This is a genomic window from Streptomyces sp. NPDC107559, from assembly GCF_055657365.1.
This window is the reverse complement of the sequence record NZ_JBVKBD010000006.1, coordinates 56,628-171,970: the sequence shown is the minus strand read 5'-3', so window position 1 is coordinate 171,970 and position 115,343 is coordinate 56,628. Positions and strand designations below refer to the sequence as shown.

General features: G+C 72.9%; 84 protein-coding genes, 2 pseudogenes and 1 riboswitch (1 of these 87 only partly in view). Of the genes and pseudogenes, 52 read left to right on the top strand and 34 right to left on the bottom strand.

What is annotated here, in order from left to right:
* From metE to aceA, 4 genes are all read right to left on the bottom strand, one after another.
* Positions 1-1,078, bottom strand: partial view of a 5-methyltetrahydropteroyltriglutamate--homocysteine S-methyltransferase gene (metE, locus tag ACZ7OY_RS19985; RefSeq protein ID WP_471912571.1) — the 5' portion only. The gene continues 1,241 nt to the left of window position 1, outside the view; only the first 1,078 of its 2,319 coding nucleotides appear in the window; it begins with the start codon at positions 1,076-1,078; the stop codon falls past the left edge of the window.
* A 167-nt stretch (positions 1,079-1,245) separates the two neighbouring features.
* A riboswitch (cobalamin riboswitch) is annotated at positions 1,246-1,467 on the bottom strand.
* A 186-nt stretch (positions 1,468-1,653) separates the two neighbouring features.
* Positions 1,654-2,523 carry a 3-hydroxybutyryl-CoA dehydrogenase gene (locus tag ACZ7OY_RS19980; protein WP_471912570.1) on the bottom strand — a complete coding sequence of 290 codons (870 nt, stop codon included), beginning with the start codon at positions 2,521-2,523 and terminating at the stop codon, positions 1,654-1,656.
* A complete protein-coding gene (aceB, locus tag ACZ7OY_RS19975; RefSeq protein WP_471912569.1) occupies positions 2,520-4,112 on the bottom strand; it encodes a malate synthase A in 1,593 nt (530 codons plus the stop codon). Before aceB ends, ACZ7OY_RS19980 begins: the two co-directional genes overlap by 4 nt.
* A 101-nt stretch (positions 4,113-4,213) precedes the next feature.
* On the bottom strand, positions 4,214-5,497 hold the full coding sequence (aceA, locus tag ACZ7OY_RS19970; protein WP_471912568.1) for an isocitrate lyase: 1,284 nt from the start codon (positions 5,495-5,497) through the stop codon (positions 4,214-4,216).
* Positions 5,498-5,877: 380 nt separating this feature from the next.
* On the opposite strand from aceA, the gene ACZ7OY_RS19965 reads away from it, so the two are divergent.
* Positions 5,878-7,293 carry a short-chain fatty acyl-CoA regulator family protein gene (locus tag ACZ7OY_RS19965; protein WP_471912567.1) on the top strand — a complete coding sequence of 472 codons (1,416 nt, stop codon included), beginning with the start codon at positions 5,878-5,880 and terminating at the stop codon, positions 7,291-7,293.
* Positions 7,294-7,574: 281 nt separating this feature from the next.
* Here ACZ7OY_RS19965 and ACZ7OY_RS19960 read toward each other — a convergent pair whose 3' ends face one another.
* A complete protein-coding gene (locus ACZ7OY_RS19960; RefSeq protein ID WP_471912566.1) occupies positions 7,575-8,126 on the bottom strand; it encodes a TetR/AcrR family transcriptional regulator in 552 nt (183 codons plus the stop codon).
* 763 nt (positions 8,127-8,889) lie between these two features.
* Between ACZ7OY_RS19960 and ACZ7OY_RS19955 the strand changes: the two genes are divergently transcribed.
* The 7 genes from ACZ7OY_RS19955 (at position 8,890) to ACZ7OY_RS19925 (ending at position 18,685) form a co-directional block, all read left to right on the top strand.
* A complete protein-coding gene (locus tag ACZ7OY_RS19955; protein WP_471912565.1) occupies positions 8,890-9,768 on the top strand; it encodes an oxygenase MpaB family protein in 879 nt (292 codons plus the stop codon).
* Positions 9,769-9,824: 56 nt separating this feature from the next.
* On the top strand, positions 9,825-12,065 hold the full coding sequence (locus tag ACZ7OY_RS19950) for a serine/threonine-protein kinase (protein WP_471912564.1): 2,241 nt from the start codon (positions 9,825-9,827) through the stop codon (positions 12,063-12,065).
* Positions 12,066-12,117: 52 nt separating this feature from the next.
* Positions 12,118-13,746 (top strand): phytoene desaturase family protein, encoded by a 1,629-nt coding sequence (locus tag ACZ7OY_RS19945; protein WP_471912563.1) that lies wholly within the window; start codon positions 12,118-12,120, stop codon positions 13,744-13,746.
* Between the two features lie 42 nt (positions 13,747-13,788).
* Positions 13,789-14,370: a GNAT family N-acetyltransferase gene (locus ACZ7OY_RS19940; protein WP_471912562.1), complete on the top strand. Its 582-nt coding sequence runs from the start codon at positions 13,789-13,791 to the stop codon at positions 14,368-14,370.
* 54 nt (positions 14,371-14,424) lie between these two features.
* Positions 14,425-15,537 (top strand): NAD(P)H-dependent flavin oxidoreductase, encoded by a 1,113-nt coding sequence (locus tag ACZ7OY_RS19935; protein WP_471912561.1) that lies wholly within the window; start codon positions 14,425-14,427, stop codon positions 15,535-15,537.
* The gene (locus tag ACZ7OY_RS19930; RefSeq protein WP_471912560.1) at positions 15,534-17,093 is read left to right on the top strand and encodes an acyl-CoA synthetase; all 1,560 of its coding nucleotides are present in this window, start codon (positions 15,534-15,536) and stop codon (positions 17,091-17,093) included. The genes ACZ7OY_RS19935 and ACZ7OY_RS19930 overlap by 4 nt, the downstream gene beginning before the upstream one ends.
* Positions 17,094-17,182: 89 nt before the next feature.
* Entirely contained in the window at positions 17,183-18,685 is a 1,503-nt protein-coding gene (locus ACZ7OY_RS19925) for an acyl-CoA synthetase (RefSeq protein ID WP_471912559.1), read from the top strand.
* Here ACZ7OY_RS19925 and ACZ7OY_RS19920 read toward each other — a convergent pair.
* Positions 18,669-19,214, bottom strand: a complete 546-nt coding sequence (locus ACZ7OY_RS19920; RefSeq protein ID WP_471912558.1) for a hypothetical protein — start codon at positions 19,212-19,214, stop codon at positions 18,669-18,671. The genes ACZ7OY_RS19925 and ACZ7OY_RS19920 overlap by 17 nt on opposite strands.
* Before the next feature lie 250 nt (positions 19,215-19,464).
* Here ACZ7OY_RS19920 and ACZ7OY_RS19915 point away from each other — a divergent pair, with 250 nt between their 5' ends.
* Positions 19,465-21,285, top strand: coding sequence for a hypothetical protein (locus ACZ7OY_RS19915; protein WP_471912557.1), 1,821 nt, complete (start codon positions 19,465-19,467; stop codon positions 21,283-21,285).
* Between the two features lie 18 nt (positions 21,286-21,303).
* Here the strand turns inward: ACZ7OY_RS19915 and ACZ7OY_RS19910 are convergent, their stop codons facing one another.
* Positions 21,304-22,929, bottom strand: a complete 1,626-nt coding sequence (locus tag ACZ7OY_RS19910; RefSeq protein WP_471912556.1) for an acyl-CoA synthetase — start codon at positions 22,927-22,929, stop codon at positions 21,304-21,306.
* A gap of 175 nt (positions 22,930-23,104) precedes the next feature.
* On the opposite strand from ACZ7OY_RS19910, the gene ACZ7OY_RS19905 reads away from it, so the two are divergent.
* From ACZ7OY_RS19905 to ACZ7OY_RS19870, 8 genes are all read left to right on the top strand, one after another.
* Entirely contained in the window at positions 23,105-23,905 is an 801-nt protein-coding gene (locus tag ACZ7OY_RS19905) for a crotonase/enoyl-CoA hydratase family protein (RefSeq protein WP_471912555.1), read from the top strand.
* Between the two features lie 136 nt (positions 23,906-24,041).
* Positions 24,042-24,995: a Zn-ribbon domain-containing OB-fold protein gene (locus ACZ7OY_RS19900; protein WP_471912554.1), complete on the top strand. Its 954-nt coding sequence runs from the start codon at positions 24,042-24,044 to the stop codon at positions 24,993-24,995.
* Complete coding sequence (locus ACZ7OY_RS19895; RefSeq protein ID WP_471912553.1) at positions 24,992-26,062, top strand: thiolase domain-containing protein; 1,071 nt, start codon at positions 24,992-24,994, stop codon at positions 26,060-26,062. The genes ACZ7OY_RS19900 and ACZ7OY_RS19895 overlap by 4 nt, the downstream gene beginning before the upstream one ends.
* Entirely contained in the window at positions 26,059-27,225 is a 1,167-nt protein-coding gene (locus tag ACZ7OY_RS19890; protein ID WP_152892456.1) for a thiolase domain-containing protein, read from the top strand. Before ACZ7OY_RS19895 ends, ACZ7OY_RS19890 begins: the two co-directional genes overlap by 4 nt.
* 119 nt (positions 27,226-27,344) lie before the next feature.
* Positions 27,345-27,587 carry a DUF397 domain-containing protein gene (locus tag ACZ7OY_RS19885; protein ID WP_351606108.1) on the top strand — a complete coding sequence of 81 codons (243 nt, stop codon included), beginning with the start codon at positions 27,345-27,347 and terminating at the stop codon, positions 27,585-27,587.
* Positions 27,588-27,716: 129 nt separating this feature from the next.
* Entirely contained in the window at positions 27,717-28,616 is a 900-nt protein-coding gene (locus ACZ7OY_RS19880; RefSeq protein WP_471912552.1) for a universal stress protein, read from the top strand.
* A gap of 658 nt (positions 28,617-29,274) precedes the next feature.
* Positions 29,275-32,166, top strand: a complete 2,892-nt coding sequence (locus tag ACZ7OY_RS19875) for an ATP-binding protein (RefSeq protein ID WP_471912551.1) — start codon at positions 29,275-29,277, stop codon at positions 32,164-32,166.
* Positions 32,167-32,368: 202 nt separating this feature from the next.
* Positions 32,369-32,866: a hypothetical protein gene (locus ACZ7OY_RS19870; protein ID WP_351606116.1), complete on the top strand. Its 498-nt coding sequence runs from the start codon at positions 32,369-32,371 to the stop codon at positions 32,864-32,866.
* A gap of 59 nt (positions 32,867-32,925) precedes the next feature.
* On the opposite strand, the gene ACZ7OY_RS19865 is transcribed toward ACZ7OY_RS19870, so the two are convergent.
* Both ACZ7OY_RS19865 and ACZ7OY_RS19860 read right to left on the bottom strand, forming a co-directional pair.
* Entirely contained in the window at positions 32,926-34,908 is a 1,983-nt protein-coding gene (locus ACZ7OY_RS19865) for an N-acetylmuramoyl-L-alanine amidase (protein ID WP_471912550.1), read from the bottom strand.
* Between the two features lie 268 nt (positions 34,909-35,176).
* A complete protein-coding gene (locus tag ACZ7OY_RS19860) occupies positions 35,177-36,319 on the bottom strand; it encodes an aminoglycoside phosphotransferase family protein (protein ID WP_471912549.1) in 1,143 nt (380 codons plus the stop codon).
* Between the two features lie 233 nt (positions 36,320-36,552).
* On the opposite strand from ACZ7OY_RS19860, the gene ACZ7OY_RS19855 reads away from it, so the two are divergent.
* Positions 36,553-38,043 carry a DNA-binding protein NsdB gene (locus ACZ7OY_RS19855; protein ID WP_471912548.1) on the top strand — a complete coding sequence of 497 codons (1,491 nt, stop codon included), beginning with the start codon at positions 36,553-36,555 and terminating at the stop codon, positions 38,041-38,043.
* Positions 38,044-38,252: 209 nt separating this feature from the next.
* On the opposite strand, the gene ACZ7OY_RS19850 is transcribed toward ACZ7OY_RS19855, so the two are convergent.
* Positions 38,253-39,680: a PP2C family protein-serine/threonine phosphatase gene (locus ACZ7OY_RS19850; RefSeq protein WP_471912547.1), complete on the bottom strand. Its 1,428-nt coding sequence runs from the start codon at positions 39,678-39,680 to the stop codon at positions 38,253-38,255.
* Between the two features lie 412 nt (positions 39,681-40,092).
* Here ACZ7OY_RS19850 and ACZ7OY_RS19845 point away from each other — a divergent pair, with 412 nt between their 5' ends.
* A complete protein-coding gene (locus ACZ7OY_RS19845) occupies positions 40,093-40,506 on the top strand; it encodes an SsgA family sporulation/cell division regulator (protein WP_384734370.1) in 414 nt (137 codons plus the stop codon).
* 138 nt (positions 40,507-40,644) lie between these two features.
* A complete protein-coding gene (locus tag ACZ7OY_RS19840) occupies positions 40,645-42,669 on the top strand; it encodes a phosphocholine-specific phospholipase C (protein WP_471912546.1) in 2,025 nt (674 codons plus the stop codon).
* On the opposite strand, the gene ACZ7OY_RS19835 is transcribed toward ACZ7OY_RS19840, so the two are convergent.
* Entirely contained in the window at positions 42,659-43,684 is a 1,026-nt protein-coding gene (locus ACZ7OY_RS19835; protein WP_471912545.1) for a Gfo/Idh/MocA family protein, read from the bottom strand. The genes ACZ7OY_RS19840 and ACZ7OY_RS19835 overlap by 11 nt on opposite strands.
* A 132-nt stretch (positions 43,685-43,816) precedes the next feature.
* Positions 43,817-44,914 carry a baeRF3 domain-containing protein gene (locus tag ACZ7OY_RS19830; RefSeq protein ID WP_471912544.1) on the bottom strand — a complete coding sequence of 366 codons (1,098 nt, stop codon included), beginning with the start codon at positions 44,912-44,914 and terminating at the stop codon, positions 43,817-43,819.
* Between the two features lie 87 nt (positions 44,915-45,001).
* Between ACZ7OY_RS19830 and ACZ7OY_RS19825 the strand changes: the two genes are divergently transcribed.
* The 7 genes from ACZ7OY_RS19825 (at position 45,002) to ACZ7OY_RS19795 (ending at position 69,131) form a co-directional block, all read left to right on the top strand.
* Positions 45,002-46,474: a basic amino acid/polyamine antiporter gene (locus ACZ7OY_RS19825; protein ID WP_471912543.1), complete on the top strand. Its 1,473-nt coding sequence runs from the start codon at positions 45,002-45,004 to the stop codon at positions 46,472-46,474.
* Between the two features lie 16 nt (positions 46,475-46,490).
* Positions 46,491-47,750 (top strand): arginine deiminase, encoded by a 1,260-nt coding sequence (locus ACZ7OY_RS19820; RefSeq protein ID WP_471912542.1) that lies wholly within the window; start codon positions 46,491-46,493, stop codon positions 47,748-47,750.
* A 325-nt stretch (positions 47,751-48,075) separates the two neighbouring features.
* Positions 48,076-49,797: a fatty acyl-AMP ligase gene (locus ACZ7OY_RS19815; protein WP_471912541.1), complete on the top strand. Its 1,722-nt coding sequence runs from the start codon at positions 48,076-48,078 to the stop codon at positions 49,795-49,797.
* 440 nt (positions 49,798-50,237) lie between these two features.
* Positions 50,238-64,409 (top strand): SDR family NAD(P)-dependent oxidoreductase, encoded by a 14,172-nt coding sequence (locus tag ACZ7OY_RS19810; RefSeq protein WP_471912540.1) that lies wholly within the window; start codon positions 50,238-50,240, stop codon positions 64,407-64,409.
* Positions 64,410-64,462: 53 nt separating this feature from the next.
* Positions 64,463-67,132, top strand: a complete 2,670-nt coding sequence (locus ACZ7OY_RS19805) for a thioester reductase domain-containing protein (protein ID WP_471912539.1) — start codon at positions 64,463-64,465, stop codon at positions 67,130-67,132.
* Entirely contained in the window at positions 67,129-68,265 is a 1,137-nt protein-coding gene (locus tag ACZ7OY_RS19800; protein ID WP_471912538.1) for an alpha/beta hydrolase, read from the top strand. Before ACZ7OY_RS19805 ends, ACZ7OY_RS19800 begins: the two co-directional genes overlap by 4 nt.
* 83 nt (positions 68,266-68,348) lie before the next feature.
* On the top strand, positions 68,349-69,131 hold the full coding sequence (locus ACZ7OY_RS19795; RefSeq protein WP_471912537.1) for an alpha/beta fold hydrolase: 783 nt from the start codon (positions 68,349-68,351) through the stop codon (positions 69,129-69,131).
* Positions 69,132-69,192: 61 nt separating this feature from the next.
* Here the strand turns inward: ACZ7OY_RS19795 and ACZ7OY_RS19790 are convergent, their stop codons facing one another.
* A complete protein-coding gene (locus ACZ7OY_RS19790) occupies positions 69,193-70,998 on the bottom strand; it encodes an alpha/beta hydrolase (RefSeq protein WP_471912536.1) in 1,806 nt (601 codons plus the stop codon).
* Between the two features lie 385 nt (positions 70,999-71,383).
* Between ACZ7OY_RS19790 and ACZ7OY_RS19785 the strand changes: the two genes are divergently transcribed.
* Together ACZ7OY_RS19785 and ACZ7OY_RS19780 are read left to right on the top strand one after the other, a co-directional pair.
* Positions 71,384-72,091 carry a chaplin gene (locus tag ACZ7OY_RS19785; protein ID WP_471912535.1) on the top strand — a complete coding sequence of 236 codons (708 nt, stop codon included), beginning with the start codon at positions 71,384-71,386 and terminating at the stop codon, positions 72,089-72,091.
* Between the two features lie 246 nt (positions 72,092-72,337).
* Positions 72,338-73,132, top strand: a complete 795-nt coding sequence (locus ACZ7OY_RS19780) for a GNAT family N-acetyltransferase (RefSeq protein ID WP_471912534.1) — start codon at positions 72,338-72,340, stop codon at positions 73,130-73,132.
* Positions 73,133-73,167: 35 nt separating this feature from the next.
* Here ACZ7OY_RS19780 and ACZ7OY_RS19775 read toward each other — a convergent pair whose 3' ends face one another.
* Positions 73,168-74,049 carry a GNAT family N-acetyltransferase gene (locus tag ACZ7OY_RS19775; RefSeq protein WP_471912533.1) on the bottom strand — a complete coding sequence of 294 codons (882 nt, stop codon included), beginning with the start codon at positions 74,047-74,049 and terminating at the stop codon, positions 73,168-73,170.
* A gap of 104 nt (positions 74,050-74,153) precedes the next feature.
* A complete protein-coding gene (locus tag ACZ7OY_RS19770) occupies positions 74,154-74,417 on the bottom strand; it encodes a GlsB/YeaQ/YmgE family stress response membrane protein (RefSeq protein WP_471912532.1) in 264 nt (87 codons plus the stop codon).
* A 216-nt stretch (positions 74,418-74,633) separates the two neighbouring features.
* Here ACZ7OY_RS19770 and ACZ7OY_RS19765 point away from each other — a divergent pair, with 216 nt between their 5' ends.
* A complete protein-coding gene (locus tag ACZ7OY_RS19765; protein WP_471912531.1) occupies positions 74,634-76,076 on the top strand; it encodes a hydrolase in 1,443 nt (480 codons plus the stop codon).
* Positions 76,077-76,116: 40 nt separating this feature from the next.
* Here ACZ7OY_RS19765 and ACZ7OY_RS19760 read toward each other — a convergent pair.
* Positions 76,117-76,620 (bottom strand): annotated as a pseudogene (locus tag ACZ7OY_RS19760) (exo-beta-D-glucosaminidase); the annotation flags it as partial.
* On the opposite strand from ACZ7OY_RS19760, the pseudogene ACZ7OY_RS19755 reads away from it, so the two are divergent.
* Positions 76,619-77,353 (top strand): annotated as a pseudogene (locus ACZ7OY_RS19755) (APC family permease); the annotation flags it as partial. The pseudogenes ACZ7OY_RS19760 and ACZ7OY_RS19755 overlap by 2 nt on opposite strands.
* A 139-nt stretch (positions 77,354-77,492) precedes the next feature.
* On the opposite strand, the gene ACZ7OY_RS19750 reads toward ACZ7OY_RS19755, so the two are convergent.
* Positions 77,493-77,933, bottom strand: coding sequence for an SPW repeat protein (locus ACZ7OY_RS19750; protein ID WP_471912530.1), 441 nt, complete (start codon positions 77,931-77,933; stop codon positions 77,493-77,495).
* A gap of 240 nt (positions 77,934-78,173) precedes the next feature.
* Positions 78,174-78,776, bottom strand: a complete 603-nt coding sequence (locus ACZ7OY_RS19745; protein ID WP_471912529.1) for a sigma-70 family RNA polymerase sigma factor — start codon at positions 78,774-78,776, stop codon at positions 78,174-78,176.
* A gap of 136 nt (positions 78,777-78,912) precedes the next feature.
* On the opposite strand from ACZ7OY_RS19745, the gene ACZ7OY_RS19740 reads away from it, so the two are divergent.
* Positions 78,913-79,992, top strand: a complete 1,080-nt coding sequence (locus ACZ7OY_RS19740) for a MerR family transcriptional regulator (RefSeq protein WP_471912528.1) — start codon at positions 78,913-78,915, stop codon at positions 79,990-79,992.
* Positions 79,993-80,166: 174 nt separating this feature from the next.
* Here the strand turns inward: ACZ7OY_RS19740 and ACZ7OY_RS19735 are convergent, their stop codons facing one another.
* Both ACZ7OY_RS19735 and ACZ7OY_RS19730 read right to left on the bottom strand, forming a co-directional pair.
* Positions 80,167-81,540 carry a cryptochrome/photolyase family protein gene (locus tag ACZ7OY_RS19735; protein ID WP_471912527.1) on the bottom strand — a complete coding sequence of 458 codons (1,374 nt, stop codon included), beginning with the start codon at positions 81,538-81,540 and terminating at the stop codon, positions 80,167-80,169.
* 198 nt (positions 81,541-81,738) lie between these two features.
* Positions 81,739-83,268, bottom strand: a complete 1,530-nt coding sequence (locus ACZ7OY_RS19730; protein WP_471912803.1) for an SDR family oxidoreductase — start codon at positions 83,266-83,268, stop codon at positions 81,739-81,741.
* A gap of 124 nt (positions 83,269-83,392) precedes the next feature.
* Here ACZ7OY_RS19730 and ACZ7OY_RS19725 point away from each other — a divergent pair, with 124 nt between their 5' ends.
* From ACZ7OY_RS19725 to ACZ7OY_RS19700, 6 genes are all read left to right on the top strand, one after another.
* Entirely contained in the window at positions 83,393-83,899 is a 507-nt protein-coding gene (locus ACZ7OY_RS19725; RefSeq protein WP_351601149.1) for a MarR family winged helix-turn-helix transcriptional regulator, read from the top strand.
* Between the two features lie 250 nt (positions 83,900-84,149).
* Entirely contained in the window at positions 84,150-86,330 is a 2,181-nt protein-coding gene (locus ACZ7OY_RS19720; RefSeq protein ID WP_471912526.1) for an MMPL family transporter, read from the top strand.
* Positions 86,331-86,435: 105 nt separating this feature from the next.
* Positions 86,436-86,603, top strand: coding sequence for a hypothetical protein (locus ACZ7OY_RS19715; RefSeq protein WP_351601143.1), 168 nt, complete (start codon positions 86,436-86,438; stop codon positions 86,601-86,603).
* 196 nt (positions 86,604-86,799) lie between these two features.
* Positions 86,800-87,150: a YciI family protein gene (locus tag ACZ7OY_RS19710; RefSeq protein WP_351601140.1), complete on the top strand. Its 351-nt coding sequence runs from the start codon at positions 86,800-86,802 to the stop codon at positions 87,148-87,150.
* A complete protein-coding gene (locus tag ACZ7OY_RS19705) occupies positions 87,150-88,367 on the top strand; it encodes an RNA polymerase sigma factor (RefSeq protein WP_471912525.1) in 1,218 nt (405 codons plus the stop codon). Before ACZ7OY_RS19710 ends, ACZ7OY_RS19705 begins: the two co-directional genes overlap by 1 nt.
* A 102-nt stretch (positions 88,368-88,469) precedes the next feature.
* A complete protein-coding gene (locus tag ACZ7OY_RS19700; RefSeq protein ID WP_471912524.1) occupies positions 88,470-89,789 on the top strand; it encodes an aldehyde dehydrogenase family protein in 1,320 nt (439 codons plus the stop codon).
* 89 nt (positions 89,790-89,878) lie between these two features.
* On the opposite strand, the gene ACZ7OY_RS19695 is transcribed toward ACZ7OY_RS19700, so the two are convergent.
* Positions 89,879-90,370, bottom strand: coding sequence for a pyridoxamine 5'-phosphate oxidase family protein (locus ACZ7OY_RS19695; RefSeq protein WP_471912523.1), 492 nt, complete (start codon positions 90,368-90,370; stop codon positions 89,879-89,881).
* 236 nt (positions 90,371-90,606) lie between these two features.
* Between ACZ7OY_RS19695 and ACZ7OY_RS19690 the strand changes: the two genes are divergently transcribed.
* A complete protein-coding gene (locus tag ACZ7OY_RS19690) occupies positions 90,607-91,008 on the top strand; it encodes a VOC family protein (RefSeq protein ID WP_471912522.1) in 402 nt (133 codons plus the stop codon).
* Positions 91,009-91,190: 182 nt separating this feature from the next.
* Positions 91,191-92,261: an adenosine deaminase gene (locus ACZ7OY_RS19685; protein WP_471912521.1), complete on the top strand. Its 1,071-nt coding sequence runs from the start codon at positions 91,191-91,193 to the stop codon at positions 92,259-92,261.
* On the opposite strand, the gene ACZ7OY_RS19680 is transcribed toward ACZ7OY_RS19685, so the two are convergent.
* Both ACZ7OY_RS19680 and ACZ7OY_RS19675 read right to left on the bottom strand, forming a co-directional pair.
* Complete coding sequence (locus ACZ7OY_RS19680) at positions 92,243-92,758, bottom strand: mycothiol transferase (protein WP_471912520.1); 516 nt, start codon at positions 92,756-92,758, stop codon at positions 92,243-92,245. The two genes, ACZ7OY_RS19685 and ACZ7OY_RS19680, sit on opposite strands and share 19 nt — an antisense overlap.
* A gap of 25 nt (positions 92,759-92,783) precedes the next feature.
* A complete protein-coding gene (locus ACZ7OY_RS19675; protein ID WP_471912519.1) occupies positions 92,784-93,668 on the bottom strand; it encodes a LysR family transcriptional regulator in 885 nt (294 codons plus the stop codon).
* Positions 93,669-93,792: 124 nt separating this feature from the next.
* On the opposite strand from ACZ7OY_RS19675, the gene mgrA reads away from it, so the two are divergent.
* Together mgrA and ACZ7OY_RS19665 are read left to right on the top strand one after the other, a co-directional pair.
* Positions 93,793-94,785 (top strand): L-glyceraldehyde 3-phosphate reductase, encoded by a 993-nt coding sequence (gene mgrA, locus ACZ7OY_RS19670; protein WP_471912518.1) that lies wholly within the window; start codon positions 93,793-93,795, stop codon positions 94,783-94,785.
* A 753-nt stretch (positions 94,786-95,538) separates the two neighbouring features.
* Positions 95,539-95,949: a hypothetical protein gene (locus tag ACZ7OY_RS19665; RefSeq protein WP_384724998.1), complete on the top strand. Its 411-nt coding sequence runs from the start codon at positions 95,539-95,541 to the stop codon at positions 95,947-95,949.
* 32 nt (positions 95,950-95,981) lie between these two features.
* Here ACZ7OY_RS19665 and ACZ7OY_RS19660 read toward each other — a convergent pair whose 3' ends face one another.
* Entirely contained in the window at positions 95,982-97,262 is a 1,281-nt protein-coding gene (locus ACZ7OY_RS19660) for a streptophobe family protein (protein WP_471912517.1), read from the bottom strand.
* A 157-nt stretch (positions 97,263-97,419) separates the two neighbouring features.
* On the opposite strand from ACZ7OY_RS19660, the gene ACZ7OY_RS19655 reads away from it, so the two are divergent.
* Complete coding sequence (locus tag ACZ7OY_RS19655; protein WP_471912516.1) at positions 97,420-97,875, top strand: ATP-binding protein; 456 nt, start codon at positions 97,420-97,422, stop codon at positions 97,873-97,875.
* Between the two features lie 309 nt (positions 97,876-98,184).
* Complete coding sequence (locus ACZ7OY_RS19650) at positions 98,185-98,604, top strand: helix-turn-helix domain-containing protein (RefSeq protein ID WP_471912515.1); 420 nt, start codon at positions 98,185-98,187, stop codon at positions 98,602-98,604.
* 2 nt (positions 98,605-98,606) lie between these two features.
* Here ACZ7OY_RS19650 and ACZ7OY_RS19645 read toward each other — a convergent pair whose 3' ends face one another.
* Both ACZ7OY_RS19645 and ACZ7OY_RS19640 read right to left on the bottom strand, forming a co-directional pair.
* A complete protein-coding gene (locus tag ACZ7OY_RS19645; RefSeq protein WP_384725002.1) occupies positions 98,607-99,206 on the bottom strand; it encodes a ClpP family protease in 600 nt (199 codons plus the stop codon).
* Between the two features lies 1 nt (position 99,207).
* Positions 99,208-99,861 carry an ATP-dependent Clp protease proteolytic subunit gene (locus tag ACZ7OY_RS19640; protein WP_471912514.1) on the bottom strand — a complete coding sequence of 218 codons (654 nt, stop codon included), beginning with the start codon at positions 99,859-99,861 and terminating at the stop codon, positions 99,208-99,210.
* Between the two features lie 243 nt (positions 99,862-100,104).
* Here ACZ7OY_RS19640 and ACZ7OY_RS19635 point away from each other — a divergent pair, with 243 nt between their 5' ends.
* The gene (locus ACZ7OY_RS19635) at positions 100,105-100,587 is read left to right on the top strand and encodes a VOC family protein (protein ID WP_384735421.1); all 483 of its coding nucleotides are present in this window, start codon (positions 100,105-100,107) and stop codon (positions 100,585-100,587) included.
* 72 nt (positions 100,588-100,659) lie between these two features.
* Here the strand turns inward: ACZ7OY_RS19635 and ACZ7OY_RS19630 are convergent, their stop codons facing one another.
* From ACZ7OY_RS19630 to ACZ7OY_RS19615, 4 genes are all read right to left on the bottom strand, one after another.
* On the bottom strand, positions 100,660-101,562 hold the full coding sequence (locus tag ACZ7OY_RS19630; protein ID WP_351601096.1) for a geranyl diphosphate 2-C-methyltransferase: 903 nt from the start codon (positions 101,560-101,562) through the stop codon (positions 100,660-100,662).
* Between the two features lie 20 nt (positions 101,563-101,582).
* Positions 101,583-102,632, bottom strand: coding sequence for a family 2 encapsulin nanocompartment cargo protein terpene cyclase (locus ACZ7OY_RS19625; protein WP_471912513.1), 1,050 nt, complete (start codon positions 102,630-102,632; stop codon positions 101,583-101,585).
* A 16-nt stretch (positions 102,633-102,648) separates the two neighbouring features.
* Positions 102,649-104,091 carry a family 2B encapsulin nanocompartment shell protein gene (locus ACZ7OY_RS19620; RefSeq protein ID WP_471912512.1) on the bottom strand — a complete coding sequence of 481 codons (1,443 nt, stop codon included), beginning with the start codon at positions 104,089-104,091 and terminating at the stop codon, positions 102,649-102,651.
* Between the two features lie 332 nt (positions 104,092-104,423).
* Complete coding sequence (locus ACZ7OY_RS19615; RefSeq protein ID WP_471912802.1) at positions 104,424-105,431, bottom strand: zinc-binding alcohol dehydrogenase family protein; 1,008 nt, start codon at positions 105,429-105,431, stop codon at positions 104,424-104,426.
* Positions 105,432-105,621: 190 nt separating this feature from the next.
* Between ACZ7OY_RS19615 and ACZ7OY_RS19610 the strand changes: the two genes are divergently transcribed.
* Positions 105,622-106,419 (top strand): VOC family protein, encoded by a 798-nt coding sequence (locus ACZ7OY_RS19610; protein WP_385535241.1) that lies wholly within the window; start codon positions 105,622-105,624, stop codon positions 106,417-106,419.
* 63 nt (positions 106,420-106,482) lie between these two features.
* Entirely contained in the window at positions 106,483-107,217 is a 735-nt protein-coding gene (locus tag ACZ7OY_RS19605; RefSeq protein ID WP_471912511.1) for a ribonuclease H family protein, read from the top strand.
* 96 nt (positions 107,218-107,313) lie between these two features.
* On the opposite strand, the gene melC2 is transcribed toward ACZ7OY_RS19605, so the two are convergent.
* Both melC2 and melC1 read right to left on the bottom strand, forming a co-directional pair.
* Entirely contained in the window at positions 107,314-108,138 is an 825-nt protein-coding gene (melC2, locus tag ACZ7OY_RS19600; RefSeq protein WP_471912510.1) for a tyrosinase MelC2, read from the bottom strand.
* A gap of 34 nt (positions 108,139-108,172) precedes the next feature.
* Positions 108,173-108,556: an apotyrosinase chaperone MelC1 gene (gene melC1 / locus ACZ7OY_RS19595; protein WP_471912509.1), complete on the bottom strand. Its 384-nt coding sequence runs from the start codon at positions 108,554-108,556 to the stop codon at positions 108,173-108,175.
* A 347-nt stretch (positions 108,557-108,903) separates the two neighbouring features.
* Here melC1 and ACZ7OY_RS19590 point away from each other — a divergent pair, with 347 nt between their 5' ends.
* The 4 genes from ACZ7OY_RS19590 (at position 108,904) to ACZ7OY_RS19575 (ending at position 113,472) form a co-directional block, all read left to right on the top strand.
* Entirely contained in the window at positions 108,904-110,115 is a 1,212-nt protein-coding gene (locus ACZ7OY_RS19590; protein ID WP_471912508.1) for an FAD-dependent monooxygenase, read from the top strand.
* 100 nt (positions 110,116-110,215) lie between these two features.
* Positions 110,216-111,724, top strand: coding sequence for an MFS transporter (locus ACZ7OY_RS19585; protein ID WP_471912507.1), 1,509 nt, complete (start codon positions 110,216-110,218; stop codon positions 111,722-111,724).
* Positions 111,721-112,329: a TetR/AcrR family transcriptional regulator gene (locus ACZ7OY_RS19580; RefSeq protein ID WP_471912506.1), complete on the top strand. Its 609-nt coding sequence runs from the start codon at positions 111,721-111,723 to the stop codon at positions 112,327-112,329. The genes ACZ7OY_RS19585 and ACZ7OY_RS19580 overlap by 4 nt, the downstream gene beginning before the upstream one ends.
* 159 nt (positions 112,330-112,488) lie before the next feature.
* On the top strand, positions 112,489-113,472 hold the full coding sequence (locus tag ACZ7OY_RS19575) for an aldo/keto reductase (RefSeq protein ID WP_471912505.1): 984 nt from the start codon (positions 112,489-112,491) through the stop codon (positions 113,470-113,472).
* An 84-nt stretch (positions 113,473-113,556) separates the two neighbouring features.
* On the opposite strand, the gene ACZ7OY_RS19570 is transcribed toward ACZ7OY_RS19575, so the two are convergent.
* Entirely contained in the window at positions 113,557-113,973 is a 417-nt protein-coding gene (locus tag ACZ7OY_RS19570; protein ID WP_471912504.1) for a hypothetical protein, read from the bottom strand.
* Between the two features lie 255 nt (positions 113,974-114,228).
* Between ACZ7OY_RS19570 and ACZ7OY_RS19565 the strand changes: the two genes are divergently transcribed.
* Positions 114,229-114,654 carry a DUF6328 family protein gene (locus tag ACZ7OY_RS19565; RefSeq protein ID WP_471912801.1) on the top strand — a complete coding sequence of 142 codons (426 nt, stop codon included), beginning with the start codon at positions 114,229-114,231 and terminating at the stop codon, positions 114,652-114,654.
* Here the strand turns inward: ACZ7OY_RS19565 and ACZ7OY_RS19560 are convergent.
* Positions 114,587-115,279, bottom strand: a complete 693-nt coding sequence (locus tag ACZ7OY_RS19560; protein WP_471912503.1) for a DUF2238 domain-containing protein — start codon at positions 115,277-115,279, stop codon at positions 114,587-114,589. The two genes, ACZ7OY_RS19565 and ACZ7OY_RS19560, sit on opposite strands and share 68 nt — an antisense overlap.
* Positions 115,280-115,343 lie beyond the last annotated feature (64 nt).

The following is a 115,343-nucleotide window of genomic DNA, read 5'->3' as shown; positions in this document are numbered from 1 at the left end:
AGGCCAGCCAGCGCTGGATCTGCGGGTCGATGTCCCGCTCCGCGGACGCGTCCAGCGGGACATGGAGCAGGGAGCAGGAGGCGGACACGTCGACCCGGTCGGCGAGCCCGAGGAGGGTGCCGAGGGTGGACAGGGACTTCTGGAGGTCGTTGATCCAGATGTTGCGGCCGTTGACGACACCGGCGACCAGGCGCTTGCCGGGCAGTCCGCCGACGGCGGCCAGGGCGTCCAGGTTGGCGGACGCCGCCTCGGTGAAGTCGAGGGCGAGTCCCTCGACCGGTGCCTTGGCGAGCACCGGCAGGGCGTCGCCGAGGTGGTCGAAGTAGGAGGCGACGAGCAGCTTGGGCCGGTCGCCGAGGGCACCGAGGTCGCGGAAGGCACGCTCGGCGGCGTTCAGTTCGGCCGGGGTGCGGTCCTGGACCAGGGCGGGCTCGTCGAGCTGCACCCACTCGGCGCCGGCCGCGCGCAGGTCGGCGAGTACTTCGGCGTACACGGGCAGGAGACGGTCCAGCAGCGTCAGCGGCTCGAAGTCCGCGGCCACGCCCGGGGCGGGCTTGGCGAGCAGGAGGTAGGTGACCGGGCCGACCAGGACGGGCCGGGCCGTGAGACCCAGTGCCAGGACTTCCTTCAGCTCGGTGACCTGCTTGGTGGAGTCGGCCGCGAAGACGGTGTCGGGGCCGAGTTCGGGGACCAGGTAGTGGTAGTTGGTGTCGAACCACTTGGTCATCTCCAGCGGCGCGACGTCCTGGGTGCCGCGGGCCATGGCGAAATACCCGTCGAGCGCGTCGGCCGCCACCGCGTCGCGATGCCGCTCGGGGATCGCGCCCACCATGACGGTCGTGTCCAAGACGTGGTCGTAGTACGAGAAATCACCGGTCGGCACCTCGTGGACGCCGGCGTCGGCGAGCGACTGCCAGTTGCTCCGGCGCAGTTCGGCGGCGGTGTCCCGGAGGGCGCCCGCGGTGACACGGCCCCTCCAATACCCCTCGACGGCCTTCTTGAGTTCCCGGTTCCGGCCCTGGCGGGGGTAGCCGTACACGGTGGCCCGTGCTGCCGCGGCTGCGGACTTGCTGGTCACGGAGATCTCCTTCGCGAGATGAATCCCTGAGATCCCGGGAACGGGACGAGAGCGCGAAGGGGTGACGAACCGGACGGCGACGACTCCGCGCGACACACGCACGGTCGTCCCGTCTGGATGTACGCCGACCGCCCTCGAGGTCACCGGGGTGTCCGCGCGCGGAGTGGTCCGCACACGGGCAGTTGGCAGGTCTTCGGACTCGCGGACACGCCCTCCTTGACGGAGGACACCTAGTGGCCGTCGCTTCCCAGGCCCGGTACCTCGGACCCAGTGCGTATGACGGCGGTCGTTCCCGCTCACCGCTGCGGGGCAGTCCCGGATTCCCACCGGGTTCCCTCTTGCGACACCCCGCCTGGCTGACGGGGCGAACCAGCTGCCCGGCCAGCCTACGGGGTTTCGCCCAGTGCGGTACGGCGCCGTCCAGCATTCGGAAGGTGACACAGAGCACCCGGGAACGGAGAGCCGAATGGGCGGGAAGCGCGTGCGCACGCGCTTCCCGCCCATCCCCTGTCGGCCGCTACCGGGACCCCCACGCCGGTGACGGTGCGGGCCCGATGCCGCGTAGTGCCAGGACCTCAGCCCTGGTCGTACGTGTGGAACCCGCGGCCTGCCTTGCGGCCGAGCAGTCCGGCCTCCACCATCCGCTGGAGCAGCGGAGGCGGGGCGTAGAGCGGCTCGCGGAACTCGTCGTACAGCGACTCCGCGATGGAGGCGACGGTGTCCAGGCCGATGAGGTCGGCCAGCCTGAGCGGGCCCATGGGGTGGGCGCAGCCCAGTTCCATGCCGGTGTCGATGTCGGTGACGGTGGCGAACCCGGACTCCGCCATACGGACGGCGGCGAGCACGTAGGGGATCAGCAGCGAGTTCACGACGAACCCGGCGCGGTCCTGGGAGCGGATGACCGTCTTGCCGAGCGTGCCGGCGGCGAATTCCTCGACCGCGGTGGTCGTGTCGGCCGAGGTGTGCAGCGAGGTGACCACCTCGACCAGCGGGAGGACGGGGACGGGGTTGAAGAAGTGCAGGCCCACGACCCGGTCCGCGCGGGCGGTCGCCATGCCGAGCCGCATGATCGGGAGGGAGGAGGTGTTGGTGGCCAGGACCGCCGCCGGGTCCTCGACGATCTTGTCGAGGGCGGCGAAGACCTCGGTCTTGGCATCGGGGTTCTCGACTACGGCCTCGATGACGAGTTGCCGGTCGGCCAGGTCGTCCAGACTGCCGGTGAACACCATCCGGGCGAGGGCGTCCTGTGCCGCCACCCGGTCCAGCTTGCCGCGCCGGACCGCCCGGTCGAGGGACGCGCCCACCCGGTCCCGTGCCGTGCGGGCGGCGACCGCGTCCACTTCGCAGACCACGGTGTCCAGCCCGGCCCGCGCGCACACCTCGGCGATGCCGGTGCCCATCTGCCCGCCGCCGACGACGCCGACGCGTGTGATGCCCGCGCTCATGCCTGGACCTCGGTCCGGCGCACGAGGTGGCGGCTGTAGGCGTCCGGCGTGAAGAACATCGGCAACTCGCTCGTCATCGCGGTCCGTTCGAAGAGGGCGCGGATCTCGTCGACGGGCGCCCACGGATACGCGGCACCGAGGGCGGCGATCTCGTCGTCGACGAGTTGTTCCACCGTCCGGCGGTCGATGACCCGGTGCCGGAGCCACTGCCAGATCTGCACGCGGGCGATCTCCGCGGTGGCCGCGTCCTCCATCAGCCCGTCGAGCGCGACCGCGCCCTGCCCGCGCAGCCAGGCGGCGTAGTACCGCAGGGCGACCGAGACATTGGTGCGCACCCCGTCGGCGGAGGGCGGCCCACTGATCCGTCGCACCGACAGCAGGTCCGCGGGAGCCACGTCGGCATCGTCACGGGTGCGGTCGAGCTGGTGGGGCCGGTCGGCGAGGACGCTGTCGAAGACTTCGCGGCAGACGGGGACGAGCGCGGGATGCGCCACCCAGGAGCCGTCGAAGCCGTCCTCGGCCTCGCGCTCCTTGTCCAGGCGGACCTTGGCGAGGGCAGCCTCGTTCGCGGCCGCGTCCCTGCCCGGCACCTGCGCGGCCATGCCGCCGATGGCGTGCGCCCCGCGCTTGTGGCAGGTGCGCACGAGCAGCTCGGTGTAGGCCCGCATGAACGGGGCGGTCATCGTGACCTTGGCGCGGTCGGGCAGCAGGAAGTCCGTGCGGTGGCCGAAGGTCTTGATGACGCTGAACAGGTAGTCCCAGCGGCCCGCGTTGAGGCCGGAACTGTGCTCGCGCAGCTCGTGGAGGATCTCCTCCATCTCGAAGGCGGCGGTGATCGTCTCGATGAGGACGGTGGCGCGGACGGTTCCGCGCGGGATGCCGAGAAGCTCCTGGGCGAGGACGAAGACGTCGTTCCACAGGCGGGCCTCGTAGCGGTTCTCCAGCTTGGGAAGGTAGAAGTACGGGCCGTGCCCGGCGTCGATCTGCCGCTGGGCGCAGTGGAAGAAGTAGAGGCCGAAGTCGACGAGGGCGGCGGGCACGGGCCGGCCGTCGAGTTCCAGGTGCTCCTCGTCCAGGTGCCAGCCGCGCGGGCGGACCATGATGGTGGCGAGCTGCTCGCCGAGCCGGTATTCCTTGCCTTCCGGTGTGGTGAAGTCGATCCGCCGCTCGACGGCGTCGAGCAGGTTGAGCTGTCCGTCGACGACGTTGTCCCACAAGGGCGCGGTGGCGTCCTCGAAGTCCGCCATCCACACCTTGGCGCCGGAGTTGAGGGCGTTGACGGTCATACGGCGGTCCGGCGGTCCGGTGATCTCCACGCGGCGGTCGGTCAGACCGGGCGCGGGCGGCGCCACCCGCCAGGAGGGGTCGTCGCGCACGGGGGCGGTGACCATGGGGAAGTCCAGCGGAGAGCCCGACGCCAGCCGCAGTGCCTGCCGTCGGCGTTCCTTCAACAGGGTCTGGCGCCGCGGCTCGAACGTCTCGGCCAGACGGCGGACGAAGTCCAGGGCGGCGGGAGTGAGGATCTCGTCGTGCCGGGGGCCGGGCGCGGCCACGACACGGATCTGCTGCGTGAGTGTGGTGGTGGACATCGGGCTCTCCTGAGGGGTGGGAGCGGAGGGGGACGCGGACGGTCGTCCGCCCTCCGCCGGGCCAAGGGCTCGGCCGCCGGCAGAGCGTGCGGCCCGGCCGCCTAGTGGAACTGCTCTTCCTCCGTGGAGCCCGACAGGGCGGTCGTGGAGGAGGCGGGGTTGACGGCGGTGGAGACGAGGTCGAAGTAGCCGGTGCCGACCTCGCGCTGGTGCCTGACGGCCGTGAAGCCCTGGGCCTGCGCCGCGAACTCCTTCTCCTGGAGGTCGACGTAGGCGGTCATGCCGTGTTCGGCGTAGCCGCGGGCCAGGTCGAACATGCCGTGGTTGAGCGAGTGGAAGCCGGCCAGGGTGATGAACTGGAAGCGGTAGCCCATCGCGCCCAGCTCCCGCTGGAACTTGGCGATCTGGTCGTCGTCCAGGGCGGCCTTCCAGTTGAAGGACGGCGAGCAGTTGTAGGCGAGCATCTGGTCCGGGTACCGCGCGTGGATCGCCTCGGCGAACTCGCGGGCCTGCTCCAGGTCCGGGGTGCCGGTCTCGACCCAGATGAGGTCGGCGTACGGCGCGTAGGCCAGACCACGGGCGATCACGGGGGCCATGCCGTTCTGCACGCGGTAGAAGCCCTCCGCCGTGCGCTCGCCGGTCACGAATTGGGCGTCGCGCTCGTCGACGTCGCTGGTCAGCAGGTTGGCGGCGAGCGCGTCGGTCCGGGCGACGATCACGGTCGGCACGTCGGCGATGTCGGCGGCGAGCCGGGCCGCGTTCAGGGTGCGGATGTGCTGCGAGGTCGGCACCAGGACCTTGCCGCCCAGGTGCCCGCACTTCTTCTCCGAGGCGAGCTGGTCCTCGTAGTGGATGCCCGCCGCGCCGGCCGCGATCATCGCCTTGGTCAGTTCGAAGGCGTTGAGCGGGCCGCCGAAGCCGGCCTCCGCGTCGGCCACGATCGGCGCGAGCCAGTCGGTGGTGTCACCGGCGTTCTCGGCGGTGGCGATCTGGTCGGCGCGCAGCAGCGCGTTGTTGATCCGGCGCACCACCTGGGGCACCGAGTTGACCGGGTACAGGCTCTGGTCGGGGTAGGTGTGGCCCGCCTGGTTGGCGTCGGCGGCGACCTGCCAGCCGGACAGGTAGATAGCCTGAAGGCCCGCCCGGACCTGCTGGACGGCCTGGCCGCCGGTGAGCGCGCCGAGGGCGTGGATGTAGTCGCGCTCGTGCAGTTGGCGCCAGAGCCGCTCGGCGCCGCGCCGGGCCAGGGTGTGCTCCTCGCGGACGCTGCCGGACAGCCGTACCACATCCTCGGCGCTGTAGGTGCGCTCGATGCCCTTCCACCGGGGGTCGGTGGCCCAGCGCCGTGCGAGTTCCTCCGCCGCCTGCGTCGTCGCCTCTGCCATGACTGTCACCGTCTCCTCGTTCTGTACGGGTTGCCAATGCCGCTATCCGGATGGACCGGTGTGGCACTGTGTGTCCTTGCTGAATTGCGGCCCGCCGTCACCTGGGGAGGTGGAGCTGAGCGATGTTGCCGGTGCAGATCGCTGCCGTTGCCGGGATCTCCGACGTCAGGGCTGAAATCGCGCCCCGGTTCCGGGCTGCGCCTGCCGGTTCCGGCGGGCCGCACAACGACTCTGGCACTGGCACTGAGTGCCATCAACCTGGGATGAGTGCCAATCTTTGCGAATCTTGGCGACCGCTTTTGCCAATCTTGCGAAGGGTCGACGGCGCGTCGCTCCAGTACGCTGACCGGAGTCGGACGCGGGTACGGAGGAACAGCTCGATGAGCAAGACGTACGCGGGAGCACGGCTCCGGCGGCTGCGCGAGGAACGTCGGATGACCCAGGCGGATCTCGCCCGCGTGCTGGGCATCTCCCCGAGCTACCTGAACCAGATGGAGCACGACTCACGGCCGCTGACGGTGCCCGTTCTGCTGCGGCTGACGGAGACGTTCGGCGTCGACCCGGGGTTCTTCTCGGAGCGGGACGTGACGCGCTTGGTGGCCGACCTGCGTGAGGCGCTCGCCGGAGAGATCGCCGAGTCCAGGGTCTCCGCCGCGGACCTCGGTGACCTGGCCGCCCGACTGCCCGGCGTCGCCAAGGTGCTCCTCGACCTCGGCCGGCGCAACCAGCAACTGTCCGAGCGCCTGGCCGGTGCGGCGGACGGCCGGGGCCAGGGCGCGACAGCCGTCTCCTCGCCGCACGAGGAGATCCGCGACTTCTTCTACCGCCGCCAGAACTACCTCCACGACATCGACCTCGCGGCCGAGCGACTGGCAGTCGAGATCGGTGTCCGGCCGGGCGAGGTGATCGGCGCCCTCACCGCGAGACTTGCTGAGGCTCACGGTGTGCGTCTGGCGGCCGAGCCCGGCACACGGCTGCACCGCTACGACGAGAGGAGTCGCACCCTGCACCTCTCCTCCCGCCTGCGGCCTGGGCAGCGTGCGTTCCGGATGGCGACGCAGCTTGCCCTTCTGGAACACGGGGAGGATCTCGACCGGTTGGCCGCCGAGGACTTCTCCCACGAGTCACCGGCCCAGGCGCTCGCTCGTATCGGAATCGCCAACTACTTCGCCGCCGCGCTGATCCTGCCGTACTCCGCCTTTCACACGGCCGCCGAGGAAGCGCGCTACGACATCGAGCGCCTCACCGACCACTTCGGTCTCGGCTACGAGACGGTCTGTCATCGGCTGAGCACCCTTCAGCGGCCGCGACTGCGCGGCGTGCCCTTCTCCTTCGTGCGCGTCGACCGGGCCGGCAATCTGTCCAAACGCCAGTCCGCCACCGGGTTCCACTTCTCCCGGGCCGGCGGAACCTGCCCGCTGTGGAACGTCTACGAGGCGTTCGCCACCCCCGGACGCATCCACGTCCAGATCGCCGAAATGCCCGACGGGCAGCGCTACCTGTGGACCGCGCGAGCCGTCACCCGTCACCGAGGCGGCTGGGGGGAACCGGGCAGGACCTACGCCATCGGCCTCGGCTGCGAGATCCGGCACGCCCACCGGCTCGTCTACTCCGACGGCCTCGACCTCGCCAACGCCTCCGCCGCCACCCCCATCGGCATGGGCTGCCGGGTCTGCGAACGCCTCGACTGCTCCCAGCGGGCCACACCACCGCTGGGGCGTGCGTTGCTCATCGACCAGAACAGCAGCACGTTCGTGCCCTATCCGGTCGAGGACGACGGCGCCGCCGCCGGGTGACCACGGCTTTCGGAGTGATCGGTGCGAGGCGAACCAGTCAGCGAAGATCCAGCGGTCTCGCGCGGACGGCTTGCCGCTGACTCACCGTTGCGGACGTGACCTCGAGGTTCAGCTGTGGTGACACGCCTCGCGACCTGCGGTGTACCAAAGTGCCAACCATCTTGCTGATTTCGTGTTCCCGGTTGCCAGAGCTGCATGGCATCAGTGCAGGTCGCAGACGTTGTCCAGTGCCAATGATCGAGCCTGGTCACAGCGGTCAGTCGGGGCCATTCAGATCGCGGTCACGTGTCGCCGCGCCCTTCGCCCAGCAGAGTCAGCTGCCGGCGGACTGCAGCAGTCACTCTTCGTTCGTCCTCGGTGGCGAGAAGGTCTAGCAGTGCTCCACGCAGGACCGCGAGTGTCAGAGTGCGGCGGACGGCGCCGTCTTCGCCTTCTCGTTCCGACTGCGGCTGGCAGGTGGCCAGGACGTCGAGCCAGTCGTCCACGGTGGACGCGGCGAACCCGGCCCAGGGGCCGTCGGGCTCGACGAGGGAACGGGCGTAGACCTCGGTCCACAGGCGCAGGAGTGGGCGGTGCTCTTCGGCGGCGAGCCACGTCCATACCTGCTCGGCTGCCGGGAGCAGTCCGATGGGACGTTCGGCGCGGCGGAGGCGGGTCAGAAGTGCCAGCTCGTCGGCGCGGGCCCGTTGCAGCAGTGCCCGCACGAGACCGTCCTTGTTGCCGAACAGGAACATGAGGACCCGGGTGCTGGAGCCGATGGCTTCGGCCAGCGGGCGCAGGGACAGATCGGTAAGGCCGTGGGTGAGCGTGTACTCGTAGGCGGCTTCCAGCAACTCGACCTGACGTGCGGACGGGTTTGCGGCCCTCCGGGGTGAAGAAGGCGGCCGGCTGAGCCGGTTCCCAGGGCCGGATGGCCTCGAAGTCCCGTGCCCGGTGCGCGGCGATCGGGGCCGCATCGGCGGGTTCTATCTGGCGGATCCCGGTGCTGCCGTGCATGGTCCGATCCTCGTCGCGGTGCGTCGGATGAGACCGGCCGGCCTGCCCACGAGCACCCTGCCGGTGCCGCCCGAGGCGGTCCTGGACGCGATGCGCCGTCACCGCCCCGGACTCGAAGTGCAGCACTGAGGCCGCCTGCCCGCCGTTTCGGATGCGACCAATCCGCAGCTCGTGCGGCCCCGGATTGCACAGGGATTTTCTGCCCTGTCACGCACACAGGAGAACCATTGTGAAGGAACCAGTACATATCCGAAGGGCGCGACGCAGCGGTTGGTGGCGTCCAGGATCGTCGCGATCCGCTCGTCGGCCTGGCGCCCCTGCCCCCGCTCGCCCCCGTCTCCGACGCGGCCACCGCCGCCGAGCAGGACGCGCCGGCCGTAAAGACCGCCTCCGGACCGGTGCGTGGTGAGGCCGCGGACAGCCTGAAAGTGTTCCGCGGCGCCCCTACGCGGCACCTACGGTGAAGGAGCGCCGAGATCGTCTCACCTGTGACCAGCAGTTACGGGTCAACCCTTGGCAAGCCCGGTCACACGGGGGAGGGACGGGGTCGGGCCGGGTGACGGGCTGGTGTCCGGCGGTCCCGGGGGTCACACTGCGGGCATGGCGTCCCGAAGCACACCCGACCCCGGGCTCTTCGGCCCCGCGTCCGTGACCTGGCAGATGCACGGCGACCCCATGATGTGGGTGGCCGGCGTCCGCGCCCTCTACCTCCAGGCGCTGCATCCGCGCGCGGTGCGCGGGGTCATGCAGAACTCCTCTGTGTTTGATCGTGAAGAGAGTGGCCGGCAGGACGCCTGGGGCCGGCTGATGCGTACCGCCGACTTCGTCGGCACCACGACGTACGGCACCACCGAGGCCGCCGAGAAGGCCGGCGCCCGGGTCCGGAAGATCCACGCCAGGCTGACGGCGACGGACCCGGAGACCGGTGAACGGTACGGGGTCGACGAGCCCGCGCTGCTGCTGTGGATCCACTGCGCCGAGATCGACTCCTATCTGCACGTCCTGCGCCGCTCCGGCTTCCCGCTCACCGACGCCCAGGCCGACCGCTACATCGGCGAACATCGCGTCGGCGCCCGCCTGGTGGGCCTGGAACCCGACGCCGTACCCGGCGACCGGGCCGAACTGGCCGCCTACTTCGCGCGGGTGCGTCCCGAACTGGCCGCCGGACCCGAGGCGCACACCGTGGACGACTTCCTGCTGCGCCCGCCGACGCACCCCCTCCTCGTCCCGGCGCGCGAGGTGCTGTGGCGGCGCGTGGCGGAGCTGGCGTACGCCTCCCTGCCGCCGTACGCCCACGCGCTGTACGGCAGACCGGCCCCGCTACCCGCCACCGTCACCCGCCGGTTGCGTGCCACCGGCACCCTCCTGCGCTGTGTTCCCGCACGTCTGCGCTGGCAACTCCCGCCCAAACACGTCCTGCGGGCCATGGCCCGCCTAGGTCCCGGTGCCCGCCCGGCACCGTACAAAGTCGGACGATAGGCCGCCATACTGGACGAGCCAGGGGAGGGCGGGGCGAACGGGGGCGACCGTACGCGATGGCGGAGACCAGGCTGATCCAGGGCCGGTACCGATTGCTCGACATGATCGGGCGCGGCGGCATGGGCGAGGTGTGGCGTGCGCGGGACGAGTCGCTCGACCGGCACGTCGCCGTGAAGTGGCTCAAGCCGCGCGGTCCGGCGCACGACGCGAGTTTCACCCGGGTGCTGCGCGAGCGGTTCCGGCGCGAGGCCCGGGTGGCCGCGGGCCTCCAGCACCGCGGGGTGACCGTCGTCCACGACTTCGGTGAGTGGGACGGTGTCCTCTTCCTCGTCATGGAGCTCCTGGACGGCCGCGACCTGGGCCGGCTGCTGGAGGACGACGGGCACCGGCCGCTGCCCGTCGCGGACGTCGTCGAGATCGCCGACCAGGTCGCGGCCGCGCTCGCCTACACCCACCGCCAGGGCATCGTGCACCGCGACCTGAAGCCCGCCAACATCGTCCGGCTGACCGACGGCACCGTGAAGATATGCGACTTCGGCATCGCGCGGCTGGGCCACGACATCGGCTTCACGTCCCGGCTGACCGGCACCGGCATCGCCATGGGCACCCCGCACTACATGTCGCCCGAGCAGATCGCCGGCAGCGAGGTCGACCAGCGCAGCGACCTGTACTCGTTCGGCTGCGTGCTGTACGAGATCGCCACCGGGGCGCCGCCGTTCGACCTCGACGACGCCTGGGCGGTCCTCATCGGCCACCGCGACACCCCGCCCCGCCCGCCGCGCGAGCACCGCGCCGAACTGCCCGGGTACCTGGAGCGGATCATCCTCGACCTGCTCGCCAAGGAACCCGGACAACGCCCCGGTGACGCCCTCGAAGTGGGCCGCCGGATCGTCGCGGGCCGCACCCCGGCGGTGTACGTGCCGACCGTGGTGAGTCCCCGTCCGCAGCTGCGCATCCCCGAGCCGGCCGCCCGCGAACCGCGCCTGCCGTCCTGGACCCGGGGCATGACCACCGGCCACAAGGCGACCGCGGCCGGGCTGCGTCCGGCACTCCCCGACGCCGGGGCCGCGCTCACCGGCGAGTGGATCGCGCGCCCGGTCACCGGCCGGCCCGCGCTGCCGCCCCGGCCCGACGCGGTGCCCGCCGCGGGCCGCGAGACCCTCACCGCCCTCGCCGGGCGGCACAGCACGGGGCTCGGGCTGGGCCGCCTCGGCCGCTGGAGCGAGGCCGGCGAGGTGCACCGCGCGGTCGCCGACGAACGCGAACGCCTCCTCGGCCCCGACCACCCCGACACCCTCGCCAGCCGCTACGAGCTCGCCTTCACCCTCAGCCGCACCGGCCGCGCCGGCGACGCGCTGCGCGTGTACAAGCAGGTCGCCGCGGCCCGCACCCGGGCGCTGGGCGCCGACCATCCCGACTCGCTCGCCGTGCGCCAGGAGATGGCCTACGTCCTCGGACAGCTGGGCCGTCACTTCGACGCGCACCAGGTCTACCGCGCGGTGCTCGCCGCCCGCGAGCAGACCATGGGCCCGGACCACCCCGACACCCTGCGCTGCCGTCACAACCTCGCCTTCAACCTCAGCCGGCTCGGCCGTCCGCAGGACTCGTACCGCATGGCCCACGAGGTCGCCGCCGCCCGCGCCCGGGTGCTCGGCCCCGACCACCCGGACACCCTGGTGACCCGTTACGAGGTCGCCTACGCGCTCGGCCAGCTCGGCCGCTGGCCGGAGGCGCTCCAGCTGTACCGCGAGATCGCCGAGGCCCGCGCCCGGACCCTCGGCCCCGACCACGCCGACACCCTTGCCGCCCGGCACGAGATCGGCATCAGCCTCGGCCGGCTGGGCCGCAGCGCGGAGGCGCTCGTCCTCTACCGCGACCTCGCCGCGGACCGCACCCGGGTGCACGGCCCCGCGCATGTCGAGACCCTGCGCGCCCGCCACGGCCTGGGCGTCAACCTGGGCCGCCTCGGCCGCTGGGAGGAGGCCCTCGCCGAGGCCCGGGACGTGTGCGCGATCCGTGAGCGCGCGCTGGGCCCGGACCACCCCGACACCCTGGTCAGCCGGCGCGAGGTCGCCGTGGGTCTGGGCTGGCTCGGCCGCTGGCCGGACGCGCTGGCCGAGTACCGGCAGGTGGCGTCGGCCCGCGAGCGCGTCCTCGGCGCGGACCACGCCGACACCCTCGCCAGCCGCAACGACGAGGCCCACTGCCTGGAGCAGCTCGGACGCTCCGCGGAGGCGGTCGAGTTGTACAGGAGGGTCGCGGTGCTGCGTCAGCAACAGGCGGCGCAGGGCCGCTGACCCCGGCGTCCGCCCTCTGGCCGACCCGGATCACCTCGTGTTACCTGGGATCATGGCTGCTCTCGAGGGACAACACAGCGGACGACACGGCGGACGACACAACGGACAGCACGGCGGACAACACGGCGGACGACGCGGTTACGACGCGGTGATCGTCGGCGGAGGACACAACGGCCTGGTCGCCGCGGCCTATCTGGCCCGGGCCGGCCGGTCCGTACTGGTGCTGGAGCGACTGGAGCGCACCGGCGGCGCGGCCGTCTCCACCCGCCCGTTCACCGGCGTCGACGCTCGGCTCTCGCGCTACTCCTACCTGGTCAGCCTGTTGCCGAAGAAGATCGTGCGGGATCTGGGCCTGGACTTCCGGGTGCGCGGGCGGACCATCTCCTCGTACACCCCCGTCGAACGCGACGGACGGCACACCGGGCTGCTCGTCGGCGGCGGCGAACGGCGCAACCGCGAGGCCTTCGCCCGGCTGACCGGCGGCCCGCGCGAGTACGAGGCCTGGCAGCGCTTCTACGCCATGACGGGCCGCGTCGCCGAGCGGGTCTTCCCGACCCTGACCGGCCCGCTGCCCACCCGCGAGGAACTGCGCCGCCGGGTCGACGACGAGGACGCCTGGCGGATGCTGTTCGAGGAGCCCATCGGGGTCGCCGTCGAGAAGCACTTCGCCGACGACCTGGTCCGCGGCATCGTCCTGACCGACGCGCTCATCGGCACCTTCGCCGACGCCCACGACCCCTCGCTGAAGCAGAACCGCTGCTTCCTCTACCACGTGATCGGCGGCGGCACCGGAGCCTGGGACGTACCCGTCGGCGGCATGGGCGCCCTGACCGACGCGCTGGCCGCGGCCGCCCGCCAGGCCGGTGCCGTCCTCGCGACCGGGCACGAGGCGCTGCGGATCACCACGGACGGGCGGACGGCCGAGGTCACCTACCGCACGGCGGACGGCGAGGGGGTCGCCGAGGCCCGCTACGTCCTGGTCAACGCCTCCCCGCAGGCTCTCGCGGAGCTGACCGGCGACACCCCGCCGGACCCCGCCGAGGGCGCGCAGCTGAAGGTGAACATGCTGCTCAAGCGGCTGCCGAGGCTGCGGGACAGGTCCGTCGACCCCCGCGAGGCGTTCGCCGGCACCTTCCACATCGCCGAGGGCTACGAGCAACTGGCCACCGCGCACGCCCAGGCCGCCGCGGGCGAACTGCCCACCGCCCCGCCCTCCGAGATCTACTGCCACTCCCTCACCGACCCGACGATCCTCGGCCCGGACCTGGTCCGGCAGGGCTACCAGACCCTCACCCTGTTCGGCCTGCACACCCCGGCCCACCTGTTCGAACAGGACAACGACGCCGTACGCGCGGAGCTGCTGAGGTCGACCCTGGCCCAGCTCGACGCGCACCTCGACGAGCCGCTCGCCGACTGTCTCGCCGTCGACGCCGACGGACGCCCGTGCCTGGAGGCGAAGACCCCGCTGGACCTGGAGCGCGACCTGCGGCTGCCCGGGGGCAACATCTTCCACCGCGACCTGTCCTGGCCGTACGCCGACGAGGGCACCGGCCGCTGGGGCGTGGCGACCCGGCACGCCAACGTGCTGCTCTGCGGGGCCGGCGCGGTGCGCGGCGGCGGAGTGAGTGGGGTACCCGGGCACAACGCGGCGATGGCCGTGCTGGAGGAGGGAGCCGACTGAGCGGCTCCTGACACCTCGCCGGACAGGCCCTAATGTCGACGGATGGACATGGCAGCCGTACGACTCGAAGCGGCCGGCACCGCGACCGCCCCCGCCCTCCTGCTGCGCCCCTGGACCCCGGCCGACGCGCCCGCCCTGGTCGAGACGTACCGGGACGCGGTGCTGCGCCGCTGGACCAGTGGGGCGGTGCACGACGAGGAGAGCGCGACGGCCTGGGTACGGACGCAGCGACGGGGCTGGGAGGCGGGGGAGCGCTTCGCCTTCGCCGTCCTGGAGGCCCCGCAGGGCGGCGCGGGCGGGCGGCCGGCGGGTCACGTCGTCCTCAAGAGACCCGTCGCCGCGGCGCCCACGGCCGAGGTCGGGTACTGGACCGCGGCGCACGCCCGCGGCCGGGGCGTGGCGCCCCGGGCCCTGGGCGCGCTGGTCGACTGGGCCTTCACCGCCTTCGCCGCCGACGGACCGACCCGGCTGGAACTCGTCCACCAGGAGGACAACACCGCGTCCTGCCGCGTCGCGCAGAAGGCCGGGTTCGTCTTCACCGCCCTGTTGCCCGCGGCCCCGCCCGCCCACCCCCGCGACGGCCATCTGCACACCGCCGTCCGCGGGGCCCCACAGGAAATCTGACGGAGCATCAGAAAAGGTCTTCCGTCGGCAGGACGGCTGCGGCATCCTGCGCCCATGCAGACGGAGCTGAGCAGGAAACTGGGAGTCGAGCACGCCGTCTTCGGCTTCACGCCGTTCCCCGCCGTCGCCGCGGCCATCAGCAGGGCCGGCGGCTTCGGGGTGCTCGGCGCGGTCCGGTACACCGCCCCGGACGACCTCAAGCGCGATCTCGACTGGATCGAGGCGCACATCGGCGGGCGGCCCTACGGCCTGGACGTCGTCATGCCCGCCAAGAAGGTCGAGGGCGTGACCGAGGCCGACGTCGAGGCGATGATCCCCGAGGGGCACCGCCGGTTCGTCGCGGACACCCTCGCCAAGTACGGCGTGCCCGAGCTGGCCCCGGGCGAGCCGTCCGGCTGGCGGATCACCGGCTGGATGGAACAGGTCGCCCGCACCCAGCTCGACGTCGCCTTCGGCTACCCGATCCGGCTGCTCGCCAACGCCCTCGGCTCACCGCCCGCGGACGTCGTGGCCCGCGCCCACGACCGGGACGTGCTCGTCGCCGCGCTCGCCGGCAGCGCCCGGCACGCCCGCAAGCACCAGGAGGCCGGCATCGACATCGTCGTCGCGCAGGGGTACGAGGCCGGCGGCCACACCGGGGAGATCGCCACCATGGTGCTCACCCCCGAGGTCGTCGAGGCCGTCGCCCCGCTGCCCGTGCTGGCCGCCGGCGGCATCGGCAGCGGCGAGCAGGCCGCCGCCGCGTTCGCGCTCGGCGCCCAGGGGGTGTGGCTGGGATCCCTGTGGCTCACCACGACCGAGGCCGACCTCACCTCGCCCGCCCTGGCCCGCAAACTGCTGGCCGCGGGCTCCGGCGACACCGTCCGCTCCCGCGCCCTGACCGGGAAGCCGGCCCGCCAGCTGCGTACCGAATGGACCGACGCCTGGGACGCCCCGGACGGGCCCGGCACCCTCCCCATGCCCCTGCAGGGGCTGCTCGTCGCCGAGGCCGTCTCCCGTATCCAGAAGTACGAGATCGACCCGCTGCTCGGCACACCCGTCGGCCAGATCGTCGGCCGCATGAACAGCGAACGCGCAGTCCAGGACGTCTTCGACGACCTCACCCGCGGCTTCGAACGGGCCGTGGACCGGGTCAGCCGCATCGCCGGAAGGAGCGGCCGGTCGTGAGCACACCCAGCGCACCCCCCACCGGATTCTGGGCCCAGGCCACCGCGGACCCCGACCGTACCGTCCTCGTCGCCCCCGACGGCGAACAGTGGACCGCCGGGCGCCTGCACGCCGCCGCCAACCGGCTCGTGCACGGTCTGCGTGCGGCCGGGCTCGAACGCGGCGACTCCTTCGCGGTCGTCCTGCCCAATTCCGCCGAGTTCTTCGCCGCCTACCTGGCCGCCTCCCAGGCCGGGTTCTACCTCGTCCCGGTCAACCACCACTTCGTCGCACCCGAGATCGCCTGGATCGTCGCCGACTCCGGCGCCAAGGTCCTCATCACCCATGAACGGTTCGCAGGGCCCGTCAGGCAGGCCGCCGACGAGGCCGGGCTGCCGGCCGAGGGCCGGTACGCCGTCGGCACGGTCGAGGGCTTCCGCCCGTACGCCGAACTCCTCGACGGACAGCCGGAGTCGGCGCCCGCGGACCGCACCCTCGGCTGGGTCATGAACTACACCTCGGGCACCACGGGACGCCCCCGCGGGATCCGGCGCCCGCTGCCCGGCAAGCTCCCCGAGGAGTCCTACCTCGGCGGATTCCTCGGCATCTTCGGCATCCGGCCGTACGCCGACAACGTCCACCTCGTCTGCTCGCCGCTGTACCACACGGCCGTCCTGCAGTTCGCGGGCGCCTCGCTGCACATCGGCCACCGGCTGGTGCTGATGGACAAGTGGACGCCCGAGGAGATGCTCCGCCTCATCGACACCCACCGGTGCACCCACACCCACATGGTGCCGACCCAGTTCCACCGGCTGCTCGCCCTGCCCGAGCAGGTCAGGAGGTCGTACGACGTCTCCGCCATGCGGCACGCCATCCACGGCGCCGCGCCCTGCCCCGACCACGTCAAGCGCGCGATGATCGACTGGTGGGGGCACGCGGTGGAGGAGTACTACGCGGCCAGCGAGGGCGGCGGCGCCTTCGCCACCGCCGAGGACTGGCTGAAGAAGCCCGGGACGGTCGGCAAGGCCTGGCCGATCAGCGAACTCGCGGTCTTCGACGACGACGGCAACCGGCTGCCGCCCGGCGAACTCGGCACCGTCTACCTGAAGATGAACACCGGAGGCTTCGCCTACCACAAGGACCAGGCCAAGACGCGCAAGAACCGCATCGGTGACTTCTTCACCGTCGGCGACCTCGGCTACCTCGACGAGGACGGCTATCTGTTCCTCCGCGACCGCAAGATCGACATGATCATCTCGGGCGGGGTCAACATCTACCCGGCCGAGATCGAGTCCGCCCTCCTCGCGCACCCCGCCGTCGCCGACGCAGCCGCCTTCGGCATCCCGCACGACGACTGGGGCGAGCAGGTCAAGGCCGTCGTCGAACCGGCCCCGGGCCACGAGGCCGGCCCGGACCTCGCGGCCGCGCTCCTCGACCACTGCGCCGGGCGGCTCGCCGGCTACAAGTGCCCGAAGAGCGTCGACTTCGTCGCCGAGATGCCGCGCGACCCCAACGGCAAGCTCTACAAGCGGCGGCTGCGCGACCCGTACTGGGAGGGCCACGCGAAGAAGATGTGACCCCGGCGGGGTCCCGGGACGCGTGGCCGGGACCCCGCCGGGGCCGGGCGCTTGACCTCGCACTTCCGCGGGACCGAGGATCAGGTCCCATGACGCCTGGACACGGGAGCACGGTTGACGGGGTGGTGCGGCGCAGCGCCCGTCGCACCCCGGCGCGCGTCGCGGTGGACTACCGCGACCGCACCTGGACCTACGAGGAACTCGACACGGCCGTCTCCCGCGCGGCGAGCGTGCTGCTCGACCAGGGCCTCGCCCCGGGCGACCGGGTCGGCGCCTACGGCCACAACTCCGACGCCTACCTGATCGCCTTCCTGGCCTGCGCCCGCGCGGGCCTGGTGCACGTACCGGTCAACCAGAACCTGACCGGCGGCGATCTCGCGTACATCGTCGGCCAGTCGGGCAGCGCGCTGGTCCTCACAGATCCCGACCTGGCCGACCGCCTGCCCGCGGACGTGCGCACGCTGGCGCTGCGCGACACCGACGACTCCCTGCTGGCCCGGCTGGCCACGGCGGTGCCGTACGACGGCCCCGAGCCCCGCGGCGAGGACCTCGTGCAACTGCTCTACACCTCGGGGACGACGGCGCTGCCCAAGGGCGCCATGATGACCCACCGGGCGCTGGTCCACGAGTACTTGAGCGCGATCACCGCTCTCGACCTGAGCGCGGGCGACCGCCCGGTGCACTCCCTGCCGCTCTACCACTCGGCGCAGATGCACGTGTTCCTGCTGCCCTACCTGGCGGTCGGCGCGACGAACGTCATCCTCGACGCACCCGACGGCGACGCGCTGTTCGACCTGATCGAAGCCGGCCGCGTGGACAGCCTGTTCGCGCCGCCGACGGTGTGGATCGGACTGGCGGGCCGCCCCGACTTCGCCACCCGCGACCTCGGCGGACTGCGCAAGGCCTACTACGGGGCGTCGATCATGCCCGTCCCGGTCCTGGAGCGGCTGCGCGAGCGGCTGCCGAAGCTGGGCTTCTACAACTGCTTCGGCCAGAGCGAGATCGGCCCGCTGGCCACCGTCCTCGCCCCGGACGAGCACAAGGGCCGGATGGACTCCTGCGGCCGTACGGTCCTCTTCGTGGACGCCCGGGTCGTCGACGAGGACGGCAGGGACGTGCCCGACGGCACGCCCGGTGAGATCGTCTACCGCTCCCCGCAGCTGTGCGAGGGCTACTGGGACAAGCCCGAGGAGACCGCCGAGGCCTTCCGCGACGGCTGGTTCCACTCCGGCGACCTCGCGGTGCGCGACGCCCACGGCTTCTTCACGGTCGTCGACCGGGTCAAGGACGTCATCAACTCCGGTGGCGTCCTGGTCGCCTCACGCCAGGTCGAGGACGCCCTCTACACCCATGACGCCGTCGCCGAGGTCGCCGTCGTCGGCCTGCCCGACGAACGCTGGATCGAGGCGGTCACCGCGATCGTGGTGCCGCGCGGCGAGGCCACCGAGGCCGAACTCATCGCCCACGCCCGCGAGCAGCTCACCCCCTTCAAGGCACCCAAGCGCGTGCTGTTCGTCGAGACCCTGCCGCGCAACGCCAGCGGAAAGATCCTCAAGCGCGAGCTGCGGGACCGGTTCAGCGACCGTCCATGAGCCGCGGGGCGGCCGGCCGGGGAGCGCGCTCACGAGCCGCGGTGTCCGGGTCCACGCCCCGCTCCCGCAGCCGCGCGCGGACCCGCTCCCACCGGCCGGCGGGCAACTGCCAGCCGATCACCGATCCGGTGTCACTCGCGGAGAAGGAGACTCCTGATCCCCTCGGCCCCCAGATCTCCGCGGAGATGGTGTGCGGCACGAGGGTGATGAACCATGCGCGCTGCCGCTCGTCCGCCAGGTCCAGGAAGACGGCGGTCTCCCCTTCCCGAGCCCCCGTCGCACCGGTGACGGCGGTGAGGGCGGCCCGGGCGTCCGAAGGCCAGGGAAGGTCGGAAATGAGGTCGATGTCCGTCGAAGCCGCGTCGGGTGCCACCTCCCGGATCACCTCTTCCACCACTGCCCGCGCTGTTCCGGGGGCGGTGCCCTCGGCGAGGAAGAGGTCGAGCGGGCGTGGCTTGCGGTCACCGCGGCGTCGGAAAGGCCGCGCGAACTCGCTGAGTACGTAGGTGAGTGGGCGTCCGGCAGTCATCGGGTTCGTCGTCGCTTCCTTCGAGGTCCTGCGCGGATCGTCTCATCGGTTGCGCTCGTAGGCCGCACGAACTGCCCGCAGGAGGATCGGGCTTCGGCGGCGACGCGGGTGGTGATGCTGCCGTGGTGGGCCCGGTCCCCGGTCGAGGACGGAGGAGAGCCTGCCACGGCCTCGGTAAATCCTTCGACAGGGTGCCGACCGCCTGGCAGGCTTCGCCCATGACCTACGGAATCGAGTACCGCTCCACCCGGTGAGCGCCCGGGAAGAGCGCAGCGCGCTCACTCCTCCGACCGCTCTGCACGACCATGTCCTGCGTCTGCTGCGCGAGGCCGCCGACGGGTTCCCGCCCCGGCGCGGCTACTCCCTGCCCCGGAGGACCGCAACGGACGAGGACCCGCTCTCCCGGCAGGAGGCGCTGCGTGCCATCCGGGGAGCGCTCAGCCCGCTTCCGGACGAACCCGCCACGCTGCACAGCCGCTTCGAACGGGTCGGCATCCGGGACCGCCACCGGCACCTGATCAAGGCCGCCGTGGGCGGGCTGCCCCTGCCGGCCGAACAGGTGGACGCGGCCCGCACCCTGGGACGGCGGCTGGTGCGGACCGGCACCACGGTGCTCACCGTCACCGTCGGCATCGCCCTGCTGCGCCGCGTCGGCGAGCCCGAGGACGTCCCGTATCTCTCCGTTCTCGGCCTGTTGCGTGATCTCACCGGCCCAGCGGTCCACGCGCTCGACATCCTCGATCGCCGGTCCGCCGCCGTCCTGTGGCTCGCGGTCGGCGTCCGTCGCGACGAACTGCAGCCCCTCGTCCGCGCCCTGTGGACGGACGACCGGCAGGCCGTACGAACGGAGCTGATCGCGCTGCCCGACGCACCGCTCTTCGCCGACGGCACGGTCGCCCGCCGGATCGCGGAGGCGTCCCGGCTGCCCGGTCTGCTCGACGACCACCCCGCCGACACCCGCCTGCTCGCCCGCGCGGGCCGGCTGCTCGTGCGGATGGGGTGCTCGCGCGACGACCCGACCGACCTCCTCGCCTACCGCGACGCGCTCCGCGTGTACGACAGCGTCGCCGGCCGAGCCGGTCTGCTGCCGCCCACGCTCGACAACGCGGCCATGCTGCTGTCGCTCGCCCTGGACCTGAGCAGCGGCACCGGCGTGCTGCTGGACTGGCCGCCCGGGCGGCGCGCGGCACTGCGGGAATCGCTCGGACGGCTGTCGGCCGAGCCCCGGTGGACATCGGCGGGTGCCACCGGCGGCGAGGCGGCGCAGCGGCGGCGAGCCGACTGGATCCGCCGCACCGGACGACGGCCGTTCAGGCGACCGGCCACGCCCGACGGGTTCCGCATCGAGGTGGTGACCGGTGACCCCGCGGACCGAGAACCCGTCGAGACACGTGTGCTCATCGACGGCCGTCCGGTGGTCCCGGCCGTCTTCGGCCGTGGTCGCGCCCACGGCCCCGAGCATCTGCTGGACGAAGGCCGGCTGCGGGCGGGGGAGGAGCCTCGGGAGGTGCAACTCGCGGAGGCCGACTGCACGGAGGGATGCTGCGGTGCCCTCTACGTCACCATCCGGCGAGAAGCGGACCAAGTCGTCTGGGAGAACTGGCGGCAGACCATGACGGGCTCCCGCGGGCCCGGGGCCGAACCGCCCGCCCACCGGTTCGACGCCTCCGCCTACGACGCGGAGATCGCCAGGGCGGAGACCGACGACGCCTGGTCCTGGCGGGCTCTCACCGTCGCCCGTCTGATCAAGACGGGGCTGATCGGGGAACCGGACCTGCTGGGCCGATGGGATGCGAGCCGTGGTTGGATCAGCAGCGGCTTCGACGACCCCGACACCGCCGTGGTCACCTTCTGGCACGTGCCGGGGACGGCCTCCGGCCGACCGGAACGAGCCGACAGTCCCCTTCAGTTCCGCTGGGTCATCCCGGACGACGGCACCCCGCCCGAAGCACAGGCCGCCGCCGCGCTGCGGCGACTGGCCGAGGACGACCCGAAGTCCTACGCCCAGGTGTGCGGTGGCAGCCGTGAGCGTGCCGAAGAACTCGGGTTCCCCTGGCCCGGCAGCACCTGACCGACCGCCCTCGTCCCATCACCGGTCCTCGGCCACCGCCACCTCGCGTGCCCAGCGGTAGTCCGCCTTGCCGCTCGGGGAGCGACGGACGGTGTCGGTGATCACCAGCTGGCGCGGGATCTTGTATCCGGCGAGGTGGGCGCGGCAGTGGGTCTGGATGTCCTCCAGGGACGGCCGCCGCGCGCCCGCGCGCAACTGCACCACGGCCGCCACATGGCTGCCCCAGCGCACGTCCGGCACCCCGGCCACCAGGGCGTCGTACACGTCCGGGTGGGACTTCAGCGCCTGCTCGACCTCCTCCGGGTACACCTTCTCGCCACCGGTGTTGATGCACTGCGAGCCGCGGCCGAGCACGGTGACCACGCCCTCCTCGTCGACGGTCGCCATGTCGCCCAGCAGCACCCACCGTTCGCCGTCCTTCTCGAAGAAGGTCTCGGCGGTTTTCCGCGGGTCGTTGTAGTAGCCGAGCGGCACGTGCCCGCACTGCGCGACCCGGCCGGTCCCACCGGCGGCGATCGGCTCGTACGTCGCCGGATCCACCACCTGGGTACGGGAGTTGACGCGGATGCGGAAGCCGCGCTCGGGTCCCGAGTCCGCTGTCGCCGTGCCGTTGAAGCCGGACTCGGAGGAGCCGAAGTTGTTCAGCAGCATGGCGTTCGGGACCAGTTCGGTGAACTGTCTGCGCACGGTGTCCGACATGATCGCGCCCGACGAGGAGACGCTGAACAGCGCCGAGCAGTCGGTGCCCTTCATGGGCCCGGCGAGCGCGTCGATGAGCGGGCGCAGCATCGCGTCGCCGACCAGCGACATGCTGGTGACCCGTTCCCGCTCGACGGTCCGCAGCACCTCCTCGGGCACGAACTTGCGGTGCAGCACGATGCGTTGGCCGAAGTTGAAGCCGATGAACGCGGTCAGGGTGGAGGTGCCGTGCATGAGCGGCGGGGTGGGGAAGAACGTGATGCCCGCGCCGCCCGCGGCCACGCGCTCCGCGAGCTCGTGCGGTGCGCGCACCGGCTCGCCGGTCGGCGCCCCGCCGCCGAGCCCGGCGAAGAACAGATCCTCCTGGCGCCACATCACGCCCTTGGGCAGGCCCGTGGTGCCGCCGGTGTAGATGATGAACTGGTCGTCGCCCGACCGGGCCGAGAACCCGCGGCCGGGGTCGCCCGCGGCCTCCGCCTCGCCGAACGGCACGGCCGCCGGGTCCGTGGCGGGCGCTCCGTCCGCCGGTGACCCGACCCGCAGCAGGTGCCGCAGCCCCGGCGCCCGGGGCAGCGCGGCCGCCACCCGGTCGGTGAACTCCGCGTCGAAGACCAGTGCCACCAGGTCGGCGTCCCGGTAGAGGTAGGTCAGTTCCTCCTCCACGTACCGGTAGTTGACGTTCACCGGCACGATCCGTGCCTTGAGACACCCGAGGACCGTCTGGAGGTACTCGACGCCGTTGTAGAGGTGCAGTCCGAGGTGCTCGCCGGGGCGGATCCCGGCGCCGTCGAGGTGGTGGGCGACCCGGTTGGCCGCAGCGTCCAGCTCCGCATAGGTCAGCCGGCGTTCCGTGCCCGTGCCGGGGTGGTCGATGTAGACCAGTGCCTCGCGGTCCGGCACCACGTCGACGACCGACTCGAACAGGTCGGCAAGGTTGTACTCCACCGTTCCTCCTGACCCCGGGGGTGTCTGGCATCCGACGGTTCGCCGGTCATCAGAGCAAAGGGCGGGGCAACAGGGAAGGGTTCGCGTCAAGAAATCTGACTACCTGTCAGAAAACCCTTGAAGTGCCTCCTCCGCTCCTGCAACCTGTTCTCGTTCTCGAGAGGGGAGATGGGCGATGGGTGGGACGGAACACCTCACCGTGCGGCGCGAGGGTGCCACACTCGTGCTCACGCTCAACCGGCCGGACGCCAGGAACGCGCTCTCGCTGGGGATGCTCGTCGGCCTGTACGACGGCTGGGTCGAGGCCGACGAGGACGACACCGTCCGCTCGGTGGTGCTCACCGGTGCGGGCGGCTCCTTCTGCGCCGGGATGGACCTCAAGGCCCTGGCCGGGCAGGGGATGGACGGTGAGCGCCACCGCGACCGGCTCACCGCCGACCCCGACCTGCACTGGAAGGCGATGCTGCGCCACCACCGCCCGCGCAAGCCGGTGATCGCGGCCGTCGAGGGGTACTGCGTCGCGGGCGGCACGGAGATCCTCCAGGGCACCGACATCCGGGTGGCCGGCGAGTCCGCGACCTTCGGGCTCTTCGAGGTCAGGCGGGGCCTGTTCCCGATCGGCGGCTCCACGGTCCGGCTGCAACGGCAGATCCCGCGTACCCACGCCCTGGAGATGCTGCTCACCGGCCGCCCCTACACCGCCCCGGAGGCGGCCGCCATCGGCCTGATCGGACACGTCGTCCCCGACGGCACCGCCCTGGCGAAGGCGCTGGAGATCGCCGAACTGGTCAACTCCTGCGGCCCGCTCGCCGTGGAGGCCGTCAAGGCCTCGGTGTACGAGACCGCCGAGATGACCGAGAGCGACGGGCTCGCGGCCGAACTCAAGCGCGGCTGGCCGGTGTTCGACACCGCCGACGCCAGGGAAGGCGCCCGCGCCTTCGCGGAGAAACGACCGCCCGTCTACAAGCGCGCCTGACCAGCGCGTCCGACCTGCGCGACCTGCACGCCTGACCCACGCAGCCGATCTGCGCGACCTGCACGCCTGACCCGCGCAGCCGACCTGCGCCGCGTCCGACCCGCGCGCCCGGCCCCGCCGAGGAGAGAGAGCCGCCATGCCCGAAGTCCTCAAAGCCCCGCTCGCCGTCGAGTTCCCCTTCACCCGCTCCCTCGGTCCGGTGCAGAGCGCCTTCCTGACCGGACTGCGCGAACGCGTGGTCCTCGGGGTGCGCACGGCCGACGGCCGCGTCCTCGTGCCGCCCGTCGAGTACGACCCCGTCACCGCCGACGAGATACGTGACCTCGTCGAGGTCGGCGCCACCGGCACGGTCACCACCTGGGCCTGGAACCACGAACCCCGCCGCGGCCAGCCCCTCGCCACCCCCTTCGCCTGGGTCCTGGTCCGCCCGGACGGCGCCGACACCGCCCTGCTGCACGCCCTGGACGCCCCCGGCCCGGACGCCGTGCGCACCGGCATGCGGGTCCGGGTCCGCTGGGCCGCCGAACGCACCGGCGCCATCACCGACATCGCCTGCTTCGAGCCGTACGACGGACCAGCCGAGGAGGCGGGCACGCAACCGGTGCCGCACGGCGGGGAGTTCGAGGACGCGGTCACCGGCATCGTCGCCCCGGCCCGCCTCGACTACACCTACACGCCCGGCCGCGCCCAGGCCGCCTACCTCGACGCGCTCGGCGGGCGGCGGACCGTCGGCGAGCGCTGCCCGTCCTGCCGGAAGGTGTACGTCCCGCCCCGGGGCGCCTGCCCCACCTGCGGCGTCGCCACCGTCGAGCGGGTGGAGGTGGGCCCGCGCGGCACCGTCACCACCTTCTGCATCGTCAACATCAAGGCCAAGAACCTCGACATCGAAGTGCCCTACGTCTACGCCCACATCGCCCTCGACGGCGCCGACCTCGCGCTGCACGGCCGGGTCGGCGGCATCCCCTACGACCAGGTGCGCATGGGTCTGCGGGTCGAACCGGTGTGGACGCCCGACGCCCGCTTCCCCGACCACTACCGGCCCACCGGCGAACCCGACGCGGACTACGACACCTACAAGGAGCTGCTGTGACGCGCGCACAAGCCCCCGGGGGCCGCGAGATCGCCGTCGTCGCCTTCGCCCAGACCGATCACCGGCGTACCACCGACGAGCTCTCCGAGGTGGAGATGCTCATGCCCGTCCTGCACGAGGTGCTGGACCGGACCGGCCTGAAGACCGCCGACATCGACTTCACCTGCTCCGGCTCCTGCGACTACCTGGCCGGCCGCGCCTTCTCCTTCACCCTCGCCCTCGACGGCGTCGGCGCCTGGCCGCCGATCTCCGAGTCGCACGTCGAGACGGACGGCGCGTGGGCCCTGTACGAGGCATGGACCAAACTGCTCACCGGGGACGCCGACACCGCACTGGTCTACTCGTACGGCAAGTCCTCGCCCGGCTCGCTGCGCGATGTGCTGACCCGGCAGCTCGACCCGTACTACGTCGCGCCGCTGTGGCCGGACTCCGTGGCCCTGGCCGCGCTCCAGGCACAGGCACTCATCGACGCCGGTGACACCGACGAGTCCGCGCTCGCCGCCGTCGCCGCCCGCAGCAGGACCTCCGCCGGCGCCAACCCGCACGCCCAGCTGCGCGGCCCGGTGCCGCACGGCGGGCACACCGTACGTCCGCTGCGCACCGGGGACTGCCCGCCCGTCGGGGACGGCGCCGCCGCCGTGATCCTCGCCGCGGGGGAGCGGGCCCGGCAGCTGTGCGCGCGGCCCGCCTGGATCCGCGGCATTGACCACCGCATCGAGGCACACGGCCTGGGCGTGCGCGACCTGACCGACTCGCCCTCCGCCCGGCTCGCCGCCGAACACGCCGGGGCCTTCGAAGCCCCCGTCGACACCGCGGAGCTGCACGCCCCGTTCACCTCGCAGGAGGTGGTGCTGCGCAAGGCACTGCGGCTCGACGACCGGGTACGCGTCAACCCCTCCGGCGGGGCGCTCGCCGCCAACCCGATGATGGCCGCCGGACTGATCCGCATCGGCGAGGCCGCCGCCGCCGTCCACCGGGGGGAGTCCGACCGGGCGCTCGCCCACGCCACCTCCGGCCCCTGTCTGCAACAGAACCTGGTCGCCGTACTCGAAGGGGATCCGCGATGAGCAAGGAGCCCGTGGCCGTCGTCGGGATCGGCCAGACCAAGCACGTGGCGGCCCGCCGGGACGTGTCGATCGCCGGACTGGTCCGCGAGGCCGCCCTGCGCGCGCTCGCCGACGCGGAGCTGACCTGGGCCGACATCGACGCCGTCGTCATCGGCAAGGCGCCCGACTTCTTCGAGGGCGTGATGATGCCCGAGCTGTACCTCGCCGACGCGCTCGGCGCGGTCGGCAAGCCGATGCTGCGGGTGCACACAGCGGGCTCGGTCGGCGGGTCCACGGCGCTGGTCGCCGCGAACCTGGTCGCGGCCCGCGTGCACGGCACCGTGCTCACCCTGGCCTTCGAGAAGCAGTCCGAGTCGAACGCCATGTGGGGCCTGTCCCTGCCGATCCCGTTCCAGCAGCCCCTGCTGGCCGGGGCGGGCGGGTTCTTCGCACCGCACGTACGGGCGTACATGCGCCGCAGCGGAGCCCCCGACACGGTCGGCTCCCTGGTCGCCTACAAGGACCGGCGCAACGCGCTGAAGAACCCGTACGCCCATCTCCACGAGCACGACATCACGCTGGCGAAGGTCCAGGCCTCGCCGATGCTGTGGGACCCCGTCCGCTACTCGGAGACCTGCCCGTCCTCCGACGGCGCCTGCGCGATGGTCCTCACCGACCGGGCCGGCGCGGCCCGCGCACCCCGGCCGCCCGCCTGGATGCTCGGCGGCGCCATGCGCAGCGAGCCCACCCTCTTCGCCGGCAAGGACTTCGTCTCCCCACGGGCCGGCCGGGACTGCGCCGCCGACGTGTACCGGCAGGCCGGCATCGCCGACCCGCGCCGCGACATCGACGCCGTCGAGATGTACGTACCGTTCTCCTGGTACGAGCCCATGTGGCTGGAGAACCTCGGCTTCGCCGAGGAGGGCGGCGGCTGGAAGCTCACCGAGGCGGGCGTGACCGAACTGGACGGCGACCTTCCGGTGAACATGTCGGGCGGGGTGCTGTCCGCCAACCCCATCGGCGCCTCCGGCATGATCCGCTTCGCCGAGGCGGCCCTCCAGGTACGCGGCCAGGCCGGGGAACACCAGGTCGACCGGGCCCGCAGAGTGCTCGGGCACGCCTACGGGGGCGGATCCCAGTTCTTCTCCATGTGGCTGGTGGGGGCGCAACCCCCGGACGCCTGAGAAGGGGCCCCCGGGCATCGGGGGACAGGTGCCCCGAAGGTCCCTCTCACGTGGCCTGTCGGCCGTGGGAACCGGTCGCTAGGCTGGCCCGCGGACGACGAACCGGGAGGAGCACGGACGTGGCCGAGAGCACCATCCAGATGCAGCCGCTCGCGGGCTGGGACAAGCCGGAGCTGGACCTCAGCAACGCCGAGTGGCAGTCCAGCAGCCGAGGCCGAGGGGATGTTCAGATCGCTTTTGTCGAGGGATTCATCGCCATGCGCAACAGCGGCCGCCCGGAGAGCCCTTCCCTGATCTTCACACCGGCGGAGTGGGGCGCGTTCGTCTCCGGCGCTCGGGAAGGGGAGTTCGACCTCACCTGAACCGCGGGCCGATCCGGGCGTGTCGCACCCGTTTTTCCGGACACGCGACCTGGTACGCCGTCCTGGGGCCGATGCCTGAGCCAGGCTGACCCCAGGAACGGGAAGGTCGTATTCCGGAGGTGAGGAACCATGAGCGCCCTGCCGGTCATCGCGGCGGTCGACGGCTCGGACGACAGCATGCGCGCCCTGGAGTGGGCCCTCGACGCGGCCCGCAGGCGAGCGGCACTGCTGAAGGTGGTCCATGTGCGGGAGTTCGCCGCCTGGATGCCGGCCGCCGTCCCGGTGGCCGCCCCGCCGACGGCGGAGGACCCCGTTCTGAGCCAGGTCCGGGAACTCCTGGCCGGGCGCGCCGACCTGCCGGAGACGGAGTACGTCGCCGTCGACGGCGCCACCGGCGCCACACTGCCCGAACTGGGCTCGGCCGCCCAGCTCCTGGTGCTCGGCTCCCGGGGCCGCGGCGGCTTCGCCAGTCTGCTGCTCGGCTCCAACGGGCTGGCCGCCGCCCGGGACGCGGCCTGCCCGGTCGTCGTGGTGCCGCGGCCCGACCGCCAGGTCGACGACGCGCCGCCCGCCGGACCCGGGCCCCGCGTGGTCGCCGGCCTGAACGTGGACGCCCCCGACGACGCCACCCTCGCCTTCGCCTTCGCCGAGGCGGCGCTGCGCTCGGCCCGGCTCCAGCTGGTCGCCGCCTACACATGGCCGATCCAGATCTGGGGGGCGCCCGGCGAGATCCTCCCGCCGGTGGTCGAACAGGGGGCGGTGGAGAGCGAGACGCGCACCCTCGCGGAGGGCTTCCTCGCCCCGCACCGCGAACGGCATCCCGATGTCGCGGCCGAGGCGTACGTGCCGCCCGGCGACGCGGCGGGGCACCTCGTCGCGGCCTCCAAGGACGCCGACCTCCTGGTCGTGGGCCGCCACCGCCGCCGTCTCCTCAAGCCCGGCCACCTGCTGGGCTCCGTCACCCACGCCGTCCTGCTGCACGCGGCGAGCCCCATCGCGGTGGTGCCGCCCGCCCCCGCGGAGGAGTGACGCGGACCGCCCCCGCCGGTCCGGCGAACGGAACCGGCCTGGAGACCGGCCTGGAGACCGGCCTGGAGACCGGCCTGGAGACCGGCCTGGAGACCGGCCTGGAGACCGGCCTGGAGACCGGCCTGGAGACCGGCCTTGCGGCGGGTCCGGGAGACCGGCCTTGCGGCGGGTCTTGCGGCCGGTCCCGCTCGGCCCGTTCCGCACACGTACGTTCGACCTTGCCCCGTACGGGTGTCGGGCTGACGTTCGCCCTGCCCCGTACGAGTGCCGTCCCGGCGTCCGGGCCTGCCCCGTACGAGTGCCGTCCCGGCGTCCGGGCCTGCCCCGTACGGAGGCCCGGACGCCGGACCGGCCGTCGGCCGCGCTCGGCGCACCGCCCGACCTCGCCCGCACCCTGCCCACGGCCTCCCCCGACACTCTCCCCGACGGCCGTCGCGCCGGGCCCGCCACCGGCTCGGACCGAGGGCTCGGAAGAGGCGGCCGGGCCGCCCCTGTACACCGCCCCGCGCGACACCGGAAGGACGCCGCGAAGACTTCCACGGGTAAAGCTCAAGGGCGGGTCGTACCCGCCCCGCAAGGCGTACGCTGAGCTGCCTGTAGGTCACGATGTGCGCCCGCACCCCCGCGCGGGCGGATCATCGTGACAGGGGGTGCAACCATGGGGCAGTACTTCGCGCGCGGCAGCAGGACGATCTACGAGCGTGAGAGCGAACTCGCCGCCGTCGACGAGGCGTTGCGCGAGCTGACCGGCCTGCGCGCGGACGGCGCCGAACCGTCCGACCGGCCGCGCGGCGCGCTGCTCGCCGTCGCCGGGCACGCGGGCATCGGCAAGACCACCCTCCTCGCCGAGGTCCGCCGCCGAGCCGTCGCCCGCGGCTGCACCGTGCTCTCCGCCCGGGGCGGGGACCAGGAACAGCGCGTCGCCTTCCACGTCGCCCGGCAACTGCTCCAACCGCAGTTCGCGGGCACGGCGGAGACCGAACTGCGTTCCTCGCTGGGCAGTTGGTACGACATCGTCGGACCCGCGCTCGGCATCTGCGCCCCGACCGAAGGCGCCCCGCCCGACCTCCAGGGCCTGCGCGACGGACTCGACTGGGTGCTCACCCATCTCGCCGTCCAGCGCGCCCCGATGGTCCTCCTGCTCGACGACGCGCACTGGGCCGACCCCGAATCCCTGGGCTGGCTGGCCGCGTTCGCCCCGCGCGCCGAGGAACTCCCGCTCCTGGTCGTCGTCGCCTACCGGCCCGACGAACTCCCCGAGCATGCAGAGTCGTTCCGCCGCCTGCCCGGACGGGCCGGCGGACGCCCGCTCGACCTGGAGCCGTTGAGCGCCGCCGCCGTCGCCGGCCTGGTCCGCGAGGCGGTCGGCGGCCACGCCGACGACGCGTTCTGCCACGAGTGCTGGGCCGTCACCGCGGGCAACCCGTTCGAGACCGTCGAGCTGACCGCCAAGGTGCGCGACCGTGGGCTCAACCCGACCGAGGACGGCGCCCATCTGCTGCGCGACCTCGCGGCCGCCGCCAAGGGCAGCGGCCTGATCTCCCGCATCGAACGGCTCGGCAGCTCCACCGTCCGCTTCGCCTGGGCGTGCGCCGTGCTCGGCACCGAGATCCCCCTGGACCTCGCCGCCGCCGTCGCCGGGCTCGGCCACGAGGAGGCCGCCGACGCCGCCGACGCCCTGCGCGAAGCGCGCGTCCTGACCGGCGAGAGCACCCTGGAGTTCGTCCACCCCCTCATCGCCACCTCCGTCTACCGCAACATCTCCGCCGGTTTCCGGGTCGCCCTGCACGGCCAGGCCGCCTGGTGCGTCGTCGACGCCGGGCTCGGCCCCGCGGCCGCCGCCCGCCACCTCCTGGAGACCCACCCCGAGGGCGACCCCTGGGTCGTCCAGCAGCTGCGCGCCGCCGCCGGCGAGACCCTCAGGGCCGGCGCCCCCGACGCCGCCCGCAGCTACCTGGCCCGCGCCCTGCGCGAACCCCCGGCCGCTGCCGACCGGGCCGCCATCCTGTACGAGCTGGGCTGTGCCTCCCTGCTCACCGAACCGGCGACCACCGTCAACCACCTGCGCGCCGCCCTCGAAGAGCCCATCGCCGACCCCGAACTGCGCCACCACATCGTCTACCGCCTCTCCCAGGTCCTCGCCCACAGCGACCGGCTCGCCGAGGCCTGCGACACCCTGGCCGGCGCGATCCGCGTCACCCACGACGCCCGGGTCAAACTGCGCATGGCCTCCGAGGAGTTCATGTGGAACGCCTTCCGCGCCGACGAACCCGACCACCCCGCCCGCTCCCGCCGTCTCGCCCGGCTCGCCGACCGGCTCAAGGGCCGTGACCTCACCGAGCGGTACATCATCGGCCTGCGCACCTGGGACGCCATCCAGCGCGGCGAGCCCGCCCAGGTCGCCTTCCACCACGCCGAGCGCGCCCTCGCCGGCGGCCTCGGCTGGGCCGAACCCGACCGCGGCTTCGAAGTGCCCGTCCTGGTCGCCCTCGCCTACATGTACGCCGACCGTCCGGGCCGCACCGAGGAACTCTTCGCCGCGGGCATCGCCGATTTCGAACGCCAGGGCTGGCGCGGCGCCCACCTCTCCTTCGCCTACACGATCCTCGGCTACGTACGCCACCGGCGCGGCCGGCTCGCCGAGGCCGAGGACTTCGTCCGTGCCGGGCTGCGGCTGGCCGAACGCGTCGGTCCCGGCACCCCCGCCCACTGGTACGCGGTCGGCACCCTCATCGAGGTGCTGATCGCCCGCGGCCGGGTCGCCGAGGCCACGCAGGTCGCCGACCTCCACTGCTTCTCGGCGCCCTTCCCGGCGGCCGTCGTCTTCCCCGACGCCCAGACCGTGTACGGCGAGCTGCTGCTCGCCCGCGGGCTGACCGAGGAGGCGGCGGCCGAGCTGTCCGCCGCGGGCCGCCGCCTCGACCCGCGCGGCATCCGCAACCCGGCCTGGTGCCCCTGGCAGCTCCATCTCGCCCGCGCCGTGGCCCACGACGACCCCGAACGCGCCGTGGCCATCGCTCACGAAGCGCTCGCCCGCGCCCGCCAGTTCGGCGCCCCCTCCACGATCGGCCAGGCACTGCGTGCCGCCGCCGAGGTCTCCTCGGGCTCCGTCCGCATCAAGCACCTGGAGGAGTCGGTCTCCCACCTGGAGCGCTCCCCGGCCGCCTACGAGCTCGCCTGCGCACTGGTCTCCCTGGGCACCGAACTGCACCGCGCCGGCCGCGCCGAGGAGGCCGCCGACCACCTCTACCGGGGCCTGGAGACCGCGGCGCAGTGCGGCGCCGACGGACTCGTCCGGACCGCCCGCGACGGACTGGCCGCCGCCGGGCTGCGCCCGCGCCGACTGCACACCGACGAGACCGACACGCTCACCGCGCGTGAACGCACCGCGGCCGCACTGGCGGCCCGGGGTCGCAGCGACACCGAGATCGCCGCCGAACTGGACACCGACGAGCCGACCGTCGTACGTCTGCTGTCGGCGGTCTGCCGCAAGATCGGCACGGACCGTACGGGACTGCCGACGGCCCTGGCCGACCACCTTCCGGACTGACACCGGCCGGCACCCGAACGGATCACGGCGGGCGGAGATCCACGGGCCCCGCCGACCGCGGGACGGGCCGGCCCCGTCGGCGCGGCCGCCCGGCCGTCGAGGCCTGCGTCGCGCCCCACGCACCCCCGCGGACCGCGGCGCCGCCATGGACAACGGTCCGCCCACACGTCGCCGAACACGCGCGGGCACGTACCATGGCGGCATGTCGTTCCTCCGCCGCCGCAGCGCCACTCCCGCCGGGCCCGACTTCGACGTCCTGGCCATGGACCCGGGCGACTGGCCCGGCAATCTGGGCGCGGGCCTGCTGCCCGCCCCCGACGGCAGCTGTCAGGGCGTCTTCCTGCGCTACGACCTCTTCGGCGGTCGCGGCCCCGCGATGATCATCGGCAATCTGCCCGAGGGCTCCCCGGCCCGCGAGGTCGCCGAGGGCGAGATCCCCTTCGAGGTGGCCCAGCTTCTGCTGGCGCTGGAGAACGACGAGGAGGTGACCGTCGTCGGCACCGAGGACATGCCCGTGATGCAGGGCGACAACCTGCTGATCGTGCGTCGGCTGAAGCTGTCCGAGGGCCGCATCTCCTGTGTGCAGTTCGACCGCAGCGACAACGTCCTGGTGACCATCGCCGCCTGGGACCGCCCCATCACCGACGACCTGTACGCCCTGCTGAAGCCGCTCCCGGCGGAGCTTTTCCAGCAGGGCTGACCACCCGGCAGGGCCGACCGGCACCGGTCACGCCGGCACCGGTCGGGCCCCGGCGTCCGTCAGTGGGACGACGGTACGGCGTCGACGTCCGCGGCGCGCACGAACTCCACCCGGTGGCCGTACTGGATCTCGTAGTACTGGTCCTTGCCGACGACCACCTTGTGCGAGTCGGTGGCGAAGGTGACCGCGTAGAAGTACTCGCCCGGCACCTTCTCGCCGGCCGCGTACCGCTGGCCCGCCGGGATCCGGTACGGCAACGGTGACACCGTCTGGGCCGGGACCCCCGCCGGGTACGCCTCCTTCTCCGGGTAGGCACGCCCGTAGACGGGGATACTGTCGAGGCCCGCCTTCGGCGTGATCACGAGCCCGGACGCGTCCACCGCGGTCGGCTGTTTCTTCGGGTTCTGGAACCAGGCCTTCTGGCCCAGGAACCAGATCGCCGTCCAGTCGCCCCAGTGGTCGGCGACCGCGTACCGCTGGCCGGTCGACGCCCGCGAGGACAGGTCGTTCACGTTGTCCGTCGGTGCCGTCCCCAGACCGATGTCCTTGATCAGCGCGGAACCCGTGTCGTGGTCGGAGTACAGCCGCACCGCACTGGAGCCGTGGGCGTCGCAGGGCACGCCCTTGGTCACACAGCCCGTGTACACCGGCTGGTTGGCCGTGTAGCGGGGGAGGATCGTCACCAGGCCGCCGTCCTTCTTCGCGGTGCGCTTGAAGGGGTGGTCAAGGAGCTCGAAGTAGTGGCGCCAGTCCCAGTAGGGCCCGGGGTCGGTGTGCATACCGGGCACGGTCGCCGTGGTCGGGCCGGGCACGGTGTCGTGACCGAGGATGTGCTGCCGGTCCAGCGGGATGCCGTACTTCGTGGCCAGGTACTTCACCAGGCGGGCCGACGAGCGGTACATGGCCTCCGTGTACCAGGTGTCCGGCGCGGCGAGGAAGCCCTCGTGCTCCAGGCCGATCGACTTGGCGTTGATGTACCAGTTGCCCGCGTGCCAGGCCACGTCCTTCGCCTTGACGTGCTGGGCGATGTGGCCGTCGGTGGAGCGCAGTGTGTAGTTCCACGACACATAGGTCGGGTCCTGGACGAGGCTGATGGTCCCGTCCCAGGCGCCCTCGGTGTCGTGGATGACGATGTACCTGATGCTCTGCGACGCCGGGCGGTCGCCCAGGTCGTGGTTGCCGTAGTCGTTGTCGCCGAACTCCGCGTACGGTGCCGGGATCCACTCGCAGGACACCGTCTTCGGGCACTCCGTGCCGTCGGCGGAGACCGTGCGCAGGCCCGTGCGGGCCAGCTGTCCGGTGTCGGGCGCGAGGTCCGGCTGCGCGGCCAGGGCGACCCGCTGGCCGGCGTCGGTGGTGCGCTCCTCGCCGGTGTGCAGCACGTCGTACACGTCGTTCGCGTACGCCGCCGCCGTGGCTGTGTCGTCCGCGCCGGAGAACCGGGCGACCGCGCCGTACCAGTCGGCCGGATCGGCGCTCAGCGGCTCGCCCAGGCCCCGCTGGGCGGCGGCGAGCAGCGCGGCACCGCCGGTCACGTTGGCGGCGGGGTCGGTGCGCAGGGCCTCGGCGCTCAGGCCGGTCAGCTCGGCGGCCCTGGGCAGCGTCTTGAGGCGGTCGGGGAGCTGTGCGTCGCGCGGTACCTCGGAGGTGCGGACCCCGGTGGTGGGGGCCTTGGCGGGACGGGCGCTGTCGCCGCGCGCGTCCTCCGTGCCGTCGCTGTGGTGCGAGGCCTGCGCGAGGGCGGTGCGGGCGTCCGTGAGATGCATCGGGCCGTAGCCGCCGGTGACGCTCGGCGCTCCGTCGTGCGTGTCCCAGCGGGACTGGAGGTAGGAGACGCCGAGCAGGACGCTCTGCGGTACGTGGTAGGCGGCGGCCGCGTCGGCGAACGCCTGCTGGAGGCCGTCCGTCGGGTCCGTGGCGCCGACGGACGGAGCGGCGCCGAGCAGGGGCAGCAGCAGGGCCGCGCAGGCCACGGTGCCCGCGGCTGCGCGGGCGTGTCTGCGCCCGGTGGTTCGGTCGGGGGCGGTGGCGTTTCCGGGCAATGCGGCCTCCTGGGGCGATCGGGCGCGATGAGACGTGCGGGGCCGGGCGTGTCAGTGGTACCGGCTCTCCGACGATCCGTCAATCATGCCCAGAGGGAGGCGATTTCCCATGTCAGCAGGGGGGCGGCAAGTTTCGTGGCGACGGCTCGCGGGCCTGCGGGGCGTCAGTGGAGTACACCAATGGCCGTGCGGGACGGCAGTCGGTGGGTAGGACGAGGTCCGCGGTGTGCGTCGTCGGTCGGACACGCGCCGCGGACCGTCATCGCTGTCAGCGGGTGCCGACCGCCGCGCGTACGGCCCGGCGGGCCAGCTGGCAGTCGTCGTGCAGCCGCCGCAGCAGCAGCCGCTGTTCCTCGCCGGACGGCGCGGCATTCGCGGCGGCCGTGTTCGGTGCGGCCGGGGCCGCCTCGTTCAGCGAACGCTGCACGGCGGTCTCGTAGGTACGGATCTCGCGGGTCAGGACGAGCATCAGGTTCACCAGGAACGCGTCCCGTGACGCCGGTCCCGCCGACTGGGCGATCTGGCTGATCTGCCGACGGGCCGCCGGTGCGTCCCCGAGCACCGACCACAGCGTCGCCAGGTCGTAGCCCGGGAGGTACCAGCCCGCGTGCTCCCAGTCCACCAGCACTGGACCGGCCGGTGAGAGCAGGATGTTCGAGAGCAGGGCGTCGCCGTGGCAGAACTGGCCCATGCCCTGCCGGCCCGCGGAGAGCGCGATGCCGTGCAGCAGCTTCTGGAGGTCGCCCATGTCCCGGTCGGTGAGCAGCCCCAGCTCGTGGTCGCGGGAGATGCGGGCCGCGTAGTCCAGCGGTGCGTCGAAGGTCCCCGCCGGCGGACGCCAGGCGTTGAGCCGGCAGATCGCGCCGAGGGCCGCCCGGATGTCGGTACGGGGCGGAGCCTCGGCGGGGTGCCGCTGGAGGGCCGCCACCCGGCCGGGCATCCGTTCGATCACCAGGGTGCAGTTGTCCGGGTCCGCCGCGATCAGTCTCGGCACCCGCACCGGGGGGCGCTGCCGGACGAACGTGCGGTACGCAGCTATTTCGTGGCGGTATCGCTCGGCCCATACGGGCGAGTGGTCGAGTAAGCACTTGGCGACGGCCGTGCTGCGTCCCGTCGTACCGACGAGCAGGACCGAGCGGCCGCTTCGGCGCAGCACCTGCACCGGGCTGAACTCCGGGCAGATCCGGTGCACCGACGCGATCGCCGCGCGCAGCTGGGCGCCCTGCGGTCCGGACAAGTCGAGTCTCCCGCTGAGCGGTTGCGTACCGACGCCCGGGGCCCGCCGCGGCCGGCCCGTACCGATGACGGGGGCCGCGGTCGACCGCGCGGGGTCGAGGTAGGGGCCGCTGCCGCCCGGGCGGGGGTGCAGGAGCCGGGGCGGGGCGGACACGGAGGACGATGCTGCGTACATGGGCGAAACAGATCCCTTCGTGTGCCTGCGACGTCAGTGCGCTGCCCGGCCCGGCCGCCCGGGTGCACCCTGGGGAATGTCCCTCGGCGACCGGGTCGGGGTGGCGCGTTCCTACCTGACACCCGTCGCCCCGTGGCACACCATCTGGCGCACCCTGGCGAAGCCTGGCGAATAGTCGCCCGGCAACTCTCACCGGGCTACATTCAACTCAGCCGAGAACCTGGGGGCTTGACGTGAGCGGAGAACCCAACACCCGTCTTTCGGACCTGTTCGGCCTGGCCGGCTGGTCCAAGGGCGAACTCGCGAGGCTGGTCAACCGGCAGGCGGCGGCCATGGGCCACCCCCAACTGTCGACCGACACCTCACGGGTGCGGCGGTGGATCGACATGGGAGAGATCCCGCGTGATCCGGTGCCGCGAGTGCTGGCGGCCCTGTTCACCGAGCGACTCGGCCGTGTCGTGACCATAGAGGACCTAGGTCTGGTCCGGCACGGGCGTGCGGGGAAGCGGCAGGGCGCCGGGAATGCGGAGCATCCCGACGGTGTGCCGTGGGCGCCCGAGCGGACTGCCGCGGTCCTCACCGAATTCACGGGAATGGACCTCATGCTCAACCGACGCGGCTTGGTGGGCGCGGGTGCCGCGCTCGCCGCCGGATCCGCCCTCAGCAGCGCCATGTACGACTGGCTGCACACCGATCCGACCCTGACCGCCGACGCTCCCCGGTACGACCAGCCCCTGCACGCCGATCCCGCCGGGTTCGACCGCTACGAGGCCGCGCCCATCGGGGCGCAGGAGGTCGAGGAACTGGAGCGTTCCGTCGAGGTGTTCCGGGCCTGGGACGCGGCCCGCGGCGGCGGCCTGCAACGCAAGGCCGTGGTGGGCCAGCTCAACGAGGTGGGAGGCATGCTCGCCTACCACCATCCTCCGCATCTCCAGCGACGCCTGTGGGGCGTCGCCGCCAACCTCGCCGTCCTCGCGGGCTGGATGTCGCACGACGTCGGTCTGGAGCCCACGGCCCAGAAGTACTTCCTCATCGCCGCCCATGCCGCCCGCGAGGGCGGTGACCGGCCGCGCGCCGGGGAGGCGCTGTCCAGGGCGGCCCGCCAGATGGTGCATCTGGGGCGGCCCGGCGACGCGTTGGACCTGATGAGCCTCGCCAAGTCCGGTGCGGGCGACGAGGTGCTGCCGCGCACCCGGGCGATGCTCGACACCGTGGAGGCCTGGGCGCAGGCGTCGATGGGCAAGGGGCAGGCGATGCGCCGCACCCTCGGGCAGGCGGAGGACCTCTTCGTCTCCGACCGGGCGGACCGGGAGACACCGGACTGGATGCAGACGTTCAAGGAGGAGGACCTGTACGGCATGCAGGCCCTGGCCTACCGCACGCTGGCCGAGCACGATCCGGCAGCGGCCGTGCACGCCCAGCACTACGCGGAGAAGGCCCTGGCCCTGCGGGTCGACGGACGGCAGCGGTCGAAGATCTTCGACTTCCTGTCGATGGCCTCCGCCTGCTTCATCGCGGACGACCCCGAACAGGCCGACCGCTACGCCCGGCTCGCGCTGGTGTCGATGGGCTCGAACTCCTCGCACCGCACCTGGGACCGGCTGCGCGAGATGTACCGGCTCACCGCGGAGTACGCCGGCTATCCGAGGATCAGCGAACTGCGTGAGGAGATCCGGCAGGCGCTGCCGAAGACGGTGAAGCGCAGTGGCAGCGCGCGAGCCTGAGGGCTGCGTACGGCCGCTGTCGTGAGCCGTACGGAGGCGACGGCAGAGCACCGACGGCCCACCGGCTCGACCGGTGCCGACCGCGGGCCCGACCGACGACGACTATGCGACCACGACCGACGACGACAGCTGTACGGCCACAGCCGACGACAGCTGTACGACCACGACCGGTGACAGCCGGACGATCACTGCCGGTGACAGCCGGCCGATCACGAGGCCACGCGGGCCAGGAGCACACACGCGTCGTCCTGCCGCTCGGCCCCGCCGAACTCCTCCACGACCATCCGTACACAGTCCTGCGCGGTGCGTGCCTCGCCGAAGCGCGGGGCCAGGTCGAGGAGTCGGTCCACGGCTGTGTCCCGGCTGCGCCCGGGGACCAGTCCGTCGGTGTGCAGCAGGAGCAGGTCGCCCACCTGGAGCGTCACTTCGGCCTGTCCGTAGACGGCGCCCGAGGTGGCGCCGAGCAGCACGCCGTCCGGGGAGTCGAGCCTGCGCCCCGTCCCGTCGCGGTACAGCAGCGGGGCGGGGTGTCCGGCCTGCGCCCACACCAGGGTGCGGGTGTCCGGGCGGTAGCGGCAGCAGACCGCGCTACCGAGGGCCGGCTGGACGGTGGCGTCGATCAACTGGTTCAGCAGTGCCATCAGTTGGGCGGGTCCGGTGCCGGCCATCGCCATGCCGCGCAGGGCGCCGAGGAGCATCGCCATGCCGGAGGTGACGGTGGGGCCGTGTCCGGTGAGGTCGCCGACGCTCAGCAGGGTCTCCCCGTCGGACAGTTCCAGCGCGTCGTACCAGTCGCCGCCGATCAGTGTGCTCGTCGAGGCCGGCAGGTAGTGGGCGGCCAGGTCCAGCGCGCGCGGTCCCTGGTGCGGCAGGCGCAGGGCGCCGCGCCACGGGGGCAGTACGGCCTCCTGGAGTTCGACCGCGAGCCGGTGCTCGGTCTGGGCCCGGTGCTGGTGGTGCCGCAGCGAGTCCTGGGACTCGGTCACCGCCCGCTGGGTGCGCCGCAGTTCGCTGACGTCGCGCAGAACCGCCCACATGGAGACGGTGCCGCCGTCGGCGTCGAGGACGGGCTCGCCCATCATGTGCACGGTGCGCAGCCCGCCGTCCGGGCGCGTGATGCGGAACTCGCCGTCGATGGGCCGGGCGTCGACGAGGCAGTCGGTGACCATGGCGGTCAGCAGCGCGCGGTCCTCGTCGAGCACCAGGGAGGGCAGTTCGTCGAGAGTGAGCGGGGGAGCGGCCGGGTCCCGGCCGAGGATCGCGAACAGCTCGCCCGACCAGCTGGCCTCGTCGGTCAGCAGGTTCCACTCGGCGCTGCCGACCCGGCTGAGCAGGGAGCCGGTGCACGGTGCGGCGGGTGCGGGCGGCGGCGCGGGTGCCGTCCAGGGCGCGGGCGGCGCCGACGGGCCGTCCCGCAGCTGTGCCAAGTGCGCGTCCAGGTCGTCGAGTTGATGCAGCGCCAGATCGTACAGAGCGCGCTGCCAGCGTTCCTCGGGCTGCGACCCGTCGCCCGGCGCGTCGCGCCGTACGGCGTCCACCTCGCCCTTGAGCCGTCGCGCCTGCGATATCAGCGCGTCGACCGAACCGCGTCCGGGCGGCTGCGCGGCGGGGCGGTCCGCAGAGCGAGGGGACGGCATGACGCACTCCGATGCGGGAACGGTACGACCAAGGCTGACGGAAGGACCGTTACGACTGTTGCACAGCCCGCGACTCCGTGTAAGGGATTCGGCAACACCCGATCCGGTGGTGCTTCTGGCATATGTCAGCGTCTTTATGGCGCGGTGGGGCGGGGTGATTGACGTACGTGGTCCGAAGGGGCAAGTCGTAGACGGGGTACGTGCCTTGGCGGATCGACGGGGTCTTCGGGCCGTGTTCATTCGTGTGTTCGACGCCTCTTTGTTCTAAGAATGACCACATCGCCTATTCAGTGATGCAGGTCACATCAAATTGTTACCGTCTTCGCGTAATGCGAAGGCCCCCTACGGGGTCGTAAAGACAAGAACCGCGATCCGGCCGAGCGGCCAGCCAACCATCCGGGGGAGAACGACCATGGACGTCACCGTCGAGCAGCCCAGCCACGGCCGCCTGATCACCGCGGAGCAGCGGGAACTTCCCGTTCCCGCCACCTTCCGCTACACCGCCGCCGACCCGCTCGCCGTCCATGTCGACTTCCCGCCCGAGGTCTCCCTCGACGGCGCGGGAGCCACCTGGACCTTCGGCCGTACGCTGCTGGAGGCCGGCCTCCAGGGCCCGGCCGGCGGCGGCGACGTGCACATCTGGCCGTGCGGGGGGTCCCGTACCGTCCTGGAGTTCCACTCCCCCCACGGGATGGCGCTGCTCCAGTTCGACACCCCGGCGCTGCGCCGCTTCCTGGTGCGCACCTATGCGGTCGTGGCGCCCGGCGAGGAGGATCTCGCCGCCGCCGTCGACGAGGGGCTGAGGGCGCTCTTCCCCACCGCCTGAACTCAAGTCGCCGCTCAGGCAGCGCATTTGACTGCTATTCACCTGCGCCTCGCCGCGCGGGCAGGGAGCTCGACGACTGCCCCGTGCAGCCTTGCGGCGGTGTGCCGCACGGGCACTCCGCTGACGAGGGCGGGGCGAATGACACCGATCAGCCGAAGAGGTTTCGTGGGACTGGGCGCTTCCATGGCGGCGGGCATCGCGACCGGCACGGGCCCCCGGACGGCCGCCGCGGCCGGGGCGGCGGCCACCGGCACGATCTCGGACGTACGCCACGTGGTGATCCTCATGCAGGAGAACCGCAGCTTCGACCACTACTTCGGACGCCTGCGCGGAGTGCGCGGCTTCGACGACCGCAGCGGCATCACCCTGGCCGGCGGCCACGGCGTCTTCGACCAGCCGAACGGCTCCGGCCGCCAGTACCCGTGGCGGCTGAGCGCCACCCCCGCGGCCGGAGGTGCGGACGGCGAGACCCTCGCGCAGTGCAACGGGGAACTGCCGCACTCCTGGTCCTCGCAGCACGCGGCCTGGAACAAGGGCCGGATGGACAAGTGGGTCTCCGGCGTGGGCAATGTACGCTCCCTCGGCCACCTGGACCGCGCCGACATCCCCTTCCACTACGCGCTCGCCGACAACTACACCGTCTGCGACGCCTACTTCTGCTCCACGCTCAGCGCGACCGGCCCCAACCGCACCTACCTGTGGAGCGGCAAGGTGGACGCGGCCAGCTACGACGGCGGCGACGAGTCCGGGCTGACCTGGCAGAACTACGCCGAGGCACTCCAGGCCGCCGGGGTGACCTGGCGGGTCTACCAGAACGCCCGGGACAACTACGGGGACAACGGCTGCGCGTACTTCAAGAAGTTCGCCGCGGCCAGGGCGGGCGACCCGCTGTACGACCGGGGCATGTCCTCCGTGCCGAGGGCCACCGGCTCGACCCCCGACGACATCGCCGCCGCCATCAGGGCGGACGTGGTCGCGGGCACGCTGCCCCAGGTCTCCTGGGTGGTCCCCAACCAGGCCTTCTCCGAGCACCCCTACGCCCCGCCCGGCGACGGCGCCCACTTCGTCGACCTCGTCTACCGGGCACTGGCCGCGGACCCGGACGTCCTCGACTCCACCGTCCTGTTCCTCAACTACGACGAGAACGACGGCTTCTTCGACCATGTGCCGCCCCCGGCCCCGCCCGCCGGCACCGCCGGCGAGTTCCTCAACGGGGTCCCGTACGGATTCGGCTTCCGCGTCCCCATGATCGTGATCTCGCCCTGGACCCGCGGCGGCTGGGTCTCCTCCGAGGTCTTCGAGCACACCTCGGTACTGCGCTTCCTGGAGGCCTGGACGACGGCCCTGGGCAAGCCCGCCGCCTGCCCCAACATCAGCGCCTGGCGCCGCAGGGTCAGCGGCGACCTCACCGGCGTCTTCGACTTCGCCGCCCCGGTGTACGGCGCGGTGGACCTGCCCGCCACGAGCGTCATCGGCTTCGCCACGTGCGGGCCGCTGCCCAACCCGGTGCCCACCACCAACGCGCCGCCCGCCCAGGAGCCCGGCACCAGGCCCGCCAGGGCGCTGCCCCACCAGCCCGGCGGCCAGCTCGACCGGCTGGAGTTCGGCGCGAGCGGCCGGATCCTCGCCTGGTTCACCATGGCCAACCAGGGCGCCCCCGCGACCCGGGCGGCGCACTTCTCGATCCACCCCAACGCCTACCGTGACACCACACCCTGGCAGTACACCGTCGACGCGGGCGCCACCGCGACCGACTCCTTCAACATCGGCGCGGGGTACGGCGACGGCAAGTACGACCTGACCATGCTCGGCCCCAACCGCTTCCTGCGCCGGTTCCAGGGCGATGCGACCAGGGCCGGCAAGTCGGCGGAGGTGAGCGCGCGTTACGCCGTGGAGTCCGGCACGGGCCGCGAGGCCCTCTGGCTGCGGATGACCAACTCGGCCGCCGCCGCGGTCACGTTCACCATCACCGCCAACCACTACCGCGACGACGGTCCGTGGACCTACCGGGTCGCGGCGGGCGGGTCGACGGAGGACTTCTTCAACGTGGTCGCCCACCAGAACGGCTGGTACGACCTCACGGTCACCGTCGACTCCGACACCACCTGGTCGCGCCGGTTCACCGGCCACCTGGAGACCGGCGCCCCCAGCGTCAGCGGCTGACGTCCCCGTACAGGTCCGGGCGCGGGGCCAGCTCGACGGCCACCCGGCCGCCGCTCTCCAGCGCCCGGACCCCGGCCTCGGCGACGACGGAGGCGGCGTAGCCGTCCCAGACGCTCGCCCCGGTGACCCGGCCCCGCCGGGTCGCGTCGACCCAGGCCTGCACCTCACGGTCGTAGGCGTCCGCGAACCGCACGAGGTAGTCCAGCGGCACCTGACGGCTCGCGGCGCCCGCCGCCGTCACGGCCATGGCGTGCTCCTCGCCGATGCGGGCGCTGCCCTCCTCGCAGACCGCCTCGCAGCGCACCTGGTAGCCGAAGCCGCAGTTGACGAAGACCTCCACGTCGACCAGCGCGCCCCCGGCCGTCTCGAAGAGCACGAACTGCGGGTCCAGCAGGCCCTCGGGGGCACCCGAGCCGGGCCGGGGCCGGAACACGCTCACCGCGGTCAGCTCCTGGTCCAGCAGCCAGCGGGCCGCGTCGATCTCGTGCGACACGGAACTGTCGATCAGCATGGCGCTGGTGAAGCCGGGCGGCGAGGAGACGTTGCGGTGGGTGCAGTGCAGCATCAGCGGCCGCCCCAGCCGCCCGCTGTCCAGCAGGGACTTCAGCCGCCGGTACTCGGCGTCGTAGCGGCGCATGAACCCGACCTGGGCGAGCCGGCGGCCCAGCCGCGCCTCCGCCTCGACCACCCGCAGCGCCCCCGCGGACCCCGGCACCATCGGCTTCTCGCACAGCACCGGCAGACCGCGGGCGAAGGCCGCCAGCAGGGCCTCCTCGTGGGCCGGACCCGGCGACGCGATCAGTACGGCGTCGACGCCCGGCGCCGAGAGCGCGGCCTCCGCCTCGGTGTGCACCGCGACGCCGTCGAGTCCGGCGACCGCCTCCTTGGCCCGTCCCGCGTCGGGATCGGCGACGGCGGCCACCCGCGCGCCGCTCACCACGTGAGCGAGACGTCGTATGTGGTCGGCCCCCATGTGGCCGGCTCCCAGAACAGCTACCCCCAGCAGGTCGGACACGTCTCCCAGGCTCCTTTCCGGGGCCCGCGGCGGGCAGCGGTGCTGCCCGGGCGGGTCCTCGGCGACCAGCGTTTCATGGTCGTCAAGGGGACGGGAGAGCGCGCGGGCGGGCCGGTCCGCCCGCGCGTGCGGTCAGTAGCGCAGCACGCCCGCGATGCCCTGGGCGTCGCCCAACGTGCCGTCCGGGACGAAGCGGACGTCCGCGCCCGTCTCCAGACACTGTTCGACGATCTCGTCGATGATGTCCTCGCGGGCGTCCAGGTCGCCGCTCATCGCGGGGATCAGATGGTCGCCGGCTTCGCGGACCGTGACCCGGTAGTTCTCCTCGACGGCCAGCAGCCGGATCCGCGCCTGACGGGCGTTCTGCCAGATCTCGTCCACCCCGGCCGCGAACTCCTTGCGCCCGCGGGCGGATTCGAGCTCCCGGCGGACCGACTCCACGTTCCTGCGGGCCTCGGCGGCGATGACCGGCCGTACGGCCTGCCACACCGCGTCCGGGGACCCGTTCGCGAGTCCTCCGTGCGGGATGTGCACCGCGTTCCTGCTGGTGGCCCCGCCCACCTCGGCCAGCATGGACAGCGCCGCCGGTTCGCCGGTGATGTACAGGGCCCGCGGGCTGTGACGCAGGATCCGGCTCATCGCGATGTCGGCCTCGCGCAGGAAGTGGCGGGTCCCCTCGTCGCGGAAGGTGCTGGGCTGGTCGCCGATGCGCTGCTGGCGCTCGGCGTCGAAGTTCTCGGGCCCCCGGGCCATCGGGAAGTCCTCGATGCGCTCCTCGGTCACCCGGTCGGCGCCGCCGTTCCAGAGCGTGACGCGGTCGGCGGAGACCGACAGCACCCAGAACGGTCGTTCGGCGGCCTGCGCGGAGACCAGGTTGCGGGTCAGGAAGGTGTCCGAGAGTACGACCCGCTCCGGAACCGGACGGGCCAGCGACCACACCTGATGCTCTCCGGGGGCGGCGAAGATCACCAGACCGTCCTCGGCGTGCGCGAGGTCGATCTCGGCCAGCGCGCGGTCCAACTGGTCGACGACTGCGCTGCGTCCCGACCGGGTGACCGCGGGATCGGACTCCAGTTGCCGCTTGGCCTCGGCCACCGCATTGCGCAGCCGGACCGGATCCTGCGCGTTGTCGGGCTCGCGGCGGTGCGTGGGGGTCAGCACGGACACCGCCGGGTACGGTCGCGGCCGCCGCAGCTCGGCTAGGGTCGTTGGACTGAGTGCGTGCTCCATACCAGAACGATAGGACTGATTCTTCCGTCAGGCATTTGGGGCAGTTCATTCGGCTGTTTCCGGTATTTCACTATTAGTGTCACTCGCGTGGCTGTCGCGAAACTGAGCCTGCCGACCCTCACCACCATGGTCGTCGGATCCATGGTCGGGGCGGGCGTCTTCTCCCTCCCGAGCCGCTTCGCCGCGCACACGGGCGTGGCCGGCGCGCTGATCGCGTGGGCCGTCGCCGGCACCGGCATGCTGATGCTGGCGTTCGTCTTCCAGACGCTCGCGGTGCGCCGCCCGGATCTGGACGCCGGTGTGTACGCGTACGCCAAGGCGGGCTTCGGCGAGTACCTGGGCTTCTTCTCGGCGTTCGGCTACTGGGCCAGCGCCTGCGTCGGCAACGTGACGTACTGGGTGCTGATCATGTCGACGGCCGGTGCCGTCGTCCCCGCCCTCGGCCACGGCGACACGGTGCTCGCCGTGGCCCTGTCCTCGGTGGGCCTGTGGCTGTTCTTCCTGCTGATCAGACGAGGGGTGAAGGAGGCGGCGGCCGTCAACCGGATCGTCACCGTCGCCAAGGTCGTGCCGATCATCGTCTTCGTCCTGCTCGCGCTGTTCTACCTCGACCCAGAGATCTTCGCCGACAACTTCGCCGGGGCCGACTACGCCGGATCGCTCTTCCACCAGGTCAAGGGCACCATGCTGATCACGGTCTTCGTGTTCCTCGGGGTCGAGGGCGCCAGCGTCTACTCCCGGCACGCCCGCCGCCGCGAGGACGTCGGCCGTGCCACCGTGCTCGGCTTCCTGAGCGTCTTCGCGATCTTCGCGTCGGTGACGATCGTGTCGTACGGCCTGCTGCCGATGGGTGAGATCGACCGGCTCCGTCAGCCCTCCATGGCGGGCGTCCTGGAGTACGCCGTGGGCACCTGGGGCAAGGTCTTCATCAGCGTCGGGCTGATCGTGTCCGTCCTCGGGGCCTATCTCGCCTGGACCCTGATGGCCGCCGAGGTGCTGTTCGTGGCGGCCAAGGACGACGACATGCCGCGGTTCCTGAAAAGGTCCAGCGCGGCCGACGTGCCGGTGCCCGCGCTGGTGATGTCCACCCTGCTGAGCCAGGTCTTCCTGATCGTCACCCTGTTCTCGGACGACGCGTTCGACTTCGCGCTGGACCTCACCAGCGCGCTGACGCTGATCCCGTTCCTGCTGACCGCCGCCTTCGCGGTACGGGTCGCGCTCGCCAGGCGCCGGGACCGGGCGCGCGCCGCGGCGGCGAGCGGACCGGGCGCCCGCGACGGGACCGGGCCGCCGACCGCATCCGACGGCCGCGGTGACCGGGACCTGCTCGTCGCCGTGCTGGCCACCGTCTACACCGCGTTCCTCCTCTACGCGGCCGGCCCCCGGTTCCTGCTGTTCTCGTTCATCGTCTACGCCCCCGCCACCGCCCTGTTCGTGATGGCCCGCAGGGAGCAGGGCCGGCGGTTGTTCTCGGGCCGTGAACTCGTCGTCCTCGCCGTGTCGGTGGTCGGCGCGGTCGGCGGGATCGTCGCCCTGGCCCTCGGCTGGATCAGCCTGTGACCCCGGAAGGTGCACCATGACCGGTCAAGACACCCGCCCCGCGTACGGCGTCCACTCCGAGGTCGGAAAGCTGCGCAAGGTGCTCGTCTGCGCCCCCGGACTCGCCCACCGCAGGCTCACCCCCACCAACTCCGACGATCTGCTCTTCGACGACGTGATGTGGGTGGAGAACGCCCAGCGCGACCATGCGGACTTCGTCGACAGGATGCGCGAACGCGGTGTCGAGGTGGTGGAGCTGCACGACCTGCTCGCGCAGACCATGGCGATCCCCGAGGCCCGCGACTGGCTCCTCGACCGGAAGATCACCGCGAACGAGGTCGGGCTGGGCCTCATGGAGGGAACCCGCGCCTACCTGGAGACCCTCGACCCGTCCGGGCTCGCCACGTTCCTGGTCGGCGGCCTGGCCACCACCGATCTGCCGGAGGAGTACCGCACCGGCTACCTCGCCCTCGCGCGGGAGTCGACCGGGGTGCGCGAGTACCTGATGCCACCGCTGCCCAACACCCTCTACACCCGGGACACCACGTGCTGGCTGTACGGCGGTCTCACGCTCAACCCGCTGTACTGGCCGGCCCGGCACGGCGAGACCCTGCTGATGAAGGCGATCTACCTGTTCCATCCCGAGTACGTGGGGTCCACCGTCTGGTGGGGCGACCCCGAACGCGACTGGGGGCAGGCGACGTTCGAGGGCGGCGACATCATGCCGGTGGGCAACGGCGTCGTGCTGATGGGGATGAGCGAACGCACCTCGCGCCAGGCGGTGTCCCAGGTCGCCACGGCCCTGTTCGAACAGGGCGCCGCCGAGCGGGTGGTGGTCGCCGGTCTGCCGAGGCTGCGCTCCGCGATGCACCTCGACACCGTGTTCACCTTCGCCGACCGTGATCTGGTGACGCTGTATCCGGCCATCATGGAGGCCGTGCACACCTTCTCCCTGCGGCCGTCGGACAAGGTGTCCACCGGCATCGAGATCACGGACGAGGGCTCGACGCCCTTCGTGGACGTGGTCGCCGAGGCGCTCGGCCTGCCGGAGCTGCGGGTCGTGGAGACCGGCGGCGACGTGTACGCCTCCGAGCGGCAGCAGTGGGACAGCGGCAACAACGCGGTCGCCCTGGAACCGGGGGTGGTGTTCACGTACGACCGCAACACCCAGACCAACACGCTGCTGCGCAAGGCCGGTATCGAGGTGGTCACCATCGTCGGCGCCGAACTGGGGCGCGGCCGGGGCGGCGGTCACTGCATGACGTGCCCGATCGTGCGGGATCCGGTGGACTTCTGACACCGAACGCCGGGCACTGCCCGACCGGTCGGTATCCGTTTAATGTGCAATCAGTCCTGGTCATCGACCCCTTGTCGGACATCCAGGGTTTACGTGAGTCCGTCCTGTCGGCCGAACGGACTTGCTATGGTCTACCCGTTGGTAGCACGCCGAGCGGGGGACGCCGGGAGTGGGCGGCTGCGGTGCCGCGGTTTCCCGGGCAGGTCCTCGGTGCGCGCGATCCGGCAAGGGGGCCGGTTCGTCGGCGGATTCCGCGCACCAGCGGGACCTGAGTTTCGAACTCCAGTTCCCTTTCTCTTATATTCGGACAGGTGAAACTCGTCATATGGCTTCCCTGGTTGATGTCCTGACCACGCACGCCTCGCAACAGCCGGACCGCGTCGCCTACCGATACCTCGTCACCGGTGACTGTGACGGAGCATTAGAGGAGATCACCTACGCCCGGCTCGCCCGTCGCTCCCGGGCCGTCGCCGCCTGGCTCCAGGACCGCGGCCTGGCCGGGTCCCGCGCCCTGCTGCTCTACCCGCCCGGCCTGGAGTTCATCTCCGGATACCTGGGCTGCCTCTCGGCCGGTGTCATCGCTGTACCCGGCGTGCCCCCGCAGGGCCGGGCCCACAACCACCGTGCCCTGACCCGGATGCGACGGCTGATCGCCGACGCCGAACCCGCGGTCGTCCTCGGCGGGCGCGAAGTCGTCGCCGCACTCGACGAGATGATGCGTCACCTGCCCGAACTGAGCGACGTCACCCGGGTCGTCACCGAGGACATACCCGACGACGCGGCGGACGGCTGGCGCGCACCCGACCTCACCGCCGACTCGGTCGCCTTCCTCCAGTACACCTCCGGTTCCACCTCCGCCCCCAAGGGCGTGGTCGTGACCCACGGGAACCTGCTCGACAACGAACGGGTCATCACCGAACGGATGGGCCACACCCCGGAGACCATCGAGGAGTACGACGGTGAACTGGTCCTGAGCTGGCTGCCCACGTACCACGACATGGGCCTGATCGGACCGGTCCTGAACACCGTCCACCTCGGCCTGACCACCACGCTCTTCTCACCGCTGCACTTCCTCCAGCGGCCCGAGCGCTGGCTGACCGCGATCAGCCGGTTCCGCCCGCACACCAGCGGCGGCCCCAACTTCGCCTACGAGCTGTGCCTCAAGCACGCCACCCCCGAACTCGTCGACAGCCTCGACCTCAGCTCCTGGAAGGTCGCCTTCAACGGCGCCGAACCGGTCCGCGCCGCCACCCTGCGCCGCTTCACCGGCACGTTCGCCCCCGCGGGCTTCCGCCGCGAGGCCTTCTACCCGTGCTACGGCCTGGCCGAGGCCACCGTGATGGTCACCGGCGGCTCGGTGGACACCCCGCCGGTCCTGCTGGAGCCGGCCGACGCGGGAGCGCACACCGGTGCGGCGGACGCGGCCGCGATCGGGTGCGGACGGCCAGGACCCGGCGTCACCCTCGTCGTCGCCGACCCCGAGCAGGGCGTCGAACTCCCCGAGGGCGAGGTCGGTGAGATCTGGGTGAGCGGCGCGAGCGTCGCCAAGGGCTACTGGCGCAACGCCCTCGCCACCCGGCAGACCTTCCGCGCCGGCCTGGCCGGCCACGAGGGCCGCTTCCTGCGCACCGGCGACCTCGGATTCCTGCGCTCCGGCGAGCTGTTCGTCACCGGCCGGCTGAAGGACCTGATGGTCGTCGACGGGCGCAACCACTACCCGCAGGACCTGGAACTCGCCGCCGAGATGTGTCACCCCGCGCTGCGGCCCGGCTGCACCGCCGCGTTCTCCGTCGACGCCGGGGTGGAGGGCGAACTGCCGGTCCTGGTCGCCGAGGTGGACCCCGAGGCCGCCGGCGAGGCCGAGAAGATCACCGATCTGGTGCGCGCCGCGATCGGCGACGCCCACGGGCTGGCCGTGCACGACGTCGTCCTCGTCCACCCCGGCACCATACCCAAGACCTCCAGCGGCAAGATCCAGCGCCGCGCCTGCCGGGCCGCGTACCGCGACGGCGCCCTCTCGACGGTGGGTGCGTCCGCCACGGGATGACGCCGGGCGAGGGCACGTCCCTCCCCACGGGCGGTGCGAGGCCGCCGGCGGGACCGCGTCGGCGCCGACGGTACGACGACGATCGTGGGAGCCTTTGCCGCTGCCACGGATTCGACGCCGACGGCGGGGCGATGCGCCGGTCCCGACGGCAGGGCGCGCCCGCGGCGGGTACGCCTGGTCGTGCCCGCGGGGGTGCGTCCGTCACGGGCCCGCCCGCTCGTGCCGCCGGTCCGACTCCGGCGTCCCGCCCGGCATTTGGCGGGACCCGGCGGGACCCGGCGGGACCCGGCGGGACCCGGCAGGACACGGCTGCCCACGCCCGCCCCGCCGCCCGTCCGACTTCGCCCCGCCGCCCGTGCCTGCCCGCAGCCGCCGTACGGCCGTGCCCGGCAAGCACGGCATTCCGCCTGAACCCCAGCTCCTGAGGACACCTTTTCCCGATGCCTGCGAACGAGTCCCCGAAGCGGAACCCCGAGCCGTCCCCGACGACCGCCGAGGGCATACGGGCCTGGCTGGCGACGGCCGTCGCCGAGGCGGCCGGACTCGACCCGCTGACCGTCGACCCGCACCGGCCGATGGCCGAATTCGGTCTGGGTTCACGTCAGTTGGTCGCCCTGACCGTCGAGCTCGCGGAGTACGTCGGCCGGCCGCTGGAGCCGTCCTACCTGTTCAACCACCCCACCGTCGCGGCCCTGGCCGACGCGCTGCTCGACGACCCGGAGCCCGGGGGAGCCCAGCCGGCGGCGCCGGCGTCCGCGCGGCGGCCCGCACCGGCCCACGACGACATCGCCGTCGTCTCCATGGCCTGTCACTTCCCCGGCCGAGCCGACGACCCCGAGGCCCTGTGGCGGGTGCTGACCTCGGGCGAGGACGCCATCACCGAAGTGCCCGCGGGCCGTTGGGACACCCGGCAGCTCCTCGACCCGGACCCGGAGGCCGTCGGCCGGGCCTACACCCTGCGCGGCGGGTTCCTCGACTCCATCGACCGCTTCGACGCGTCCTTCTTCGGCATCTCCCCGCGCGAGGCCGCGGCCATGGACCCCCAGCAGCGGCTGCTCCTGCAGACCGGCTGGGAGGTGATCGAACGCGCCGGGATCCTGCCGGAGACCCTGAACGGCAGCAACACCGGCGTCTACGTCGGCCTCTACGACAGCGGCTACCTGTCCGCCGCGTCCCTCGGACAGCTCGACGGGCACGTGGGCACCGGCTCGGCGTCCAGCGTCGCCTCAGGGCGCCTGGCCTACACCCTCGGCCTCCAGGGCCCCGCCGTCACCGTCGACACCGCCTGCTCCTCCTCCCTCGTCGCCCTGCATCTCGCGTCCCGGGCGCTGGCGGGCGGCGAGTGCGACCTGGCCCTCGCGGGCGGCGCGAGCCTGCTGGTGACCCCACGCGGTCACGTCGAGTTCAGCAGACTGCGCGGCCTGTCGCCGTCCGGGCGGTGCCGGCCCTTCTCGGCCGACGCGGACGGCGTGGTGTGGGCCGAGGGCTGCGGCCTGGTGCTGCTCAAGCGGCTCGCGGACGCACACCGGGACGGCGACCGGGTGCTCGCCGTGATCCGGGGCTCCGCGATCAACCAGGACGGACGCAGTCAGGGGCTCAGCGCCCCGAGCGGTCTCGCCCAGGAACGGGTGCTGCGCGCCGCCCTCCACACCGCCGGGCTCCGTCCCGAGGACATCGACCATGTCGAGGCCCACGGCACCGGAACGCGGCTCGGCGACCCCGTCGAGGGCAACGCGCTGGCCGCGGTCTTCGGACCGGACCGCCCGCAGGACCGGCCGCTCGGCGTCGGCTCCCTGAAGTCCGTCATCGGCCACACCCAGGCCGCGGCCGGTATCGCCGGGGTCATCAAGACCGTACTGGCCCTCGGGCACCAGCGGATCCCGGGGTCCCCGCACGCCGGGACCCCGACCGAGCACGTCGACTGGGCGCGCGGCGGCCTGCGCCTGCACCAGGCCGGTGACGAGTGGCCGCGCCGCGCTGACCGGTTGCGGCGGGCCGGGGTCAGCGCGTTCGGCATCAGCGGGACGAACGCGCACGTGATCCTGGAGGAGGCACCCCGGCCGGCGCCCGCGGAGCCGCCGACGGAGGTGCCTGACACGGTGCCGACGGAGGTGCCCGGCGTGGTGCCGACGGAGGTGTCCGACGTGGTGCCGACGGAGGTGTCCGCGAAGGTGCCGACGGATGGGTCCGACGTGGCGCCGACGGATGTGCCCGCGGAGGTGTCCGACGTAGTGCCGACGGATGCGTCCGCCGCGGGGCCGACGGATGTGCCTGCGGAGGCGCTCGATGCGGTGTCCGCGGACCTTCTCTTCCCCCTCTCCGCGCGCACCCTTCCCGCCCTGCGTGGCCAGGCCGCCCGGCTCCTCGAAACCCTGGACGCCCGCCCCGGGCTGCCGTTGCCGACGGTGAGCGCCACGCTCGCCCACCACCGCACCCACTTCGAGCAACGCGCCGTCGTCCGCGCCGGTGACCGCGACGCGCTGCGGGCCGCGCTGCGCGCGCTGGCTGCCGAGGACGACCGGGGAGACCACGGCACCGAGGGCGGCCCGACCGTCGGGCCCCGGGAGAGCGGGCCGGCCGGCAAGCTGGCCTTCGTCTTCCCCGGGCAGGGTGCCCAGTGGACCGGCATGGCCCGGGACCTGCTGGCCCGGGACCCGGTGTTCGCGGACGAACTCGACCGCTGCGACGGCGCCCTGCGCCCGTTCACCGGGTGGTCCGTCGCGGCCGTCCTGCGCGGTGACGCGGGCGCTCCCGGCCTGGACCGCGTCGACGTCGTCCAGCCGGCGCTCTTCGCCGTGATGGTGTCGCTGGCCGCGGTGTGGCGGGCCCGCGGCATCCGCCCGGACGCCGTGATCGGGCACAGCCAGGGCGAGGTCGCCGCGGCCTGTGTCGCCGGGGCGCTCAGCCTCAACGACGCGGCGGCCGTGGTCGCGCTGCGCAGCCAGGCCCTGACCGGGCTGTCCGGCTCCGGGACCATGGCCGTCGTCGGCCTCCCGCACACCGAACTGGAGGACCGTCTCGCCGGACTCGACGGCCGTGTCTCGGTCGCCGCCGTCAACAGCGGCCGCTCCACCGTGGTCTCCGGTGCCGTCGAGGCCCTGGAGGCGCTGCTGGCCGACCTCGACCGGGAGCAAGTCTTCGTCCGCCGCCTCGACGTCGACTACGCGTCCCACAGCGCCGCGGTCGAGCCGGTCCGCGCGAGCGTCCTGGACGAACTCGACGGAGTCGTCACCACCCCGACCTCCGTCACCTGGTACTCCACGGTCACCGGCGAACCGGTCACCGGGGAACTCGAAGCCGACTACTGGTACACCAACCTGCGCGCGCCCGTCCGCTTCGGACCCACCGTGGCGCGCATGGCGGCAGACGGCTACCGCTGCTTCGTCGAACTCGGCCCGCACCCGGCCCTGTCGACCGCGCTGCGCACGGTCGGTGAGGAGGCGGGTCACGACCTGCTCGCCGTCGGCTCGCTGCGCCGGGACGAGGACGGGCCGGCCTGCCTGGACCTGGCGACGGCCGAACTTCACGTCCACGGAAGGCCGGTCGACTGGCGGCGGCTGGTGCCCGGCACCGGGCCGGCCGAACTGCCCACCTACGCCTGGGACCCGCAGCGGTACTGGATCGAGCCCGAGTCCGTCGCCGGCGGCGGTTCCGGGCTCCTCGACCGGGCCGCGCACCCGTTGCTGGGCATCCAGCTCCAGTCGGCCGACCAGACCCGCTGGACGTTCCGCAACGAGTGGTCCCCGGCCACCGCCGACTGGCTGCCCGACCACACGGTGTACGGCAGGACCGTGGTGTCCGGCACGACCCTGCTGGAGCTGTGCCGCGCGGCGCTCCACACGGCCCGCCCGGACCGTCCGGCCGACCTCGCCGACCTGCTCGTCGTCAGCCCGCTCACCCTGCCGTCCGCCGGTACCGTCGAGGTGTCCGTCGAGGTCGGCACGGAGGGACCGGTACCGGAGGTCACCGTCCACAGCCGTACCCGCGGCGCGGACGCCGCCGGATGGACCCTGCACGCGACCGCTACCGCGACCGCTAGCGCGACCGCTAACGCGACCGCTAACGCGACCGCTAACGCGACGGCGACCGTGGCGGATGGTTCGATCGGCGCGGCGGCGGACGGGCGGCCGCCCGTATGGCCGGAGGCCGCCGCACCCGCCTGGGGTCCGGACGCCTACGACCGGCTGGCCGGGCTGGGGCTGGGCTACGGTCCCGCCTTCCGGGGCGTCCGGGAGGCCGTCCCGACCGGCGACGGCGAGCTGCTGGCCCGGCTGTCGCTGCCCGCCGCGGCCCGGGACGTGAGCGACCCCTATCCCGTCCACCCCGCGCTGCTCGACGCGGCGCTGCACGTGGCCGCCGCGCTCGACCCGGCCGACGGCCGGGTGCTGCTGCCGGTCTCGGTGGGCCGTTGCGTGCTGCCGCCGGGTGACGGCGGGACCGAACTGACCGCCCGCGTACGACGGACCGGCGGCACGGCGGCCGACCGCACGCTGGAGGTGACCCTGTGGGACACCGACGGCTTCCCGGCCGGACGGCTGGAGAACGTACGACTGCGGGCGGTGGCGCCGGCCGACCTGGACCCGGCGTCCGAGCACGCCCGCCACCTGTACGAGGTGACGTGGACACAGGTGGACGCGACACCGGAACCGAAGACGGCCGAGCCGGGGACGGCAGCGCCCACGGCGCATCCGGACGCCGGTGGCTGGACCGTCCTCGGCGAGCCGTCGGACCCCATGGTCGAGGCGATGGCGCACGGCCTCGCCGCGGCGGGCTTCCCGATGGACGGGCCGGACGCCGACATCGTCGTACGGATCTGGCCGCACCCGGCGCGCGAGACGGAACCGGCGGTAGCAGCACAGGAGTTGGCCGCCGCCGCGCTCGCCGAACTGCACGCCCTGACGGCGCTCGCCCCCGACGAGGCGCCCGCCCGGACCGTCTGGGTCACGCGAGGCGCGGTCGCGGCCGCCGAGGGCGACCCCGTGACCGGGCTCGCCCAGTCCGTGCTGTGGGGCCTGGCCCGCAGCGCCCGCGCCGAGCACCCCGCCCTCGGGCTGACCCTGCTCGACCTCGACGATCTCTCAGCCGAGCGGCTGGGCGCCGCCCTCGCACACCCCGGCGAGCCCGAACTCGCCCTGCGCGAAGGGGTACTGCTCGCCCCACGGCTGGTGCGGGCCCGCGCGACGGAGCCGGCCGGCGGCCTGCCCGCCGACGGCACCGTGCTCGTCACCGGCGGGCTGGGCGCCGTCGGCCGCCACCTCGCCCGGCTGCTCGCCGAACAGGGCGTCCCCCGGCTGTTGTTGACCTCACGCCGGGGGCCGGACGATCCACGCGCCGCGGACGTCACGGCCGAACTCACCGCGCTCGGAGCCGAGGTCGGGGTGGTGGCCTGCGACGTCGCCGACGCGGACGCCCTCGCCGGCGTACTCGCCGGTGTCGGCGAGGAGCTGCCGCTGCGCGGAGTCGTGCACTGCGCGGGCGTCCTGGACGACGGCATCGTCGCCGAGCTGACCCCCGAACGGCTCGCCCGGGTCCTGCGCCCCAAGGTCGACGGCGCCGCCCACCTGCACCGGCTGACCGCCGGCCTGCCGCTCACGACGTTCCTGCTGGTCTCCTCGGCCGCCGGAGTCGTCGGCAACGCCGGGCAGGGCAACTACGCGGCGGCCAACGTCTTCCTGGACCAGCTCGCCCACCACCGGCGGGCGCTGGGCCTGCCCGCCACCTCCGTCTCCTACGGCGCCTGGTCCGGCGAGGGACTGGCCGCCGAACACGCCGACCTGGAGCGGATGGCCCGGTCGGGCCACCGCGCGCTCACCCCCGAACAGGGCCGCGGACTCACCGCGCTCGCCCTGCGGCGCGGCACCCCGCACCTCGTCGCCTTGGCGCTGGACCTGCCCCGGCTGCGCACCGGCACGGCGGCGGACGGGGCGCTGTGGCGGTCCCTGCTGCCCGCGCCGGCCACCGCCGGGCGGTCCGGGGGGCCGGCCGCGCGGCTGGCCCGGCTGCCCGAGACCGAACGGGCGGTCCGGGTCCTCGCCCTGGTCCGCGAGGAGGCCTCGCGCGCCCTCGGACTGCGCTCGGCCGAATCCGTCCGCCCCGACCAGCCGCTGCGCGAGCTCGGCATGGACTCGGTGACCGCCGTGGAGCTGCGCAACCGCATCGCCGGCCGTCTCGACGCCCGGCTCCCCGCCACCCTGCTCTTCGACCACCCCACCCCGGACCGTCTCACCGCGTACCTGCTCGCCGGTCCGCTCGCGACGCAGACCGGCGCCGCGCGCCGCACCGGGCCGGGCCGGGCGGCCACGACGGCGCCGGCCGGCGCCACGACGGCTCCGGGTGCCGACGAGCCGATCGCGGTGGTGGCCATGGCCTGCCGGCTGCCCGGCGGCGTCGGCGACCCGGAGGACCTCTGGCGGCTGGTCGCGGACGGCCGCGACGCCGTCGGTCCGTTCCCGGCCGGCCGGTGGGACGTGGCATCGCTGTACGACCCCGATCCGGACGCGGCGGGCAAGACCTATGCCCGCGAGGGGGGCTTCCTCGACGACATCGGCTCCTTCGACGCGGGGTTCTTCGGCATCACCCCGAAGGAGGCCGCCGCCATGGACCCGCAGCAGCGCCTGCTGCTGGAGACCGCGTGGGAGGCCCTGGAGCGGGCCGGGATCGTGCCCGCGGACCTGGCGGGCAGCACCACCGGTGTGTACGTCGGCATGTTCGGCAGCGACTACCTCTCCGGCTCCCGGCTCGACCAGCTAGACGGGTACGTCGGCACCGGGTCGGCGCTGAGCGTGGCCTCGGGCCGCCTCGCCTACGCGCTCGGGCTGCACGGCCCGGCGCTGACCGTGGACACCGCCTGCTCGTCGTCCCTGGTCGCCACCCACCTGGCGGCCCAGGCGCTGCGCTCGGGCGAGTGCGATCTCGCCCTCGCGGGCGGGGTGACGCTGATGGTGACCCCGCAGACCTTCGTCGAGTTCAGCCGGCTGCGCGGCCTGTCCACCACCGGCCGCTGCCGCTCCTTCTCCGACGACGCCGACGGCGCGATCTGGGCCGAGGGCGCCGGTCTGCTCGTACTGAAGCGGCTGACCGACGCCCGCCGGGACGGCGACGAGGTGCTCGCGGTGCTGCGCGGCACGGCCGTCAACCAGGACGGCCGCAGCCAGGGGCTGTCCGCGCCGAACGGACCCGCCCAGGAACGCGTGATCCGGCGGGCCCTGGAACTGTCCGGACTCGAACCCGCCGACATCGACCACGTGGAGGCGCACGGGACCGGCACCACACTGGGCGACCCGATCGAGGCGAACGCCCTCGCGGAGGTCTTCGGCGGCTCGCGGCCCGCGGACCGCCCGCTGTACCTGGGCTCGCTGAAGTCCAACATCGGCCACGCACAGGCGGCTTCCGGCGTCGCCGGACTCATCAAGGTGGTCCAGTCGCTGCGTCACGGCCGGCTGCCCGTCACGCTGCACGCGGACACCCCGAGCCGCCATGTCGACTGGGAGGGCAGCGGACTCGAGCTGCTCCGGCGGCCCGTGGACTGGCCCGCCACGACCGGCCGGCCGCGGCGCGCCGGTGTCAGCGCCTTCGGGATCAGCGGCACCAACGCACACGTCGTCGTCGAAGAGGCCCCGCCCCGGACCGAGTCCTCGTCCCGGCCCGAGCCTTCCTCCCGGCCCGAGCGCTCGTCCCGTTCCGAACCCGCCGCGGGCAAACGGCTGTTCGTGCTGTCCGGGCGGAGCGAGAGCGCACTGCGCGGGCAGGCGGCGCGGCTGGCCCGGCACCTCACCGACGACACCCGCCTGCCGGACGTCGCCCACACCCTCGCCCGGCACCGCGGCCACTTCGAGCGGCGCACGGCGATCGTGGCGGGCGACCGGGACGAACTCCGCGCCCATCTCGACGCGCTGGCCGCGGGCCGGGCGCCGCTCGCCGGGCCCCGCGAGGACCCGACCGGCAAGGTCGCCTTCGTCTTCGCCGGACACGGCGGCCAGTGGCCCGGCATGGCCGTGGACCTGCTGGCCGAGTCGGAGGCCTTCCGCGCCGAACTGACCCGGATCGACCGGGCGGTGCACCGCCGGGAGGGCTGGTCGGTGCTCAACGTGCTGCGGGCGCCGGAGGAGTTCTCCCCGCTCGACCGCACCGAGTACCTGCAACCGGTGCTCTTCGCGGTCAACGCCGCGCTTGCCGCCGCCTGGCGGGCGCTCGGCGTCGTCCCCGACGCCGTGTTCGGCCACAGCCTCGGCGAGATCGCCGCCGCCTACAGCGCGGGCGCCCTCACCCTGGACGACGCCGTGACCGTCGTGACCGGACGTGCCCGGACCGTCGTCCCGCTGGCCGGACGCGGCGGCATGCTCGCCGTGGACCTGCCGCCCGCCGAGGCCGAGGCCCTGCTCGCGCCCTACCCGGACCGGTTGTTCGTCGCCGCGGTCAACAGCGCCCGCGCCACCGCCGTCTCCGGGGACGGCGAAGCGCTGGCCGACCTGCGCCGCGACCTGGCCGAACGGGGGATCACCGTACGGCCGCTGTCGACGCCGTTCGCCTCGCACACCCCGCTGATGGACCCCCTGCGCGACGAGCTCCTCGACCGCCTGCGCGGCATCCGCGGCACGCACACCCACACCCCCCTCTACTCGACGGTGCTGGCCGAGCCGGTACCTGGCGACCGTCTCGACCCCGCGTACTGGCACGCCAACCTCGCCCGTCCCGTCCGTTTCGCGGACACCGTCCGGCGCCTGCTGGACGACGGCTACCGCTACTTCGTCGAACTGAGCCCGCACCCCTCCCTGCTGCCCGCCGTCGAGGCGGTCGCCGCCGAGGCCGGGATCGACGCGGTGGGCGTCGCCTCGCTCCGCCGCCAGCAGGACGGACACGCCGTACTGCTGCGCAGGGCCGGGGAGTTGTACAGCGCCGGACACACGCCCGACTGGTCCGCGCTGTTCCCGGACGGCGCCGGCCACCGGACCGACCTGCCCACGTACGCCTTCGCCCGCGAACGCCACTGGCTCGCCCCCGCACCCGCCACCACCGGCGGCTCGCCCCTGCTCGGCACCCATGTCGAGGTCGGCGACGAACCCGACCGGCACCTCTTCCAGACCGAACTCGACCTCAACGACAGCCGCTTCGCCTACCTGAGCGACCATCAGGTCGGGGGCGAGGTCTGGCTGCCCGGCGCCGCCCTGCTCGGCATGGCCCTGGAGGCCGCGGCCGGTCTCCAGGACGGTGACGGCGCCGAGGTCACGCTGGCCGACGTCACGTTCGTACAGCCGCTGCGCCTCGATGCGGACCGGCCGGTACGGCTGCAACTGCGGGTGCTGCCCGCCGAGAACGGCCTTCGGGAGTTCACCGTCCGCTCCGCACCCGCGGGTGAGCGGCGGGCGCGGTGGCAGCGGCACGCCGACGGCCGGATCGCCGTCGACGCCCTACCGGCCACGGCGGCCACCGCGGGGACACCCCTCGCCGAGCTGCGCGAACGCTGCACGGAACAGGTCGACACGGCGGCCCTCTACGCCCGCCTCGCCACCCTCGGCATCGACTACGGCCCGGCCTTCCGCGGCCTGGAGACCGGGCACCGCACCGCCACCGCCGGGCTCGGCCGGCTCACCGCCCGCCCGGCCGCCGGGCACCTGCTGCACCCGGCCGTCCTCGACGCCGCCTTCCACACGGCCGCCCTGCCGGGCGAGGCCCCGCAGGGCCGGGCGTTCGTGCCCGCCGGTCTCGGACGCCTGCGCCACACCGGACTGCGCACCGCGCCCGTCTGGGTGACCAGCGAACTGCGCGCCCACGCCGGCGACACGGCCGTCCTCGACCTGAACCTGTGGGACGCCGACGGGCAACTCCTGGCGGAGATACGGGACTTCCGGCTGGCGGCGCTCTCCCCGCTGGACGGCGCGCTGTTCGAGACCCGCTGGCGGCCGCGCCCGGCCGCCCAGGAGCCGCCCACCACCGGCAGGTGGCTGGTCCTCGCCGACGGCACGGGCACGGCCGACGACCTGGCCCGGCGGCTCGGCACGGCGGCGCCGCACGTGATCGCCCGCAGCGGACCGGCGTACCGGGCGGACGGGCCCGGCCGTTATGTGCTCGACCCGGCCGACCCCGGGCACCTGGCCCGGCTCCTCGACGAGGAGTTCGCGGACGCGCCGCCCGAGCGGGTGGTGCAGCTGTCCGCCCTCGACGCCCCCGCGATCGTCGACGAGCGTACGGCCGAGGAGGCGGCGCGCCTGTGCTGTCTGACCACCCTGCACCTGGTGCGCGCCCTCGCCGGCCGCCCGGGCGGCGGCCGCGCGCCCCGTCTGTTCATCGTGCTCCGTGGCACCCAACCGGTCCATTACAGCATGGAGGTGACGCACCCTCAGCAGTCGCTGGCCTGGGGATTCGGGCTCAGCGTGGCGCAGGAGCACCCGGAGCTGGCGACCACCCTCGTCGACCTGCCCGCCGACGGCGGCGCCGACGCCCTGTGGGCCCAGCTGTGGCACGCCGACGACGAACGCCTCGTCGCCCTGCGCGACGCGGGCCGGTTCGTACCGCGCCTGGCCCGCACCCGCCCCGACGGCCGGGGCGGCGACGGGATCGACCCGGAGGGCGTGTACCTCGTCACCGGCGGCCTCGGCGGGCTGGGCCGGGTCGTCGCCGAACGGCTCGTCGGCCTGGGCGCGCGTCGGCTGGCCCTGCTGAGCCGGGGCACGCCCGACGCGGACACCGCCCGCTGGATCGAGGGCATCGAGCGGCGGGGCGTCACCGTGCACCTCGCCCGCGCCGACGTCGCCGACCGCGCGGCTCTGACCGCCGCCCTGGATGCCGTACGACGTGACTGCGGACCCGTCGCCGGGATCGTGCACGCGGCCGGTGTCCTCGACGACGCCATCCTGGAGGGGCTGACCGACGCACGCGTCCGCGCCGTGCTCGCCCCCAAGGTGCTGGGCACGGCCCTGCTCACCGAACTGGTCCCCGAGGCGGGCGACACGGTCCTGTTCGCCTCGGTGGCCGGTCTCCTCGGCTCCGCCGGGCAGAGCCCGTACGCGGCGGCGAACGCCTTCCTGGACGCCTGGGCCCACCACCTGTCCCGCACCGGCCGGCGGGCGCTGAGCCTCGACTGGGGAGCCTGGTCCGGGGTCGGCATGGTCGCAGGGTCCCGCACCCGGGCCGCCGAGACGGGCCGGTCCGGTCTCGTCGCGTTCTCCCCGCAGGACGGCGGCGAGCTGTTCGAACGCCTCCTGGGCACGCCCCGGCGCCAGCTCGCCCCCGTCGCCCTCGACCGGGAGCTGCTGGCCCTCGACCCGGACGCGGTGCGCACCCGCCCGGCCCTGGCCGAGCTGATCACCGTACCGACGGGCACCGCTGCCACGGACGACCTGGTGAAGAAGGTGTTCGCGGCGACGAGCGACGACGACCGCGCAGCCTGGCTGGAGACCTACGTACGCGCCCGGGTGGCCGAGGTGTCCGGCGGCCTGGTGGACGCGGCCGCCGGGAGCGCGCTGAAGGAACTCGGGCTGGACTCCCTCATGCTGGTCCGGCTGCGCAACGCCTTCGCCCGCGAACTGGGCGTCGAGCTGCCCGCCGCCGACCTGTTCGCCGCGCCCGACATCCGCGGCGTCGCCCGCGCCCTCGCCGACGGCCTGCCCGACCCCGCCGACCGCGCCGACCTCCCCGGGCCGGCCACGCCGGACCGGCCCGCCGAGGTGCCCGAGAGCGAGCTGCGGCCCGCGACCCGGGACGTCGTACGCCTGCTGCGCAGCGCCCGGCCCGGCATGCCCGACGCGGCCCATGCGGTCGGACTCGCCGTCCGGCTCACCGCACCGACCACCGAACAGGCCCTCGACGGCATCCTCACCCGGCTCGTCGCCCGGCACGCGGCCCTGCGCACGGCGGTCGTCACCGCCACCGAGGGCGGACGCGCGCTGCGCGTGGACCGCGCACCGGACCGGCCGCTGCTGCGGTGGAGCGCGAGCGACGGCGCCCACGACGCCGCCGACCGGCTGCGCGCCCTGCTGGAGCCGTCGTTCGACCTGACCGGCACCCCGCTGTGGCGGTTCGAGCTGCTCGACGGCGGCGCGGCGGGCCAGACCCTGCTGTTCGGCGCCCACCACGCGGTGAGCGACCTCCAGTCCCTGCTGCTCGTCGCCGCCGAGATCGACGCCGAACTGTGCGGCACCGTGCTCGACGGCACCGTGACGAACCGGGACATCGACCTGCTGGTCGAGGCCCAGCAGCCGGGCGGCGAGGGGACCGGCGCGGACTGGCTGCGGGCCTTCCACGGCAGTGAGCGCCTCGACCTCGCCCACCCCGAACCGCGCCCGCGGACCCGGTCCTACCGGGCCGGCAGCGTCACCCTCGCCCTTCCGGACGGCCTGCTGGAACGCGTCACGGCCGCCGCGAGCGGCCTCGCCGTCACCCCCGCGGCCTTCTGCCTGGGCGTCCTGACCGTGCTGCTGGCGAGGAAGCGGCGACGCGAACGCTTCGTGCTCGCCGTGCCCGTGGACACCCGCATCCACGCCGACGCGTACGACGCGGTGGGCTTCTACGGCATCCCCGTGCCGTTCCCGGCCGAGGCCCGTGCGGCCGACACGGTCGAGGAGGTGCTGCGCCGCACCGACGGGCGGCTCCAGCGGATCCTGGCCAAGGGCGCCGTGTTCTCCGACGTGCTGCCCACCCTCGCCCGGCAGGGCCTGTACCGGCCCGACGCCCCGCTGGTCGAGGTGTACTTCAACTACGTACGCTCCACCGGCCGCCTCGGCGGGCTGGAGGTGCTGCCGGCCGGGACGGGCTACTCGGACCTCGACCTGATGGTCACCATGATCCCGGACGCGGGCCGCGTCCGGCTCGACCACAACCTCGACCTCCTCGACGCGGACGCCGCCACCGGGCTGGGGGAGGAGTTCCTCGGGCTGCTGGCTCGGACGGCGGAGCATCCGGGGACGAGGGTCCGTACGGATGCCGCCCCGTCCGGCGCCGGGTCCGCCGCCGTCCCCGTCCCCGATGCCGCGCCTGCCGCCGTCCCCGTCGCCGCGCCCGGTGACGCCGCCGCGGGGGCGGTCCGCGGGGAGCCCGTGACGCGCGGGTCACTGGCGCTCGCCGCCACGTTCGCCCTGGGCCATCTGCCGCCGCTGTGCGCGGCCGCCCTCGACGACGGTGACCTCACGGTCGCGGAAGCCCCGTACCACCAGGTTCTCGCGAGCATCCAGGACCCCTCCGGCGTCTTCGCCGATCCCGCCGCCGCGGTGGGCGTGGTGCTGCTGCGGGCGGCCGACCTGGAACGCTTCGGCCCGGTGGACGACGCCGTGCTCGCCGAACTGCGCACCGCCTACCCGGCCGCGCTGCGCGCCCTGGCCGAGCGGACCCGCAAGCCGCTGATCGTCGGCTTCCTGCCGACGGCCGGCGCGGCGGATCGATTCCTCCGCTGGGAGCACGAGACGGCCGCCGCGCTCGCCGAGCTGCCCGGCATCGCGGTGCTCGGCCCCGACGAGTGGACCCGGTACCACCCCGTCGACGAACCGTTCGACGAGCGGACCGAGCGGCTGGCCCACCTGCCCTTCACCCCGCCCTTCCAGGCGGCCGTGGCCCTGCGCCTGGCCGAGGTGGTACGAGCGGTGCGGCGCCCCGCGCCGAAGGTGATCGCCGTCGACGGCGACGAGACCCTGTGGGGCGGAGTGGCCGGCGAGAGCGGCCCCGACGCCGTGGACGTGACCGGGCCGCGTGCCCTGCTGGCCCGCAGGCTGCTCCAGTGGCGGGAGGCCGGCGCGCTGCTCGTCCTGGTCAGCAACAACGACGAAGCCACGGTCCGGGCGGTCCTGGACCGCCCGGACAGCCTGCTAGGGGCGGAGCACTTCAGCGTGCTCTCCGCCGCCTGGGACCCCAAGCCGGACCGGCTGGCGCAGGCGGCCCGCACCCTCGGCCTGGGCGTGGACAGCTTCCTGTTCCTCGACGACAACCCCGCCGAAATCGCCAGGATGCGGGCCCAGTTGCCCCAGGTGCTCTCGGTGACCTGTCCGGCCGCGGCCGAACTGGACGCCTTCCTGGGCAGGTTGTGGCCGATGGTCCCGGCCGCCGCGACCGCCGAGGACACGCTGCGGGCCCGCTTCTACGAGCAGGAGCGGGAACGGGACGCCGCCCGCGCGGAGGGTGGGTTCGAGGAGTTCCTGGCCCGGCTGGAACTCCGGGTCGACATCCGGGAGCTGGCCGGGGAGGACGTACGGCGCGCGGAGCAACTGGTCCGCCGCACCAACCAGTTCACGCTTCGAGCCCGGTCGGCGGACGGCGGCGACCTGGCCCGCTGGCGGCAGCGCGGCGAGGTGTGGACGGCCGCGGCCCGGGACCGGTTCGGCGACTACGGCCAGATCGGGCTGATCGCCGTCCGGGCCGAGGGGGACCGGCTCGACGTGCTCGCCTGGATGCTGAGCTGCCGGGCGCTCGGCCGCGGGGTCGAGGAGCACCTGCTGCGCTGGCTGGCCGACCGCGCCGACGTCCTGGGCTGTACGAAGGTCAGGCTGACGGCCGAGCGCACCGAGCGCAACGCACCGGCCCGCCGGGTGGTCGCCGCGCTGGGCGGCGGCCGGCCGGACGACGAGCGGCTGGAGGCCGTGACCACGCCGGACCACCTGCGCGCCTTCCGCTCCTGGAGCCGACGGTGAGCGCGGGGGAGCGGGCATGACGGAAAGGACCGTGCGCAACGTGAAGGGCTCTCATGCGTGACGTGAACAACGAGGACACCAGGGACACCGGGGACACCGGGGACACCGGGCGGCCGTGGTCGGTCGCCGAGTCGATCGAACGGGGTGGCGGCGGGCTCGGCGTGACCGAACTGCTGGCCAAGGTGGCGGCCGGCGAGGCCGCGGCACAGCCCTCCGACGGCTCGGAACAGGGTCCCGACCCGACCCGGCCTCCGGCTTCGGCGGCCGCCTCGGCTCCGGTGTCGGTTTCGGCTCCGGTGCCGGCCTCGGGTCGGGCTTCGGACGCGGTGGTCCCGGATCAGGACGCCGTCCCGGCTCCGGACGTGGACGACGTGGCGGCCGTCATCGCCGCCGTGGCGGGCCGTCATCTGCCCGAGGGGTCTCTCGCACCCGACGCCGACTTCTTCGACGCCGGGGGCACGTCCGTGCACGCCGTGGAGTTCGTCGCGGAACTGGAGCGCGACCTCGGCGTCGAGCTGGACCTCGACGAGGTGTTCGCCGACGCCCGGCCGATCAGCCTGGCCCGGCACTGGGTGGCGGCGGGCGGCACGGCGGCCGCGCTTGTGAACCTCGCGGCCCGCCCGCAGGGAGCCTCGGGAGCCCTCGGGGCTCCCACGGCTCCCGCGGCCGACGTCCGGGCTCCCGCAGCCGATGTCCGGGCTCCCGCAGCCCATCCGGCCCCCGCCGCCGACGTCCGGACCCCCGCCGCCCAGGCCCAGGCCCCGGCCCCCGCCGCCCGCGTGTCGGTTCCTGCCCCGTCGTCCGCCGTCGTCTCTTCGCCCGCCGTCCCCCACACCAGGGCCCGGCGCGAGGATCTGGACCAGATCCTGGCCGACCTCGCGCTGGCCGACCGGCTGCCGTTCACCGACGTGCCCGAGCCGCTGCCGCCGCGCCGGATCCTGCTGACCGGGGCCACCGGCTTCCTCGGCAGCCACATGCTGCTGGACCTGCTGCGGCACAGCGACGCGCACGTCCACTGCCTGGTCCGCGCACCCGACGAGGAGGCGGCCGTCGAGCGGCTCGCGGCACAGCTGCGCGGCTACCGGCTGCCCTGGTCGGCGGAGGTGCGGCGGCGGATCACCGTGCTGCCCGGCGACATACGCCGTCCGCGGCTGGGCCTGTCCGAGGAGCTGTGGCACACCCTCGCCCACGAGCTGGACTCCGTCGTCGGTGTGGCGGCGGCCGTGGACTTCCTGCGCGGCTACCCGTCGCTGCGCGGCAGCAACGTGCTCGGCGCGCTGACCCTGGCCGAACTGGCCGCCACCGGCAGGCCCAAGCCGCTGCACCACATCTCCTCCATCGCCGTCTTCAACGAGGTCGGTATCACCTCCATGGGCGAGGACGACCCGCTCGCCCACGTGGACCGCCTGGTCGCGGGATACGACCAGTCCAAGTGGGCCGCCGAGGTCGCGCTGCGCCGCGCCCGCGACCACGGCCTGGTGGTCTCGGCCCTGCGCCCCGGCGGCATCGGCGGCCACACCCGCACCGGCGCCCACAACCCGCAGGACCTCAGCAGCGGCCTGATCTCGGCCTTCGGCCGCTTCCGCACGGTCCCCGCCTTCCGCTGCCTGAACGCGGCGCCGGTGGACTGGGTCAGCCGGGTCGCGGTCGCCGTCGTCTGCGAGCCGGACGCCTGGGGCTTCGACTACAACCTCACCGGCGTGCCCAACACCCTCGACGACGTCGTACGCGACATGGCGCTCGGCGGGATGCATGTGCGCGTACAGGACTGGGACGAGTGGCGCACCGACGCCCTGGCCCGCCTCGAAGCCGACCCCGTCCCCGAACTCGGCTTCCTGAACCGTGTGTTGCGCAGTCCCGCCGCCCTCAGGCTGTGCGAGGCGACCCTCCAGGGCCCGGCCGCGACCGGCGACCGTACCGCCGCGCTCGTCGAGGCGCTGGACCTGCCGCGCGCCGTCCGCTACGACGCACGGGCGCAGGCGAGGACGTTCGAGCGCCTCGCCGCGGACGGCCTGGCCCGCCTCCCGCAGAAGGACGACCCGCCCTACCTGTGGTTCACCGAGACCACCCGGGGCGAGGTACGCCCGGCCGACGGCGCGGGCGACGACCGCCGCGGCGCCGTCGGCGACGAGGGCCGGGGCGCCGAGACCGCCGCCGCGACCCCCTGCTCCATGGCACTCACCCTCTCCATCGCCGGAATGCACCAGCTGGTCGGGGAGCGCCGTGTGGACGTCACCGGCGAGGTCCGGTGCCCGGCCGTGCACCCCGAGCCGCTGACCGTGGAGCGCGGCGACGTCTGGGTCCGGCCGGAGGAGGGCATCCCGCACCACCACGGGCTGCGCCACCCACTCCTGCGCTACCGGCTGCGGCTGCGCGACGCCGACGGCGGAACGTGGTGGCTGGAGGGCCACAAGTACGCGCGGGCCCGCCGCGACCTGTGGCGGCAGACCCGTGCGCTGAGCGTCGAGATCGGCCGCGAGGGCGGACCGGCCGTGCTGGCGGGCGAGGTCGTCGTGCCCGCCGACTCCTACGTCCGCGACCAGATCGACGGCATCCGGGTCGCCCCGCACCTCACCGAGCAGGAGGGGCGGGCCGCCAAGCTGACCTGGCTCGCCTGGTTCGGCCGGGAGATGGGCCGCGGGCTGCTCGGCCCGTTCGCCAGGGCCGCCGCGGAACTGCTCGACCTGCGCCGTACCCCGACCCCCAGGGAGCAGTACCGATGATCTTCAGAACCGCCACCACCGGCACCAGGCCCGCGCTGCGCCGGGTCCGCACCACCGTCGCACCGCGCCCCCTGCGCCACCGCCTGGGCCCGGCGGCCGTCGAGGAGATCCCCTTCCGGGCGTCCGACGGCGTCCGGCTGGGCCTGACCCGCGTCGGGACCGGGGACACCGGCCGCCCCGCCGTGCTGCTCCTGCACGGGCACACCGCGTCCGCCGACATGTTCCTCCAGCCCGAGACCCGCAACCTGGTCGACGTGCTGCTCGACGAGGGCTACGAGCCGTGGCTGCTGGACTGGCGGGGCAGTTGCCGGCTGCCGTACAACGAGACCGGGCAGCGCTACACCTACGACGACGTCGCCCTGTACGACATCCCCGAGGCCGTCTCGTACATCCGCGGCCGGATCGGGGACCGTCCGCTGTTCGTCGTCGCCCACTGCATCGGCTCCCTCGCCCTGTCGCTGAGCATGAGCGCGGGCCTGGTGCCGGGCCTGGCCGGGGTGGTCTCCCAGGGTGTCTTCCTGACACCGAAGCTCGCGGGCCGCACCTCCCTGCGGATGACGGTGGCCGGGGAGCTCCTCAAGGGCCGGATCGACCACATCCCCGTCGACTTCCGCAAGGTCGGCCTCCGCTCGAAGTACACCCCGCTGTTCGCGCTGGCCTCGCGCCGGGCGAGCTGCCCCGACCCGACCTGCCAGATGCTGCACAACTCGGCGTGGGGCACGGGCGCGTCCCTCTTCGTGCACGGGAACCTGTCGCAGGCCACCCACGACCGGCTGGCCGACCTGTTCGGTCCCGCGCCGCTGTGGATCCTGCCCCATCTGCGACGGATCGAGCTGGCCCGCAGCGTGGTCCGCTGGCACGACACCGACCACCGCTACCGGGCGCTGCCGCGCAACGCGCTGGACGCGGCCGGCCGTATCGACACCCCGGTGCTGCTGCTGGCGGGCAGCGAGAACGGGCTGTGGCTCGACTCGCAGAAGCTGTGCCACGACGTACTCGCCCGCAGGCAGCCGCAGTTGGACGTGACGTACACCGAGATCCCCGGCTACGGACATCTGGACCCGTTCCTGGGCCGGGGCGCGGCGCTCGACGTGTTCGGTCACATCCTCGAATTCCTCGGCGAACGCCGGTGACGGAACGGGTGGCGGCCGGTTACCGTACCGGTCAGTAACCGGTCGGTGGCCGGTCCGGCCGGACCGCACTCCAGGAGGCACCCATGCCGCAGCTCGAAGTCGAGGGCGCAGCTCTGACGTACGACGACGAGGGCCCCCGCGACGGTGACGGCGTACCCCTGGTGTTCATCCACGGCTGGACCGCCGACCGGCACCGCTGGGACCACCAGGTGGCGCACTTCGCCGAGCGGCGCCGGGTGGTCCGGCTCGACCTGCGCGGGCACGGCGAGAGCGGCGGGGCGGGGGTGCGCACGATCGAGGAGCTGGCGCGGGACGTGCTCGCCCTGCTCGACCACCTCAAGATCGAACGCTGTGTGCTGATCGGCCACTCCATGGGCGGGATGATCTCCCAGACGATCACCCTCGCCCACCCCGAGCGGGTCGAGCGGATGGTGCTGGTGAGCTCCATCAGCCGGATGACGTACAGCCGGGGGCGCGGGCTGCTGATGGCGACCTCGACCCTGGTCCCCTTCAAGCTGTTCGTCGCCACCAACATCCAGCGGGCGTTCGCCCCCGGCTACCCGCGTGAGGAGATCAAGCGGTACGTGCGCTCCTCCGGGGACACCCCGCGCGAGGTCGTGATGACGCTGTACGGCGCCATGCGCGCCTTCGACGTGCTGGACCGGGTCGGCGAGATCAGCACGCCCACCCTGCTGGTCCACGGCTTCCACGACATCCAGCTGCCGGTGAAGCAGATGCTGCGGATGGCCAAGGGCTACCCGGACGCGGAGGTCAGGATCATCGACGCCGGCCATGAGCTCCCGGTGGAGAAGCCCGCCGAACTGACCGCGGCGATCGACCGGTTCGTGACGGGCCGGGCGGCCTGAGGGCCGGGCGCCGGCGGTGGGCACCCGGCGCGGGAGGTTGGTGCCCCCGTGTGCCGGGTCCTCAGCCGTTCCCGTCGTCGGGGCCGCAGGAGCTGCCGTCGGCCGGCAGGGAGCCGTACAGCAGGAAGTCGTCCACCTTGCCGTGCACGCACTTCGAGGACGTGTAGCCGGTATGGCCCTCGCCCCTGTTGTCGAGCACCACGGCCGACGACCCGAGCCGCTTGGCCGTCTCCACGGTCCAGCGGTACGGCGTCGCCGGGTCGCCGCGGGTGCCGACCAGGAGCATCTTCGGGCCGGTGAGGTTCTTGACGTGGTCGCGGATGTAGGCGGTGCCCTTGGGGCGGCCGTAGCACATCAGCACCTGGGTGAGGCGGTACTCGCCGAACACCGGGGACGCCTGGTCGTACTCGGCGCGCAGCCGGGCGAGATCCTTGGTGACCTGCGCGGCGGTGGGACGGTCGGGGTCGTCCGCGCAGTTGATCGCCACGAGCGCCGCCGGGAAGTTGTCGACCGGGATGTCGTCCTCGTCGGCGAGGCCGCTGCCGGTCCGCGACCCGGACGGCGGCAACACGCCCTCTTGCCGGACCGGGGACACGTCCTTCCGTCCGGCCGGGAGCACACCCTTCTGTCCGGCCGGGAGCACGTCCTTCTGTCCGGCCGGGAGCACGTCCTTCTGTCCGGCCGGGAGCACATCCTTCCGCCCGGCCGGAAGCACGCCCTGCTGCGGGACCGGCAGCGGGCTCTGCCGCCCGGGGAGCGCGCCCTTCAACGGGACCGGGACCGGCAGTGCGCTGCCGCCGGAGACGAACTGCATGATCCCGCCCGTCGAGCCGTCCTCCACCAGCTCGGCCAGCGACCGTTCCAGCAGCGGCCAGAGCTTCTCGCTGTACAGGCCCTGGCTGAGGGCGGCCACGAGGTCCTGACCGGTGAACTGCTCACCGAAGTCCGTCGCCACCGGCTCCTCGTCGAGGGAGCGGACGAGCTGCACGATCTGCTCCCCGGCCGTGCGTGCGTCCTGCCCGAACGGGCAGGCGATGTCCTGGACGCACCAGTCGACGAAGTCGTCCAGCGCCACCTGCTGCCCGGCGGCACCGGCCACCCCCTGCTCGGCCAGCGGCTCGGTCAGCGTGTCCACCCCGTCGAGGGCCATCCGGCCCACCCGGTCCGGGAACCGGGCCGCATACACCGCGCCGAGCCGGGTGCCGTAGGAGAACCCCAGGTAGTTGAGCTTCTTGTCGCCGAGTACCTGGCGTATGACGTCCATGTCCCGGGCGGCGTCGACCGTGCCCATGTGGCGCAGCACGGGTCCGGAGTGCTGTGCGCACGCCTGGGCCGCCTCGCGCAGCAGACCGAGCACGGCCTGCGGGTCGTCGAGGGTGTTCCCCGCGTTGTCCGGCGCGCCCGCCGAGCCGCCGTACAGTCCGTCGCCGCAGGTGACGGGAGCGGACCGGCCGACGCCCCGGGGGTCGAAGGAGACCACGTCATAGCCGTTGGTCAGGCCCATGAAGTCCTTGCCGCCGATGGCCAGTTCGCTGACCCCGGAACCGCCGGGACCGCCGAAGTTGAGCAGCACCGAGCCGCGCGACTTCCCCGTCGCCCGGTAGCGGGCCAGAGCCAGGGAGATGGTGCCGGAGGCGGGCTTCGCGTAGTCGAGGGGGACCGTGACCTTGCCGCACTCCAGGTCCCGGGGCGCATCGCTGCCCCGGCACCGCGACCAGGTGATCTTCTGCTGGTAGAACCGGGACAGCTCGGGCCCGCCGTCGGCCGCGGCCGCCACCGGCAGCCCGCCGCCGAGCAGGGTGAGCCCGACGGCTGTGACAAGTGCGCGGCGCCGCAGGGCGGGCCGTGTTGACTGCTGTGCCGGCATGAGTGCCTCCAGCGCGCCCCACTGTGGTCCGGGCTCTTCCCGCTCACGATAGGCGGCGCCCGGAATACCCGCCTCCGGGCGTGCTGCCGCTGGTCCGGGCGCCATGGCCGGTGCTGTCGCCGGGGCCGGCGCCGTCGTCGGCCCCGGCCGTCGCGGCCCTCGTACCCGGCGGCGTCAGAGCGGTGAGCGATATGACGGTATTCATGCTAGTTCTACGGATCTGTCACTCGATGGGGTGAAAGCCCGATCGGCCATAACCACTCCGGTTCGACCCGCGTTCTCTCCGGTGCGGGTGAGCGCCCGCGACGATGTGTGGAAGGCAGGGAGACCTATGAGACGGGTAGCGCGAAACGGTGTGATCGCCGTGGCTGCCGCCTCCGGTGCGATGGCAGTCACGATTCCCGCGTACGCCGGTTCCGCGGCGGAGGGTTCCGCGGCCGGCTCGCCCGGTCTGATCGCCGGCAACACCCTTCAGCTTCCGGTGCACCTGCCGCTGAACGTGTGCGGGAACACCGTGAACGTCGCGGGGCTGCTGAACCCGGCAGCGGGCAACACCTGTGCCCACAGGGACTCGGCGCAGGCCGGGGCGTCGGGTACGTCCGGGACCTCGGGTACGTCCGGGACCTCCGGTGTCACCGGGGCGCACACCTCGGGCGGGGCACACGCGCACGGTGCGGCGGTGGATTCACCGGGGGTCGTCTCCGGCAACGGTCTTCAGTTGCCCGTGGACCTCCCGGTGAACGTCAGCGGCAACGCGGTCACCGCGGTCGGCATCGGCAACCCGGCCTTCGGCGACAAGTCCACGAACACCTCCGTGGACCAGTCGGAGGAGCCCGTCGAGCCCGTCGAGCCCGTCGAGCCCGCTCGGCCCGTGAGCCCGCCACCGGGGCGGACGGTCGTGCCGCCGAAGGAGCGCCAGGACCACCAGGAGAACCAGGTGCCCCGGCCCGTGTCGCACACGGGAGAAGAAACGGTCCCCTCCCTCGCCCACACGGGTTCGGACCAGACCCTCCCGGCGCTCGCGGGCAGTGCGGCCCTGCTGCTGGGCGGTGCCGCCCTCCATCGGCGCTTCAGGCCGCAGCGGCAACGCTGACCGCGGAGGCGACGCCGACCCGGGCGGGGCGGGGCGCAGCGCCGGGACGGTTCCGGTCCGGACGGAGGATCCCGGACGGGGCCCTCCGTCACACGGCGCCGAGGTGCGAGCGGCGGTGCGCGGCGCCCACCGCCTCGGCCGGGGGCGTGCCGCCCTCGGCCCGGGCGTACCGTCGGTAAATATGTTGAACCGGCTGTTCCGTGATGCTTGGGTCGGCGTGTGGATCACATGAACGGAACGGACCGGATGAACCGTACGCACGACGCGGAACGGGGGGCGCTGCTCGCCCTCTACGACCGGCTCATGCGGGAAGGAGCCCGACCGGACGGCCCCGGCACCCGCGTGGAACGCGTCGGGAGCGTGCTCCGCCAGGTCGCCTCCGCGCAGGAGTGGAACGGGATCGTCTGGTCGGCCCTGGACGCCGAGGGCGCCGACGCGGCGATCGCCGAGCAGATCGCCCACTTCACCGGCCTCGGCCACACCTTCGAATGGAAGATCTACGGGCACGATCTGCCGGTCGACCTCGGCGCACGGCTCCAGGCGGCCGGCTTCACCCCCGAGCCGACCGAGACGCTGCTGATCGCCGAGGTGGCGAAGTTGTCCCTCGACGCCGAGCCGCCCGCCGGCATCCGGCTGCTGCCGGTCACCGACGCCGTCGGCGTGGACCTGATGGCCGACGCTCACGAGCAGGCCTTCGGCGTGGACAGCGACCGGCTGCGGCACCGGATGCTGACCCGGCTGGCCGCCGACCCGGACACCCTCGTCGGCGTGGTGGCCCTCGCCGGCGACGTGCCCGTGAGCTCGGCCCGGATGGAACTGAACCCCGGCACGCCGTTCGCCGGGCTGTGGGGCGGCGGCACCGTCGAGAGCTGGCGCGGCCGGGGCATCTACCGGGCGCTGATCGCCCACCGCGCCCGCATCGCCGCCGACCGCGGCTACCGCTACCTCCAGGTCGACGCCACCGACGACAGCCGCCCCATCCTCGAACGCCTCGGCTTCACGCCACTGACCACGACGACGCCGTACGTGTACGTGCCTTAGAGCTCGGGGGCGGGTGACGGAGGCACCCTCGGGCCTCACAGGTCGCGCCGGTGCTCCACCGACCGGTGTGTGGGGAGGTATCCGAGGGCGTCGTTGACGGCGCGCATCGGCGCGTTGCCGTCCGCGGTGTCGGTGAGCAGCCCGCCCAGCTCCGGGTGCCGCTCGCGGGCCCGGCGGATCGACAGCGCCTTCATCCGGCGGGCGAGGCCGTGACCGCGGTGCTCCGGGAGGACCGCGGTTCCGTAGTGCTGTCCGTCGCCGCGGCCGTCGCCGGGGACGACGAGTTCGCTGAAGCCGACGACGGAGCCGTCCGCGCTGTCCACCGCGGCGACGGTGTGCAGCAGGTCGCCGCGGCGCGCCACCGCCTCGGCGGCCGCGACCAGGCGTTCCACGTCCCATACGACCCTGCCGTGGTCCGTGTCCCCCATCGGCATGTCGTCCATGGCCCGCCGGGCGTCGGCGTACGTCCGGGCCAGGGCGTCCGGCACGGTGCCGTCCCACTCCGTCAGCCGGTAACCCGGACCGGGGCGGTCGGCGGGGACGTCGAGCGCGGCAAGGTCGATGTCGGTCAGCGGCAGTCGCGCGTACGTCAGGGACAGTACGGGCCGAAAGCCCCGCGCCGCCAGGAACAGGTCGGCGGGTGAGCCCTGCTCGGCCTGGGCCAGCACCGAGCGCCGCCCCTGCGCCCGTGCCGCGGCCAGCGCGGCGTCCAGGAGCCGGGTGCCGACACCGCCCCGCCGCTCGGCGGGGTGCACCGAGAGTTCCAGCTCGGCCAGGTGCCGCTGCTCCTCGCGGTCGAACAGGCGCAGGAACGCGGATCCCAGCGGCTCTCCGGCGGGGCCGGCCGCCAGCCAGGCCAGCCGGTGGCCCGACGGTCCGGGCTCGGCTTCGGTGAGCGGGGTGATACGTAGGGACAAGACGGCTCCGTCAGGGTCGGGGCGGTGGTGGCGGACCACGGCAGCCAATCGTGACGGGGCGCCGCCCGCAACGGATTTGCGGGCGGCCGGATGCGTGACCCGCGCTACCGCCGTGCCCGGGACCTGTCCAGCGCGGCGACGCCGACCGCGGCGAGGCCGATCTGGATGAGCCACTCGATCCAGTCGACACCCTTGGTGTCGGCCACGCCGAACACGGAGGCGATCGCCGATCCGACGAACGCGGCCAGGATGCCCACGGCGATCGTCCACAGGATGCCGATGTGCTGGCGTCCCGGGACGACGAGCCGTCCGAGCACGCCGACGATGATGCCGATGACGATGGCACTGAAGATGCTGGAGATCTCCATTTCCGCCCCTTCTGGTCGGACCTCGCTTCACTGCATCTGCCCACTGGAGCGGGGTGCAGTCCCTTCCGGTTATTGCCCGCTCTTGATGGTCCGCCGACCTCGATGTCGTGTACCTTTCAGGCGTTCCACGCGTGTAGACACCCCCACCTTCGGTCTACGCGCGCAGAGTTGGCGCACGCACCCGCAATGTCCCCACCCCACACGGAGGTTTGACGGATGCTCGGATCAAGAAGGTCCCGCCGCAGACTCACCACCGGCCTCGCCGGTCTCGGGCTGCTCGTCACGGCAGCCGCCCTTCAGGTCACCACCGACGCGACGCCGGCCCACGCGGCCACCACGCACCGCGTCCTGTTCGACAACGCGCACGCCGAGACGGCCGGGAACGCCGACTGGATCATCTCCACCAGTCAGCCCGACCCGCTCGGCCAGAACTCCAGCCCCACCTCGGAGACTTCCTGGACGGGAGCGCTGTCGTCCTGGGGCGTGGCCCTCCAGAAGACCGGCAGCTACAGCCTGAAGACACTGCCGTCCGGCTCCAGCCTCAGCTACGGCGGCTCGACGGCGACCGACCTGGCGAACTTCGACACGCTGGTCCTGCCGGAGCCGAACACGCTCTTCACCACCGCCGAGAAGACCGCGATCATGAACTTCGTCAAGAACGGCGGCGGGCTGTTCATGATCTCCGACCACACCGGAGCCGACCGCAACAGCGACGGCTACGACGCGGTGGAGATCCTCAACGACCTGATGACGAACAACAGTGTCGACTCCACCGACCCGTTCGGCTTCTCCATCGACACGCTCGACGTCGGCTCGGACTACCCGACCGCGATCAGCGACAGCTCCAACGCGGTGCTGAACGGCTCCTTCGGCAAGGTCACCAAGAGCCTGATCGCCGACGGCACCACGGCCACCCTCAAGCCCGCCGACAACTCCTCGGTCAAGGGTCTGGTCTACCGCACCGGTTACTCCGGCAACACCGGCGCGTTCTTCGCGACCAGCACCTTCGGCAGCGGCCGCGTCGCCTTCTGGGGCGACAGCTCGCCCATCGACGACGGCACGGGTCAGTCCGGCAACACCCTGTACGACGGCTGGAACGACACCGGCGCCACCAACGCGGCCCTCGCCCTCAACGCCACCGCCTGGCTGGCGGGCACGGGCACCAGCGGCGGAGGCGGCACCACCTGCACCGCGAGCCAGCTGCTCGGCAACAACGGCTTCGAGTCCGGCAACACCGTCTGGAGCGCCAGCAGCGGCGTCATCACCAACTCCAGCAGCGAGGCGGCACGGACCGGTTCGTACAAGGCCTGGCTGGACGGCTACGGCACCGCCACCACCGACACCCTGTCCCAGTCGGTGACCATCCCCGCCGCCTGCACCACCGCCGCCCTCGGTTTCTATCTGCACATCGACACGGCGGAGACCACCACCAGCACCGCCTACGACACGCTCAAGGTCCAGGTCCTCAACAGCTCGGGAACCGTCCTGAGCACCCTGGCGACCTACTCCAACCTGAACGCCGCGAGCGGCTACACCCAGCGCAGCTTCAGTCTGGCGAGCTACGCCGGCCAGACCGTCACCCTGAAGTTCACCGGCGTCGAGGGCTCCACGCTCCAGACGTCGTTCGTGCTCGACGACACCGCGCTCAACGTCAGCTGACACCCCCCCCGCGGGCCTGGCCCCGGCCGGGCCCGCGGAATCAACCCGCCGGTACCGTCAGCTCCTTCGCGTTCCAGCCGGAGATCCGCACCCGGGGCGCCGGGCCGTGCGGACCGGCCGTGCGGTAGGTGGCGGTCAGTGTCGCCGCCTCGCCGGGCCAGAGGCTCACCTGGTTGTCCGACCAGCGCACCGGCAGCACCGGACGGCCGTTCGCGTCCACGAGACGGACGTCCGTCAGCAGCGACGGCGTCCGGCCGGCGCCCGTGTTGCGCACGGTCACCGTGGTCGTCGCGGTGCCGTTCCCCGACACCGTCGAGGCCGTCGCCGAGACCGGCACCCGCGCCATCGACGACAGCCCCGTCAGATCGGCGTAGCCCGTGGTCGGCGTGTGGTACCAGTCGCTGTGCGCCCAGTCGGGGGTGTCGGCCTTCCTGGAGAGCCAGTACAGGTTCCGTCCGACCTCCCGGCCGGCCCGGTCGGTCAGCACCAGCCGCGCCAGGTACGTCCGCGGCAGCCCGCTCACCGAGGCCGGCAGCGTGAGCGCCATCGTCTTCTCCGTCCTGGGCATCATGGGGATCTACCTGCTGCTCCAGATCGGCACGCTCGGCGTCGTCGACTGGCACCGGATGACCGATCCGGCCGACGTCGCCTCCACCTCGGTGGCGTCGGCGGTGCTGGAGGAGACCTGGGGCAGGGGCGCCGCCGACACGGTGACCGTCCTGATCCTGATCACGGCCTTCGCCTCGGTGTTCACCGGGCTGCTCGGCGGCTCGCGGGTGCCGTACGACGCCGTCCGCGACGGGGTGTTCTTCCGCCCGTTCGCCAAGCTCCACCCCCGGCACCGGTTCCCCGTGCCGGGCCTGGCCGCGATGGGCGCGATCACCGCGATCGGCTTCCTGATCGGCCGGCACACCGACCTGGCGACCCTGATCCAGCTGCTGACCACCGTGATGGTGATCGTCCAGGCGCTCGCCCAGATCGTCGCGCTGACGGTGCTGCGCAGGCGCCGGCCGACGCTCGACCGTCCGTACCGGATGTGGCTCTATCCGCTGCCGAGCGTCCTCGCCCTCGCCGGCTGGTGCGTCATCTACGGCTACGCCGACCGCAACTCCCCGGGCCGGCACCCCATCGAATGGTCGCTGGCCTGGCTGGCCCTCGGCTGCGCGGCGTTCCAGGTCTGGGCATGGCGGGAGAAGGTGTGGCCGTTCGGCGGGAAAGAGATCAGCGAACAGTACGACGCCACGGCCCAGCCGGAGGGGGAGCCCGCCGGAACCTGACCGGCCGTCGACGGGCGTCCGCGGGCTTCCGCGGGCGGACGCGGGCGGGCCGGTCCGTCGTGGAGACGCAGGCGGGCCGGCCCGCTGGATGCGGACCGGCCGGCCCGTCGACTCGCCTCCTGTGATAGTTGCGAGACTTTTATGGCTTGGGGATGCTGCGTGCCGCCGCCACCGCGCACATCAGGCCGAGGACGATGGCCAGCGCGCCGATGATGATGTTGTTCAGCACGACTCCGGTGTCGGGGCTCGTGCCGACGATCCAGGGCGCGATGATCATCCACACACCGAGGGCGCACATGGCCCAGCTCAGTCCGTACATCCGGGCCGGCGCGGCGGTGAACCCGAGGCCCAGCAGGCCGATGGCCACTCCCATGATCAGGTTGTGGGGCGCGAGCGCCGGCTGGCTCAGCGTGTAGTGGAGTATCCACGGGGACGCGGCGCAGTACAGGCCGAGCAGGAACACCGGCCCGTCCATGAGCACCACATCACGACCGCCGAGCACGCGGGCGTAGCGTTCCCGCATTTCGGCGGCATCCGGGTGAGTGGATATGTCACCCCTGGTCGGTGAGACGTGGGCCATGACCGTCTCCTTTGGCTGACAGGCCGAACCGCTGATGCGGTATGCGGCGAACACCGCTTACACCCCATTCTGCCCTTATTCATCACTTATGTGTAGAGGGTGGTGGGATCAGGTCGATCGAGACCCGTCCGGTCCGCCGGAAGAATGCCGACCGATGTTCGCGATGCTCGATGCATTGTTCGTGCATCGAAAATGACTTCGGGATCGCGGCGCGCGGTCACCCGCCTGCCCCGTGTCCCTTCAGGCGCACATGTCCTGCCGAAGGCTGCTGCGCAGTCGCAGCAGCCCACGCCGGGCGTGGCTCTTCACCGTGCCCAGGGGCAGGCCGGTGCGTTCCGCGATCTGGGCCTGGGTGAGGTCCTCGTAGAACGTCAGCCGCAGCACCCGCTGCTGGGGGGCCGGGAGCCGGGCCAGCTCGTGGTGGACGAGCACCCGGTCGAGGACGGCCTCGGGCTGCTGCCGCGCGGCGGGCGCGAGCGCGGGGCCGGCCGTGGCCACGAGTTCGGCGCGGCGGGTCCGGGCGCCGAGCGCGTCGGCGACCTTGCGCCTGGTGATGCCGACGATCCACCCCGCCAGCGTGCCCCGCTCCGGCCGGTAGCCCAGTCGGCCGCGCCAGACCCCCAGGAACACCTGCTGCGCGACGTCCTCCGCCTCCCTGGCGTCCCCCAGCGAGCGCCGGGCGAGCGTGTGCACCAGCGCCGACCAGCGGTGGCAGACGACGGCCAGGCAGGCCTCGTCGCCCGCCATCAGGCCACGGGCCAGTTCCTCGTCGGAGTACGACTCCTCCGGCCGGGTCCACAGCGGTGCGGCGGGCGGCGGCGCGGCGCTCGGATCCGGACTCATGACGGCGACTCCTCGCTTCGTACGGACCGGTCCGCGTCACCGTCGACGGGCCCCGGTACCGTCATCCTGCGAGCGGAGGAGCTGCCCGCTCAATGCGCATCGGTTGTGCATCGATCGACCGTCGTAGAGTCGGTTCATGAGCGAGTCCCCGAGCGGGTCCCCGGGCGGGATCCCGAGTGAGTCCCCGGACGAGTCCCCGGGCGAGGAGCCGAACGACGGTGCGGGCGGCGCGGGTCTGACCACCGGTGCGGTGGCTCGCCGGCTGGGGGTGTCGCCCACCACGCTGCGCTCCTGGGACCGCAGGTACGGCATCGGTCCCGCGGTCCGCTCCGGCGGACGTCACCGGCGCTGGACCAGGCAGGACGTGGCGACGCTGGAGGCGATGTGCCGGCTGACGTCCGCCGGGGTGCCGCCCGCGGAGGCGGCCCGCGCAGCGCAGAGCGAGGCGGCCGGTACGGCACTCCAGGCTGCCTTCCCTGCCGCTCCGGCCGTGTCCGGCGACCGGCGTGCGGCGGGTCGCGGTGGGTGGGCGGCGACCGGGTCGCTGCCCCTGGGCGACGTGCGTCAGGAGTGCCGGGGCCTCGCCCGCGCCGCCGTCCGGCTCGACGCCCCTGCGGTTCAGGAGCAGTTGGCCCGGGCCGTCGAGGAGCACGGCCTGGCGGTCGCCTGGCAGGAGGTGATCGTGCCGACGCTGCACGCGGTGGGACGCAAGTGGGCCTCGTCGGGAGATCGTTACGTCGAGGTCGAGCACCTGCTGTCCTGGCATGTCTCCGGCACCCTGCACCGGCACACCCGGCCCGCCGGACGGCACGGGGACGTCGACGCCGGTGCGCCGGGACCGGTGGTGCTCGCCTGCGTCCCCGGTGAACAGCACACCCTGCCGCTGGAGGCGCTCGACGCCGGACTGGGCGAACTCGGCGTGCCCACCAGGATGTTCGGGGCGGCGGTACCCGCCGAGGCACTGCTCGCCGCGGTCGGCCGGCTCGGGCCCGCGGCCGTGGTCCTGTGGGCCCAGGCACGCTCCTCGGCGAGCCTGCCGCTGGCCCAGCACGTCGCCGCCGCGCAGTGGGGCGTGAAGGGCGCCCGCCGACAGCCCCTGGTGATGCTCGCCGGCCCCGGCTGGCTCGGCCGGGCCACCCACGGAATGGCCAGGCCGAACACCCTGAGGGACGCGCTGGACGTACTGGCCGGCCTGTACGCCGGGTTCGGCCGCTAGGGCCTGTGGTTTGGATGGGCCTGTGGTTTGGATCAGCCCGGCGTCGCGGGGCGGTCAGGTCGGTGATGGCCGGCCTGATCCGAACGAAAGGCCCTGGCCGGCCCGGAAGGCGTGCCGACCGCGCCGCCCCCGTGCGCGGGCAGTACCCGCCCGGGGTGTGGGTCGGGCGCGTCCTCAGTCGCGTCCGCGGGCCTCCCGGAAGCGGGCGAGTCCCTCGGTGAGGTCGACGATCGGCTCCGGGTAGTCCACCGCCGCGCGCTCCAGCCCGCGGAGTTTCCACGGCTCGTGCACCGACGGCCCCTCGACGCCGGCCAGTTCGGGCACCCACCGGCGTACGTACTCCCCGTCGGGATCGTGCCGCTTCGCCTGGGTGACGGGGTTGAGCACCCGGTTGGGCCGGCTGTCGGTGCCGGTCCCCGCCATCCACTGCCAGTTGAGCTGGTTGTTGGCGACATCGCCGTCGACCAGCAGGTCCAGGAAGTGCCGGGCGCCGACCCGCCAGTCGACGTAGAGCGTCTTGGTGAGGAAACTCGCCGTCAGCAGCCGGGAGCGGTTGTGCATCCAGCCCTCGTACCGGAGTTGACGCATCCCCGCGTCGATCACCGGATAGCCGGTGCGGCCCTCCCGCCACGCCGTCACGTCCGCCCGAGCCGTGCGCTCGGAACGCCAGCGGTCCCGCTTGGTGCGGTAGTCGGCGGTGGCCGCCGCCGGGCGCGCGGCGAGCACCTGGCGGTGGAAGTCCCGCCACGCGAGCTGCCGTACGAACGCCTCGGCGCCGGGACCGCCCGCGTGGCGCGCCCGGTTGACGACCTCCACGGGGGAGAGGGTGCCGAAGTGCAGGTGCGGGGAGAGCCGGGAGGTCGCGTCCCCGCCGAGGTCGTCGTGGCCGGTCTCGTACGTATCGACGCCGTGGCGGAGCCAGTCCGTGAGCCGCTTGCGGCCCGCCGTCTCGCCGCCCGCGGCCAGTCCCTCCGACACCCCGGTGAGTCCCTCCCGGGACGGCAGTTCGTCGGAACCGACGCCGTCCGGGACCCGCACGGCGCGCGGCGCGCCGAGGGTGTCGCGCAGCGCCTGCCGCGACCACTGGCGGAAGTAGGGGGTGAAGACGGCGAAGTGGTCCGAGGAGGCAGGCGTCACGGCACCCGGCGGGACGGCCGTGCTCACCGTGTCGTGCACGTGCAGCCGTACGCCCTGGGCCTCCAGCGCGGCCCGCAGCCGCTCCTCACGCCGCTGGGCGAAGGCGCTGACGTCGGCCGCCATGTGCACCTCGTCCGCGTCCGACTCGGCCGCCGCCTTGCAGACCTGCTCGACGACGTCGCCGTGGCGCAGGACGAGCCGCCCGCCGCGCTCGCGCAGGCCCGCGTCCAGGTCCCGGAGGCAGTCCGCGAGGAACGCCAGCCGGTTGGAGGCGGCGAAACCGGCGCCGTCCACGGCCGGGTCGCGCACGAAGAGCGGCACGACCTGCCGGGAGCCGTCGAGGGCGGCGCGCAGCGGCGGATGGTCGTGCAGACGGAGGTCGGAGGTGAACAGGACGACCGAGACGTTCATGAGGCATGCTCCGGAGATGAGTGGGGGCCGCGGAGGTGTTTCCGGCCCGGGACGTCCGGTGGATGCGGGAGTACCCGAGTGCAGGTGTGCCCGACTGCGCGTGCAGCCGAGTGCGGGCGCGCCGGTGGGCTCGACCGCCGGTGTCGCCGACCGCGGGTGGCGCGGCGGACGCGGCGGTACGCCCTGGGGTGCCGGCGGTCAGCCCTGGGGTGCGTGGTCCCCGCCGAGGCGGACCGGGGTCGCCGCCGCGGCGCGGGCGATGTTGCGGGCCATCCCGCCGAACACGACGGCGTGGAAGGGGGAGACGCTCCACCAGTAGGCCTGGCCGAGCAGCCCGCGCGGATGGAACAGGGCACGCTGGCGATACCGGGTGCGGCCGTCGCCGTCCGCGTCCACGTACATCTCCAGCCAGGCCAGACCCGGCAGCCGCATCTCGGCGCGCAGCCGCAGCAGCCGTCCGGGCTGGATCTCCTCGACCCGCCAGAAGTCCAGCGAGTCGCCGACCCGCAGCCGTGCCGCGTCCCGCCGGCCCCGGCGCAGTCCGACCCCGCCGACCAGCCGGTCCATCCAACCGCGTACGGCCCAGGCCAGCGGGAAGGAGTACCAGCCGTTCTCACCCCCGATGCCCTCGATCACCCGCCACAGGGCCGCGCACGAGGCCTCGACCGGCTGCTCGCGCTCGTCGGTGTACAGGCTGCCCCCGGCCCAGTCCGGGTCGGTGGGCAGCGGGTCGCTCGGGGCGCCCGGCACGGAGGCGGACGACCACCGGGTCGTCACCTTCGCCTCGCGCACCCGGCGCAGCGCGAGCCGGACCGCCTCGTCGAAGCCGATCGGATGCCCCGGCAGGTCGGGGACGTACCGGACGATGTCGTGCTCGTGGCAGACGACCTCGTGCCGCAGCGACTCGGTCAGCGGCCGGGCGATCGCCGCGGGCACGGGCGTGACCAGGCCGACCCAGTGACTGGACAGGCCCGGGGAGAGCATCGGCACGGAGAGGATGAGTCGGCGCGGCAGCCGCGCGACGGCCGCGTAGCGCACCATCATCTCCCGGTACGTCAGGACGTCCGGCCCCCCGACGTCGAAGGTGCGGCTCACGTCCGCGGGCATCCGGGCGCTGCCGACCAGGACGCGCAGCACGTCCCGCACCGCCACCGGCTGGATCCGGGTGTGCACCCAGCTGGGGGTGACCATCACCGGGAGGCGTTCGGTGAGGTAGCGCAGCATCTCGAAGGAGGCCGACCCGGAGCCGAGGATGACGGCCGCCCGCAGCACGGTCGCCGGCACCCCCGAGGCGAGCAGGATGCGGCCGACCTCCGCCCGGGACCGCAGATGCGGCGACAGCTCGTGCTCGGGGACCTTCGCGGGGGTCAGGCCGCCGAGGTAGACGATCCGCCGTACGCCCGCGGCCCGGGCCTGCTCACCGAAGACCTCGGCGGCCTCCCGGTCCGTCCGCTCGAAGTCCTTGCCGGTGCCCAGGGCGTGCACGAGGTAGTAGGCGACGTCGATGTCCCGCAGGGCGTCGGCGACGGATTCGGCGTCCGTCACGTCGCCGCGGACCACCTCCGTCTCGCCCACCCACGGATGGTCGCGCAGCCGCTCGGGGGAGCGGGCCAGACACCGCACCCGGTGGCCCGCGCCGAGCAGTTCCGGGACGAGCCGGCCGCCGATGTAGCCGGTGGCGCCGGTCACCAGGCAGCGCAGCCCGGTTCCGGGATCGTCTGCGTTCATGTCCTTGCGGCCCTTCGCGTCGAGGCCCCCTCGATCGGCATCGATCCCCATCGATCCCTCCCGCATCACTTCCCCGCGCCGGACCCCTCCGGATGCGGCGTTCGGGTTTCTATACGCTGGCCGTGTGGCCACAGCGAACGACCGGGAGCAGCGCGCGCGGGGACAGCGGTCCCCCGACGACGCGGTGCCGACCGACCTGCCCGCCTTCGGCGTCCAGCTGCGCCGGATGAACGGTGAGATCAACCGTCTGATGCAGGGGTTCGCGGGGGAGCAGGGACTGCATCCGACGGACGTCCAGGCGCTCGCGGCCATCCTCGACGCCGACGGACCGATGACCCCGAAGCGGCTGCGTGAGCACCTCGGGCTCACCTCGGGTGCGGTGACCGCGTGCGTGGACCGGCTGGAGCGCGCGGGGCACATCCGCCGCGTCCGGGAGAGCGCCGACCGCCGGGTGGTCCACCTGCACTACGCGGCCGGGGCGATGCCGGCGGCCCGGACCTACTTCCGTCCGCTGGCGGACGCCACCGCGGCCGCCCGGTCCCGCTTCACCGAGGACGAGCTGGCGCTGGTCCTGAGCTTCCTGACGGCCCTGAACGAGGAACTCGCCGGGATCAGGGATCCCGGACACTGACGTGATCTGACGTGATCTGACGTGATCTGACAGGCGATCCGCAGGAGCGGCGAGTCGCCCGCGTCCCCGTGCGCCTGTGTGTTCGAACTTCCGCGTCCTCGCGCATCCGCGGGCCGGTCGACGGCGGAAGGGTGGGTGTCGTCTACGATCGTCGGCGGTCGATATATCTCAATCATCAAGATTGTTTTTCATTAAGATTATCTACCGCCGAGACACCCGTTCCCTCGGAGCACGGAGAACACGGAGAACCATGTCCACCACTGCACGACCGGCCCGCCGACTCGTCCGGCTCGTCCCCCTGGTCCTGCTCGCCGTGTGGCTCGGCGTCGGCGGACTGCTCGGCCCCTACGCCGGGCGGCTCGGCGAGGTCGCGACGAACGACCGCGCCGCGTTCCTGCCGCGCAGCGCCGAGTCGACCGAGGTCGTCGCCGAACAGCGGGCATTCCGGCAGGACGAGACACTGCCGGCGATCGTCCTGTGGACCGCCCCCGCCGACGCCGCCGCGGGTGCCCGGATCGCCGACAGCCGCGCGGCGGCCGACCGTGCGCTGGCCTCGCTCCCCGGCACACCGGGCGTCGTCGGGCGGGTGTCGCCCGCGATCCCCTCCGCGGACGGCGCGGCCCTGGAAGCCGTCGTCCAGCTGCGGCCCGACCTGGGAGCCGCACTTCCCGACACCCTCGAGCGGATCCGGTCCGCCGCGGCGCGTGTGCCCGGCACCACGGTCCAGCTGGCCGGACCGGCCGCCGCCCAGGCCGACCTGGCCGACGCGTTCTCCGGGATCGACGGTCTGCTCCTCGTCGTGGCCCTGGTCACCGTCCTGGTGATCCTGCTCCTGGTCTACCGCAGCCTGCTGCTCCCGCTGATCGTCATCCTCGGCGCGGTCTTCGCGCTGGGGCTCGCCTGCGCGTTGGTGTACCTGCTCGCCGACCACGACGTGGTCCGCGTCGACGGACAGATCCAGGGCATCCTCTCCATCCTCGTGATCGGCGCCGCCACCGACTACGCCCTGCTGGTGACCGCCCGCTTCCGTGAGGAACTCGCCCTGGGCAAGGACCGGTTCACGGCCGTCAGGGCCGCGCTGCGGCAGTCCTGGGGCGCCGTCGTGGCCAGCGCGGCCACCGTGGCCCTCGCGCTGCTCGCCCTGCTGTTCAGCGACCTCACCAACAACCGGGCGCTCGGACCGGTCGGCGCCATCGGCATCTGCTGCGCCGCGCTCAGCGCCCTGACGTTCCTGCCCGCGGCCCTCGTCCTGCTGGGCCGCGCCGCCTACTGGCCCGCGAAGCCCCGGACCGCCCGAGGTTCCGGTGCCGGAGAAGGGCTGTGGCACCGGGTCGCGCAGCTGGTCGACCGGTCACCCCGCAAGGTCTGGGCCCTCTCCCTCGCCGCCCTGCTGGCGTGCGCCGCGTTCGCCCCGGCCCTCGACTCCCGGGGCGTCCCCCAGGACGAGATCTTCGTCAACGACGTCCCCTCCGTCGCGGCTCAGAAGTCCCTCGGCGCCCACTTTCCCGGCGGTTCCGGCAACCCGACGGTGGTCGTCGCCGACGCCGGGGCACTGGACCGGGTGGTCGCGGCGGCCAAGGACACCGACGGCGTCGACTCCGCCGCCGGTGTGGCGAGCTCCGGCCGCCCCGGCGGCACGGCCCTGGTCGTCGACGGACGGGTGCTCGTCGACGTCACCCTCACCTCCGCCGCGGACAGCGACGAGGCCAAGCGGACCGTCGCCCGGCTGCGCACCACCCTGCACGCGATCCCCGGCGCGCACGCGGTCGTCGGCGGCTACACCGCCCAGCAGTACGACACCCTGCGCACCGCCGAGCGCGACCGCGGCCTCATCGTCCCCGTGGTCCTCGTCATCATCTTCGTCATCCTGACGGTGCTGCTGCGCTCGTTGCTGATGCCGGCGCTGCTCGTGGCCACCGTGGCGCTCAACTTCCTGGCCACACTGGGTGTCTCGGCCCTCGTCTTCCGCCATGTGTTCGGCTTCACGGGTACGGAGGCGTCGGTCCCGCTGTACGGCTTCGTGTTCCTGGTCGCCCTGGGCGTCGACTACAACATCTTCCTGATGTCCCGGGTGCGGGAGGAGTCGATGCGGCACGGAGTGCGCCAGGGCGTGCTGCGCGGTCTGGTCAGCACCGGCGGGGTCATCACCTCGGCGGGTGTGGTGCTCGCCGCGACCTTCGCCGCCCTCGGGGTCATTCCGCTGGCCTTCCTGGTGCAGATCGCCTTCATCGTCGCCTTCGGCGTGCTGCTCGACACCCTCGTGGTGCGCTCGCTCCTGGTCCCCGCCCTGGTGCTGGACATCGGGGCCAAGGCGTGGTGGCCGGGTCGGCTGAGCCGGACTCCCGCCCCGGACACCGCGCGGACCGGGGACGGCGGACCGCTCGGCACGGCGGACTCCGCGCCGAAGACGCAGGAGCACGCGCCGGGCTGACGGTCCGGCACGAGACCCGCACCCCGGTCGGCGGACATGGTCGCGCCGATCGGGGGCAGGCGGTCCTCACGGTTCTCACGGTCGATTCCGGAGGTGTCCGCCACCATGGGTGCGAAGGTGTTGCAGCGTTTTCCCGCGGGCGCCCCGCGGGGTTCCTGGCCCGCGGAGGAGTACGCGGCGGCCCGCCGCGCGCAGGGCGAGCCCGCGACCGTGGTCATGGACCTGAAGTCGGACGCCTTCCTCGTCGTGGTACCCGGCCACGACGAGGACTGACCACGACGACCGCCCCCGGACACCGCCGGTGAGGCGTCCGACTTCCTCCTGGTGGAGTCGGGTGCGGGGGTGCGGTGCGACAGTCATGGGGGAGATTTCTCAGATGTCCCGGCGCGGGGTGTCGATCCGGCGGGCCGCCGTTCGTGTAGGTGGTGGGGAAACGCCCGGACCGACCCACGACGCCAAGGAGTCCGCCATGAAGTACTACCTGCTCAGCGTGATCACCCCGACCGACGGAGAGCCGCCCTCGCCCGAGGGGATGGCGCAGATCCGGCGCAACCTGGAGACCTTCCACCAGGAGCTGCGCGAGGCGGACGCCTGGGTCTTCGCGGGCGGACTGCACGGCACGGAGACCGCCACCGTCCTGCGCCCCCAGGGCGACGACGTCCTGGTCACCGACGGGCCGTACGCCGAGGGCAAGGAGTATCTGGGCGGCATCTGCCTGATCAAGGCCCCCGACCTGGACGCGGCCCTGCACTGGGGCCGTCGGGCGACCTGGGCCACCACGCTCCCCATCGAGGTGCGCCCGTTCATGGGCGAGGCCTGATGCCACCCGACGTCGAGGCGGTCTTCCGCGCGGAGTACGGCCGCGCGGTCGCCGTCCTCGTCCGCTTCCTCGGCGACATCGACCTCGCCGAGGAGGCCGTCCAGGACGCCTTCACCACGGCCGTGCGCAGCTGGCCGCGGACCGGGGTGCCGCCGAGCCCCGCGGGCTGGATCATCACCACCGCGCGCAACCGGGCCGTCGACCGGCTGCGCCGCGAATCCACCCGGGACGCCCGGCAGGCCGAGGCCGCCCGGCTGTACGCCGCCGATCCGCCCGGCGAGGAGGGACCCGTGCGCGACGACAGGCTCCGGCTGATCTTCACCTGCTGTCATCCCGCGCTCGCTTCCCGGGCCCAGGTCGCCCTGACCCTGCGACTGCTCGGCGGACTGAGCACCGCGCAGATCGCCCGCGCCTTCCTCGTCCCCGAACCGACGATGGCCCAGCGCCTGGTCCGCGCCAAGGCCAAGATCCGCGACGCCCGGATCCCGTACCGCGTGCCCCGCGACGCGGACCTCCCGGACCGGCTGAAGGGCGTGCTGGCCGTGGTCTACCTGATCTTCAACGAGGGGTACACCGGGGATCCCGGGCTGTGCGCCGAGGCCGTCCGTCTCGGCCGCCTGCTGGCGGAGCTGATGCCGGACGAGCCCGAGGTCATCGGCCTGCTGGCGCTGATGCTGCTGATCGAGTCCCGCCGTCCGGCCCGGCTCGACGGCAACGGCGTCCTGGTCCCGCTGCCCGAGCAGGACCGCGCCCGGTGGGACGCCGGGCTGATCGCCGAGGGGCAGGACCTGGTGCGCCGCTGCCTGCGCCGCAACCGGCCCGGCCCCTACCAGGTCCAGGCCGCCGTCCAGGCCGTGCACGGTGACGCGCCGACGGCCGCGGCCACCGACTGGGGACAGATCCTGCGGCTCTACGACCGGCTCGCGGCCCTCGCCCCCGGTCCGGTCGTCGCCCTGAACCGGGCCGTGGCCGTCGCCGAGGTCCGCGGCCCCGGACCCGCCCTGGACCTGCTGGACGGCCTCGGCCTCGACGGCTACCACGTCTTCCACGCGGTCCGCGCCGACCTGCTGCGCCGCCTGGGCCGAACCGGCGAGGCGGTTCAGGCGTACGAGGCGGCGATCGCGCTCACCGACAGCCCGGCGGAGCGAGCCCACCTGGAACGCCGGCGCGGCGAGCTGGCAGGCGCACGGAACCAGGGAATGTATTTTGGTGCATGAAAGGTTGGCGACTACATCCAACTGCCCGGCCGCCGTGACGAGCCGACCGCCGGACGACCGAACCGGCGGGCCGAAAGGCCCGCTCACCACCAGCGAGGCACCGTGAACCAGACCCCCGAGCAGCCCGCCGCCACCGTGGCCCGGCTGCGCGCCACCTTCCGCACCGGCCGCACCAAGCCCGTCGAGTGGCGCACCGCCCAGCTGCGCCGCCTGCGGGACCTGCTCACGGAGCAGGGCGCCGATCTGGCCGCCGCCCTCCACGCCGACCTGGGCAAGAGCTCCACCGAGGCCTACCGCACCGAGATCGACTTCACCATCCGGGAGATCGACCACACCCTCGACCACCTGGACGGATGGCTGCGCCCCGAACCGGCCCCCGCCCCGGCACACCTCGGCGCCGACGCGACCGCCTGGACGCAGTACGACCCGCTCGGCGTCGTCCTCGTCATCGCGCCCTGGAACTATCCGGCCCAGCTGCTGCTCGCCCCGCTGGTCGGGGCCCTGGCCGCCGGCAACGCGGTCGTCGTCAAACCCAGCGAGCTGGCACCGGCCACCTCCGCCGTGATCGCCGCGCTGCTGCCCGCGTACCTCGACACCGACGCGGTCGCCGTCGTGGTGGGTGGCGTTCCCGAGACCACGGCCCTGCTGGCCGAGCGCTTCGACCACATCTTCTACACCGGCAACGGCACCGTCGGCCGCATCGTGATGCGTGCCGCCGCCGAGCACCTCACCCCCGTCACCCTGGAACTCGGCGGCAAGTCACCGGCGTTCGTCGACCGCGACACCGACCTCTCGGTGGTCGCCGACCGGCTGGCGCGCGGCAAGTTCCTCAACGCCGGCCAGACCTGCGTCGCCCCGGACTACGTACTGACCGATCCGGAGACGGCAGCCGCCCTGGAGCCCGCGCTCACCGCGGCCGTCGAGGCGCTGTTCGGCACCGACCCGGCCGCCTCCGGCGAGTACGGCCGCATCGTCAACGAGCGCCACTTCGACCGGCTCTCCGGGCTGCTCGACTCGGGCCGGACCGTGGTGGGCGGAGGCAGCGACCGTACGACGAAGTACATCGCGCCGACCGTCCTCGCCGATGTCGACCCCGAGTCGCCCGTGATGCGGGAGGAGATCTTCGGTCCGATCCTCCCCATCGTCACCGTGCCGGGCCTGGACGAGGCGGTCGACTTCATCAACGACCGGGACAAGCCGCTCGCCCTGTACGTCTTCACCGAGTCCGCCGCCACCCGCAGGCGGATCGCCGCCGAGACCTCCTCGGGCGGCCTCGGTCTGGGCCTCCCGCTGGCCCATCTCACCGTCCCCGACCTGCCGTTCGGAGGCGTGGGGGAGAGCGGCACGGGCAGCTATCACGGCCGCTACTCGATCGAGACCTTCAGCCACCGCAAGGCGATCCTGGAGAAGCCGCTGAGCTGAACCGGGCGGGCGCGGGCGCGACCGCCGGCGAGGGCGGCGGCGCGGGCGAGGGGAGCGGACGACGGCGAGGAGGGGCGGGCACGGGCGGCTCAACGCCCCGTGGCGGAAGTCCGGCCGACCGGCGGCCCGGCCCACTTCCCGTCCGTCATGAGATGCCGCCCCGGCAGCTCGTGCACCCCGCACCAGGCCTGCACCGCGCGCGGACGCACCCGGAAGTACGCGTACACCGCAGGATCCGCGCGAGGGTCCCAGCCGGTCTTCGTCCGGAACGCGTCCGCCGCCGCCCGCGGCACGTCCGCCGCGGCGAACGTCTCCACGTCACCGTCCACGAGGACGACGTCCTCGGTGTCCCCGAACGCCAGCCGGGCCCGCCGGCCGTCGCGCAGATTGCGGCCGGTGGGATTGGCCGGTCTGGTGGACAGCCACAGCGCCTCGCCGTCCCAGACGAACCACAGGGCCACCAGACACGGCAGCCCGTCGGCGTCCGCGGTGGCGACCCAGACGTCCCGCTCCCGCTCCAGCCGGTCCCGTACGTCGTGCCGGCGCTGTTCGAGGGTGCGAGGCGTGCCCGTGGTCGTCATGGTGGGGACGCTAGCGGGCGGCATCGCCGCCGCACCTCGGGCCGGAGGCGGAGAGTGGCCCGGTCCGCGGACCTACGTCGGGCCGGAGGACCCGTGCCGGACGACCCGTGCCGGACGACCCGTGCCGGACGACCCGTGCCGGACGACCCGTGCCGGACGACCCGGAGCGGGTAACTGGCGTGCACGGAGTTTTACGTATAACCTCACCCGTCAATCGCACGTACCGAAAGGCCCCGATGAGACGCATCGCCCTGGTCACCCTCGTCGTCGACGACTACGACGAGGCGATCCGCTTCTACACGCAGGCGCTCGGATTCCGCCTCGTCGAGGACACCCCGCGCCCCGACGGCTCGCGCTGGGTCGTGGTGGAACCCGGGACGGCCGATGCCGAAGCGCCGGGCACCGCGCTGCTGCTCGCGCGGGCCAAGGACGACGCGCAGCGCGGCCGGGTCGGCGACCAGGCGGGCGGGCGGGTCGGCTTCTTCCTGCACACCGACGACTTCGCCCGCGACCACGCCCAAATGCTCGCCGCGGGCGTGACCTTCCTGGAGGAGCCGCGCCACGAGCCGTACGGCTCGGTGGCGGTCTTCGAGGACCTGTACGGAAACCGCTGGGACCTGCTCCAGCCCGCCGGCTGAGCCTGCGCCCGCCGCACCCGCTGCCGCCACGGCTCCTGCCGCCGTACGATCTTCCGCCACGGCCCCTCCTGCCGTACCTTCTTCCGCCACGGCCCCTCCCGCCACGGCCCCCTGCTTCCGCCGCGGACCCGTCCGCCGCTCCGAACCGCCCGCTCAAGGCCCGCTCCGAGGAAAGACCCGCCATGACAGCTACGCGCGTAGATGCCGAAGTGATCCGCCGCCTGCCCAAGGCCGTCCTGCACGACCACCTCGACGGCGGTCTGCGCCCCGCCACCGTCGTGGAGCTCGCGGCCGAGATCGGCCACACCCTGCCGACCACCGACCCCGACGAGCTCGCCTCCTGGTACTACGACGCGGCCAACTCCGGCGACCTGGTCCGCTACATCGCCACCTTCGAGCACACCCTCGCCGTGATGCAGAACCGCGAGGGCCTGCTGCGCGTCGCCGAGGAGTACGTCCTGGACCTCGCCGCCGACGGCGTCGTCTACGCCGAGGTGCGCTACGCCCCCGAGCTGAACACCCGGGGCGGACTGTCGATGAGCGAGGTCGTGGAGACCGTCCAGGAGGGCCTCGCCGCCGGTATGGCCAAGGCGGCCGCCGCCGGCACCCCCGTCCGGGTCGGCACCCTGCTGTGCGGCATGCGCATGTTCGACCGGGTCCGCGAGGCCGCCGACCTGGCCGTCGTCTACCGCGACGCCGGAGTCGTCGGCTTCGACATCGCGGGCGCCGAGGACGGCTTCCCGCCCGCCGACCACCTGGCCGCTTTCGAGCACCTGCGCCGCGAGAGCGTGCCGTTCACCATCCACGCCGGTGAGGCCCACGGACTGCCCAGCATCCACCAGGCTCTCCAGGTGTGCGGCGCCCAGCGCATCGGCCACGGTGTGCGCATCACCGAGGACATCGTCGACGGCAAGCTCGGCCGGCTGGCCGGCTGGGTCCGCGACCGCCGTATCGCCCTGGAGATGTGCCCGACGTCCAACCTCCAGACGGGCGCCGCCACTTCGATCGCCGAGCACCCGATCACCGCGCTGAAGGACCTGGGTTTCCGGGTCACCCTCAACACCGACAACCGGCTGGTCTCCGGTACGACGATGACCCGCGAGATGACGCTGCTGGTCGAGCAGGCGGGCTGGGGCGTCGAGGACCTGCGCACGGTCACGGTGAACGCCCTCAAGAGCGCGTTCATCCCGTTCGACGAGCGCAGGGCCCTGATCGAGGACGTCGTCCTGCCGGGTTACGCGGCCGCGCTCTGAAGCAGCCCGCGGACGTAGGCGGCCTGTCCGACGTGCTGGAGATCGTCGGACAGGACGCTGACCAGCCGCACGCCCAGTGTGACCGGCGGGTCCCACCGGGTGTCGACGACCTGCTCCAGGTCCTTTGCGGCCACCCCGCGCAGGGCCGTCAGGCTCTGCTCGTGCACGGCGTCGTAGTAGCCGGTCAGCAGCAGGCCGGAGTCGACCCGCACCTCGGCGACCTGCGCCGAGGTGTGGCCGTACCCGGTGTCGAGGCGCGGCAGGTCGAGGCCGAAACGCTTCTCCCACTCCTGTGACAGCCACACCTGCTCCAGCCCGAAGGCGTCGGCGAGGTGGTCGTCCTGCACCCGGCTGAGGTGCCAGACCAGCCAGGCGACGGAATTGGCCTCGGGGCCGGGCCGGGCGTGGAGGTCGTCGGGGCCCAGCCCCTCGACCACGGAGTGGACCTCTTCCCGGATGCGGCCGTACGCGTCGATGAGGACGTCCTTTGCATGCATACGTCCACCATCGCCCAGTCCTCGCTCAGGCGCCCCCTGTTTCCAGCAGTGCCGCCAGGGCCCGTGCCGCGGGACTGGTGCTCTGCGCGGGCGGCAGCAGGGCGGCACTCTCGTACACCGTCTCGCCGGTGCCCTTCAGGGGCAGCGCGGTCAGCGACGCCCGTTTGTGCCGGAAGTGCCGCGGCACGACCGCGACGCCGAGGTTCTCGTCGATCAGGTCCAGCAGGCTGTGCACGTCGTTGACCTCCAGCGCGACGGTCCGCCGCAGTCCGGCCTCGGCGAACACGGCGTCGGTGGTGCGGCGCGGACCCCAGTCCGGGTGGAAGTCGACGAAGACCTCGCCGTCGACCTCCTGCGGTGTCACCGCGGCGCCCGCGACCGCCAGCGGGTGGGCGGGATGGCACAGCAGGGTCATCGGCTCCTTGGCCAGGGACACCGAACGCAACTGGTCGGTGTCGGCCCGGGTGCGGTAGGCGAAGGCCAGGTCCAGCCGTCCGGCCGCCACCTCCTCGGCCAGCGCGCCCGACCCGGCCTGCCGCAGCCGGATCTCCACCTCCGGGTGACGGCGCCGGAAGGCGGCGAGCAGGGCCGCCACGTTCACCCCCGCGATGCACTGCTCCGTGCCGAGCGCCAGGGTGCCGCGCAGCACGCCCTGCACCGCCGCCACCGCCTCGTGCGCGGCCCGGACCTGTGCCAGGATCCGTTCCGCCTCGGCGAGCAGTGCCCGCCCGGCCTCCGTCAGGGTCACCCGGCGGGTGGTGCGCACGAACAGCGGGGCCCGCAGCTCCCGCTCCAGCGCCCGGATCGAGGCCGACAGACCCGACTGGGAGACCAGCAGGCGTTCGGCGGCCCGGGTGAAGTGCTGGTCCTCGGCGACGGCGACGAAGTGCTGGAGGTGGCGCAGTTCCATGATTGAGAAGCGTATCCGCTGAATTCCATCGGATTCTTCTGTTGGACCACTGCCCACGGCGCAGGCGAGAGTGGGTACCGGTTCCCTGAACCGATCGACCGTGCCAACCCCTGATGGAGTCGCGTTGTACACCGCACACCCCGACCGCTACGCGGACATGCCCTACCGGCGCACCGGACGCAGCGGCCTCAAGCTTCCCGCGCTGTCGCTCGGCCTGTGGCACAACTTCGGCCCTGACCGCCCGGTACAGACCCAGCGGGCCATCCTGCGCCGCGCCTTCGACCTCGGCATCACCCACTTCGACCTGGCCAACAACTACGGCCCGCCGCCCGGCGCCGCCGAGTCGGCCTTCGGCGAGGCGCTGCGCGCCGACTTCGCCGGTTACCGCGACGAGCTGGTGATCTCCACCAAGGCCGGCTACCTCATGTGGCCGGGCCCGTACGGCGAATGGGGCTCCCGCAAGTACCTGCTGTCCTCGCTGGACCAGAGCCTCACCCGGATGGGCCTGGACTACGTCGACATCTTCTACTCGCACCGCCCCGACCCGGAGACTCCGCTGGAGGAGACGATGGGCGCGCTGCACTCGGCGGTGCAGCAGGGCAAGGCGCTGTACGTCGGCATCTCCAACTACTCCGCCGAGCAGACCCGGGAGGCCGCCCGCATCCTCGGCGAGCTCGGCACCCCGCTGCTGATCCACCAGCCGCGCTACTCGATGCTGGACCGGCGCCCCGAGGAAGAGGGCGTGCTGGACGCGCTGGACGAGCTCCAGGTCGGGTCCATCGTCTTCTCCCCGCTGGAGCAGGGCCTGCTGACCGGCCGATACCTGGACGGCATTCCGGAGGGTTCGCGGGCCGCGAGCGACAGCCCCTTCCTGAACTCGGACGCGGTCACCGAGGACCTGGTGGCCCGGCTGCGCGCGCTCGACGAGATCGCCAAGTCCCGCAGTCAGACCCTGGCCCAGCTGGCCCTGGCCTGGGTGCTGCGCGGCGGGCGGGTGACCTCCGCCCTGGTCGGCGCGAGCAGCGCGCAGCAGGTGGAGGACTGCGTCGGCGCCATCCGCAACCTCGACTTCGACGCGGAGGAACTGGCCCGGATCGACGCGGCCATCAAGCCGTAACGCCTCGGGAGGAACACCTCCCGGAACGGGAGCGGGGCAGGCCGACGGGGGTGCAGAAACCGTCGCCTGCCCCGCTTCCCTGAGATCGACCGGGCGCGAAATCCCGAAACGGCGTCCTCCGGTCATTCCGCGGATCTTGGCCGGTTTTCAGGTGCTGCGGAATTCGGCGGAGCCGGGCCGGTGCAGTACGGATCCCGCCGCGGCGCCGGTGTGCTTCCGCGGCGAAGCGCCACACTGAATTCCGCGTCCGTTTATCCGGCCGGACCCCTGGTGTCCTGCGCTCACGAAGATCCCGGCGGTCTCCATTTCGGGAGATCGCCGATATCCCGTCGAGCGCGGTGGAACGCGTTGCCGCGCCGGACGTCGTACCCGGTGGACAGCGGTCCGGGAATCCGGGAACGGCCGTGATCCGGCCTTCGGCGTCCGGCGGGCGCGTCGTCGCCGTCGCGGTTCTCGGCACGATTCTCGCCATGATTCTCGGCACGGTTCGCGTCATCGTTCCTGGGGTCGTTCCTGGGGCCGTTCTCGGCACGGCTGGAGATCGCGGACGGGGAAAACGGGCTGGGAAAACAGACCGCCCGTCACGTTTCAGCCAAATGGCGCGGTGAATATGCCAAGAGAGTGGCCGGAAAGTCATGGTGACAGTGTTTCAGTAGTCAACATACTCGAATGTCAGGGACAGTTCTTCATACACGAGCCGCACGGAAAGCGAGGCCCGACCGGCAAGCGAGAGTCGCTACGGGGGAGAGAACCGTGCACGACGAATTCCTGTGCCACGTCACCGCCTACGGCATGTGCGACGGAAGACGGATCGGCGTACCGCTCGGCACCTACCGGGCGCCCACTCTCGCCCTGGCGCTGTGGTGGCTGCGTGACCGGGCCTCGTGGATCGCCGAACGGCTCGACCCGCAGCCGGAGAATCCGCACTTCCCGCCGAGCTCGCTCGTCCCGGTCGCGGAGAGCGCGCCCGATGTGCCCGCACTGCTGCGCGCCTGGTGCGCCGACGTGGAACGACAGGAACTGGTCGCCGAGGAACTGGCCGACGGGCGGCTGGTGCGGATCGCCACCAGCGACGACACCACCGAGTACGAACTGCTCGCCGAGTCCGTCGACGCACTGCGGATGCAGCGGGCCGCCCCGGCGCTCGTGATGCCGGTCGCCTGACGCCCGGCACCAGGTACCCGGTATCCGAGGGGTCAGGGGCCGGGACCGGGGCGCGGCGCCTCGTCGGCCCGGCGCAGCCGGCGGGCCGGCAGACCGCCGAGGAGCCCGGTGACCAGCCCCCAGAGCAGGGCGAGGCCGAGTGCCGTCCACACCTGCGGCCGGAGGAGGAGCACCCCGGACAGGTGGCCGCCCAGATCGCCGATGCCGAGCAGGGACAGGCCGTAGTACGCGGAGACCCGGCCCAGCAGACAGATCATCAGGACGGTGACGGCGAGCGCGAGCGCCATCCGGACGGCGAGCTGCCAGGCCCGCGTCCGGGACGGCGAACACGCCGCCAGCACGAACGCCGTCATCAGCAGCAGTACGGCGGCGGCGACCAGGAGCCACCAGTACCGGCCGTCGAAGTCGGTCAGCGTGCCCAGGTCCACCGTGGCACCGTCCGGGGTGCGCAGCGCCCGGTCCGCCCCGGGCGGCAGCGGCAGCCGGAACGGACCCTGCACCCGCCCGTCCCAGGTGGCCCCCATCCCGATCGTGAGCGCGACCCAGACGACGTTGGGCAGGCCGAGCAGCAGCACGGCGACGGTCTCGGCCGGATGCCCCTGGGTCGCCGCCACCACCAGGGCGACACAGGCGCCCACGGCGACACTGGACAGCAGCAGTACGACCATGGCGTACGCGGCCGGCCGCACCGGCTCCTGGAACCGCAGCAGCCGGGCAGGCAGCGGGGCGGCGCGCGACACCAGCAGGGCCAGGAGGAGCACGACGGCCAGCCACAGCAGGCCGAGGGCGAGCGTCAGCGGCACGTTCGCGGCGAAACCCATCCGGGGCTCCACGCCGAACAGGTCACCGAGGTCTCCGAGGGTTCCCTCGCCCAGGGGGATCGCGAAGGTCTGCCGGGCGCCCAGCGCCAGTCCGAGCAGACCGAGCAGCCACAGCACGGCGATCCGCGCGGCCCACCAGGCCGGCTCGGCGACCGTGGTGACGACGCGGTGCCGCAGCGGCCACAGGAAACCGGCGCCCACGACGAGGGCTCCGACGAGGGTGACCGACAGCGGGGTCGCCGTCAGTCCCGCCCGGCTCTCGGCGAGCGACCCGACGTTCCCGGACAGCTCGATGCTTCCGCCGACGGCGGTCACCACCGTCGCCGCCACCACTCGCGGGAAGGCACCGTCCGGCAGGTCCGCCGCGCCCGCCGCCCACAGCCCCAGCGCGGCCACCACTGCCATGGCGACCAGCCCGGCCAGCACCGTCACGGCGGCCCGTACCCAGCCGGGACGGGCGACCGCCTGCTCCGAGGGGGTTCGCCGGCTCACCCTGCCACGCTATGCAGCCGCGGCGGCGGCCGCGCGCCGGGAGAGCCGTCCGCGTCCGCCGGACCCGCCCCCGCTCCCGGGGAGTGCGGCGCGCCCCGCGGGGTACGAGCACAGGTGCAGCAGCGTCCGGCCAGTCCGGCTTCCGAGAGAGAACCGCATGACCGAGCACCTGGGCGGGGCAGTGATACCGACCGGTTTCGACGTACCCGTGGAACCGCTACGGCGGGCGACCCACTTCACCGGCGAGCCCGGTTGCATAGCGGAGGCGCGGACTTTCGCCGCGCTCTTCGTCGAGCAGCTGCGCACCGAGTGGTGTGCCACGATCGGCGAACGCACGAGCGGCGCGCTGCTGCTGGTGGTGAGCGAGCTGGTCACCAACGCCGACCGGCACAGCAACGGACCGTACATCCTGGAACTGGAGGGCACGGACGCCGCGATCGCCGTGAGCGTCTACGACAGCAGCGCGGCCCTGCCGCTGCGCTTCCCCCGGGATCCCCAACGCGTGGGCCGGCACGGCCTGGAGATCGTCCACGCACTGGCGCGCCAGGTCACCGCCGAGCGGGTGCCGGTCGGCAAGCGGGTGCGTGCGGTGCTGGGGCTGAGCGCGGACTGAACAGGCGCGCCCGTGCCTCCGAGCTCCCGGCTCCGCTCGACCTCCATGTCCCTCCCCACGAAAGCGACGCTTCCCGTCGGTCTCCTCGGCCCCCGGACAGCGGCACCGGCGGCCCCTCGGGAATCCGGGTACCCGGGGTGCGCGATGCCATGCGCACCGTGTGCGCGGGAGGTGGACATCCGGTGCCGACGTCGACGGCGAGCCGGGGCGGAGCGGGAACGCGGCGCGCCCGGGGGTGCTTTGTCCGATTCCACCGAGGGCGCAACGCCGCACCCTTCCCGCCGCCGCCCGCGTCCCTACGCTGGGAGGGTGAGCAGCCAAGCGCCGAATGAAGCCCGCGTCATCCCCTTGCGCCCGCACACCGCCCGGCCGTCGTCGGCGCCCCCGGCGGCCCCTGTGGCCCCGGCACCCCCGTCGGCCCGGCCGCCCGCCGGCCGGGAACCGCTCTGGCGGGACCTGATCGGCGACGTGCTGCGCCGCGAACGCCTCGCCCAGGAGCGCACGCTGAAGGACGTGGCCGAACAGGCCCGTATCTCCATGCCGTACCTGTCGGAGGTGGAACGCGGCCGCAAGGAGGCCTCCTCGGAGGTCCTCGCGGCCGCCGCCCACGCGCTCGGCCTCGGCCTCGGCGACCTGCTGTCGCTGGCGCACCGGGAGCTCGGCAGGCAGTCCCGCGGCAGCCGTCCGACGCCCCGCGCCCCGCACGGCGGGCTCTGCCTGGTGGCCTGACGTCAGCCGGTCCGACGCCGGCTGAGTACCTCGTCCGCCAGGCCGTAGGCCACCGCCTCCTGCGCGGTGAACACCTTGTCCCGGTCCATGTCCGCGCGCAGCGTCGGGATGTCGTGGTGGGTGTGCCGGGACAGCACCTCCTCCACCTGGGCGCGGATCCGGACCATCTCCTTGGCCTGGAGGGCGAGGTCGGAGACCATGCCCTGCCGTCCGCCGCTGGCCGGCTGCCCGAGCAGCACACGCGCGTGCTCCAGCACGAACCGCCGCCCCGGATCGCCGCCGGCCAGCAGGACGGCCGCCGTCGAGGCCGCCTGCCCGACGCAGAACGTCGAGATGGGCGCCTGTACGAACGTCATCGTGTCGTAGATCGCCATCAGCGAGGTGAACGAGCCGCCGGGGGAGTTGATGTAGATCGCGATCTCGCTCTCCGGCGAGGACGACTCCAGATGGAGGAGCTGGGCGATGACGACGTTGGCGACGCCGTCGTCGATCTCGGTGCCGAGGAAGACGATCCGCTCCGACAGCAGCCGACTGAACACGTCGTACGACCGCTCGCCCTGCGGGGTGCGCTCGACGACGTTCGGAATCGTGTACGTCCCCATGTCAGAGCCCGATCCTTCGCCGTGCGGCGGCCGGGCGTACGTCCGCGAGGGACTCCACCACGCCGTCCACCATGCCGTACTCCCTGGCCTCCTCGGCCGTGAACCAGCGGTCCCGGTCGCCGTCCCGGGCGATGGTCTCCGGAGACTGTCCGGTGTGCTCGGCGGTGATCCGCTCGATGGTCCGCTTGGTGAACTCCAGGTTGTCCGCCTGGATCTCGATGTCCGCGGTGGTGCCGCCGATCCCGGCCGACGGCTGGTGCATCATGATCCGCGCGTGCGGCAGGGCGTACCGCTTGCCGGGCGCGCCGACGCTCAGCAGGAACTGCCCCATGCTGGCGGCGAATCCCATCGCGAGCGTGCCGACGTCGTTCGGGATCAGCCGCATGGTGTCGTAGATGGCCAGGCCCGCGTGCACGGACCCGCCGGGGCTGTTGATGTACAGGCTGATGTCGGTGCGGGGGTCCTCCGCCGACAGGATCAGCAGCTGGGCGCAGACCCGGTTCGCGGAGACCTCGTCGACCTGGGTGCCCAGCAGGACGATCCGCTGCGCGAGCAACTGCGCGGCCAGATGGTCGTCGAACCGGGTCACCGGGGTGTCGCCCTCCTGGGCGTACGGCAGTGAGGCCTGCCGGGGTGCTGGGCTGAGTGGGGACATCGACGCTCCTGATGGTCGTCCGTCGGGCGCGGCCGGCCGGCCGCGCTCCCCACTCTCGGCCGGGCACCGGGGCCGCCGGGGATTTCTCGGCCCGCGGCAGATTCGCCGTCGGCAGAGCTCCCGGCCGCTGCCGGTCCGCACCGGCACTGGGCCGGTCGGGGCAGACGGCTGCCCGGCCGATGAGTTTCGCGGCCGTCCGCGGTCGACACTGGTGAACCGAGTTCCACGCTCCAGGAGGTGCGCATGACCACCGACGGATTCACCACGTGCCTGTGGCTCGACGGTCAGGCGGAGGAGGCCGCCCACTACTACGTGTCGATCTTCAAGAACTCCGGCATCGTCCGGACCGGCCACACCACCGACGCGGGACCCGGCCCGGCCGGTTCCGTGCTGGCCGTGGAGTTCACCGCCAACGGACAGCGGTTCGTCGCGCTCAACGGCGGCCCGCAGTTCACCTTCAACGAGTCGGTCTCCTTCCAGATCTACTGCGAGAACCAGGAGGAGATCGACTACTACTGGACCAGGCTCACCGAGGACGGCGGCGAACCCGGCTCCTGCGGCTGGCTCAAGGACCGGTACGGGCTGTCCTGGCAGGTCATCCCCGACCGTCTCATCGACATGATCAGTGACCCCGACCCGCAGAAGGCGACCCGTACGGCACGGCTGATGCTCTCCATGGGCAAGCTCGACATCGCCGCCCTGGACCGGGCTTACGCGGGCGAGTGAACCGGCCGCGCAAGCCCGCCGGACGGCCCCGGGGGGCGGGAGACCCCGGGGCCGGGCCCGACGGGCCGTGGCTCAGACGCGGTCGGCCACGATCATCAGGTACTGGAAGCTGCCGTTGCGGTACGCGGACAGGAAGGTCTCCTCGATGCCCGTGACCAGATGGGGTGCCTGCCGGCGCAGATCCCAGTAGGGGATCGTCGCCTCGGTCAGGTCCTCCACGTGGACGGGTACGAGCCGGTTGCGCGCCATGGCCCGGAAGTACGCCGACCGCGGATGGATGTCGCAGATGTAGTGGGCGTTGATGAGCGACACCTCGCGGGAGGCCTGCCCGTAGGTGTCGTTGTAGCAGCCGGTGATGACCACGTACCGCCCGCCGCGGCGCAACAGGCGGGCGTGCTCGGCGAAGAGCTGGTCCAGCTCGACGTACATGGTGGACTCGTTGTTCCACGACGCGGCGTAGGCGCCGGACTCCAGGCCGGTGTCGAGCATGTTGCGGTGGTGGTAGCGCACCTGGTCGTCGATACCGCGCTTGCGGGCCTGCTCGTTGGCGAACGCGGCCTGCTTGGCGGAGATCGTCACGCCGTCCGTGCGGCAGCCGTACCGCAGATGCGCCACCACGCTGCCGCCACCACGGCCGCAGCCGGCGTCGAAGACCCGGTCGGCGGGGGTGAGGGGGCCGAGCCGGCCGGCCAGGATCTCGGCCTGGGCGTGCTCCAGGCGGTGCAGTTCGGCGGTGATCCGGTCCTGGCGGCGCAGCGGGTCGCTCTCCTCGACCACGGTCCAGTCGACGGCTCCGACGCCGTAGTGATGATGGTAGAGGTCGTCCAGCCTTCCGAGTTCGAGATTGACCGGGTTCTCCTCGGCGTTCCAGTAGTCCGCGACGCGGTTCTGGTACGTGGACTGGGTGGGCACCGACGCGGTCGTGGTGGCGGGGACGGTGGTCAAGTATGGCTCCTCGTGAGGCGTCTGACGCATGATCAGTGATCTGCTCGGCGTTACCAGTAGTCGGGCAGGTGGTAGCGGTGGGTGTTGGTCGCGTGCCACTCGTGGTTGCCGGCCACCCAGTCCGACAGGCTCTGGGCGTAGCGTTCGACGAGCGGCGAGCCTGCCGACAGCAGGGCGGACTCCGCCTCGAAGGCGTCCATGATCTCGTTGTGGATCCCGACGGCCTTCAGATAGGCGGCCTTCAGCCCGCACCGCTCGTTGGCGGCGACGACCTGGGGCAGGTTGAGGTGGGTGGGGTCGGCCAGTTCCTTGGTGAAGGAGTACAGGTCGTTGACGATCGTGGTCGCGTTCGCGGCCAGCACCGTGATGCGCTGGATCTCGGGGCGGGCGTAGACCGCCTCCGGCAGCTCGTAGCCGTCCACCGCGTCGACGATCGACAGACAGGGCCGGAAGTTGTTGAACTGCCGCATCACCAGGTACTCCCACACCCGCGGCAGATGACGGGCCTCGCCCCAGGCGGCCTCGGCGAGGTAGCCCAGGTGCAGCCGCGCGATGTCGTGTACGAAACGGTCGGTCTGGGAGGGGGTGGCGAGGGCGGCGTACTCCTTGAGGGCCCAGTGGTACGACCGCAGCGGCCCGTCGGCCTGCATACCGCGCAGCCATTCCTCCTGGACCGCGGGCGGGCCGTGATACGGGTCGAGCGCCGACTGGGCCAGGATCAGCCGGCCTCCCAGGCCGCTGCGCGATCCGCCCTTGTCCTCGTCCTCCTCGCAGTAGCAGTTGTCGACGATGTTCTCGGCCAGCAGCAGCTTGCCCGCGACGGTGAGGTGGTCCAGGCCGGCCGCCGCCGGGTGCTGGAGCACCACGGCCCGGCCGAACTGGAACCCCGCGAAGTCGCCGTTCCAGGCTTCGGGGAACAGGTCGAGGGCGCGGGCCCACTCCTCCAGCCTGCGGTCGATCTCCGCGGCCTTCTCGGGGTCGGCTGGGGTGACGGGGCGGTGCCTGAGGCCGGGTACCGCCCCGCCGCGCCGGGCGGTGAGGGAGCCGGCGAGATCGGGCGGTCCGGGCAGCGCGAAGCCGCCGCCGGGGGGTGTGCTCATGTCGTGCTCCCCGCGGTCAGTCGGCGGTCCGGCCGAGCTGCACGTTCTCCAGGACGCCCACCGCGTCGGGCACCAGGATGGCCATCGAGTAGTAGGCGGTGACCAGGTAGCGGATGATCGCGGCGGTGTCGATGCCCATGAACCGCACGTTCAGCCCCGGCTGGAACTCGTCCGGCAGTCCGGTCTGGTACAGGCCGACGACACCCTGGTCGGACTCCCCGGTGCGCAGTGCCACGATGCTGCTGGTGTGCCGGTCGCTGATCGGGAGCTTGTTGCAGGGATAGATCGGCACACCCCGCCAGGCCGGGATCTCGTGCCCGTCGACGTTCGCGGTGCCGGGCACCAGACCGCGCCGGTTGCACTGCCGGAAGAAGGCGGCGATGGCCTTCGGATGGGCGAGGAACAGCTTGGTCCTGCGGCGCATGGACAGCAGCTCGTCCATGTCGTCAGGGGTCGGCGGGCCGGTGAAGGTGCTGATGCGCTGCCCGTAGTCGGCGTTGTGCAGCAGCCCGAACTCCCGGTTGTTGACCAGCTCCCACTCCTGGCGCTCGCGGACCTCCTCGACGGTCAGCCGCAGTTGCTCCTCGGTCTGGTTCATCGGCTGGTTGTAGAGGTCGGCGACCCGGGTGTGGACCTTCAGCACCGTCTGGGTGAGCGACAGTTCGTACTCGCGCGGCGCGAGGTCGTAGTCCACGAAACCGCCGCTGAGCGTCGGCTCGCCGGTATGACCGGCCTGGAGCGGGACGTCTGCCTCGCCCTTGCGGTTCATGGGCCGTTCCTGCCGCTCTGCGTAGGCCCGCAGGTGCGCGGCGAGGGAGGGCGCCCGCTCGGTGAGGTCCAGGACGATGTCCCAGGGCAGGGTCAGCAGTACCCCGGCCGTCTCCGCCCGTACCGAGGTCAGCCACAGCGGGTCGGGCCGGCCGATGCCCTCGTCCCCCAGCTGGTCGCCGCCGCTGACGACCCCGAGGATCTCCTCCTCGCCGTACTTGCCGGCCGCGTACCGGGTGAACCGGCCGTGGACGATCAGACAGGCCTCCGTCATGGGCTGCCCGGCCTCGAACAGGACCTGGCCGGCCCGCACCCTGCGGAGCCGGAAGCGGGAGGCGAGCTCCTTGAGGACCTCCAGGTCGCCGTAGCCACGCAGGGTCGGCAGCTCGGTCAGCGTCTGGGGGACGACCCTGATGTCGTCGGCGCCGTTCTGCTCGAACTGCACCCGGCCCCGGCCGGTCCGCAGCGTCAGCCGTCGGTTCACCCGGTAGGTGCCGCCCCTGACGTCCACCCACGGCAGCGCGCGCAGCAGCCAGCGCGAGCTGATCGCCTGCATCTGCGGCGCCGACTTGGTGGTGGTGGCGAGCTGACGCGCCGCCTGGGTGCTGAGGCTGGTGAGGGGTGCGTCGGCGGAGGGCTGGGGTGCGGGCTCGTCGGTGACGGGACCGGTGGCACTGTCCGGAGTGGACACATTCTCTCCCGGAGGATCGGACAAGGGTGAGCGGAAGGGTCGTCGGTGCCCGGTTGGGCCGTGCGCTGGGACCAAGCCAAACAGCCGGGACGGCGGAGAGGTACGGCGCAAGAGGGGCGGATTTGCACAGCGGATGGTCAAACATCCCGAATGAGGCGGAAGGGGTGTCTTGTGGGCTTCCGTGCGCCGGGACGGCTGTGTGAACAGTGGTGTCGGGAGTGGCCACGAGGGGCAGGGCGCGGCCCGGCGGGATCAGGCGGGATCAGGCGGGATCAGGCGGGATCAGGCGGGATCAGGCGGGATCAGGCGGGATCAGGTGGGATCAGGTGGGATCAGGAGAGGTCGTCCACCAGGACCGCGGCCCCGTCGAAGCGCCCTGCCGCGAGGTCCGTCAGCGCCCGGTCCGCCCGCGACAGCGGATAGACGTGCGTGGTCGCGCGCACCCGGTGACGGGCGGCCAGGGCCAGGAACTCCCGGGCGTCCGCACGGGTGTTGGCGGTGACGCTGCGCACCTCCTTCTCGTAGAACAGCTCGCTCTCGTAGTGCAGCGCGGGCACGTCGCTCAGATGGATACCGGCGATCGACAGCACCCCGCCCCGGTCCAGGGCCCGCAGCGCGACCGGGACCAGTTCGCCGGCGGGGGCGAACAGGACGGCGCTGTCCAGGGGCTCCGGCGGCATGTCGTAGGCGTCCCGGGCCGAGGCCGCCCCGAGCTCCAGCGCCAGCCGGCGCGCGGCGGCACCCCGGGTCAGCACATGCACGGTGGCCCCCTCCGCCAGCGCGAGCTGCGCACACAGATGGGCGCTGCCGCCGAAGCCGTAGAGCCCGAGCCGTCCGCCCGGCGGCAGCGCGGCGCGCCGCAGCGCCCGGTAGCCGATGATTCCCGCGCACAGCAGCGGCGCGAGCGCCACGTCGTCGACGCCGTCCGGCAGCCGGTGGGCGAACGCGGCCGGAACGGTCGTGTACGGCGCGTACCCCCCGTCGGCGTCCCACCCCGTGTACCGCGAGGCCGGACAGAGGTTCTCGGCGCCGCGTACGCAGTACGCGCAGGTGCCGTCGGTGTGCCGCAGCCAGGCCACCCCCACCCGCTCGCCCGGCGCGAAGCCGCGCACCGCCGTGCCGAGGCCCGCCACCTCGCCGACCACCTCGTGCCCGGGCGTCACCCCGGGCCTGTGCACCGGCAGATCACCCTCGGTGACGTGCAGGTCGGTCCGGCACACCCCGCAGGCCCGCACCCGCACCAGCAGTTCGTCGTCCGCCGGGACCGGGACCGGCTTCTCGACCAGCCGGAGCGGTCCGTCCCCGAGCGGTCCCGGCGCGACCACCGCCCAGGCCGGCATCGTCGCGTCCGCCATCCCGCGCTCCGTCCGCCGCGGCGGCCCGCCCGCGCCCGTCTGCGGCCGTGTCCGCCCGTATCCGTCCGTATTCCTTCCAGTGTGTAACGGAGAGGCGTGTTCGGCGCGCGATGAAACCGGCCGATGGCTAGCGTGAGGAGCCGGACAATGCCACCGAGCCGAAAGGTCCGCAGCCATGGCCGTACCACCTGAGGGAACCCCGTGTTGGGCCGATGCGATGTTCAGCGACGTGGAGGGCGCCAAGACCTTCTACGGCGACGTCCTCGGCTGGACCTTCGGCGAGTCGTCGTCGGAGTACGGCAACTACACCCAGGCCTACGCGAACGGCAAGGCGGTCGCCGCGGTGGTACCGCCCATGCCCGGCCAGGAGGGGCAGTCGCAGTGGTGCCTGTACTTCGCCTCGCCGGACGCCGCCGCCACCGCGGCACGGATCCGGGAGAACGGCGGTGAGGTGCTGATGGAGCCCATGCAGGTCGGCGAGTTCGGCACCATGTGCCTGGCCCGCGAGCCCGGCGGCGCCGTCTTCGGCGTCTGGCAGGGCGGTGTGCACACGGGCTTCGAGGCGACCGCCGAGCCCGGCGCCTACTGCTGGGCCGAGGTCTTCACCCGTGAGCCCGCGAAGACGGACGCGTTCCTCCCGGCGGTCTTCGACTACACGGCGAAGCAGTTGCAGGACGACGCGGTCGACTTCCGCATGTTCGACCTCGGCGACCAGACGGTCCTCGGCCGGATGAAGATGACGGACGACTTCCCGCCCGAGGTGCCCTCGTACATCAACGTCTACTTCACCGTCGCCGACTGCGACGAGGCCGTCGCGAAGGCCACCAAGCACGGTGCGGTGCTGCGGTTCGGACCGATGGACAGCCCGTTCGGCCGGTTCGCGGCGCTCAGCGACCCGCAGGGGGCGAACTTCTCGGTGATCGACATCGCCAGGACGGCGGGGGAGATGCCGAAGAGCACGGACGTCTCCTGAACCGCCGAGCTTGTGAGCTTGTGAGCTTGTGCACCGTGGCCCGGAGCGGCGGCCGGGCGTGGCATGATCGAGACCATGCTTGAACGTGTGGTGGCCGCGTGCGACGGGGCTTCGAAGGGGAACCCGGGACCGGCGGGCTGGGCGTGGGTCGTCGCCGACGAGGCACAGACCCCGGCCCGCTGGGAAGCCGGGCCGCTGGGCAGGGCGACCAACAACATCGCCGAGCTCACCGCCCTGGAGCGCCTGTTGGCGGCGACCGACCCCGGACTTCCGCTGGAGATCCGGATGGACTCGCAGTACGCGATGAAGGCGGTCACCACCTGGCTGCCCGGCTGGAAGCGCAACGGCTGGAAGACGTCCGCGGGCAAGCCGGTCGCCAATCAGGAGCTCGTCGTACGCATCGACGCACTTCTCGACGGCCGCTCGGTCGAGTTCCGGTACGTGCCGGCCCACCAGGTCGACGGAGATCCGCTCAACGACTTCGCCGACCGCGCCGCGAGCCAGGCGGCGATCGTCCAGGAGGCCGCGGGCAGCGCGCTCGGCTCGCCCGAGCCGCCGCCCTCGCCCGACACCCCGCCGTCCGGCGCGCCGCGCCGCCGTCCCTCCTCCGCACGCTCCGCGGGCAAGTCCGCCGCGGGCAAGTCCGCCGCGGGGCGCTCCGGTGGCTCCGCGCGGACGATCAAGGCGAAGTTCCCCGGCCGCTGTGTCTGCGGACGCCCGTACGCGGCCGGCGAGCCGATCGCCAAGAACGACCAGGGCTGGGGCCACCCGGAGTGCCGGACCGCCGGAGCCGGCTGAGCACGGGGCCGTCCGCGGACGCCGTCCGATGCCCGGACGGCGTCCGGACCCGGACCGGGGACCGGACGCCGCGGACCGGGTCGGCCGGTCGGTCGGTCAGTCGGTGTCGAAGGTGTAGTGGGCGGTGTGGTCGAGCAGATCCGCCGGGGACGTGTCGTTCCAGGGCTTCATCCGCTCGTCACGGTCCACGACGTCCGGTGTCCCGCCGGTGGGCAGATATCCGGAGGCGGGGTGCCTGCGCTGCCACTGGGACCACAGCTTGTCTATGTACGCGTGGTGCAGCCAGAACACCGGGTCGTTCGGGGACACCCCGGTCGCCATCTGACCGCCGACCCAGACATGGACCCGGTTGTGCAGATTGACCCCGCGCCAGCCCTCCAGATGGTTGCGGAAACCGTCCGAGCCGCTGTTCCAGGGCGCCATGTCGTACGTCGCCATCGCCAGTACGGAGTCGACCTCGGCCTGCGTGGGCAGTTCACGCACCCCGGTGCCGAGTGAGCGCCGCAGATAAGTCCGGCCGTCCACGCGGACGTTGAGCGGCCAGTTCCCGCCGGACGCCGCGAACGGGCCGTCCATCACGCGGCCGTCCATGCTGCGTCCGGTGCCGCCGAGGAAGTCCGGCGCCCACAGCGAGGCCCGCGCGGAACGGTCGACGGACCAGTTCCAGTAGGGCAGCGCCACCGAGGGGTCCACCGACTGGAGCGCCCGCTCGAACTCCAGCAGGAATCTGCGGTGCCAGGGCAGGAAGGACGGCGAACGGTGGCCGGTGCGCTCGCCGTTGTCGGTGTCGCCGACGATGAAGGCGTTGTGCGTGGTGACGAAGGCGTCGTAGCGGCCGCTGCGCTTGAGTTCGAGGACGGCGGCGACGAAACGCCGCTTCTCGTCGGCGGTCAGGCTCGCCTGGTTCTTGCGGACGGTCATGTGCGGGTGCTCCCGAAGTGCTTGCGTGGCTAAGTCAGTTGGCGGGGAAGGGGACGAGCCGGGCGCCCTGGAGTTCGTCGACCGCGGCACGCGCGGCGGCGCGCGGATCGGCCACCGGGGCGTAGTGGCTGACGACGCTGATCCAGGTCCCGTCGGCGTTGCGCATCACGTGCAGTTCCACGCCGTCGACGAACACCGCGTATCCGTCGCCGTGGCCGCCCCCGTGGTGATGGCCGCCGCCGGCCGTCGCCCGGCCCTGTATCCGGCGGCCCTTGTAGACCTCGTCGAAGGGTTCGGGAAGGCCGTGGTCGTGAACGTCGGCGGCGGCCGGTCCGGCGGCGGTGACGGTCGTGGCGCCGGCCGCGGCGGCGAGGGCGGCCGCGGCGGTGAGCGCACGGCGTCGGCTGAGTTCCGGCATACGGGACCTCCCAGGTGAGTTCGGTTGACGACCCTGTATGCCTATCGGTTCGGTTCAGAGCGGGAGAAATCGCTTCGGGACGGTTGGCTACGATCAGGACAAGTAGCCACATGTCATGCAAGGTTGAACGAAGATGATCTTGCTGTCGCGGGTGCCCCCGACCCCCCGGAAGGGGGAAATCCTTCCCTCGGCGGGCCGGATTCGGATGATCTTTCACAGGGGCGCGGCCTGCGCGTGGCCTGGCTCACCTCGCGAGACTGGCTCGATCCGGGTGGCCGGAACCCGGACGTCCGGGCTGCTACTGTGCGTCGTCAACTGACCGCTTTGGGTAATTCCTAGGGGTGCGCGTGAAGGTCGCCTGTGTCGGAGGCGGGCCCGCCGGCCTGTATCTCTCGATCCTGCTGAAGGGGCAGAACCCGTCCCACGACATCACCGTCTACGAGCGCGACCCCGAGGGCTCCACCTACGGCTGGGGCGTCACGTACTGGCGTGAGCTGCTCGACAAGCTCCACGCCCACGACCCCGAGTCGGCGCGCGCTGTCGAGGAGAGCTCCGTCCGCTGGCACCAGGGCGTCGCCCATGTGCGGGACCTGTCGACCCGCAGGCCCGGCGACGCCGGCCACGGCATCGGCCGCCACCGGCTGCTGGAGATCCTCACCGCCCGTGCCCGCTCCCTCGGGGTGCGGCTGGAGTTCACTCACGAGATCACCCCCGAGCGGCTGCCCGACGCCGACCTCGTCGTGGCCGGCGACGGCGTGCGCAGCGCCCTGCGCTCCGCGCACGCCGGACACTTCGGCACGGAGCTGACGGCGGGCCGCAACACCTACACCTGGCTCGGCACCACCAAGGTCTTCGACTCCTTCACCTTCGCCTTCGTGGAGAGCGCGCACGGCTGGATCTGGTGCTACGGCTACCCCTTCGGCCCCGGACACAGCACCTGCGTGATCGAATGCGCCCCGGAGACCTGGACGGGCCTCGGGCTCGACCGGGTGAGCGAGTCCGAAGGGGCGGCCCTGCTGGAGAAGCTCTTCGCCCACGTACTGGACGGACACCCGCTGATCGGCCGCGCCTCGGGCGACGGCGGCGCCCAGTGGCTGACCTTCCGCACCCTCACCAACCGCACCTGGCACCGCGGCAACCTCGTCCTGCTGGGCGACGCCGCCCACACCACCCACTACTCCATCGGCGCCGGCACCACCCTCGCCCTGGAGGACTCCATGGCGCTCGCCGCCGCGCTGCGCGAGCACACCGGGCTCCCGCAGGCGCTGGCCCGCTACGAGCGCGAACGCCGGGCGGCCCTGCTCTCCGTACAGAGCGCGGCCCGTTACAGCGCCCAGTGGTACGAGAACCTGACCCGCTACATCGACCTGCCCCCGGAGCGGATGTTCGCCCTGCTCGGCCAGCGTCACTCGCCCCTGCTGCCCTATGTGCCGCCCCAGCTCTACTACCGGATCGACCGCGCGGCCGCGCAGTCGCAGGCGCTGCGACGGCTCAAGCGCTGGCTGGGCCCGAAGGTCGCGCGGAGCGTGCACGCGCGGGTGCTGTCCGGCCGTGAATAACCCCCTGGGAACCGGTGCCGGAGTTGGGTGAATGGCCATTCACCGATAGGGTGAATGGCCATTCACTTATATACTTTCTGTGTCGGCCACTGGAGTGCTCATGGCGTCGTCCGCCCCGATATCCGACCCGTCCGCTCCGGTCGGCGGGCCCCCGGCCGGTGGTTCCGGGAGCCTGCGGGAACGGCTGACCATCCCGGTGCTCGCCTTCGGCGGCACCCTCATGGCCGTCATGCAGACGGTCGTCGTACCGCTGCTCCCGGACCTTCCCCGGCTCACCGGAGCCGCGCCGGGCACGGTCTCCTGGATGGTCACGGCGACCCTCCTGTCGGGCGCCGTGCTCACCCCGGTGCTCGGCCGGGCAGGCGACATGTACGGCAAACGAGGGGTGCTGCTCGCGGCTCTCGGCCTGATGACCCTCGGCTCCGTGACCTGCGCCCTCACCTCCGACATCCGCGTCCTCATCGCCGCCCGCACCCTCCAGGGCGCCGCCACCGCCGTCGTGCCGCTGTCGATCAGCATCCTGCGGGACGAACTGCCCCCGGAGCGCCGGGGTTCCGCGGTGGCGCTGATGAGCTCGACCGTGGGCATCGGCGCGGCCCTGGGCCTGCCGGCCGCGGCCCTGATCGTGCAGTTCACCAACTGGCATGTCATGTTCTGGGTGACGTCGGCGCTGGGCGCGTCCGGCGTCGCGCTGATCCGGTGGGCGGTGCCCGAGTCGCCCGTCCGCTCGCCCGGCCGGTTCGACGTCGCCGGGGCGCTGGGGCTGGCCGTCGGACTGATCTGCCTGCTGCTGGGCGTGTCCCAGGGCGGCCAGTGGGGCTGGGGCAGCCCGCGGATCACAGGACTGTTCATCACCGCCGTCGTCGTTCTCGGCCTGTGGTGCCGGCAGCAACTGCGCGCCCGTCAGCCGCTGGTGGACCTGCGGCTGGTGACCCGGCCCAAGGTGGGCCTGTCCCACGCGGCCGCCCTGCTGACCGGGTTCGCCTTCTACGCCAACACCCTGGTGACGGCCCAGCTGGTGCAGGCGCCCGAGGCCACCGGGTACGGGCTCGGTCTGACCATCGTCCAGACCGGACTGGTCCTGCTGCCGAGCGGGATCATCATGCTGCTGTTCTCGCCGCTCTCGGCCCGTATCTCCGCGGCCCGCGGACCACGCGTCACGCTGGCCCTGGGGACCGCCGTCATCGCGGCCGGCTACGCGGTGCGCATCGCGGACAGCCACCAACTCTGGATGATCATGGTGGGCGCCGCGGTCGTGGCGACCGGTACGACGCTCGCGTACTCCGCGCTGCCGTCCCTGATCCTGCACGCCGTGCCCGCCGAGCAGACCGCCTCCGCCAACGGCGTCAACGTCCTGATGCGCACCATCGGCCAGGCCGTCTCCAGCGCCGCCGTCGTGGCCGTGCTGGTCCGGCACACCAGCCCCGTCGGCGGCGTCCCGGTGCCGACGCTGCACGGCTATCTGATGGCGTTCTCGATCGCCGGCACGGTCGCCCTGGTGGCGAGCGCGGTGGCGCTGACCATCCCCGGCGACCGGCCGTCCGGCGGGGTCCGGCGGACCCGGGGCGGGACCCGGTCGGCGCGGGACGGGGTGAAGGAGGGAGCATGAGTGCCGTGCGCACCACGCCCTCCGATCCCGCCCCGCCGTCGGATCCCGCTCCCGCCTCCGGCCGCCGGGACGCCGAGGCGACCAAGGCGGTCATCCTGCGCGCGGCCCGGTACCTGCTGGCCCGGCACGCCCACGCCGACATCACGCTCAAGGCGGTCGCCGAGCGCGCCGGGGTGAGTCCGCCGCTGATCCTGAAGTACTTCGGCAACAAGGACGCCCTGTTCGCCCGCGTGATGTCCTTCGAGACCGACGCGGGTGGTCTGCTGGACGCCCCGGTGCCCGAACTCGGCCGCCACATGGTCCGGTACGTCCTGGAGAGCCAGGTCGAGCGGGGCGCGGACCCCGTGCTGCGGATCGTCTTCGCGCCCCTGCACGGAGAGCACGGCGACGTGCTGCGCGCCAACTTCCGCAGCCAGGTCACCGCCCGGCTGGCCGCCCGCCTGGACGGCCCCGACGCCGGGCTGCGCGCCGAACTGGCCCTGGCCGCCCTGCTCGGCCTCGGGGTGATGTTCGGCATCGCCCGGGGCGTGGAACTCCGGGCGGCCCGGCTCGACGAGCTCGTCGACCGCTACGCCCCGGCCGTACAGGCTCAGCTGACGCCCTGACGCCCTGACGCCCTGACGCCCTGACGCCCTGACGCCCTGACGCCCTGACGCCCTGACGCCTTTCCGGAGGCCTTCGGCCCGCGAGCGGGGGCGGCATCGGCAGGAGGGGACGGAGGCGCCTGTTCCACGCCAGGGTGTGACGGATGACAGACTGACGGCATGGACGAGCGCGAATTCGGAAGGTCGGGCCGGCACGCATCCGTCGTCGGCCTCGGCACATGGCAGCTGGGCGCCGACTGGGGCGACGTGGACGACAAGGAAGCCCTCGCGGTACTGGAGGCGGCGGCCGAGTCGGGAGTGACGTTCTTCGACACCGCCGACGTGTACGGCGACGGGCGCAGCGAGCAGACCGTCGCCGCCTTCCTGAGCGGCCGGCCGGACCTGCACGTGGAGGTCGCCACCAAGATGGGCCGCCGGGTCGACCAGATCCCGGAGAACTACGTCCTGGACAACTTCCGGGCCTGGAACGACCGTTCCCGGCGCAACCTCGGTGTCGACCGCATCGACCTGGTGCAGCTGCACTGCCCGCCGACGCCCGTCTACTCCTCCGACGAGGTCTTCGACGCCCTCGACACCCTGGTCGAGGAGGAGCGCATCGCCTCGTACGGGGTCAGTGTGGAGACCTGCGCGGAGGCGCTGACCGCGATCGCCCGGCCGAACGTGGCGAGCGTGCAGATCATCCTCAACCCGTTCCGCATGAAGCCGCTGCGCGAGGTGCTCCCGGCCGCCCGCGCGGCAGGCGTCGGCATCATCGCCCGGGTACCGCTAGCCTCCGGCCTGCTGTCGGGCAAGTACACCAAGGACACGGTCTTCGCCGCGAACGACCACCGCACCTACAACCGGCACGGCGAGGCCTTCGACCAGGGCGAGACCTTCTCCGGCGTCGACTTCACGACGGGCGTCGAGGCGGCCGCGGAGTTCGCGGCCCTCGCCCCCGAGGGGTACACCCCGGCCCAGCTGGCGCTGCGCTGGATCATCCAGCAGCCCGGTGTGACCACCGTGATCCCCGGTGCCCGCTCGCCCGAGCAGGCGCGCGCCAACGCGACCGCGGCCAAGCTGCCCGAGCTGTCCGAGGCGACGCTCACCGCGATCGGCGAGCTCTACGACGGCCGGATCAAGGACCAGGTGGAAGGCCGCTGGTAGTCCCCGCGGACCGCTGATGCGCCGCACCGGGCGCGGGGCGGGACACTCGATGCCACGTCCGCCCCGCGCCTTCGGTGCCGCGACTCAGATCCGTCCGCCGGTCAGCCGGGTCAGCGGTCCGTGGGCCTGCCGCTGCGAGCGGCGTCCGGCCAGATAGGAGACGGTGGTCAGCGCGGTCAGTCCGGCACCCACCCCGGCGGCGGTGAGCTTGCGCCGGGCGACCGCCGTCCAGGCCGTCCGAGCCGTGGCCGTGACCTGTCCGGCGGAGGTGACGATCGCCTGGCGCCCGGTCTCGACCCCCTTCGCCGCCGAATGGGCCAGTCCGCTCGTCGCCTCGGCCGCACGGCTCACGGCGCCCTTGGCCGCCGACGTGGCGTCGTCCGTCCGCGCGGCCATAGCCCTCGCGGTGCGCGCGGCCGGGGCCGTCAGCCGATCCGCGGTCTGCCGCCCGTGTGCCGCGGCCGCCGCGTGCGCGTTCACGTCCTTGCTGGAATCACTCATGAGATCCGCCTTGCCGCTCGCCGCGGACGCAAACGCACCGGGTTCCGGGCCGGTGCCGCACCGTCACCGCCGTGAGGGCAGGGGCACCCGGGGGAACACGGAGCAGGACGGCAGCGGCGGCCGGAGCAGGGAGGCATCATGTCGGACGGCGTGGACGGCGTGGACGGCGTGGACGGCGTGGACGGCGTGGACGGGACGGACGGACGCAGCGGGCGCAGCGGGCGCGACGAGAGCGAGGACGAACGGGCGGACCGGATGTGGCAGGAGCTGATCCAGGAGGTCCGGGTGGCCCAGACCGGCGTGCAGATCCTGTTCGGCTTTCTGCTCACCGTCGTCTTCACCCCGAAGTACGCCCACCTCGCCCACACCGACCAGGTCATCTATGTCGTGACCGTCGTCCTGGGCGCCGCCGCGACGGGTGCCCTGATCGGTCCGGTGTCCCTGCACCGGGTCGTGTCCGGCCGCCGGGTCAAACCCCGGGCGGTGCGGCTGGCCTCCCGGATGACGTTCGTCGGACTCCTGCTGCTGCTCCTCACCATGACCGCCTCGCTGCTGCTGATCCTGCGGGTGGCGACCCACTCCGACTGTGTGCCCTACCTGGTCGCGGCCGTGGTCATCTGGTACGCGCTGTGCTGGTACGTGCTGCCGCTGTGGGCGCGTCGTCGTCACACGACCCGCTGAGCCGCAGCGCGGCCAGCTGCCGGTCGTGCACGCGTCCCAGCAGCAGCACCGAGACGGTGGCACCGATCAGCGCGCAGAACATGTCCCACTGGGTGTCCCAGACATCGCCCTGGGTGGCCAGGAAGGCGTCCGCCGAGTGTCCCCCGATCAGCGCCGCCGCCCACTCGAACATCTCGAACAGGGCGCTGAAGGCGAGACAGGCGCACACGGTGAGCGGGGCCAGCCAGCGGCTGCCGCGCAGCGGCGACGTGCGGCTGAGCAGCTCCCGCACCAGGACGGCCGGGACGAAGCCCTGCATCAGGTGGCCGAACCGGTCGTAGGGGTTACGGTCCAGTCCGAAGGTGTCCCGCACCCAGTCGCCGAGCGGCACCTGCGCGTAGGTGTAGTGACCGCCGAGCGCGAGCACCAGCGAGTGCGCCGCCAGCAGACCGCACAGCAGGCCGGTCAGCGGGAACCGGCGCCAGGTGAGCAGGACCAGCGGCAGCCCGACGAACACCCACACCGTCTCCAGGAACCAGGTGGTCCGCTCACGCGGATGCCAGCCGGACACGGCGAGACCGGCCACCGCCACGGCGGCGAACAGGACGGGCGGGACACGGCGGGGGAGGAGACGAGCAGCAGGCATCGGCGGGCTCCTTGTCGGCGAGGGGCCCCATCGTCGTGCCACCGGGCTGGCGCCGGCATGAGTA

Excerpts from the sequence above, each read along its gene's own strand:
- ACZ7OY_RS19980 (WP_471912570.1), bottom strand. The coding sequence starts at position 2,523 with ATGAGCGCGGGCATCACACGCGTCGGCGTCGTCGGCGGCGGGCAGATG.
- aceB (WP_471912569.1), bottom strand. The coding sequence starts at position 4,112 with ATGTCCACCACCACACTCACGCAGCAGATCCGTGTCGTGGCCGCGCCC.
- aceA (WP_471912568.1), bottom strand. The coding sequence starts at position 5,497 with ATGGCAGAGGCGACGACGCAGGCGGCGGAGGAACTCGCACGGCGCTGG.
- ACZ7OY_RS19965 (WP_471912567.1), top strand. The coding sequence starts at position 5,878 with ATGAGCAAGACGTACGCGGGAGCACGGCTCCGGCGGCTGCGCGAGGAA.
- ACZ7OY_RS19955 (WP_471912565.1), top strand. The coding sequence starts at position 8,890 with ATGGCGTCCCGAAGCACACCCGACCCCGGGCTCTTCGGCCCCGCGTCC.
- ACZ7OY_RS19950 (WP_471912564.1), top strand. The coding sequence starts at position 9,825 with ATGGCGGAGACCAGGCTGATCCAGGGCCGGTACCGATTGCTCGACATG.
- ACZ7OY_RS19945 (WP_471912563.1), top strand. The coding sequence starts at position 12,118 with ATGGCTGCTCTCGAGGGACAACACAGCGGACGACACGGCGGACGACAC.
- ACZ7OY_RS19940 (WP_471912562.1), top strand. The coding sequence starts at position 13,789 with ATGGACATGGCAGCCGTACGACTCGAAGCGGCCGGCACCGCGACCGCC.
- ACZ7OY_RS19935 (WP_471912561.1), top strand. The coding sequence starts at position 14,425 with ATGCAGACGGAGCTGAGCAGGAAACTGGGAGTCGAGCACGCCGTCTTC.
- ACZ7OY_RS19925 (WP_471912559.1), top strand. The coding sequence starts at position 17,183 with ATGACGCCTGGACACGGGAGCACGGTTGACGGGGTGGTGCGGCGCAGC.
- ACZ7OY_RS19920 (WP_471912558.1), bottom strand. The coding sequence starts at position 19,214 with ATGACTGCCGGACGCCCACTCACCTACGTACTCAGCGAGTTCGCGCGG.
- ACZ7OY_RS19905 (WP_471912555.1), top strand. The coding sequence starts at position 23,105 with ATGGGTGGGACGGAACACCTCACCGTGCGGCGCGAGGGTGCCACACTC.
- ACZ7OY_RS19900 (WP_471912554.1), top strand. The coding sequence starts at position 24,042 with ATGCCCGAAGTCCTCAAAGCCCCGCTCGCCGTCGAGTTCCCCTTCACC.
- ACZ7OY_RS19890 (WP_152892456.1), top strand. The coding sequence starts at position 26,059 with ATGAGCAAGGAGCCCGTGGCCGTCGTCGGGATCGGCCAGACCAAGCAC.
- ACZ7OY_RS19880 (WP_471912552.1), top strand. The coding sequence starts at position 27,717 with ATGAGCGCCCTGCCGGTCATCGCGGCGGTCGACGGCTCGGACGACAGC.
- ACZ7OY_RS19875 (WP_471912551.1), top strand. The coding sequence starts at position 29,275 with ATGGGGCAGTACTTCGCGCGCGGCAGCAGGACGATCTACGAGCGTGAG.
- ACZ7OY_RS19870 (WP_351606116.1), top strand. The coding sequence starts at position 32,369 with ATGTCGTTCCTCCGCCGCCGCAGCGCCACTCCCGCCGGGCCCGACTTC.
- ACZ7OY_RS19860 (WP_471912549.1), bottom strand. The coding sequence starts at position 36,319 with ATGTACGCAGCATCGTCCTCCGTGTCCGCCCCGCCCCGGCTCCTGCAC.
- ACZ7OY_RS19850 (WP_471912547.1), bottom strand. The coding sequence starts at position 39,680 with ATGCCGTCCCCTCGCTCTGCGGACCGCCCCGCCGCGCAGCCGCCCGGA.
- ACZ7OY_RS19845 (WP_384734370.1), top strand. The coding sequence starts at position 40,093 with ATGGACGTCACCGTCGAGCAGCCCAGCCACGGCCGCCTGATCACCGCG.
- ACZ7OY_RS19840 (WP_471912546.1), top strand. The coding sequence starts at position 40,645 with ATGACACCGATCAGCCGAAGAGGTTTCGTGGGACTGGGCGCTTCCATG.
- ACZ7OY_RS19830 (WP_471912544.1), bottom strand. The coding sequence starts at position 44,914 with ATGGAGCACGCACTCAGTCCAACGACCCTAGCCGAGCTGCGGCGGCCG.
- ACZ7OY_RS19820 (WP_471912542.1), top strand. The coding sequence starts at position 46,491 with ATGACCGGTCAAGACACCCGCCCCGCGTACGGCGTCCACTCCGAGGTC.
- ACZ7OY_RS19815 (WP_471912541.1), top strand. The coding sequence starts at position 48,076 with ATGGCTTCCCTGGTTGATGTCCTGACCACGCACGCCTCGCAACAGCCG.
- ACZ7OY_RS19810 (WP_471912540.1), top strand. The coding sequence starts at position 50,238 with ATGCCTGCGAACGAGTCCCCGAAGCGGAACCCCGAGCCGTCCCCGACG.
- ACZ7OY_RS19805 (WP_471912539.1), top strand. The coding sequence starts at position 64,463 with ATGCGTGACGTGAACAACGAGGACACCAGGGACACCGGGGACACCGGG.
- ACZ7OY_RS19800 (WP_471912538.1), top strand. The coding sequence starts at position 67,129 with ATGATCTTCAGAACCGCCACCACCGGCACCAGGCCCGCGCTGCGCCGG.
- ACZ7OY_RS19795 (WP_471912537.1), top strand. The coding sequence starts at position 68,349 with ATGCCGCAGCTCGAAGTCGAGGGCGCAGCTCTGACGTACGACGACGAG.
- ACZ7OY_RS19790 (WP_471912536.1), bottom strand. The coding sequence starts at position 70,998 with ATGCCGGCACAGCAGTCAACACGGCCCGCCCTGCGGCGCCGCGCACTT.
- ACZ7OY_RS19785 (WP_471912535.1), top strand. The coding sequence starts at position 71,384 with ATGGCAGTCACGATTCCCGCGTACGCCGGTTCCGCGGCGGAGGGTTCC.
- ACZ7OY_RS19780 (WP_471912534.1), top strand. The coding sequence starts at position 72,338 with ATGAACCGTACGCACGACGCGGAACGGGGGGCGCTGCTCGCCCTCTAC.
- ACZ7OY_RS19770 (WP_471912532.1), bottom strand. The coding sequence starts at position 74,417 with ATGGAGATCTCCAGCATCTTCAGTGCCATCGTCATCGGCATCATCGTC.
- ACZ7OY_RS19765 (WP_471912531.1), top strand. The coding sequence starts at position 74,634 with ATGCTCGGATCAAGAAGGTCCCGCCGCAGACTCACCACCGGCCTCGCC.
- ACZ7OY_RS19750 (WP_471912530.1), bottom strand. The coding sequence starts at position 77,933 with ATGGCCCACGTCTCACCGACCAGGGGTGACATATCCACTCACCCGGAT.
- ACZ7OY_RS19745 (WP_471912529.1), bottom strand. The coding sequence starts at position 78,776 with ATGAGTCCGGATCCGAGCGCCGCGCCGCCGCCCGCCGCACCGCTGTGG.
- ACZ7OY_RS19740 (WP_471912528.1), top strand. The coding sequence starts at position 78,913 with ATGAGCGAGTCCCCGAGCGGGTCCCCGGGCGGGATCCCGAGTGAGTCC.
- ACZ7OY_RS19735 (WP_471912527.1), bottom strand. The coding sequence starts at position 81,540 with ATGAACGTCTCGGTCGTCCTGTTCACCTCCGACCTCCGTCTGCACGAC.
- ACZ7OY_RS19730 (WP_471912803.1), bottom strand. The coding sequence starts at position 83,268 with ATGAACGCAGACGATCCCGGAACCGGGCTGCGCTGCCTGGTGACCGGC.
- ACZ7OY_RS19720 (WP_471912526.1), top strand. The coding sequence starts at position 84,150 with ATGTCCACCACTGCACGACCGGCCCGCCGACTCGTCCGGCTCGTCCCC.
- ACZ7OY_RS19715 (WP_351601143.1), top strand. The coding sequence starts at position 86,436 with ATGGGTGCGAAGGTGTTGCAGCGTTTTCCCGCGGGCGCCCCGCGGGGT.
- ACZ7OY_RS19710 (WP_351601140.1), top strand. The coding sequence starts at position 86,800 with ATGAAGTACTACCTGCTCAGCGTGATCACCCCGACCGACGGAGAGCCG.
- ACZ7OY_RS19705 (WP_471912525.1), top strand. The coding sequence starts at position 87,150 with ATGCCACCCGACGTCGAGGCGGTCTTCCGCGCGGAGTACGGCCGCGCG.
- ACZ7OY_RS19695 (WP_471912523.1), bottom strand. The coding sequence starts at position 90,370 with ATGACGACCACGGGCACGCCTCGCACCCTCGAACAGCGCCGGCACGAC.
- ACZ7OY_RS19690 (WP_471912522.1), top strand. The coding sequence starts at position 90,607 with ATGAGACGCATCGCCCTGGTCACCCTCGTCGTCGACGACTACGACGAG.
- ACZ7OY_RS19685 (WP_471912521.1), top strand. The coding sequence starts at position 91,191 with ATGACAGCTACGCGCGTAGATGCCGAAGTGATCCGCCGCCTGCCCAAG.
- ACZ7OY_RS19680 (WP_471912520.1), bottom strand. The coding sequence starts at position 92,758 with ATGCATGCAAAGGACGTCCTCATCGACGCGTACGGCCGCATCCGGGAA.
- ACZ7OY_RS19675 (WP_471912519.1), bottom strand. The coding sequence starts at position 93,668 with ATGGAACTGCGCCACCTCCAGCACTTCGTCGCCGTCGCCGAGGACCAG.
- ACZ7OY_RS19655 (WP_471912516.1), top strand. The coding sequence starts at position 97,420 with ATGACCGAGCACCTGGGCGGGGCAGTGATACCGACCGGTTTCGACGTA.
- ACZ7OY_RS19645 (WP_384725002.1), bottom strand. The coding sequence starts at position 99,206 with ATGGGGACGTACACGATTCCGAACGTCGTCGAGCGCACCCCGCAGGGC.
- ACZ7OY_RS19640 (WP_471912514.1), bottom strand. The coding sequence starts at position 99,861 with ATGTCCCCACTCAGCCCAGCACCCCGGCAGGCCTCACTGCCGTACGCC.
- ACZ7OY_RS19635 (WP_384735421.1), top strand. The coding sequence starts at position 100,105 with ATGACCACCGACGGATTCACCACGTGCCTGTGGCTCGACGGTCAGGCG.
- ACZ7OY_RS19630 (WP_351601096.1), bottom strand. The coding sequence starts at position 101,562 with ATGCGTCAGACGCCTCACGAGGAGCCATACTTGACCACCGTCCCCGCC.
- ACZ7OY_RS19625 (WP_471912513.1), bottom strand. The coding sequence starts at position 102,632 with ATGAGCACACCCCCCGGCGGCGGCTTCGCGCTGCCCGGACCGCCCGAT.
- ACZ7OY_RS19615 (WP_471912802.1), bottom strand. The coding sequence starts at position 105,431 with ATGCCGGCCTGGGCGGTGGTCGCGCCGGGACCGCTCGGGGACGGACCG.
- ACZ7OY_RS19610 (WP_385535241.1), top strand. The coding sequence starts at position 105,622 with ATGGCCGTACCACCTGAGGGAACCCCGTGTTGGGCCGATGCGATGTTC.
- ACZ7OY_RS19605 (WP_471912511.1), top strand. The coding sequence starts at position 106,483 with ATGATCGAGACCATGCTTGAACGTGTGGTGGCCGCGTGCGACGGGGCT.
- melC2 (WP_471912510.1), bottom strand. The coding sequence starts at position 108,138 with ATGACCGTCCGCAAGAACCAGGCGAGCCTGACCGCCGACGAGAAGCGG.
- melC1 (WP_471912509.1), bottom strand. The coding sequence starts at position 108,556 with ATGCCGGAACTCAGCCGACGCCGTGCGCTCACCGCCGCGGCCGCCCTC.
- ACZ7OY_RS19585 (WP_471912507.1), top strand. The coding sequence starts at position 110,216 with ATGGCGTCGTCCGCCCCGATATCCGACCCGTCCGCTCCGGTCGGCGGG.
- ACZ7OY_RS19580 (WP_471912506.1), top strand. The coding sequence starts at position 111,721 with ATGAGTGCCGTGCGCACCACGCCCTCCGATCCCGCCCCGCCGTCGGAT.
- ACZ7OY_RS19575 (WP_471912505.1), top strand. The coding sequence starts at position 112,489 with ATGGACGAGCGCGAATTCGGAAGGTCGGGCCGGCACGCATCCGTCGTC.
- ACZ7OY_RS19570 (WP_471912504.1), bottom strand. The coding sequence starts at position 113,973 with ATGAGTGATTCCAGCAAGGACGTGAACGCGCACGCGGCGGCCGCGGCA.
- ACZ7OY_RS19565 (WP_471912801.1), top strand. The coding sequence starts at position 114,229 with ATGTGGCAGGAGCTGATCCAGGAGGTCCGGGTGGCCCAGACCGGCGTG.
- ACZ7OY_RS19560 (WP_471912503.1), bottom strand. The coding sequence starts at position 115,279 with ATGCCTGCTGCTCGTCTCCTCCCCCGCCGTGTCCCGCCCGTCCTGTTC.